The sequence below is a fragment of the Simiduia sp. genome, assembly GCF_058345725.1.
On sequence record NZ_JBTUOC010000024.1, the window covers coordinates 1 to 91,807 of the forward strand.

Consider the following 91,807-nt stretch of genomic DNA (forward strand, 5'->3'; position numbering starts at 1 on the left):
CGATTCGATTTTACCTTGCCCGGCAATGGTGTAAGGCGAGGCCGACAACTGCTGCAAGGCTTCGCGCGGCACGCCCTGCGCCTCGTTGCCAAACAGGTAGCAGGCGTGCTCACTAAAGGACGCATCGGTGAGTGCTTGACCCTGCATATCCAGGTAGGCGACGCTACCGTAGCGACGCGCCAGCGCATCCAAAGTCACCTCCTGCTCCAGCGGTAGATGGAAAATTGCGCCCATGCTGGCGCGCACCACCTTGGGGTTGTAGGGGTCGACACTGCCCGGACTTAGCAGACACCGAAAGCCGCCAAACCAGGCCAGCGTGCGCAATATCGTGCCTAAATTACCCGGGTCTTGCACCTGCCAAAGGTAGATAGCCTGTTCGCCGGGCGCGCTGGTCGCCGGCAACGACTCTGGTAGCGGCACCACGGCGATGATGCCCTGCGGCGATTTGGTATCCGACAACTGCGCCATCTGGCGCTCGGTAATTATGTGCTTGGCAAAGGGCGACGGCCATTCGGCGTAGCGCTCGGTGACGTAGAGGACAATGCCCGACGCCTGTCCGTAGGCCTGTTGTAACTCCAACACCAGGTGCTCGCCCTCTACCAGGTAATGGCCCAGGGCGGCGCGGTACTTTTTGTGGTGCAGCTTTTTCAGGTCGTCAAATTTCATGGGGCCTCGCGGTCGGCCAGCAGCGCCTGTGCCAAGGCTTCAGCCACTTTAATGCCATCCACACCGGCAGACAAAATGCCGCCCGCGTAGCCGGCGCCTTCACCGGCCGGGTAGAGCCCGCGGGTATTGATGCTTTGCAGGCTGTCTTTGTCGCGGGTAATACGCACGGGCGACGAGGTGCGCGTTTCGATGCCGGTTAACACGGCGTCGTCGCGATCAAAGCCGCGAATTTGTTTGCCAAAGGCCGGCAGTGCTTCGCGAATGGCCTCGATGGCATAGGCCGGCAGGGAGGGCGACAGATCGCCCAGCTTGACGCCCGGCTTGTAGGAGGGCTCCACCTCGCCCCAAACCTGCGACGGCTGGGCGCGAATAAAGTCGCCAACCAACTGCCCCGGCGCGCAATAGTCTTCGCCGCCCAAGACAAAGGCCTGGCTTTCTAACTGCTCTTGCAACTCGACACCTGCCAATGGGCCGCCGGGGAAATCCTGCTCTGGGCTAATACCCACCACGATGCCCGCGTTGGCGTTGCGCTCGTTGCGCGAGTACTGACTCATGCCGTTGGTAACCACCCGGTTGGGCTCTGAGGTGGCGGCCACCACTGTGCCGCCCGGGCACATGCAAAAGCTGTACACGGCGCGGCCATTTTTTGCGTGGTACACCAATTTGTAGTCCGCCGCGCCCAGCTCCGGGTGGCCTGCGTATTTACCCAGCCGCGCCCGGTCGATCAGCGACTGCGGGTGCTCGACGCGAAATCCGATGGCAAAGGGCTTGGCCTCCACGTGCACGCCGCGCCCGTGCAACATGCGAAAGGTATCGCGCGCACTGTGGCCGAGTGCCAACACCACATAACGACTGTGCAGTTGGCTGCCATCGGCCAATTGCACGCCGGTCACCCGCCCGGCTTCCAGCAGCAGATCCGACACCCGCGACTCAAAGCGCACCTCGCCGCCCAAGGCTCGAATTTCCTCGCGCATGGCTGCCACTACCCCGGTCAACCGGAAGGTGCCGATGTGGGGTTTACTGACGTACAAAATTTCCTCGGGCGCGCCGGCGCGCACAAATTCGTGCATCACCTTGCGGCCATAGAACTTGGGATCTTTGATTTGGCTGTACAGTTTGCCATCGGAAAACAGGCCTGCACCGCCCTCGCCAAACTGGACATTGGATTCGGGCGTTAGCGTTTTTTTGCGCCACAGCGCCCAGGTATCTTTAGTGCGCGCGCGCACCTCTTTGCCGCGCTCGAGCACGATGGGCTTAAAACCCATTTGCGCCAGGGTCAGGGCAGCAAACAAACCACAGGGGCCAAAGCCAATAATAATGGGCCGCTCCTGTAGATTGGCGGGCGCCTGGGCGACGGGGTAATAGGCGGTGTCGGGCGCAGGGTTAACGTGCTTATCGCCACTGCAGCGCGCCAGCACGGCATCGGCATCGCGCACCGCCACATCCACAATGTACACAAACTTGATTTCACTGTTTTTCTTGCGCGCATCGTAACTGCGTTTAAACACCACCAGATCCAGCAGATCGCTGTCTGCCAGGCCCAGACGGGCAAGTACAGCAGCGCGCAGTGCCGCGGGCGGGTGGTCGAGGGGCAAGGCAAGTTCGGTAATACGAATCATAGGGCTTCCTGGCCGGTGACTCCGGCAAAGGTGACTGGGGTAGCGCTGGCTCAAGCTCATTGTAGCCAAGGCCGCCGATTGTACCCGGCGCGAATAGAATTGCCAGCGGCCGTGCCAGCGCCAGAGTTTTGAAGCCTTAACGCCAGGCGCGTACAATGGCCGGCAGCCCGCACTGGGCCGACACCACCTTCAACAACCCCGGAACACCCCATGGCCCGATCAAAAAGCAGCAACCGTTGGCTGGAAGAGCATGTTAACGACCCCTATGTGAAAAAGGCCCAGGTGGACGGCTACCGCTCGCGCGCCAGTTATAAACTGCTGGAGCTAAACGCCAAAGACAAGCTGATTCGTCCGGGCATGTTGGTGTTGGATTTGGGCTCGGCGCCGGGCGGCTGGTCGCAGGTGGCCGGTCACTTGGTGGGGCTTAAAGGCCGGGTCATCGCCTCGGACATACTGCCCATGGACGCGCTGGAACAAGTGGATTTTATTCAGGGCGATTTTACCGAACAGAGCGTCTTTGACCAGATCATGTCCGCACTGGGTGGGGCCCAGGCTGACCTGGTGATCTCCGATATGGCGCCCAATATCAGCGGCGTCGACGCCGCCGACCAGGCCGCTTCTATGTACCTGGTGGAGCTGGCGCTGGACATGGCGCAACAGGTGCTCAAACCCAAGGGGAATTTTTTGGCCAAGGTCTTCCACGGCGAAGGCTACGATCAATACATAAAGGATGTGCGCGCCGTATTCGATAAAGTGGTCATTCGCAAACCCGATGCCTCGCGCGCGCGCTCGCGCGAGGTGTATGTGGTGGGCAAAGGCCTGAAGCGCTGAATCCGTCGATGGCCGACTTCCCGCCCGCCTCGAGCTCGCCCTCACGCTGCCCAAGCTGCGGTGCCGATAACCGCTGCGGCCGCCTGCAAGATCCACAGGCGCGCGACTGCTGGTGCCGACAAGAAACCTTCACCCGCGATCTCTGCACCGCCACCCCAGCGAGCGCCTGTATCTGCCAAGCCTGCGCGCAAGCCGCACGCAAGGCACAAAATTCGCCAAACACTTAACGGCGCTATTGTCCCGCGCCGCCACCCTGTCCGTTCCGACACAGCAACGATCGCCCAACCTTGCGCCAAAAAAGGGCGCGAAAAATAAAAGCACCATCCTTGTGCACGATCGCGGGACGCTACCTACCATCGCCTTGGGGTAACACCCTACACTCAGAAATAATTGAAACAAATTTTCATTATTTTTGATTTTTTGTTGCACATAAAAATATTTTTTACGCACTTTGAAAAGTTGGCACACAGGCTGCAAAGACATTTTCGTAGTCAGGCGACATGCCGCTGAAAGAAATTTTTTATTGGAAAACCGAAGAGGTAATTGCCATGAAAGTTATGACCCGTGTTTCAACTCTCGCTTTACTACTTGCGGCAAGCAGTGCCTTTGCCAGCACCTGTGACACAGCTGCACTACCAAGTGCGCCCAGCATACCCGCCGCCACCGAGCGCGATACCGCCAGCATGCTCGCCGCTCAGGAAAGCGTGAAGAGCTACATCGGCGCCACCAAAAATTATCTGAAGTGTGTGCGTTCATCGCGCACGCACAATGCGCTGGTCGACAAGGTGTACGCCGTCGCCGACGAGTACAACAGCGCGCTGCAGGAATTTAAAGCCAGCACCCGCTAAACCGAATTAACCCGCGCTGCAGGCGTGTAGCGCACCCAGGGGTTTACGTTGTTTCATTGCTCTCCTGCTGTCGACCATTGACAGAACGGCGTATCAATTGCAAAACGCTTACTGGGTTTTGCAATTGACCGCCGGCTTTTCACATTCTATTTTCCGTAATTTCTTATCCACATTGTCAGTGTTTTGTTTCGCCACAACCCGTGTGTGACACTGCGTGCGCGTTGCTCGAAAAATCCATCGAAAACCTTCGCGAGCGAGCATTTATAAAGGGCGTTAGTTTATCCAGCTCGCGCGCCAGCTCTGCGCGCTTTTCGCAGGTTAGAGGTGCACGTTGTTTTTGGTGCAAATAATTGTGCGTAAAGCGCAATGCTTCCTGCACCGCTGCACCACCCTCTGGAACCGCCAACCATAAGTGCAAAGTGCGCACCAGTTGCGCGTCGCTAAACACACTTAATATACCGCGCTCGGCGTCGTTCAACCGCAGACGCGCAATATCAAAGGCACTGGCGTAAGCCTGGTGAACAGCACGCCAATCGCCCGAGCGCGACCACTGAGACGCGTTATTGAGCGCACTCAGCCAATAGGCGTGCGCCAGTGCCGCCGAGCGCGCCACCTGCGCCTTGTGATATCCACATAAACCTCGCATCTTTCACCTCCTGTTGTGGCCGTCTTGCAGCCCGTCATTAACCGCGCCACGGCAAAGCCATTAATTGATAATGATTATCATTTGCATGATAATCTATCGGATAGTGACACTTGGCGCAAGACAAAACATTCAGGAGGCGCACAATGACGCAAGCCCACGGAGAAAAGCTCATCGTAGAAATTGCCGCACCGGCACTGCAGCGCTTAATGGCAGAGGGAAAATTGGCGGCGGCAGACTTTCGCTGCTGCCGCCGACAGGACCGCGCGCAAATTAAACGCTGGTGCCTGGAACACGCGTGCCGTCAATCGCGGCATCCAACAGTGCCCGGGTAAACCCGTCGCTGTCCACGGGGGTGCGGGTCAAGAGTTCCACTCTGGAATCCAGTGATTCGAGCACAAACTGCTGTGACAAAACGCTGTCGGCTTGATTAAACGCCACCCAGCCGTCGGCGGTGCGCATGACTCCTTTTAAGCGCTCGCACAGCAAGCCGCCAAACAACAGTTCAAGCTGGCTTAAGTCGAAACACAGCGACGGGCGAAAGGCCAAGCCTTGGGCGGTAAAGCCCTCGGCTTGGCGGGAGTGGTAGACGTAACCCGCTCGATTGTACACCGGCGCCAGGGTGAGCAGCGGAGCCGCTGAGGGTAACTCGCGGGCCTCGGGCAGGGACGGCGAGGCGTGCGTTACTTGATCGATAAAGTCGGCCTGGCCCTGGCGCACCGGCTGAATTGGTACGCCCGTTACGCCCAATGTGTCGGCGTAGGCCTGTAACCGATTGAGCAGTGCCGGCTCGTAGAGATCTGCCTTGGCGGCCATGAGTCGGTCTGCCACGGCCAGCTGTTCGTTAAACAGCGGGTGATCGGTATAGCGCTCATCGTCGAGCTTGCGGGGGTCCACTAGGGTAAAGGTGGTTCCCAAGCTCAGGTGGCCCGCGTACTGGGGTTCTTGCAACTGTTGCAAAATGGCTTTGGGGTGGCCCAGGCCCGAGGGTTCGATTAGTAATCGCTGCGGTTTTACCCGCCCGATCAATTGCTGCAGCGCCAGTTTAAAGGGCAATCCATTAGCACAGCACAGGCAGCCGCCCGGCACCTCTTTGATGGCGACGCCACCCTGCTGCCCAGTCGCCAACAGCGCGCCGTCCAGCCCCAGTTCGCCAAATTCATTCACCAGTACCGCCCAGTTTTCGGCGCTGGGCCTGTGCTGCAACCAGTGTTGGATCAGGGTGGTCTTGCCCGCACCCAAAAAGCCGGTCACCAGGTTTACCCGCGTCATGCCATCTCCTTTACGTTTATCCTGGGGTAGCTTAAGGGTGCGACAACTGCGGCTACCCTGAGCAGGCCATTTATTCTGGCCAAAAAAGAGCGCTACACTGTGCCTTTAGCCGAGCTTTACGTCTACCCTGCTGCCGGTGCGCCCAGCGCACCGAAAGCTATTCGCCACTCGCAAGTGGCGCTCACGCATTAGGAGAAACTGCATGTCCCGCAAGGTTACTGTCGCCGCCACACAAATGGCGTGTTCTTGGGATCGCGATGCCAATATCGCCAAGGGCGAAAAGCTGGTGCGCCAGGCGCACGCTCAGGGCGCGCAAATCATATTGTTGCAAGAGTTATTTGAGACCCCCTACTTTTGCCAAAAGCCCAATGCCGATTACGCCCAGCTGGCCACCGAGCTGGGCGCCAATCCCGCCATTGCCCACTTCCAGAAAGTGGCCAAGGAGCTGGCGGTGGTACTGCCCATCAGCTATTTCGAGCGCGCCGGTCGGGCCCGCTACAACTCCATTGTGGTGATCGATGCCGACGGCGAAATTTTGGGCAACTACCGCAAGAGCCATATCCCCGACGGCCCCGGCTACCACGAAAAGTACTATTTTAATCCCGGCGACACCGGCTTTAAGGTGTGGCAGACCCGCTACGCGAAAATTGGCATTGGCATCTGCTGGGATCAGTGGTTCCCAGAGTGCGCCCGCGCCATGGCTCTGAAGGGTGCGGAGCTGTTGTTCTACCCCACCGCCATAGGCACCGAGCCGCACGACCCCACCATCAGCTCGCGCGACCACTGGCAGCGGGTGCAACAGGGTCACGCCGGCGCCAACCTGATGCCGCTGATCGCCTCTAACCGCATTGGCCGGGAAGATCAGGAGGATTACCACATCACCTTCTACGGCTCTTCGTTTATAGCCAATCAGTTTGGCGAGAAGGTGTGCGAGGCCGACGAGACCAGTGAAACGGTACTCACCCACAGCTTTGATTTGGACGAGCTAGAGAAAATCCGCACCGCCTGGGGCGTATTCCGCGACCGGCGCCCTGCCCTCTACAGCCCCATTGCCACACTGGACGGTGACTTGCCCGCATGAATACACCCAAAGCCGACGGTTTCGCCATGCCCGCCGAGTGGGCACCCCAGCAACAGGCCTGGATGATTTGGCCCGAGCGCACCGACAATTGGCGCCTGGGCGCCAAACCAGCCCAGGCGGCCTTTATGGCGGTGATGCGCGCCATCGCACGCTATCAACCGCTGAGTGTAGGTGTATCGCACGCCCAATTTGAAAACGCCAGCGAACAACTGGCCGATGAGCCCAATATTCGGCTGGTGGAGCTATCCAATAACGACGCCTGGGTGCGCGACACAGGCCCCACCTTCGTGCGCAATCCCGCGGGCGAAATACGCGGCGTCGACTGGTGCTTTAACGCCTGGGGCGGTTTGCAGGGCGGACTCTATTTTCCCTGGGATAAAGACGATCAGGTGGCGCGCAAAATTTGCCAACTGGAAAAGGTAGCGCGCTATCGCACCGAAGGCTTTGTGCTGGAGGGCGGCTCGATTCATGTGGATGGCGAAGGCACGCTGATTACCACCGAGGAGTGCCTGCTCAACGGCAATCGCAATCCACACTTAACCCGCACGGCCATAGAGGCACAGCTGGCAGACTACCTGGGCATTGAAAAAGTGCTTTGGCTACCGGACGGCCTTTACAACGACGAAACCGATGGCCACGTGGACAACTTCTGTTGCTTTACCCGCCCGGGCGAGGTCTTACTGTGTTGGACCGATGATCCCGAGGACCCGAATTACAACCGCGTACGCGCGGCGCTGGCTGTGCTGGAGACCCACACAGATGCCAAGGGACGCAAGTTAAAGGTGGTGAAAATGCCCATTCCCGGGCCGCTGTTTGCCACAGCTGAAGAGTGCCAGGGCATCGACCAAGTGGCCGGCACGCAGCCGCGCGATCCAAGTATTCGCCTGGCGGGCTCCTATGTGAATTTTCTGATTATCAACGGCGCGATTATCGCCCCAAGCTTTGACGACCCAAAGGATGCCGAGGCCGAAAAAATTCTGGCCAAGTGCTTCCCCGGGCGCGATATCGTGATGGTCCCCGGGCGCGAAATACTGCTGGGCGGTGGCAATATTCACTGCATTACCCAGCAGCAACCCGCACCTTGATCAGGTGGTAAAGACATCCACTTTGGCGCGCAGATCCTGCACGGTTTTGGAGAGATTGTTGGCGATAGTACCTAGCTCGCCAACGTCTTTTTCCGATAGATCGGCGGCGGACGCCAACTGTTCAACCTCGGCCAGCACCTCGTCCACCTTTTTATTCACCGAGTGAATATTGGAGTGGCCCTTCTCCGACCGCTGCCCGGTAAGCTGCGCCACCTCCTGCATCACATCGCAGGCACTGACAATGACATCGCTGGCCTCGCGGGATGAAATACTCAGGGCCTCCAGCGAACTTTTTTGCTGATCGACCTTTTTACCAGCGGCGTCAATGGCGTTGGTAATGGCCGAGATAATTTCGTTGATCTCGGTCAAGCTGTTTTGCGTGGATTGCGATAGGCCGCGCACCTCATCGGCCACCACCGAAAATCCCCTGCCGTGCTCGCCGGCGCGCGCCGCTTCGATAGCCGCGTTAAGTGCCAACAGGTTTGTTTGATCGGCAATGCCATTGATCACCGCCAGAACGTCTTTAATTTTTAATGCATTGGCAGACAGCTTGGCAAAGTTTTCGGTAATTTCATTACTGGCGCGCACATGATCGTCCACCATTTCGGCCATGGCGCCAATATTGGTGCGCGATGCCTGCAGCTGCTGGTTGGCGTCGGTCACTTGGTTATTGGTTTGCTCGGCGCGCTGACTGATGGATTGAGTGAGGGCGTGCATCTCGTGCATATGATTGCGCGCCCGAGCCACCACGGCCACCTCTTCGCGTACCCGACGGCCCATGGAACGGCTGGTTTCAGTCAGGTGTTTGGCGGCTTCTTCGTTGGTGGCAGCCGCGCGTTTTATCTCGCTTAACGCCCCGTGAATCTGGCCCCGAAAGGTATCGATGGTTTGCACGATATCGGCCATTTCCGAGTTGAGCGAGGTATTGACCTCACACTCCACCGTCAGATCCTTGCGGGCAAAATGCTGAAAGTACTCCCCCACCTGTTGCAGGGCGTCTACGCCCCAGCGCTTCTCGTCGATGTCGTGTATCACCAACACCGCCACTAGCAGCCCCTGAATAATTAAACTGGGGGTATTATCTGTAAAGAAAACCGCATTAATCAGTAACAGGCCGATCCCCACCCAGTGGACCAGGCGCATTCGCATAAACAGTGACGTCATAACTCCCTCGAGCCTAAAGGCATAGCAACGTCTTTCAGGCTAGCACACAGCGGAAAAGCGACAAGGTTATTGCAACAAATGTGCAATAACCTTGTGGGAGGTAAGGATAATTTACGCGCCACATGGGCAGTTTAACGGCTGGCCACTTCCTCGGTGGTAATGGTTTGTTGCCCGTAGAATTTCGGCGTCAGGTAGCCCACCACTTTATTGGCCTGCACCTCGTGCGCAAAGCTTAGCAAGTTCTTATCGTTGCACTGGTAGAAGGTGTGCGCGCGTGGACGATCGATAGGGACAACACCACGGTAGAGCGAATGGCGCAGTTGCGAAGGCTGGTCGCGCACAATGGCTTTACACACGCCAGCGGCTTCGTTATCGGCCACAATATACAACTTGCCATTGCGCTCGATGCGCGTATCTGCGCTGGCCATGGCCGCACCCGCACAGAGGGCGGCGCCGGTAAGCAAGCTAATCATTAAGGGGCTAAATGTAGCGGTAAGTGATTTCATGATGACGCTCCTGTGACTCGTTTTACATTCTGATTTGAAGAAAGCGTTGGCCTCGCCGTCGTTTGACGAGTTAGATTCAGTATCGCGATTTTCACCGCGAAAAGTAGATGATTTCGGCCAATGGGCGCGATGCATCGGCCAACACAATAGCCGCGATAAAGCGACGGTTAACAGCGCCGAGCGCTGCGATGAACGGCCATTTTTTGCGCTCAATCTATTCGCCTAAGGGCGCCGCTGCTCCCGCGCGACAATCAGTGAATTGCAGCGAAGTTTTATATAGCCCAACCCGGCCGGCGCGCGCTGCATTTTTAAGTGAATGGCACGCAGCGCCTCCAGGGCACACCTATTTTTGCCATGCAGTTGGCAGCGGGCTGCGACCAAAGACAATGCCACTGTGCAACTGCCCCTTGTACGACAGGCATCGCCATTGCCATACTCCCACTTTGCATAGCGCAGCCTTTGGAGCCATTCGTGTCACGCCAACAACTGAGACTGGACTACGCCTTTCACTGCTCGGCCCAAGCCCTGTTTGACCGACTCACCGACCACGAGGGCTTTGGCCGCGCCATAGGCCAAACCATCACGCGAGTCATCGATGGACCGGCCCATTCGCCCAATGGTCTGGGCGCAGTGCGCCGCATCCATCTGCCGCTGGGCCTGAGTTTCGAAGAGACGGTGACCGCCTTTGAGGCGCCACACCGCATGGAGTACCGGGTTAGCCGCGGCAGTCCGGTGAAAAACCACTGGGGCCAATTGTTGATCACCGCCACAGACACAGGTTGCCGTTTGGTCTATCGAATCGATTTTGCACCGCGGCTGCCGGGCACCGGCTGCCTACTTGGCTGGCTGATCGAACGCCCCATTGCCAAAGCCCTAGCGCGGCTACAGGCGGAATATGCCCGCAGCTGAGGTTGTGCGTTTTGTCCGCCGGCTCGTCACATAGGCAGCGGCCGGCGCGGACAAGAGGCAAAAACCCACCGGCACACAATAACAACCCGATATAGAAGAAGGACTTCCGATGACAGCCTTTCGTGTAAAGCCCCTGGCGGCCCCCCTACTGGCGGCGCTTGGTAGCCTGTTGCTGGCGTGCAGCCCAGAGCAGGGGAAAGAATCAGAAACCGCCGCACCCAAACCCGCGCTGAGCGCTGGTATCGAGCGCACCAATGCCGACCCCAGCGTCGCCGCGCAGGACGATTTTTACCGCCACGTGAATGGCCAGTGGTTAGCCAAGACTGAAATCCCCGCCGATAAATCGAATTACGGTTCCTTTGGCATATTGGCGGACGCCGCTGAAATGCAGCTGCGCGCCATCATTGAAGAAGCCGCTGCACAGCCCGCCAAGGCCGGCACCGAGGCGCAAAAAGTCGGCGATTTTTTCAAAAGCTACATGAACACCCAAAAGCTGGAAGAGCTGGGCATGGCACCCATCCAGCCCTGGCTGGCAGAGATAGACGCGCTCGACAGCAAAGACGCACTGGTAATCTGGTTCGGCAAGGCCGCCCGCGCCGGCATTAAGACGCCGGTGGTGACCTTCATTAATCAGGACAAGCGCGACGCCACCCGCTACGCCGTCTACACCTATCAATCGGGCCTGGGGCTGCCAGACCGCGACTACTATTTCAAAGAAGACGAGAAGAGCGCCGGCCTGCGCGACGCCTACAAATCTCACATCGGCGCCCTTTCGGCCCTGGCAAACCTAGAGGTTGACGCCGAGGCGATTTACGCCATTGAAGCGGCACTGGCCAAGGGCCACTGGGCGCGCGTGGACAACCGCGATCCGGTTAAAACCTACAACAAAATGCCGCTGGCCGAGCTCAGCACCCTGTCTGACAAGGTCAACTGGGCCAGTTGGACGCAAGCCTTGGGTATTGATAAAGAGGCGGACATCATTGTCTATCAACCGTCTTATCTCACAGCTTTTGGCGATGCTCTCGACCAATACGCGCTAGCGGACTGGAAAGCCTACGCCAAGTGGCGTCTGCTGTCGGGCGCAGCGCCCCTGTTGAGTCAACGCTTCGACGACGCCCACTTTGATTTTTACAGCAAAACCTTGCGCGGTGTGGAAGCCCAGCAAGCGCGCTGGAAACGTGCGGTGCAGTTTACCGACGACGTCATCGGCGAGGCCGTGGGCAAAATCTACGTGGAGAAACACTTCCCAAAAGAAGCCAAGGCGCGCATGGAACAGCTGGTGAAAAACCTGCTGGTGGCCTTCGGCCAAGGGATTGACGACTTGGAGTGGATGTCGCCCGACACCAAAGTGGCAGCGCGAGAAAAGCTGTCCAAGTTCACCTACAAAATCGGCTACCCGGACAAATGGCGCGACTACAGCTCGCTGACCATTCGCCCAGACGACCTGTTTGGCAACGCCGAGCGCGCCTCAGTGTACGAGTACGAGCGCAATCTGGCCAAACTGGGCCAGCCCATCGATAAAACCGAATGGCACATGACGCCGCAAACGGTTAACGCCTACTACAACCCCGTGGCCAATGAAATTGTGTTTCCGGCGGCTATTTTGCAACCGCCATTTTTTAACATGGCCGCAGACGACGCGGTAAACTACGGCGGTATTGGCGCTGTGATCGGCCACGAAATTGGCCACGGCTTCGACGACTCGGGCTCGCAATACGACGGCGACGGCAATCTGCGCAACTGGTGGACCGATACAGACCGCGAAGAGTTCGACAAGCGCACCCGCGCGCTGGTGGAGCAGTACAACGCCTTCGAACCACTGCCAGGCCAGTTCGTGAACGGCAAATTTACCCTGGGTGAAAACATCGGCGACCTGGGCGGGCTGACTATCGCGCACAAGGCCTACCAATTATCCCTTAAGGGCCAGCCAGCGCCGGTGATCGACGGGCTCACGGGCGATCAGCGCTTTTTCATGGGCTGGGCACAGGTATGGGCTCGGAAATACCGCGACGAAGAACTGTCGCAGCGTCTGATCACCGATCCGCACGCGCCCAGCGAGTTTCGCGTCAACGGCATTGTGCGCAATATGACTGAGTTCTACGGCGCCTTTGAGGTGGAGCCCGAGCACAAGCTTTACCTCGCACCCGACCAGCGTGTAAAGATCTGGTAGCAAATATTGAGTATTTGTCTTGATCTACCGTGAAAAGCAAAGGGGAAGCCAGCTTCCCCTTTTTTTATGGGGGCAATTTGTGTTTATACTGACTGGGCGCAAGCCGGCCTGTTGCTATACTGATACCGAAAACAGCGCCAGCCGGTTGCTCCGCACCCCCACTGGTCGTCAGCGACACACAGGCACTACGCGAACACAGGCAATATGATCCAAGATAATCCATCGCCCACCGGCGCAGAATCCGGTTCAGCCACGCCCACCGAGCCCCAAATGAAAGAGCCTACCCACACGCACTACCCCCTTGCCGAAGAGCTGGCCAACAGTATCAGCCACGGCCTGGGCGCCGCATTGAGCGTCGCCGCACTGACCCTGATGGTGGTGGTTTCCGCCACCGCGGGCGACGGCTGGAAGCTGGCCAGCGCCATTGTCTACGGCTCGACGCTGGTGCTGTTGTTTTTAGCCTCCACCCTTTATCACGCCATCGTCAATCGACGCGCCAAGCAGGTGTTGCGCATTATCGATCACTGCGCCATATACCTGTTAATAGCCGGCACCTACACGCCATTTCTGCTGATCAACCTGCGGGGCGCCTGGGGCTGGACACTGTTTGCCGTGATCTGGAGTCTGGCGCTATTCGGCATCTTTTTTAAGGCCTTTTACCGCCACCGGTTCCCGCGCCTATCGCTGTTGACCTACATCATGATGGGCTGGCTGATCATTGTGGCTATTTCCGAGATGATTGCCAAAGTGCCCTCCGGCGCGCTGTGGCTGTTATTGGCGGGTGGGCTGACCTACACGGTGGGCGCCATCTTCTACAGCTGGGAGCGCATTCCCTTTAACCACGCCATCTGGCATGTTTTTGTGCTGGGCGGCAGCACCTGCCACTTTCTGGCCATCTATCTGTACGTGATGTAGCACCCAGTGACACCATGAACTACACGCCTCCCAGTGCCGGCGGACAAGCGCTCAGCACGCCTGAGCTGCAGGAAATTCTGCATTTACTGGCCAAACAGAGCCGGCGCGTCCCCATTGCCAAGGTGCCTTCTGTTTTACTGATTGTGGCCCTGGCCTGGAGCCATGCGGCCCACAGCCTGCTGCTCCTGTGGGCCGGCTACATGGTGCTGCTAATGGGATTGCGCGGCTGGCTGCTGCACGACATTCACCTGCGCTACCAAAGCCAGCCGGCGCGCGGCATTCGCCTGGGGGTGTGGTTGAGTTTGCTCAACGGCTTGGGCATGGGCGCCTCGGTGGCGCTCTTCCCGGACTTGCCCGAGGTCGAGCGGGCCATGCACACCCTATTGTTACTGGGCCTGACCACGGGCGCCATTGCCACCACCGCCGGCCACATGGGCCTGTTTTTATCCTACGCCATTCCCGTGATGGCACCCCTGGTCATCCTGTGGGGCGCCGTGGGCGGTACCCCCGCCAGCCCCTGGATTGGCCCGGCTATTGGCCTGTTAATCGCCATGTTCCTGGCGATGATGGTGTCGCTGGCACGCGATACCGCCCGCCTGTATCGCGAGTCCTACCGCATCCGCTCCGAACAGGCCGCCACCAATCAGCAATTGCAACAAGCCCTGTCGGAGGCCGAGGCCGCCAGCCACGCCAAGACCCGCTTTCTCGCCAGTGCCAGTCACGATTTACGCCAACCCATCCACACGCTCAGCCTGTTTTCGGCGGCCCTGTCGCGGCGCTCGCTGGATAGCAAAAGTCGGGAAATCGCACTGCACATGGAGGGTGCCATCGACACCTTGGCGGCCCAGCTGGATGCACTTCTCGATATTTCCAAACTGGACGCCGGCATCGTGTCCGCTAATCCCAAGCCCACCGAACTGCGCAAAATGCTGGCGCGCCTGTACGAGGAGCACATTCACAACGCTCGGCAAAAACAACTGCACTTGGGGGTATCCGAACTGCAGGAAGTGACTGTCAACACAGACCCCGTCCTGCTCGACCGGATACTGCGCAACCTCATTGGCAATGCCATCAAGTACACAGACCAGGGCGGTGTGGATATTGAAATGGCCGTGACGCCCGCGCAGGTGGCCATTAGTGTGGTCGACAGCGGCCGAGGTATTCCCGCCACCGAACAGCAGCGGATCTTTGAGGAGTTTTACCAGCTCGACAATCCCGAGCGCGATCGCGCCAAAGGCCTGGGTCTGGGCTTGGCCATCGTCAGTCGTCTGGCAAAATTGCTGGATATTCAACTTGCACTCGACTCAACGCCCGGCAAGGGCACACGTTTTACCCTGACGCTTGCGCGCCAGCCCCAGGACGCGCCCTCGCCGATGGCTGACCCGCAGCCCGAAGTGGCCTGGTCGCAGCTGACGGTGCTGGTGGTGGATGACGATCCAGCGGTGCGCGCGGCCATGACCGCGCTCTTGCAAGAGCTGGGCTGCACCGTGCTAAGCGCCGACGGCGTGGCCACGGCCAACGAGCAGTTACTGGCCCAAACACCCGATCTGCTGTTATCCGACATGCGTTTGCGCGGCGCTGAAAATGGCCTCGATGTGGTACACGCGGTGCGCGCGCAACTTCCCAAGCTACCGGTGCTGCTGGTAAGCGGTGAAACCGCGCCCGACGCGCTGCTAAAAATGGAACAGTCGTACCTAAAAACCGTACACAAACCGGTGAGCCTCGCCGGCCTACGCCAGGCCATAGGCGACCTTTTAACCCAATAAAATCAACTGCTTAAGGAAAAATTTACGGCAGCGCGCCGGGCCTATTGCAGCCGGCGTGTAAATTTCAATGGCGGCATTGCACGCCAGCTTTGTTGTTACTGGCGCCGCTTTGCCGGCGCACCCCTGCCGTGGCATTTAGCACCTTCGTCAGAGACGACGACTGCTCGCTTTTCGCGGCCCCCCCAAGGGGTCTAATATAACGAGATCTAACCGACGTGAGCCCGCTCTGCGCGCGCCACCGGACCAAAGGAGTAGTCGATGCCCAACCCATTGATCACTGGCCTGCTGGCGGGCCTGTTTGCCGCGCACCTGAGCGCTAACCCCGTGGATAATCTGCAGGCGCGCTACCCTGCCGCTCAGCTGCAGGTGCACACCAATGCCGAGGCGCAACCGCAGGGCATTTTCTACCTGCGCGGCACGCTGGATGTCCAGGTACCGGCCGCCGCCGCATTGCAAGGGGCGGGCCAAAGCCGAGACCCGGCCCTGGCCAAGGCCCAACAGTTTTTTAGGGATAACCCGGACTTTTTTGCCGCCGGCGCCGAGGAGATGCAGCTGCACAAGCGCAACACCGATAAATTTGGCAACCAACACCTGCGCTTTTACCGGACGCTGGCCGGCATTGCGGTGGCCGATATGGAAGTGCTGGTGCACCTGAACCCGGCCGGCGAAATCACTGGCGTGAATGGGCACATAGTAAGACCGTCCGAGGCGTTGCTGGCCCATATGGCGCGCGGCGCCAGTCCACAGTTGTCCAAGCTGGACGCCCTGCAGCGAGTGGCGCAACTGCGCAATACCACCTTGAACGAGCTGAGGTTATTACGAGCGGATTTGCGGCTGACCAACGAGGCACCTCACCTGCGCTGGCATTTGGATATCAACCCTCTGCGCAATGTCGGACGCTTCAGCTACTGGCTGGACGCTGAAACCGGCGCGCTTATCGATGTGCAAAACACCCTGCGCCATCCCATTCCCTTAAACCGCTAACCGGAGCCTCCCCATGAAGTCGATTTTATCCGGCCTGGCCGGTTTACTGCTGGCCAGCCACGGCTATGCCGCGAGCCTTGCCAAAGGTCAAATAGCGCAATTCAGCTTTCCTATGACCGCGGGCACCAGCTACGAAGTGGGTTTTAACGCCACCAACAGCTGCCCCAACAGCCTGAGTAAAACCTGCTGTGTGCTGCTGGTAAACAGCAATGGCAGCCTGCCCACCAACAATAGTTTTGAACTGTTTGTGGCCGCACCCACAACCGACGTAGCCAGCCTGGTGGTGGATGCCGTCGGCGATGGCACACTTCGCGCAGCGGTTTATGCCATCGAGGCCTGCGAGTACAACGAGCCCGCCATCCTCGCCGAACGCAATACTGCCGATACCCTGCAATTTGGCACCGGCACCGGTCAGCTAGGCAACAGCTACGACGCCATTCCCACCACTCAGGTGGCCATAGACGATGGTTATATGTTGCGCGACATCAGCCGGCGCGCCAATTTGGCCAGTGTACCGGGCAATCCCAATACCGGCACCATGCCTGGCTACGGGGAAATCAGTGCGCGCCGCACCTTTGGCTACTGGCAAAGCATCGACCTGTTTCTCACCGATAATGCCAAAGACAGCGATAACGCCTGGGATACACCTGCGCAAACTGAACTGGTGGACGCGCTGATGAACTCCGGCAAGGTCTACGACTACTGGCGCTCGGTGTTAAATTTCAACAGTTTTGACAATGCCGGTGCGCCCATGCACGCCCAGACCAATGCGCCCTATCCGCCCCAACCGCAACAGTTCTGCGGCAGCACCTACCCGGCCAATTCGCTCTACAACGCCTTTTGGGACGGCTACGAAATTGTGTTTACCCCGCGCGATTTCACCGACATAGGCGGTAGCTACTACGCCCACAGCCTAGCGGCGGCCCTGGACGTTACCGCCCACGAGTGGGGCCACGCCATTTCCGATCGCGCCGTCAACCTGGCCTACCAGCGCGAGTCAGGTGCACTCAACGAAGCCTACTCTGACTGGATGGGCGTAGCGGTGGAATTTGCCAACGGCGAAGACAACTGGACCCTGGGCGAGGGCGTGGAAACCATCCGCGATCTGGCCAACCCCAAAGCCTTTGAACAACCCGATGTCTATCAGGGTCAATACTGGGTAAATACCGACACCATTAGCTGCCCGACGCCAGATGTCTGTTTTAACGACTATTGCGGCGTGCACACCAACAGTGGTGTACCCAATAAAATGTTCCACCTGCTGGCCGCCGGCGGCACCCACAATGGCGTCACGGTGACCGGTATCGGTGTCGATATGGCCATTCAAATCGCCACCGATGCCCTGCACAACTACTGGACCGCCAATGAAACCTTTGCCGGTGCCCGCGCCGGCATGGAAGCTGCCGCGGCCAATTACGGCACCAATGCCGTAACCCAGGTGCAACTGGCCTGGAAATCCGTAGGCGTTGGCGAGACCGCCGAAACCCCGCTACAGCGTTTCAGCAAAGGCGGTAGCGGCGGCGGCTGCGCCACCGGCAGCGGCTCTCCCGCCGATCCCACGCTGTGGTTACTGCTGGCATTGGCTGGCCTGGGGCTGGCGCGACGCCATGTCAAAGCCGGCGCCTAAGCGCTGGTGGACCGACCGGCAGTGGCTATTGGCCCTGTCGGTGGGCGTGGCCCTTGCACTGCTGGCCGGTCTCTTGGTCAGTACCGCGCTGGCGCCGGTACAGTGGGTACTACTGCTATTGGTGTACCCGCCGCTGGAAGAATATGTGTTCCGCCAACTCATACAACCTCTGATACAGCGCCACTGGCCCCTTTGCTGGCGCCAGTTGAGCTTGGCCAATATCACCACCAGCATTCTGTTTACCCTGGCACATGTGGCCGGTCGCGGTTTAAATCCCTTTAGTCTGTCCGTTTTTTTCCCCTCCCTGGTGTTTGGTTATTTTCGCGAGCGACACCAGCAGCTGGCCAGCCCTATCGCCCTGCACATGACCTTCAACGCCGCATTTTTAACTACTGCAACACTTTAATCGGCGCGGCCGGTTTTTTGCCTAAAACAAAAAAAACCCGGCAAAGCCGGGCTCAAGACGAGAGTACGTATGAAACTTTCTGAAGGAGATCAGTCAGTTCGCGGTACAAGAGACAAAACGAGGATCAACGCAAATAGGTGCCTCCAAAGGCGGGCAGTTGCAGACTTTGGCCCTGCAGCTGTGCGCCCTCCAGGCCGTGCCCGTCTAGCAGGCTAAGCCCGTCGGGCAAATTAATGTGTACGGTTTTTTCGGTCAGATTAAACGCTGCCCACAGGCGCTGATCCGGCGCGTTGCGATCGAAGCGCTCAATCAGTAAACACCCCTCGGGCGCGTCGGCAAAACGGATATCGCCGCCGACCAGCAACGGCTGAGATTTACGCCAGGCCATAAACCGCCGATAGAAATGCAACATCGAATCGGCATCCTGTTCTTGCACATCCACCGCCAATTCGCGGTGAGCATTGGGCACCGGCAGCCAGGGCTTGGCCGTGGTAAAGCCCGCATGCTCGGCATCCGATTGCCAGGGCATGGGCGTCCGACAACCGTCGCGCCCCTTGAAGTTGGGCCAAAAGGTAATGCCGTAGGGATCTTGCAGGTCTTCGTAGGCGATGTCGGCTTCGGTCAGCCCCAATTCCTCGCCCTGGTAGTAACACACACTGCCGCGCAGCGAGGCCACCAGCGCGTGCAGCATTTTGCCCAGATCGGGTCGGTAGCCACCACCCCAGCGGCTCATCACCCTCACCACATCGTGGTTTGACAAAGACCAACAGGGCCAGCCCTGATCCAGACTCGCCTCAAGATTTTCCACGGTGCTGCGAATGTGCTTGGCGCTAAACTCGGGCACCAGCAGCTCAAAGCTGTAAGCCATATGCAGCCGCTCGTTGTTGGCGGTGTACTCGGCCATGGTGGCCAGGCTGTCCTCCGAGGAGATTTCGCCCAGGGTAACCGCGCCAGGGTAGCGGTCTATCAGTTTGCGCAAACGCTCCAAGAACGCCAGGTTTTCGGGCTGGGTGTTGTTGTAGTAGTGGTATTGAAACGCATAGGGGTTGTCTTCACTAAAACCCCGGCCCTGGCGCTCTGCCACCGGTTTGGCCGGGTTGTCGCGCAGCTGCTTATCGTGAAAACAAAAGTTAATAGCGTCTAGACGCAAACCGTCTACGCCGCGCTCTAACCAAAACTCCACTTCCGACAGAATCTGGTCCTGCACGGCGGGATTGTGAAAATTTAAATCTGGCTGACTCTTCAGAAAGTTGTGCAAGTAGTACTGGCCCCGGCGCGGCTCCCACTCCCAGCCGCAGCCGCCAAAAATAGAAATCCAGTTGTTGGGCGCCGTGCCGTCGGGCTTAGCGTCGGCCCACACATACCAGTCGGCTTTGGGGTTATCGCGGCTGGCGCGGCTCTCTTCAAACCAGGCGTGCTGATCGCTGGTATGGCTCAGCACCTGGTCAATCATGACTTTGACATTGCGCTGGTGCGCGGCGCTGATCAATTCGTCCAGATCTGACAGCGAACCAAACAGCGGGTCCACGTCGCGGTAGTCGCTGATGTCGTAGCCAAAATCTTTCATGGGCGACTTGAAAAAGGGCGAAATCCAGATGGCATCCACGCCGAGACTGGCGATGTAATCCAACTTATTGATAATGCCGCGAATATCGCCAACGCCATCGCCGTTGGCATCCATAAGGCTGCGCGGGTAAACCTGATAAATTACCGCACCGCGCCACCAGGGGCTCTGAATGGCGTTCGCCTCGCTAGCAGTAGACATAGTAACCTCTAAATTCTGACGGTCTTGCCCGGTCGATGACGGCTGCTCTCAGCAATCCGTGACAGCGACATACCGCACCCCGATTGGCCCGGACAATTCGTTATTGTTTTCGATAGGTCAAACATACTGGAGCGGTGCAAAGCTCAGCAAGGGACTACATACGTATGCATGGATGACAAGTTTGTTCAAACGCACGCAAGTGCCATGAATACGTATGTATTTGCCGTCAGAACATAGGCCCACGCGGGGCTTTTGGATAACCTATGGCGGTATTGTGATTGTTAGTCCTCTCGTCCTTGCGCCCGCACTCAGGGGAAGTTACCTGGGCTGCGGGTCATTTTTTGGACCGCCAGTTAATCGGGACGCCCACGAAGGAAGTGCAATGAAAATAATGAAAACCGCCTTGTTTGCCGCTATAAATCTGTCACTGTTGGCGGCCTGTCAGCCCGACCAGCCCGCGCCCTCGGCAGGCACAACTGCGATTGTGCCCATTGTTGGCACTCAGGAACCCTGGGCCAGCGAAGCGATTTACTTTGTATTGACCGACCGTTTTGTGGACGGCGATCCCTCAAACAATTACGAAGATCAGGGCCGCGCCATTGGCGACGGTCGCTGGCACACCTTTAACCGCCACTTCGACGGTCCCAGTGGCCGCAGTGCCAATGTGGGTTACATGGGAGGCGATTTCAAAGGCCTGCTAAACCACGCAGATTATATTGCCGACATGGGCTTCACGGCCCTGTGGATGACCCCCATTATCGACAACCCAGACGCCGCCTTTAACGGCGGCGACCCGGTGGGCTACGACCAGTGGGGCGACGGCGGCAAAACCGGCTTCCACGGATACTGGGGCGTAAACTTCTATCAACTGGATGAACACTTGCCGTCTAAAGACTTGGACTACCGGCAGCTGAACCAGGCGCTCAAGACCCAGCACGGGTTGAAGACCGTATTGGATATTGTGGGCAACCACGGCTCGCCCTCCTACACTGCGCCCGAGCAAATCAGCAATTTTGGCAAGCTGTTCGACAATGACGGCGAACTGGTGGCCGATCACCAAAATCTGCACCCCTCGGAACTGGATGCCGACAACCCCTTACACCAGTTTTTTAATCAAAAGCCCGATGTAGCGCAGCTGTCTGACTTCAATGAAAACAACCCGGCCGTGGTGGATTACTTGGTTGGTTCCTACCTGCACTGGATCGACCAGGGCGCCGATGCCATTCGCATCGACACTATAAAACACGTGCCGCACCACTTTTGGAAAACCGTCACCGATCGTATTCGCGCCCAACACCCGGGCTATTTTCTGTTTGGTGAGTCCTGGAACTACGATGCCCATTTTATTGCCGAGCATACGCGGCCCGAAAATGGCGGTGTCAGCGTTTTGGACTTCCCGCTGCAACAGGCCATGTTCGCCATGTTTGGCCAGGAACAAGCGCCCTATACCAAAGCTCTGGACGCACTGCATTTAACCGATGGTCTGTATCACAACGTTTACGAGCTGGTTACTTTTTACGACAACCACGATGTGCAGCGCTTGGACGCCAGCGACCAGGGCTTTATCGACGCCAACAACTTCTTGTTTACCGTGCGCGGTATTCCGCAGGTGTACTACGGCTCGGAGATGGGCTTTGAGCGCGGCATGAAAGAGCACCAGGGCTCGCGCAACTATTACGGCACGGACAACATTGCGCGCGCACAGCAGCACGCCATTTACAAAGCGCTAAAAAACGTTGCGCAGTTGCGTAAAAACTTGCCAGCACTGCAACGCGGTGTGCAAGTCAATCTCGAGTTTACCGAATCCACCGCTGCCTTTTTGCGCATTATAGAAACACAAGATCTTCAACAAACGGCCTTGGTGTTGCTAAATAAAGGTGACACACCTGCGCGCTTTGCCATCGACACCCTGTTAAGTCAGGGCACCTGGGCTGCACAATTTCGCGACCAAAGTGTCGAGGTTAGCCAAGGCTTAACCACCACTGTAGCCGGCCACGGAATTGAAGTGTTTGTCTTTAATGGCGCCACCAACAACGCCGAACTTTTAGAATTATTGAATCACTGATTTGTGATGCACCGCTTGGGGCCCCAGGGCCCCTCTTTTTTCCACCAGCGCCGCATTGCAAACCGCTACACTCAGTACAACCGCTGAATGCAGACGCAACTCAAATTAGACCATAAAGACAATAAGGTAGTCCCATGAGCCAAACTCCCGTTAAGCAACCCACGCTGCCGTTTTGGCAGGTTTGGAACGTCAGCTTCGGCTTTTTAGGTGTGCAATTTGGCTTTGCCATGCAAAATGCCAACGTCAGCCGCGTGCTGTCGGACTTAGGGGCGGATCTTCACTCGCTGTCGCTGTTTTGGCTGGCGGCACCGGTGATGGGCCTGATCATCCAGCCCATTGTGGGCGCCGCTTCCGACCGCACCTGGAACCGCTTTGGTCGCCGCCGCCCGTATATTTTGGGGGGCGCCATTGCAGCGGCCATCGGCATGGTATTAATGCCCAACGCGCCCTTGTTTGTGGCGCTGATGGCGCCCATGATTTTCGGCGGCATTATGCTGGCGCTGATGGACGGCGCCTTTAATGTCACCATGCAGCCGTTCCGCGCGCTGGTGGCCGACATGGTACCCAGCGAGCAACGCACCCTTGGCTACGCCATTCAGTCGCTGTTAATTAATATCGGCGCCGTTATCGGCTCGATCCTGCCGTTTTTGCTCACCAATGTCATTGGCCTAGAAAATTCCGCTGCCGTGGGCGAAGTGGCACCTTCAGTGACCTGGGCCTTTTACCTGGGTGCCACTGTGCTGTTTGGCAGCGTGCTGTGGACGGTGATTCGCACCAAAGAATACCCGCCCGAAGAGTACAACGCCTACAAGGGACTCGATGCCGATGCGCTGGCACACGCCAATCGCCCGCGCCCGTTGAGCCAAAAACTCGGCGAGTTTTGGCATTTGTTTATCAATATGCCCAAGACCATGCGCCAGCTCGCATTGGTGCAATTTTTCAGCTGGTTTGCGCTGTTTATAATGTGGGTGTACACCACGCCCGCCATTACCCAGTACGTTTGGGGAGTAGACGCCAAATGGTTTGACCCGACGTTTTTAAGTAGCCTGGATGCCATTCCAGCCGACATTGCCGCCGCCAAAGGAGCCGCGGGTGACTGGGTGGGTATTTTATTTGCTGGCTACTCTCTGTTTGCCGCCATCTTTTCCGTGTTAATGAGCAAATTTGCCAAAGCGCTAGGCCGAAAACCGGTGTATGCCCTGTCGCTGCTGGCCGGTGGCCTGGGTTATTTGAGCTTTATTTTGTTCCAGGCCGGCGCGCCCACCCTGGTGAATTTGGGCTTCACCCAGGTGACGGTGCCCGCCGGTGCTCTTGGATTAATCGTGCCCATGATCGGAGTCGGCATTGCTTGGGCGGCCATTCTTGCCATGCCCTACGCAATTTTGTCCGACTCATTGCCGGCCGACAAAATGGGCGTGTACATGGGAATATTCAACTTCACCGTTGCTGCGCCCCAGATAGTATCGGGCCTGTTGGCCGGCTGGATTCTTAACAACCTGTTCGACAACCAAGCCATTTACATTATTTTAATGGCCGGTGTGGCCATGGTACTGGGTGCGATATCGGTCTTTTTTGTGAAAGAAGGCGACCGCTAAGAGCGACGCCTACTTACCGCCATTTAAGATGCCGCCGCAGATCATCTGCGGCGGTATCTTATTGCGCGATACGTTTAACGAGCGCCGCGCTCAGTTTTGGTGAGCTCGGCCGCCAGAGGAAAATTCAGCGCGCAAGCCGAAAGAAACGCAGCGACCTCCGCCTGCGGATAGCGATAGGCTTTGGGCGTACCCTCACGCAGTTGCGCCATCTCGGGAAAGAGCCCCATACCCGCCAGTAAACTGTACCAAGACATGGCCGTGTAATGGCGATCCAGATCCCACTGTGCGATAACCGGCGCCAGCGGTTCACCGCTGTGCCAAGCCGCTAGCAGCGCCGCCAGCGCATCGGGTGGTTCGACGCTGGAGGCATCGCACCAGTAGTCGGTATCGCGCCGTTGGCTGCACACATAGTGCGCTACTATGTAATCGCGCACACCGTCAAATTGCGCATTGATGCGCGTATTAAACGCCGAGCGGTTTTGCACACTAAAACCGCCCAACTCGAAGGCGTCGATAAATTGTTCGAGCGTGGACTGCACCAAATTGAGCGCGGTGGCCTCCAGCGGCTCGATGAATCCTTGCGACAAACCCACAGCCAGACAATTGTGGTGCCATTGGTGTTCGCGTCTACCCACGCGCATCTGCAGCAGGCGCGCGTCGCCCTGTTCGGCGTCCAGCGCGCGGCGCATTTCTGCCTCGGCCGCGGTATCGGACAAATGTTGACTGCTGTACACATAACCCTGCCCCATGCGTTGGCGCAAGGGAATCTGCCAGAGCCAGCCGGCACTCATAGCGGTGGCGCGCGTTTGCGGTTTAAACGCGGCGGGCGCACTGGTGGCCAGCGCCAACGCCCGATCGTTCAATAGTTGGTGGCTGTAGCTGTGCCACTTGTCTTGCAAGATTTTTTCAATGAGCAGGGCAGCAAAGCCGCTACAGTCTATGAAAAAATCGCCCGTGATAGTTTCGTCAGTGTCGGTCTTTAGGCAGACCAGATCGCCAGCGCTATTGCGCTCGGCGCTCGTTATGGCCGCCTGCTTGTGGAGCACGCCCAAACAACTGGCGCGCGCTTTCAGAAAAGCCGCCAGCCGTGTGGCGTCGAAGTGATAGCCGTAACCAATCGCAAAGGGAAAATTTAGGCCCGCCTTTGGCAGGCGGCCCGCCCGCGCCAAATAGGCATTAATGTAGTAGTCATCCGGGTGCGCGTTTTGTCGCACACCTTTACGCTTTACATCGGCGTTATAGAAAAACGCCGGCTCGGTGTGTAGATCCAGCGCGCTGTCAAAGGCGTGAAAATAGCGTTCATAGCCAGGCCTGCCAGACCAGCCGGAAAATTCGATACCTGTTTTATAGGTGGCCTCGCAAGCGGGCATCCAGTCGTCTTCGGCAATGCCCAGGTAATCAAAATACTTTTTCAGTGCCGGCGTAGAACCCTCGCCCACGCCGACGCTCGGAATAGTGTCCGACGCCACCAAGGTAAAGGTGAAAGGGTAGTCGCGCCAAGTGTGGGCCATTAACAGCGCCGCCATCCAACCTGCAGTACCGGCACCCACAATAACAATATTCAATGGTTTCACGCAGTGATTCCTCCTCGCTCGCCACCGAGGGCATAAAAAAACCCCGACGCTACCGACCGGGGTTTAAACGAGCAATGCTATTGAGCAATTACCGGGTTTAAAAACTGTAGTTTAAACCCAGGTAGTATTGGCGACCAAAATAGGAAATGGTGCCGGTGGCATTTTTATCGCCGAAGTAGCCAACGTTCGGTTCATCGGTGAGGTTATTGACGGAAAACACCAGATCCATGCCAAAATCAAAACCGTAGCTGGCCTGGAAGTCCCACACCGTTGACGCCGCGCGCATTGTGGGATTGGTCACTTCGCCCACCACCTCGTCCATGCGGTCGCTTTGGTAAACACCCGACAAGCGCGTTTCAAAGTTATCGTAGGTGTAAAACAACATCACGCTACCCGAATGAGGCGACAAGCCGGGAAATTTCGTCTCCACACCTGGGGCGTCGGTAAAGACGCTGGGTGTGGTCATCTCGCTTTCCACGTAGGCGTAATTGGCATTGAAACCCAAGCCATCCCAAGGTGCGGGCAACATATCGAGATTGTAGCTCAACGCCACTTCGGCACCGCGAATGTAGCCACCCTCACCATTGTTGATGGCCAGGGTGTAATCACCGCGCACTACCGGCACTTCGCGCGGCAATTCGCCGGGTCGCTCCACCAAGTAAGTATCCGGACGAGGTACGCCGGCATCCAGATAGGCCTCGGCAAAGAAATCTTTATAGGTGATGGTTTGCACCTGATTGACCACATCTTTGTTGTACAGCGCCAGTACAAAGGCGCCGGCGCCATCCTGGAAATAGTGTTCGTAGGAAATGTCTATCTGGTTAGCTTCAAAGGGCCGCAAGTAGGGGTTTTTGCTTTGGCTGAGGTCGTAGCGCGCAATGCCCGATTGAGGTGCGGTTTCCGATACAGAGCCGCTTTTAACAAAGGCCAGATCGCCAATGGGCACCCGCGAAATGACCTTCGCCGCGCTAAAGCGCAAGTTGTCATTATCGGTCAAGGCATAATTCAGATTGAGCGACGGCAGCACTTTGCGGAAGGTTTCGCCCTCTTCTTGCACTGATAATTGCACGCCGTAATCCAGGTTACTTTCACCCAGCTCGTCGAGTACCACATCGCTCGGCTGCAACGGATCTTCCGTTAACTCCAATGGAATATAACCCACCGAACTTTGCGTGGTTTCCACTAAGCGGAAGCCCAAATTACCGGTCAACCCACGCGCGGCTACTTCGGTGTCGAAGTTAAACATCACATAGGCAGCTTTTACATCCTCTTCCACCTCGGCGCGCTCATTCATCGACCAAGCGCGGTTTTCCCCCCAGCGCGCGCGCGGCGTCACGTCGCGGGGATTGCCGTTCTTGTCGAGCACCAGGCCTTCGGCCACAGCGCGATCAAAGATGGCGTCGGAATCTATAGCCAAGTAGCGCGGGAAGTGGCTGAACTCACCGCTCCAACCAACATAGGCGGCATCGGTGGGCAATATTTCCAGACTGTAATCGGTGGCGTATTCACCGCCGCCGTTGCCATCGTACACAAACACCTGGCGCGCTTGGTTATAGCGCCGCTGCGACACCCGCACGCCGGCTTCCACACTGGCGAGCATGCCCCAATCCAGATCCAGCTTGCCATCAAAGCGCAAGGCGTCCGACTGATCGTCACTTAAGTGTGGGTAGATTTCATAGCTTGTCAGGCGCAGGCTGTTCACATCGGTGTAGCTCTGATTAAAAGCGACATTGGGAATTGTCAGGCCGTCATTGCGCCAGATCAGCTGCTGATCGGTATTGCGTTCGTAGCTGATATTGCCGCTACCATCATCGACGGCGTCGTAAAGGTGGGCGCGCGAAATGCCGTCTTTTTCGAAGGCTTCGGATTCCGAGTGGGCGTAGTCCATCGACACTGTCCAGGTATCGCCCCGCCACTCCAGATTCAAACCGGCCGATAAGACCTCTGAGGATTCCGAAGAGTCGTCGTTTATGACCTGAAAATTTAAACCGTTCGGCGAGTTGGGATTTTGATAGGCTGTGCCCCCGGTGACGATGTCACCGCTAGTGGTTGTATCAACCACCAACCCATCGCGCAGGCTATTGACGCGGAAGCCACTGGCATAGGTTTCGGTGTCGAATTTCGAGTAAAACACATCGCCCTTGGCAGTAAAGCTTTCGGAGGGCTCAAATACCAGGGTACCCATGTAGCCGTCGCGCTTATCGGTGCCACCGTTTTGCTGAAATTCAAAGCCTTCGCTTAGGCGCTTTCCATTTACGTTGTAGTAGTTGGGGCTGCCGGCATCTTCGGTGGTGTACTTGCTGTAAGACAACCCGATGGACTCGGTCGCCGCATTGGTTTGTTTTAAGCGCGCGTAACCCAGGCCAACACCCACTGTGTCGTCTAAAAATTTACCCATGTATGAAAAAGTAAAGCGATTACCCAGCGCATCGGCGTTGGCCACATCGCTCGCGCGATCGTTGTAGGAGCCGCGCACGCTAACGAAAGTTTTATGCTGCTGGTCATTTTCCAGAGGATTCGCAGTACGCATATCCACCGTACCCGCCACGCCTCCTTCAATGAGCGATGCCTTGGGCGATTTATACACTGCCACCGTCGACAATAGCTCGGAAGGGTACTGACTAAAATCGATCTCGCGGGTACCGCGGGTATCGGTGGTGACCTGCTCTCGCCCATTCATGGTCGAGAAGACAAAACCCGCACCCATACCGCGCAGCTGAATTCGGCCGGCTTGGCCGCCGCTGCGGTCAAAAGTGACACCGGTAACGCGAGCCAGCGAATCGGCAATGGACATGTCGGGCAGACCGCCCATATCGGCGGCGGAAATGGCTTCTACGATGGTGTCGGCATCGCGCTTGATGTCCAATGCATTTTGAATAGAGCGGCGAATGCCAAGCACTTCAATTTCGTCCAGTGCTTCTGCTTCTTCCGGTACCGCTTCTTGGGCCAGACTCAACGGAGACAGTGCGCCCATTGCCAGGGCCGCAATCAGCAGACTCATTGGCTTTTTGGAGAAACGTGTCATGGGAGTTTCCTCACAGTAATTATTGTATGGGCGGGCGGTGATTACACCGCCCGCGACTGACTTAAGGGAGCACCAGCACGGTCACGCGCGGCTCGGCAAAGCGGGTATCAACGGTGAAGCGCAAGGTCTTATCGGCATCAATCACCAATTGGCTATTGCTACCACCACGCTGCAACTTGGCCTGTTCAAATTCTTTTAAGGCACAGCCGCAAGTGAACTCGATACTCCAATCGCTATTGGCAAATTTGAATTCATAGCCCGCAGCAGTGAGCGGCAGATCGATTTGATGTACCCCGTCACCCAAGTGGGTCATCACATCGTCATTGCTCCAACCGTTCATGCCACCTTTGATGTACAAGTCGCCCTGATAGCCGCCGTTGGCAATAACGTCCAACGTAGGTGTTTCCAGTGCCGAGGCGTCCAGATTGAATTGGTAGTCACCACCGGCGCCGGTTGCGATATTGAGCGTTAAGTTGTCGCCACTGCCGTTGAGCAGCGTGAGCGATCCGTTGGCATTGAGTGTTTGACCCGCCGACTCGCCGCCCAGGTTGGGCGCGCTCCAGCTGCTGTCTGCCACTTTGAAGCCGTAGCTGCCCTCGGACAGGGTTAATACCAGGCGATACAGGTCGCCGCCTAGGTAAGTCATCGCATCCACATCGCCCCAACCGTTCATATCGCCTTTGAGGTACAAGGTATTGGCGTAGCTGGCCACATCCTGTTCGATGGTCAGTTCTGGCGCACCTGGGTTTGTGGCTTTAATGGTAAAGCGGTAGCGGCCTGTTTGCGCCGGCGTCACATTTAAATTGCCACCACCTGCTGTCAGTACTTTGGTGTCACCCACGGTGACTGTGCCATCGCTGTGACCAAAGTCGACGGTAGACCAATCGTTGCTGGCGTATTTGAAGTTGTAGTTCACACCAGCGGTGAGGTCTGCAAAGGCGGTGAAGGTACCGTCGCCGTTGTACAAGAAGGGCGTACTGGTATTCCAGCCGTTCATGTCGCCACGTAAATAGGTACCCACGTTAAAGGGGTTATCGATTGCGCCATTGGCGGGCACGGTCGCGTCTACACTCAGTCCCGCGCCTTGGCTCGCACCCTGGGCTTTAACGAACACCGCCGTGGTGTATGCCGGCACAGTGAAGGTACCGTAGGTAACGTCGACATCGACACCCTCGACCTCCTCGGTTACCACCGCTTCACTAAAGCTTGCCGTGCGCACGCGCGGATCGGCGGAGGCAGTCTGTACAGCGTGTAACGCAAAGCCACTGGCGGTGCGCACGGTGACGGATTTTTCTGCGTCATTGCCGTTGAACACCACCATGATGGCATCGTTCTCCGGGTCCAGATCGGTTAAGCCCTGACCGTCATCCAACCCCATGGCAATCACACCTTTCACCTGCTGGCTGCCAGTATTGTGAAAGCCAACCCGGGCTTGTACATCGGCCAATGTTTCCAGGCTAAACAGCGGCGAGCTGCTGGCGATGCGCAAAAACTCGTTGAACACCTCGCTACTCAGCTGAATATCCGCCGGGGTCGCGCGCGCATTGTCGTTGAGAAACTGCGCGCGAATCCAGTCTTCGCTACTGTCGCCGCGATCCAACGGCATGCCCACGGCCCAGTTATTGGTATTTTTGGTGAAGTCTACGAAGTTGTACCAGTCGCTGGCGTCGTAGGTGTTGCGATCCATGGATTTAGAGCGCAGTAATTCCGAGCCCATGTGCAGGAAGGGCACGCCCTGACTCAGAATAGGCATGGACAGTGTCAGGTTTTGAATGCGCGCGCGGTCGGCGGCGGGCATATCTGTGCTGACGGCGCCCTCTTTTTGAATCATATCCCACAGGGTTTCGTTGTCGTGCTTAGACACATAGTTAATGCTTTCCTGCGGATCGAGTGTATAACCGCCCACGGCCGCGCCGTTGATGCGTTCACTGGCGGAGCTGTAGAACTCGTAGTCGGCCAGGTTACCGGCCAAACCGGCGCGCAATTTATCGAGGTTATTGCCCTTTACGATATCCAAAAAGCGCATGGGGTCGCGCATAACATCGTTAAAGGTACCCACGCCCGTGCCCGCCATATTGCGCTGCGAGGCACGCGTAAAAATGGCGTCGTTATCGGAGCTGCCGGGCATATTCCAGCCTTCGCCGTAAAAGTAGCTGTCTTCGTCAAACGCCTGCACCGCTGCTCTTGCGGCCAAGATGACATTCTTTGGCACAAAGGTCATGAGGTCAAAGCGGAAGTCGTCGTAGCCGTAGTGCTTTGCCCAGTGCACCACACTGTCGACCACAAATTTGCCAAACATGCGATTTTCTCCGGCGGTATCACTCCCGGCACCGGAGGAATTTTCGATGGCGCCGGTAATGGGGTCGCGGCGGAAATAGTAGCCGGGCACCAGCTTGTCAAAGGTAGACGACGCTGCCGTCAAACCCGAGCTGGAGGTGTGGTTGTACACCACATCCATCACCACCCGTAGGCCCGCAGCGTGCAGCGCCTGATTCATGGCGCGCAGCTCTTTAATCCGAGCAACTCCATCTGCATCAGAGGCATAGGAGCCCTCGGGCACATTGTACAACTGTGGATCGTAACCCCAGTTAAAACCGTCGTACTTGCGCAGAGATTCAATCAGGTTTTTCGCAGCGTCTGTGGTGGGATCATAGCTCGCGAGAATTTCCATCAGCGTGGCGCTATCGCTTTCGACGCCACACACGGGGGCGTTGGTTTCAACAGCGCAGAGCTCGGCAACGGTATCGGTCAGTTCAACACGCGCGGCCGCCACTTCGTCAATGGTGGCCAAATCAGCGGTAGGCAATACATGGAAATGCGTCATGCCCGCCGCTTTTAGCGCTTGCAGATGCTGCATGGGTACCGAGTTAGTTTCAGTAAACGCTAGGTACTTTCCGCGATTTTCTGCGCTGGTACTTTCATCGCGAATACTAAAGTCGCGCACGTGGCCTTCGTAGATAACGGCCTGCTCGGGTGCCGCCAAAGGTGGCGCCACGACGGTACCCCAGCCATCGGGCTGGGTGGCGGGATCATTTAAATCGGCGACCAAAGAATAGTAGCCCCGCGCAGCGGCAGCCACTGAGTAGGGATCGGTGGACTCCACTGTCACCAGTGCATCGTCGTCGCGATTGTAGACAACGGCCGAGTAGCGATAATAGCGGCCATCCAGGCGCGCCTTGTCGTCGGTGTAAGACCAGATACCGGTGGCGGCATCAAAATCCATGTCCACGGTATCCAGCAATCGCTTAGGCGAGGCGTCGTTAAATACTTTGAGTTTGACGCTGTGCGCAGTGGGCGCCCATACCGACAGTGAAACTTGGCCGTCCAGATACTGAACACCCAAGGTGGCTTCGTCGGCATCGTTTTCACCGCTGGTGTAAAGCGCGTCCAGCAGGCGCGCGGTTTGCACCGCGGTGCCCACCAGATTGCCATCGCCGTCGACACCGGTGACTAAAATTTGGCCCTTGGTGGCTGTTTGTATTTGCTCAATGCTCAGACCATCCACCTGGAATGCGGGCCAGTCGGCCAGGTGCGGAACACGCTCTGCCTGTGCCTGCGTGAGTGTGGTGGGTACCAGCGCGGCAGACATTTCGCTGCCGGTAATGTTGCCTGCATCGTCCTGATCTAAGCCCCCTTGCGACGCGGCAAACAACTGGTCCGCCGAACCGCCGCCGATATTCCACACCAGGGTTTGCGCATCTATCCAGTGCGCGCTGGCATTGCGAATGGTGCGCGCGGGCGGCTCTGCCGCTTCACATACGTCGTTTATGCAGATGGGTAGACCCTGACTGACGCGTGCACTGCGCAAATCAAAATCGGCAATGACAAACGCCATGCGAGCGAACTTGCCCGTAGAGTTTAGCGATAACGTAAAATCATTCGTTTGATTGTCGGCGGCGGAGTTGTGCACAATCCAGTTGCCGCAGGAGGAACCATCCTGAATGTTTAACACCCAATAGGCGCCGTAAATGGGATCGACGCCCGCGCCATTAATACTTGGCCCCGCCGGCCAGTTGGTGGGCGCGGTGGCGCTGTCTGTCACCTGTGCAGCCCAGCCGCCGGTGCAACCGCTATTCCACAGGTGCAGCACCCAATCGCCGTAGGCCTGATCGATGTGCTGACGATTAAAATAAATAACCGCTTCATCTTCTGCCGGAAAATACAGGGGATCGGGACCGGCAAACGGTACGGCGGCGCAGGTATTGGTGGACGGGTCTAGTACTTCGCCGCCGTCGCACACGGGCGGGGCATCCACACACATGGTGCCGCTGGCATTGGGAACTTGATTGCCGGTGCAGGTGAGCAGATCACTTTGATCGCCGCCCACTTCTGTTTTACAGCCGGCCAGTGCAAATAAGGTGACGGCAATAGCCGACAACCCCAGCATTCTGGGTGTTCTGGTCATGGTTTTCTCCAGTGTTACATTATTTTTATTTGAGGTGCTGAACCACGTGTCTTGCATGAAAGTCAGCAACAGGAAGCCGGCGATGACACACCGCACCTCACATGGTACCGATAGTAGAATTGCGCACGAGCGTGCCGCAATGGCTTGCATACGTATGTATTGCAATGCATACGTATGCAGGCAAAGAAAGCCATCAGAAGCAAACTGAAGACTTCAAGACGCACAGTTCACAATAGGGAAAACCGCTAAAATTCCGACCTAATCGTCAATATTTTAGAGCGAGCTTTTGGCGCACCGCCGCAGCTATGTTTCTGCAGTCTGGTTAGCGGCTAGTAAAAATGAAATTAAAAAAATTGGCGATACGCGACAGCCGCTACAGCGCCCTGTGACGCCAGCCATTGACCTCCAGTTATACGCTCATAATCAACGTTAGGCTTACCCAGCCCAGTGCGTGACTCACTAGGGCAGATACGCCATTCGCCCACAACCGCACGGTTGGCGAGGCGCTCAATGCATAACTCAACCCCAGCAGTGGATAAATCACTACTAAGTTGACTGGCAATACGATCAATGACCAAGCGCCCAACACCAACATGACGTAGGCTTGCAGTCCTTCATCACCCAGTACGGAAAGCGTCGTCAACGCAGAGCCCCCAAGCCCATAAAACAGCGGCATCCAGGGATTAAAAAAATGTGACAGTTGCATGGCATTGACCCAGATAGTGGTGACGGACAGCGTAGCAAGCCAAGCCCATTGCTACGCAGCGGTAGTTCATATTTCGCGCCCTTCAATGGCGCCTACTCACGCTCTAAGGAGGTGTGTCTGGGCATCGGGCTCCAGCGCTATGTAGGGCACAGTGGCCAGGGCATCGAGCAGTTGCCGGCGCAGCCACAAATGGGCCGGGTCCTGATCGGCCCGCGCGTGCCAAAAGGCGTGCAACTCTAGAGTGGGGACTTGAAAAGGTACTTCGCGCAGCGCTAAGGGCATCTGTTCATTCAATATGCGGGCAATGCCCTGCGGCATAATACTGAGCAAATCCGTTTGCGCCAGCATGTGCGCGGCGCACAAGTAGGACTGGCAGCGCGCACCAACGGTGCGACGCACGCCGTGACGGGCCAGCTCGTGATCTACCCACTCGGGCCCCTGCTGTAACGGCGTCACTAAAATTTGCTGGTGCGCCAAATAGCCTTCAAGGGTCAGCGGCTGTTGCAGGGCAGGGTGCGCCGGCCGTCCCACCACACACAATCGTTCAAACAACAGCCGCGCATGGGCAATGGTATCGGGTACTGGCTGCAACAGGTCTACCACTATATCCAGCTCGCCAGCGGTCAGTGCGGCCACTAGGTGGTGCGGGTGGCACTGTAAACTGGCTACGGCCACCGCGGGTGCCAGTCGACTGACCTGCGACAATAAAGCCGGCATCACCGCCGTGTTCATGCCATCGCGCAGCCCCAGGCGAAACTCCCGCTGAAGCCGGCCGGCATCGAAAACCTGACCCGCATTGACCGTCTCGCGCAGGCTGGCCAACGCCGCTTTCACCGGGCGAATAATGCGCTCGGTGAGCGGGCTTGGGCGCATCGTCTGCCCCTGGCGGATAAACAGCGGGTCGTCGTAGATAGCGCGCAATCGCCCCAGTGCATGGCTTACCGCCGGCTGACTAAGGCAAAGGTGATCTGCGGCCCGCGTGATAGATCCCTCGTCGTAGATCGCCTCCAGTACCGCCATCAGGTTTAAGTCCAACTTACTCACAGGCCGCCCCAACAATGCACAAAATTAATAGTTATACCAAACAACCATGCATTGGACTAATTATTTAACGCTTCGTAGCATCCCGTGTTGTTAGCAACTCACCTTCCACCACAAGAGACTGCCACCGTGAATAATTTCCGCGATGAACTTGCCCGCACCACCATTGGCGCCGCCAAAGTCGAACTGCCGCCCAGCCAATTCGAGTCGATTGAGGCCGAGCGCACCTACCTTAAACAGCGACTCGCCGGGGCCTTTCGGGTGTTTGGCTACCTGGGTTATGACGAGGGCGTTGCTGGCCACATCAGTGTGCGCGACCCGGCCCGCGCCGACCACTTTTGGGTGAACCCGGTGGCCGTGCACTTTTCGCTGATCAAAGCTTCAGACTTGGTACTGGTTAATCACGCGGGCGAGATCGTAGAAGGCGACCAGCTGGTCAATAGCGCCGCTTTTGCCATCCACTCTCGTCTGCACGCGGCGCGCTCCGACATCAATGCCGTGGCGCACGCCCACTCGCCCTACGGCCGAGCCTTCAGTGCCATGGGTAAATTACTGGAGCCCATTTCACAAGACGCCTGCATGTTCTATGAAAACCACGCGCTCTTTGAAGAATTTAATGGCGTAGTGGATGCAACCGACGAAGGCGATGCCATTGCGCGCGCACTCGGTACAATGCCCGCTGCCATTTTGAAAAATCACGGTTTGCTCACTACTGGCAGTTCAGTGGACATCGCCTGTGGCTTATTTATGGCCATGGAAAGCGCCTGTCGCTCACAGTTGCTGGCCGATGCCGCCGGCACGCCCGCGCACATTAGCCACGACATCGCCATTAAAACCCGCGATTACAACGCCACAGATTTGGTCAAATGGGCAAACTTCCAGCCCACCTATCAGCTCGTGTTGCGCCAGGACGACAGTTTTCTCTGCTAACACTCGCCGACAAACACCACATTACGCAGCTGCAATCGTTAACCCAAAGTGTTAGCGATTGTAGCCGATACGATTCTTCGTTTGTGCTGGCAGCGCCAAGAGTGTTTTTGCCAATGGCAATACAACACCGCATTACCAACTAATCGCCCAGACCATAGCGGTGAAAGCGGTATTCGGTCTATTCCAATTCGGGTTCGACAGGCAAGTAATTGTGGTTAGACAATACCACTTGCCGAACTTCGGCGAAGGGTTTCTCCAATATGATGTAACCTATTGATTGCACTCATTGACTTTTTTTTCGAAATGCTCGATAAATTCCTGTACCGAGCCTGATTTAACGGCATACTTCGGCAAATAAATTAGCCCCATCCTAAAACTCAGCCAGGTTTCCGATCCCGTCGACTTGCAGCCTATGTACTCAGAGTAGAGATAAGTTTTCTCGAATGACTCTGTTTTTTCAAGCACCCCGTCATCGGTAAGGACATAGGAAAACGCGGTGGTGCCTCCCGATAGCACATGGTGCGCTTGCTGAAAGCTCCCCAGCGTCGTTACGAATCGGTAGGAAAAGAAAAACCAAATAACGAACACTGTACACGGTGAGGCGATTAAACTACGTGTAACTTTTTCAGCAATCGGCGCATCAACAGTAAAAATTGAATAATTTATTGCTAACACCAAGATGCCCGCAAGCAATAGCAACGCCCTTCTGACATTAGACGAGTAATAGGTTGTCAGCATGCCTCGTCTATTTTCGCCTTCTGAGTCCAGCACTATGGTAATCATGCGTCTACCTATAAATACTATCTAATAGCTGAATTTTGGCGGAGTAACCGCGGCCAACGCGTACCTTTTCTAGCAGTTATAATACAGACTAAGGGTTCTAGAAAAACGCCACCTGTATTTCTACGCCATTGTAATAGACGCGTTTTATCACATTTATCAGATTATTCGCTAGAGAGGTATCAAAGGTTCACTGCTGAGTCATGGTAAATGTACATTGCTTCACACGAGGTCAATGTCACTAAATTTTAACCGGCTGCACTAGGCAGAGCGCATCTGCATTGTTAATGCTTTACGTCTTGCGCCGTGATTGACGCTGCTTTCACGCAGCCTAGTCGGTGTACCTTGGCTATTTTGATCGACCAAAAAGGCGCCTGCGGCGCCTTGTGACTGTTGAGATTAGCGCTTATACAAACTCTGGCGGTGAGACCAAATGCCAGTACAGCAAGATGCCCGCAGCCATACTAACCGCCACAATCAAAGACATGCCCACCACTGAAGCTGCAAACCATTCGCCGCGCTGCTTCGGTAAATCAAACATGATAGGCAGGCCGGTGTGAAGTAAATAAACTGCGTGGCCGATAGCTGCCGCCAAGAGCAACAGATTAAGCCATAAATTTGGGTAGAGGCCGGCAATACCCACAACGAAAATTGGAGTTGCAATGAAACTTGCAACCACAAATCCTTTCAAGGGGTCGACTTTAACGCCGTAGGTTTTCGACAGCCCGTGAATAAAGTAGCCAATGGCGGCAATGGCCACGAGCAAAGAAAAATACACAGCGCCCATGAGCGACAGTGCGCTGTGCTCGGCCATGTAGGTGACCTCACCCACCCGGCCCTGCCAACCTTGTTCTGTGGCGCCCAGGTACCAGGCGATGGCTGGTAGCAAGGCCAGCACGATGCCGTAAGGGGCGTTTCGTTTAAAGGCTGTGTCAGACAGGTCGTGCAAGCTTTGCCACTGCTTGCGCGGTCGGATCATTAAGCCAATGGCGTGGTGAAACATGACAGTATCCTTGCGGTATCCATTGTTATTGTTATGCGGCAACTGGGCGGCCTTGAAAACTGCGCAGGCGCGCCAGCGCCTGCGGAAACCAGCAGAGATTCTTATAGCCGACCCTGGAGGTCAAGCAGGCAGCATAAATTCGGCCGTATGCTTCGTGTTTTGTTTCTTTTCAGGGTATCACAGGCGTGCAAAATGTTTCCGTGCGACACACACGGCCGTACAAGCGACGCCGCATAATCCACTAACGGTTAATGATGGTGGTGATGATGAGGCGACTCATCCGCTGGCTGCACTGTATCGCCGGCGTGCTCGTGGTGGCCGCCATGATCTGCACTGTGAGCACCACCGTGACCTGCGTGCTGCAGACTAAACCACAAGGTCCAAACGCCAAACAGCACCAACAGCATACCCATAAACTGCCGCAATGCGCGGCGCGCCAGCCACTGTTTCATCTGCGTGGCCAGCGCCCCGGATACCAGCAAGGCGGGCAAAGTGCCCAAGCCAAAGGCGGCCATTACCGCAGCACCTACGGGAACGCTGCCCTGGCTGGCGGCAAAAGCCAGAGCCGTATACACCAAGCCACAGGGTAAAAAACCCCACAGCATGCCCAATGGCAACGCCTGCCAATGGCTATTAAGCGGCAACAATTTTTTGCCCAATGGCGCAATGTAGCGCCACAGCGAGGCACCCCCGCGCTCCAACCACACCAGGGCGCGCCACCAGTCGGCCAAATACAGGCCCATTAACATGAGTAACACGCCGGCAAGTACACGCAGCCAGGGCCCGGCGATTTTTTCAAAGGCAAAACCCAAGCCGCCAGCCACAGCACCCAAGACGCTGTAACTGGTGATGCGCCCAAGGTTGTACAGTGCCAAGCGCAACCAGCGCCGATCGCCAGCGGCCAGGGACAAAGCGCCCACTATGCCACCGCACATACCCAGACAGTGGCCCGCGCCCAATAGGCCGGCCGCAAAGACTGAAAACAGGGCAATCGAAAATTCCAACACTAATCCTTAGGCGATTCGCTGGGTGGCGTCTGTTTTTGGGCGGGCTCGTCATCGAAAAGTATGCGGCGCCCCTCGGTATTTAAATCGTCGTACTGGCCATTTTTCACCGCCCAGAAAAGCAGCTTAATGGCCAAACCAATTAAAATCAGCGCCACCGGCACCAATAAAAACAGAATTTCCATGATCAGCTAACCTCTGAAAAGCGCGCCGTTGGCGCGGGTGTTGCCGTTGTCAATTCAGGCATTTGCAGGCGGGACGCATTAAGCACCACCAGCAGCGAACTGAGGCTCATGCCCGCAGCGGCCAGGTAAGGCGGCACCCAGCCAAGCGCGGCAAAGGGCAGCGCGATCAGATTGTACGCCAGCGCCCAGGTTAAGTTCTGGCGAATCACGCGCTGGCAACCTTGCGCCACATCTAGGGCCGTCGACAGTGTGCGCAAGCGGCCGTTGGTCAACAAACTGTCTGCCCGCGCCTGCGCCAACTCGGTGGCGCCAGCCATGGCCACCGACACATCGGCAGCGGCCAACACGGGCACGTCGTTAATGCCGTCGCCCACCATCAGCAGAATGCGACCCTGTGCCTGTAGCGCTTGCACCCGAGCCAACTTGTCTTGGGGCAACAAAGCACCCACCGCGTGCTCGCTATCGATGCCCAATGCCTGCGCTACGCGCTGTACTTCGCCAGGTTGATCACCGGACAAGACCCATACCTGCTTGCCCTCTGCCTGCAACTGCGAGATGCAATGCTGTGCATCCTGGCGCAGTGAGTCGGCGATGGCAAACCAGGCCAGGGGCTGTTGCTCGTCGCCCAACAACAGCCAACGCTGTTGTGCATCGGGCGGTGTTGGCGCGTACCAATCGGCAAAAAAAGCGCTCCGCCCCAGGCGCAGCTGTCGCCCCTGCCAACGCCCGGAGACACCCAGACTCGGGTGCTGGGTTTGCTGACTCACTGCGGGCAGTTCGGCCGCTGGTTGCGACCACTGCGGCGGTAACTTTTCAAAAGCGCGCGCCAGCGGATGCTGGCTGCCCTGCTCCAGCGCCGCAGCCAGCGCGACGCATTCTGCCGCCTCCATGTTGGCAACCAGTGGCTGCACATCGGTTAAACGGCTGTGGCCCTGTGTGAGGGTGCCGGTTTTATCAAACACTACGGTATCGACCTTGGCCAGCGTTTCCACACAGTGGCCACGGGTCACCAACATGCCCGCTTCGCGCAACAATACGTGGGCACGGGTGAGCGCCACCGGCGTTGCCAACGACAGCGCACAGGGGCAGGTCACCACCAACACAGAAAGCACCACCCAAAATGCCTGGCTGGGCTCGTACCACCACCAAAAACCGCCCACGGCTGCAGCCACCAACAATAAACGGGCCACAAAATAGCGAGCCAATCGATCGGCGGCGCTCACCTGCTGGGGCTTTTCGCTGTCGGCGCGCGCCACCAAGTGCTCTATGGCCGACAATTGGGTATCGGTGCCCACCGCCTCGGCCAACAGCCACAACTGGCTGTCGAAATTCACACTGCCGGCAATCACCCGGTCGCCCTTCTGCTTCGGCAGGGGCTGAGATTCACCGGTTAACAAGGCTTCATCAACCCGCGACTGCCCCTCAATGATGCATCCATCGCAGGGAAAAGTTTCGCCCGCTAGCACCTTTACCCGATCGCCGGCTTGCAGCTGTTTGATTGCAACAATCTCTTCTTGCCCATTGGCCGCGCACCGGCGTGCCGTTAAGGGCAAACGCATTGCAACCTGCGATAGGCTGTTGGCATTTTTGTGGCGCAAGCGCAGTTCGATGTAGCGCCCCAGCAACAGGAAAAATGTAAACATGGAGACGGATTCAAAATACACTTCGCCGCTATTGCTAATAGTTGCCCAGGCGCTCGCCAGATAGGCGCCGCCAATGGCGATGGCCACGGGCACATCCATCACCAGCTGTTTCATTTTTAAGCTGCGATAAGCGGCCACAAAAAATGGTTGCGCCGAAAACAGCACAACCGGTGTTGCCACCACCAAACTGACCCAGCGAAAAAAACTTTGCCAAACGCCGTCAAAATCCTGCAGCGCACCGGCGTAGAGTGCAATGGCAACCATCATCACCTGCATCATGCCGAAACCGGCCACCCCTAAGCGCATCAACAATTGATTGCGCGCCTGCTGCCAAAGATTGCGCTGATTATCGTCGCTGGCGGGCAGCGGCGCATAGCCAATGTGCGCCAGCGCCGACATCAGCGCCGACACCGCGAGTATGCGGCTGTCGAACACAATGGTTGCCCGGTGCTGAGTGGCATTCACCGACACTTTTTGCACGCCGGCAACTGTGCTCAGGTGTTGTTCGATCAGCCACACACAGGCGGCACAGCTAATACCATCCAGTACCAAGTGGGCGGTGCGCGCCTGCGGCTCTCCGGTAATGAAATCCGCCTGCAGTTCGGGTAAATCGAATGCAGCGTAGTTGCCAGTATCGGCATCGGGTTTTGGATTGGGCGACTCGCGAAAACGGTAAAAGTTTTCCAGACCGCCGTCCACAATGGCCTGCGCCACAGCGGCGCAACCAGGGCAGCACATGGGCTGCGGCTGGCCCTGTATTTCTACCGTGAGCCCGCTGCCGGCAAGCGGTAATTGGCAGTGATAGCAGTGGCGCACAATCAACGCGAGGGTTGCGGTGCCAGCAAGACCTGCTGCGCATCGGTAAAATTCAGCTGTCCCTTTAAGCGCCAGTCTGCTTCCGCCCGCGCCGACGCGTTGGCGCCAGGAAACAATTGTAAATAGCGCGCGTGCTGAATACTGCGCTCCAGATCGGCGCGGTAATGACTGTGGCCAGTGGCTGAAAATATCAGCACCTGATCGTGATCGGCTTCCGTGGGATGTTGCACCAGCAGTACCAAGGTGGGCGGTTGGTCGGCGCCGCTCAATGTCAGAAACGCTTCGCCGGTTTCCAGATCGAACCGCACATCCGCCTGCATGGCCAGCGCGCGGGCACGGCTATCCTGCTCCAGCCGCTCGTTATACATGCGGCCTTCGCGGTAGTAGTTATCCACCACCACATCGTCTGCCATCTTGACGGCGATACTGATAAATACCGTCATCACCAAGACAATGACAATCAGCGGCGTTAACAAAAACCAGGCCCAACCCTGGCGGTACCAGGGCTGCGGTTGCACTTGATCGTTCATCACTGTTCCTGCGTACTTGGGCCCTTGGGTGGACCAATAAATGTTGCGTTAACGGTAGCTTGCAGCTCTGGGTTGCTATCGCTTTGAATATGAAATTGAAAGTTTGCCCGACTCGTTGTCATCGCCGACTGCGGTACAGAAACCCGTACCGGCAAGCTAACCCGCTCGCCTTTTTCGATCAGCGTTGGCCGGTAGCCCCCCAACGTAAAGGGCAGATCGCCGCGCACGTCGATGGTATACACCTGCTCCGCGGCATCCAGGTTTTGAATTTTAATGGTGTAGACATTTTGAATTTCTTCGCCGTGCACGCGGTACATGTTGGCACCGCGATCGCGCAGCACATCCACCTTCACCGGTACGCGATTACTGACGGTATAGGCAAAGACGCCAATCATTACCAACACCGCTGCGGCATAGCCCAACAAGCGCGGACGAAACACATGGGTTGTACCGGTTTTAATGGCGTCTTCGGTGGTAAAGCGAATCAAACCACGGTCGTAGCCCATTTTGTCCATGACGCTGTTGCAAGCATCCACACACAAGCCGCAATCAATACACTCTAATTGGACGCCGTCGCGAATGTCGATATCCACCGGGCACACCTGCACACACCAGGAACAATCGGTGCAATCGCCCAAACCCTTTGCCTTGTAGTCTTCACCGGGCTTGCGGGGCCCGCGATTTTCACCGCGCTTGTAATCGTAAAAAACCGTGAGCGTGTCTTCGTCGTACATCACGGACTGAAAGCGCGCGTAGGGGCACATATACTTACACACTTGCTCGCGCATATAGCCCGCATTCAGGTAGGTGGCAGCGGCAAAAAATAACACCCAAAAGGCGGCGATGGGTTCCGCGCTAAAGGTGGCCAACCCCGTAATCAGCTCGCGCACCGGTGTAAAATAGCCGATGAACGTAATGCCCGTAATTAAGGCAATAGTCACCCACATGGTGTGCTTGCCAAACTTGCGGGCAAACTTTTCTGGACTCATGGGCGCCTGATCTAATTTCATGCGCTTATTGCGGTCGCCTTCAAAAAAGTGCTCTGCCCAGATATACATCATGGTCCACACCGTTTGCGGGCAGGTAAAACCGCACCACACACGGCCCACCAACACGGTCACGGTAAACAATGTAAAGGCGGCAATTATTAGCAACCACGACAGCAGCATGGCGTCTTGCGGGCCAAAGGTGAGCCACAAAATGTGAAATTGCCGGGTGGATAAATCAAATAGCATGGCCGGCCGATCGTCGATCACAAACCAGGGCATCAGCAGAAATCCCGCCATGAGTGGCAGGCCTGTGTAGCGGCGCAGCTTCTGGAAAAAGCCGGTGATCTTTCGGGTGTAGACGCGACCCGAGGATTCGTAAACGTCGACGTAGCGGATCTTTTCTTCTTGTTGTTCTGCGGCTTCCGGTCGATCTTTTAACTCTTGATCAGACATGCGAACAAACTCGTAAACACCAACGGTGTGGCGGGAACAGAAAAGGGGCAGCCACTGGCTGCCCTGAACGGATTACTGCGCTTCTGGCTCCAGTGACAGGCTGTAAACATAGGCTGCCAACAAGTGGATTTTATCTTCGCGCAGCTTGTCTTTTTGCGCCGGCATCTGATTGGCCCGGCCCTCGCGGATGGAGTGACGCACGCCTTTGCGACTGCCGTCGTACAACCAAATGTCGTCGGTCAGATTAGGCGCACCAAAGGTGTGACTGCCCGTGCCATCGGCCTGGTGGCAGCTGGCGCAATTGGCAGCAAAAACCGACTCACCGGCCTTGGCCATGTTGGTATCGTGCTCCTGGCCCGACAGGCCCAACACGTATTCAGCCACATTTTGCACCGCTGTTTCGCCTAAGATGGGGCCCCAGGCCGGCATATTGCCGTTGCGGCCGTGCAGCAGGGTTTCTTTGATTTTTTCTGGCGTGCCGCCGTACAGCCAATCCTTGTCGATCAGGCTCGGGAAGCCGTAGCTGCCGCCGCCGTCGGCGCCGTGACAAATCGCGCAGTTGTTAGAAAACAAGCGACCGCCCATTTTCATGGCGCGCGGTTCATTGACCAAGGCTTCGATAGACATTTCCTGGTATTTACCAAAGGTGTCTACATACTTGGCCTGCGCCTTTTGCTGCTCGCCGGCTAGCTGCTTGTGCGAAGTCCAGCCCAGTACACCTTCCCAAGCGCCCAGGCCTGGGTAGGCAATCAAATAACCCGCGGCAAAAAACAAAGTGGCCACAAACAATTGAAACCACCACTTCGGCAGCGGGTTGTCGTATTCCTCAATGCCGTCGTAAACGTGACCGGTGGTGCGGTTTTCCGGATCATCCTCATCGCTCACAGCCACCTTGCGGTTGGCAAACAGCACCCAGGTGACTAACACCAGGCACGCCAGCGTCAGCACAGTAATCCAAAGGCTCCAAAAAGTACTCATAATCAGTCCTGCCTCTCTTCATCGTTTTTAGGATGAAGTTGTTGTGTTGGCTTGCTCTGCGGCTCATCGGCAAAGGGCAGATTGGCCGCTTCATCAAAACGCTTTTTACGCTTGGGCGAAAACGCCCACCAGCAGACGCCTATAAACGCCAGCGTGACAAAAACCGTTCCGAGTGAACGCAAATCGTTAATATCCATAATCAGCGCTTCTGCTGCACCAGGGTGCCCAGTTGTTGCAGGTAGGCAACCAGCGCGTCGATTTCGGGCTTGCCCTTCACGGCATCTTGGGCACCGGCAATATCTTCGTCGGTATAAGGCACGCCAACAGAGCGCAGTGCGCGCATTTTGGCCGCTGTGTCTTCACCGGTAAGGGTATTATCGAACAGCCAGGGGAAAGCGGGCATATTGGATTCGGGCACTACGTTGCGCGGGTTGTACAAGTGCGCTTTTTGCCAGGCATCTGAATAGCGCTGACCCACGCGCGCCAAGTCTGGCCCGGTGCGCTTAGAGCCCCACAGGAAGGGGTGCTCGTACACAGACTCGCCGGCCAGCGAGTAGTGGCCGTAGCGCTCCACTTCGGCGCGCAGCGGCCGCACCATTTGGGTGTGGCACACGTGGCAACCTTCGCGAATATAGATATCGCGACCTTCCAGCTCAAGCGCGGGCAGCGGTTTCAAACCGGCGACCGGCTCGGTGGTTTCCTTCAGGAAAAACTGCGGCACGATTTCAACCAGGGTACCAAAGCTAATGGCCACAATGGTCAACACTGCCATCAGGCCGATATTTTTTTCGACTATGTCATGATTCTTCATTGTCTATTCCTCAAGCTGCCTGAATCGGGGTTGCTGCAGCCTGTTCTTCTTCGGCATTATCGGTTGCGGTGCGGTAGGCGTTGTAGGCCATTAAGACCATTCCCAGCAGGAAGAAGGCACCGCCCATTACGCGCACAAAGTAGCCTGGATAGCTGGCCGTCACCGACTCCACAAAGCTATACGTCAGGGTGCCGTCGGCGTTAAAGGCGCGCCACATCAAGCCCTGCATAATGCCGTTTACCCACATGGCGGCGATGTACAACACGGTGCCAATGGTGGCCAACCAGAAATGGGTGTTAATCAGCTTGACGCTGTACATTTCCTTTTTGTTAAACAGCACCGGCAACAGGTGGTAGATAGCACCGATCGAAATCATGGCCACCCAACCCAGCGCACCAGAGTGCACGTGGCCGATGGTCCAGTCGGTGTTGTGCGACAGCGCGTTCACCGTTTTGATGGACATCATTGGGCCTTCGAAGGTGGACATGCCGTAGAACGACAAAGACACCACCAAAAAGCGCAGCGTTGGATCGGTGCGCAATTTATGCCAGGCACCAGAGAGCGTCATGATGCCGTTGATCATGCCGCCCCAGCTGGGCGCCAACAGAATGAGCGACATCACCATACCCAGGCTCTGGGCCCAGTCGGGCAGCGCTGAGTAGTGCAAGTGGTGGGCACCGGCCCAGATGTACAGGGAGATCAGCGCCCAGAAATGTACGATCGACAGCTGGTAGGAGTAGACGGGACGACCCGCCTGCTTGGGCACGAAGTAATACATCATGCCCAAAAAGCCCGCCGTCAGGAAAAAGCCCACGGCGTTGTGGCCGTACCACCACTGCACCATGGCGTCCATGGCACCGGCGTAGGCCGAGTAAGACTTAAACATGGAGACCGGCACCGCCGCGGAGTTCACCAGGTGCAGCACCGCCACGGTCAGAATGAAGCCGCCGTAAAACCAGTTGGCCACGTAGATGTGCTCAACCTTGCGCTTGACGATGGTGCCGAAAAAGACGATGGCATAGGAGATCCACACCAGCGCAATCAGAATGTCGATGGGCCATTCCAGCTCCGCGTATTCTTTGGTGGTGGTTAACCCCATGGGCAGCGTGATCGCCGCCGCTACAATTACGGCCTGCCAACCCCAAAAGGTAAAGGGAATAAGCCAGCCGCCCCAAAGCTTGGCCTGACAGGTGCGCTGCACTACATAATAAGAGGTGGCGAACAGGGCGCAACCGCCAAAGGCAAAAATCACGGTGTTGGTGTGCAGGGGGCGCAAGCGCCCAAAATGGGTGTAAGGCTGGATCAGGTCGTTCAGCTCAGGCCAAACCAGCTGTGCTGCAATCAGCACGCCTACACCCATACCGACAATACCCCAGACGATGGTCATGATGGCAAATTGCCGCACAACCTTATAGTTATAGGCTGGATGTTCTCCAGCAGCTGAGTGACTACTCATAGTGAAGTTCCCAATGTTTCAAGCTAATAAAATCTGTTAGCCAGCCGAACGACCGCCCCGGGGGCTTTGCCTCAGTGGGGTTTTAGGGGTCGCATGCACCGCTCGCATTGTAGGGGTTCAAACGTTACGGTTATTGATCCGTATCAATGAAGTTCGAGCCCCCCGTTTAATTTGGAAGACCGCAAAATCCCCAAAGTCTAGGACAGACTGGGGATTTTGGTTACTTTTAACGCGCGAATTACAGCAGTTTACGGCCTTTGCCTGCAGCGATGCGCATGCGCAACGCATTCAGCTTAATAAAGCCTTCGGCATCCTTCTGGTTGTAGGCGCCGGCATCGTCTTCGAAGGTGGCAATCTTGTCGTCAAACAGGCTGTCGTCGGAACGGCGCCCGGCGATAGACACGTTGCCCTTGTAAAGTTTGACCCGAACCTCGCCGTTTACCACCTGCTGAGATTCGTCGATGGCGGTTTGCAGCATCTTGCGCTCCGGGCTCCACCAGTAGCCGTTGTAAATCATTTCCGCATATTTGGGCATCAGCGCATCTTTCAGGTGCGCCACTTCGCGGTCGAGCGTTAAAGACTCGATTGCGCGGTGCGCCTTCAACAGAATGGTGCCACCGGGGGTTTCATAACAGCCGCGGGACTTCATGCCCACGTAGCGGTTTTCCACGATGTCCAGGCGGCCAATGCCGTTGGCGCCGCCCACTTTGTTCAGGTATTCCAGCACGGTGGCGGGCGACATGTCTTTGCCGTCGATGGCGACCACGTCGCCCTGCTTGTAGGTCAGGGTCACGTAGGTGGGTGTATCGGGTGCCGCTTCGGGAGACACCGACCAGCGCCACATGCCCTCTTCTGCCTCTTCCCAGGGGTTTTCCAAAATACCGCCCTCGTAGGAGATGTGCAGGAGATTGGCGTCCATCGAGTAGGGCGACTTGGTTTTTTGCTTGGCAAAGTCCACAGGGATATCGTGTTCTTTGCAGTAGGCCATCAGTTTTTCGCGCGAATTCAAATCCCACTCGCGCCAGGGTGCGATCACTTTAATACCAGGCTTCAGCGCGTAGGCGCCCAACTCGAAGCGCACTTGGTCGTTGCCCTTACCGGTGGCGCCATGGGAAATCGCATCGGCGCCGGTTTCGTTGGCGATTTCCACCAGGCGCTTGGCAATCAGCGGCCGCGCGATGGAGGTGCCCAGCAGGTATTCACCCTCGTAAATGGTGTTTGCGCGAAACATCGGGAAGACATAATCCCGCACAAATTCTTCGCGCAAATCTTCAATATAGATTTCCTTAATGCCCATGGCTTTCGCCTTGGCGCGCGCAGGCTCCACCTCTTCGCCCTGACCGATATCGGCAGTAAATGTCACCACTTCACAGTAGTAGGTTTCTTGCAGCCACTTAGCAATGACCGATGTATCAAGGCCACCCGAGTATGCGAGCACTACCTTTTTTAAGGACGCCATAATGTTCTCCGTTTACCTGCTGCGCGGGCGCCGCACGCAATAATTGAGCGCGCGGCGTGAAAAGTTGGGCGCGAATTGTATAGGGAATCGACCGGGAATCACAGAGCCTGCGCCCCGAAGGCGCGGGATTTTAACGATTGGCGGCCAGATCCGGCGCTTCGATGCGGTCGACTCGCACGGTGACGCGGCGGTTCTGCGCGCGCCCCGAGCGCGACTGGTTGCTGGTGATGGGATAGCGCTCGCCGTGCCAGCGCACGGTGAGTTTGTCTTCGGGAATGCCCTGGCCAATCAGAAACTGCTGAACAGACTCGGCGCGGCGCTTAGACAGCTCGAGGTTATCCTCGCGCAATCCCTTGCTGTCGGTGTGGCCGTCGATAAACAGGTGACTCACCTTGGGGTCGGCCAGCACGTAGAGTGCAATGTGCTTCAGTTTACGCTGCTCGGCCTTGGGAAAATCGTCGCCAGAGGAGGGAAAGTACACCGACGAGCGGGCTATCTGGTCGTAGTTTACGGGCAGCAAACCCTCCAGACATTTTAAGTATTGCTGGTAGGCCGCCTGAAAGTTGATGGGCGAAAGCGCCACGCGGGTAGACTCTTGCGCGCCGTACCAGGGGTAGCGAGTAACCACTAACTCACGACCCGCGTGCAGCTCTGTCAGCACGCGGTTTGAAAGTTGGCTATTCAAGCTAATAGGCCGGTGCCCCTGGGTAACCGGCACCAGGCCCAAGTCCACATCCCGCATCTTGGGGCGCCAAACGGGCGCGCGCGCGGTTAGCCTAGCCTTGCCGGTTTTCAAGCGCGGGGTATCGGCGCGCAGCTGCATAGCCAGCGTTTCGCCAGCCCGATGATAGAAACCGGCCTCGCCGTAAAAGGGCACCGACTGGCGCATTTCACAGGCGAACACACTGCTCGTAACCAGCCACTCACTCTGGTCCATGGGTGGAGTGTATTCGGTGGCGTGCGGCTGTCCATTCGCCAATAACACCCCACAGGCGCACAGCAAGCGCGCCAGGCAAAGTCTGGTTCGCACCGCTAAAATTGCCTGCAAGAGGGGGGACGCCATCGCCATTTACCTCGGAATAGCCAGTGGATATCGGAGTTATCGGCCCCGGCGGCCTGCACTTGAGTCGAAATTACCGTCCATTTTAGGTAGGATGCGCGCCATCTGCCGCCTCGCTCACAGGATGCCCCATGACCCAATCACTCACCATCACCCGCCCAGACGACTGGCACATTCACCTGCGCGATGGCGACCAGCTGGCCACCACCGTGCCCGATGCCGCGCGCTATTTTGGCCGCGCCATCATTATGCCCAACCTGGTGCCTCCGGTGATGAACGCAGAGCAAGCCAGCGCCTATCGGAGTCGCATTCTGGCTCAGCGCCCGGCGAACAGTGCGTTTGAGCCACTGATGGTGCTCTATCTCACCGACAACACCACCGCTGCCGATATCGCTGAAGCGCGCGCTGCGGGCGTGGTGGCCGCCAAACTCTACCCCGCCGGTGCCACCACCAATTCCGACTCGGGCGTGACCCGCATCGACAAGATTTACCCAGTGTTAGAGGCCATGGCGAAAGCCGGCATGTTGCTGCTGGTGCACGGCGAGGTGACCGATAACCATATCGATATCTTCGACCGCGAAAAGGCCTTTATCGATCGCACTCTTAGCCCCCTGCGCGCCGCCCTGCCGGGCTTGAAGATCGTGATGGAGCACATCACCACCGCCGAGGCCGCCCAGTTTGTGGCCGAAGCCTCAGAAGCGACCGCCGCCACCATTACCGCGCACCACCTACTGTACAATCGCAACCACATGCTGGCCGGCGGCATTCGCCCGCACTATTACTGCCTGCCCATTCTGAAGCGCAATGTACACCAGGAGGCACTGATCAAGGCCGCCACCAGTGGCAGCCCGCGCTTCTTCCTGGGCACCGATTCGGCGCCGCACGCGCGCGAGAAAAAAGAGGCCGCCTGCGGTTGCGCCGGGGCCTACACCGCTTACGCCGCTCTGGAAATGTACGCCGAAGCCTTTGAGGCAGCCGGCGCATTGGACCGCCTGGAAGGCTTTGCCAGTCACTTTGGTGCAGACTTTTATGGCTTGGCGCGCAATACTGATACCATCACTTTGGTCAAAGAAAGCTGGCTGGCACCCGAAAGTTTGCCCATGGCCGGCGGCCAATTGATCCCCCTGCGCGCAGGTGAAACCCTGCAGTGGCGCGTTGCACCCTCTGAATAAGGCGACTATTTGTGAATCCGGCTGAACCCCCCAGCGCCCCCAAGTCACTGCTGGCCCAACGCTTTCGCGGCTTTTTGCCCGTGGTAGTGGATGTGGAAACCGGCGGTTTTAACGCCGCCACAGACGCCTTGCTGGAAATTGCGGCAGTGACCCTGCGCATGGATGACGAGGGCATACTGCACCGCGATCAGACCTTCGACTTCCACGTGGACCCCTTTGAAGGCGCCAATGTGGAGCAGTCCGCACTGGATTTTACCGGTATCGACATCGACAACCGCGACGCCCTGCCCGAAGAAATCGCCATTCCCGACCTGTTTAAATCCATTCGCCGGGCGGTCAAGGACAACGGCTGTACCCGCGCCGTGGTGGTGGGGCACAACGCCCACTTTGACCTGGGCTTTGTCAATGCCGCCGCCAACCGCTGCGACGCCAAGCGCAACCCCTTTCACCCCTTTTCCTGTTTTGACACCGCCACCCTGTCGGGTCTGGCCTACGGCCACACGGTGCTGGCGAAAACCTGCCAGATCGCCGGCATCGAATTTTCCAATAGCGCCGCCCACTCGGCCGCCTACGACGCCGAGAAAACGGCCGATTTGTTTTGCATGATCGTCAACCGCTGGAAGGCATTGGGCGGCTGGCAGGGGCTGCCCCTCGGGCCCGAGGTCTGATAAATAGCAGCAGCCATAAAAAAAGAGCGGTTAACCGCTCTTTTTTTATGGCTGCTGGGAGGTATTCAGTGCACTTATTCGTCCGCCTCCAAACGCACACATAACCAGTAGAAGCAGCGGGTGTCGTAGGCTTTTTCGCGCGGGGTGATCTCGGCTGCGTCGAGCATACCGTCGCCGTTGGCATCGATACTGGAAAACTGCCCTAAAAAGGTACTGTACTCGGCCTCGGTCACTTCGCCATCCTTGTCCTGATCCAGCTTGTTAAAGCGGGCTTTCAGCAACATATTGCGGCGTGCGGCATCTATTTGCTCGTATTCATCAAAACTGACGCCACCGGAGACGTTTAAGTCCATCAGGCGAAAGATGTCCAGCTTTTTAGCGCTAATCTCTTCCTGAGAAATGCGCGTATCACCGTTGAGGTCGTACTTGGCCAGCAACCAGCTGTGGCTGTCGGCGTCGCTTTGGGCGTGTACCCCAGCCGCGAGGCCCAGGGCAAACAGAGTCGTAATAAGCTTTTTCATAACAACCGCCATTGTAGTGTTTATTGTCGGGCGATCCGTCGCTGTTGGCGCTGAGCCTGTCCGAAGCTCAATTAAACCAAGGAGCCCGTTACCTTAACGGATAACGGGTCACAAAACAGCTCCATCTATATAAAGATTTAGAATATGAACTAAAGTACCAATAACAAGGAGGCCCTAAAAGCCCCTTTCCGTTGCGTTTTGCTACTAACGGCTAGAATACCAGCGCACTTCCTGGGCGTGCTTATCCACCAGCTCCACCACGTCCAATACCAACGCAAACAGCGCCATGCGCACCAGAATACCGTTGTCGGTTTGGCGGAAAATGGCCAAATTGGGGTTGCTGTTGAGGTCGTTGTCCAGCTCGTTGGCCTCGGCGCGGGAGTCCCGCGGCAGCGGGTGCATGATCACGGTGTTGGGCTCGCAAAATTGAGTATAGATTTGCTGGTTCAAGCGGAAGCGGCCGCGGTACAGATCGGCCTCCTGCTTGGTGGCAAAGCGCTCCTCCTGAATCCGGGTGGAATAGGCGATGTCCACCTTGCTAATACTGGCGGTCAACTCATCGGTGATCACCACCTGGTGGCCCGCACGCCGCAACAACTCAACTAAATATTCGGGCATGGCCAGCTCCGCCGGCGACACCAGAGTAACCTGCAACTGATCGTAAAGCGCCAGCAGTCGACACAGTGAATGCACCGTGCGGCCGTGCTTCAAATCCCCGATCATAGCAATGCGCAGGCCGTTAAGGCCCTTGCCCTTGGCCGCCATTTCCTTGCGGATGGTGTAAAGGTCCAGCAGCGCCTGGCTGGGATGCTCGTTAGAGCCGTCGCCGCCGTTGATCACCGGGACCCGGCTGGCCTCGGCAAATTCGGCCACCGAGCCATTGGCCGGGTGGCGCATGCAAATGACATCACTGTAGCCCGACAGCACCCGCGCGGTATCATACAGCGACTCGCCCTTGGCGATAGCCGAGCTTTCAAAACCGGTGGTTTCGCGAACTTCCCCACCCAGCAGATTAAAGGCACAGCCAAAGCTCACCCGCGTACGGGTACTGGGTTCAAAGAACATATTGCCCAGGATGGCGCCCTCAAGAACTCGGGTCACCCGCCGACGACTGGCGTAGGGTTCCATGGCATCGGCCACGCGAAAGATGCGCTCGATGTCGGGCAGCTCAAATTGATCTATAGATAAAATATGGGAACCGGTGAAATCCACGCTAACCTCGGGGCAGGAAACAGACCACGATATTTTAGCGATCGGGTCCGCCTAGCGCTACGCTTAATAGAGTATCCGCGGCCAAGGCCTCACCAAGCCCCAGAATAAGACACAGACAAGACCCAATAGGAGCCCAAGTGGCAATACGCAACCCCGAAACCCTGGTGAAATACTGCACCGTTGAAACCGCCCTGAAAATTCTGCAGAGCCAGAGTCTTCGCTGGAGCGCGCCCAACCTATTCAACGACCCCTTCGAGCTGAATCACCTAACCAGCCTGAGTTTTGACCCCCAAGTCATACTCAACGCGGCTATTCAGGCCGCCACGGCGATGATTTTTGCCAAGGACGAGCCCCGTGGCAGCGCGCCGCTGACGGTGGTTATCCGTCGCTGGCGAGACGAAGAGCGTTTTCAGTCTCCCGACGAGGCGTTGGACGTCTTGCGCGAGCTATTGTCGCAGATGGTGGACAATCGCCTGCAGGCGCTTGATGAGTTAATGGCCGACTGGCGTAAATTTTGCCGGACCCTGCGCATCTGCTGCTTCGCCGATAAACCCGACAATCTCGCCGCCTGGACCCACTTTGCCGATCACCACCGAGGCGTGGCCATTCGCGTGCAATGCGGCGAATTCACCTCGTTGCCTAAACCGCAGCAAGTAGCTTACCGACCCAGCCGCCCCGAAATAACCACCATGAAAGAACAGCTAGACGTAGTGCTGACTAACCAAGAATTCCGCGCGCAGGAGCATTTTTTCGACAAATTTACCAACAAGGCCCTGCATTTTTCCCACGAGGCCGAGTGGCGCTGTTTTCGGCAAAGCAAAGATGAACTGGGCCCTGAGGCCAAGCCGGAAAGTACCTGGTACGACGACATCAAGTTTGAACGCAGCGACATTACTGCCGTCTATTTCGGCGCCCTCACCGACCCAAAGGTCATGCGCGAAATTTATGGGCTAGTGCGGGAAAAATACAGCCAGGCGAAAATCTTCCAGGCCAAAACCAGCCACGGTAAATACGATATCGAATTTAACCGCATTACCAGCTAGCGCTGGCGGCGCCGGCTACTACATCAGCTCGGCGCCGTAGCTTTCCAAGGCATCCAGAATGGCGTGCTCGCGCTCACCGAGCGCGGGGTCGGCGCGCAGCGCTTCCAATTGCTCGATGAAATCATCCAGTACCAGCGAGGCGCCGGCGGCGGGGTCTGTCAATCGCCGATAACTAAACGACTGCCACCAGGCCGCTTCTTCTGGCGTTAAGGTGTTAGGAAAATGGCGCGCTCGATAGCGCTTGAGCAAATGATTAAGGCGGGGATCTTTAAAGGCAATCGACGCCAATTGCTCAGGGGCCGACTCGCGCACACGCGTCATTAGCGGGCGATCTTCGTTGGGGATAAATCCCTCGTAGAGTTGCTGTTCAGGATCAGCGCTGGGCTCAAACGCCCGCTGACTAAAGACCTCGCGCAATTTTTCGCCAATATCCGCCCGCGTTAACTGCCGCCAGTGTTGCTCGCACAGATCTCTGTCGATGCCTAAACGCGCCGCCACCGGCGGCGTCAACATACTGAGGGGCGCCAGCATTGGACTTTTGTTGGCATGCACCAATTTCAGCGGAATGCGCACCTCGCCGGCGGGCAAATCCGCCTCGCTGACAAACACTCGAGCGGCAATTTCCTCAGCCGACAGGTGCAATAACGGTTCCGGGTCGACGGCCAAATTGTAGACAATCACCGCATTTTTATTGACCGGGTGCGCCGCCAGCGGCATTACCAAGGCCGAACAACCCTGCGCGGCGGGAAAACGCGAAGAAATATGCAACAGCGGTTTTTTGTTAATCCAGTCAAATTGTGCCTGCACGGTAGCTTTTAGCCGCAGGCTATAGGCGTAGTCGTACAATTTTGGCTGTGCTTCGCGAATTAATTTCGCCAGTGCAATGGTGGCGTAGACATCGGATAACGCATCGTGCGCACTGTCGTGCACCAGATTGTTGGCGCGCGCCAGGTCTTCCAATTTAAAACTGGGCGAGCCATCGGCGTGCTGCGGCCACGCCAGACCCTCGGGCCGCAGTGCGTAGGTCATGCGTACAACATCGATTAAATCCCAGCGCGAGTTGCCGTTTTTCCACTCGCGCTCATAGGGGTCAAAAAAATTGCGAAACAACGTATAGCGGGTTACCTCGTCGTCAAATCGCAAGCTGTTGTAACCCACACCGCAGGTACCGGGCTGCGCAAATTCCCGATGCACACGCGCAATGAATTCCGGTTCACTCAGCCCCTCGGCCATGGCCCGCTGCGGTGTAATGCCGGTGATCAAACAAGCCTGTGGCTGCGGCAACAAATCGTCGGTGGGCCTGGCATAAATCATGAGCGGCTCGCCAATGATATTGAGCGCCTCATCTGTGCGGACGCCGGCAAATTGCGCGGGCCTGTCTGCAGCGGGATTGGCGCCCCACGTTTCGTAGTCGTGCCAATACAGAGTGTTCATGCATCGTTCCTTGTTGTGCGAAAAGCTATGATAGCGCAATTAGGTTGATATATACTTCGCGAAATTTAGCCTAACCGAATGAAAAATGACCAAATTAAATAATCTGTTCGAAAAAAATCTTAGCTGGGCCGAATCTATTAAAGCGGAAGACCCAGACTTCTTTACCAAGCTCTCGCAACAGCAAGACCCAGACTACCTGTGGATTGGCTGTTCAGACAGCCGCGTGCCGGCCAATGAAATCGTGGGCTTGATGCCGGGCGAACTTTTCGTACACCGCAACGTGGCTAACGTAGTACTGCACACCGATCTCAATTGCCTGAGTGTGATTCAGTACGCCGTGGATGTGTTGAAAGTGGACCACATTATGGTGGTGGGCCACTACGGCTGTGGCGGCGTCGCCGCCGCGCTGCAAAACCAGCAGCTGGGTGTCATTGACCTCTGGATTCGCAACATTCGCGACATCTACTACGCCAATCGCGATCACATCGATTCCCTGGCCACCGACAAGGCCCGCATCGATCGCCTGTGCGAATTAAATGTGATGCAGCAGGTGCAACAAGTTAGCCGCACCAATGTGGTCCAGAATGCCTGGGCGCGCGGCCAGAAGCTGTCGGTACACGGATGGATTTACGGCGTCTCCGACGGGCTGTTAAAAGATCTGATCGAACCCATTACCTGCGTCGAACAGATTCCGGAACAATACCGCGTGCTGAAAATCACCCAGCCTGTTACCTCCAGCTAGCGTTCGCTGGCTAAAGGCTCCCGCAAAGCGCCTGGGTTGCCGGCGTCATCGTCGGTAATCCAGACGCGATCGGTGCCGTCAAATTCCGGCGCCTGTATCGACAACACCTTGAGCGGCTCCGCCGAAGTGACGGTGACGCCGTGCACCGCGCCCATTGGAATTTGTACAAAATCACCGGCGCCGATGGCAAACCGGCGCTCGCCCAATTGCATTTCGCCCGCGCCAGCAAGCACGTAGAGACTCTCGCTGTGGGTTAGATGTTTGTGTGGGGCTACCTTCGTGCGAATAAAAATTAAAAACTGACTGGCATTGATATCGGAGGCCAACTTAATCACTTCAACAGGCTTGTCTGAGGCCGGCTGGCGCGCCAACAGATTGTCGGTGGCCGCCGTCGCACTAACGGTCGCCACCAATAGCCCCGCGCCCCACAAATACCGCCATAGCCAGGCACAGGCAGGCACTTGGATTGCACTGTATTTTTTCATCGTCACCTCGCGTTATTTTCTTGTGGCAGCAAACACCGCCCGCCAATGGTTGCGCACTCTGTCACACATTCGCGCGCGACATAATTCTGGCATAAAACGGCAATACAGGCTCGCTAGGGTAAGCGTTATTCACCCACTCCAAGGAAGCGGCTATGAAATTGACTTTATCCACCCTGCTGGCCTGCACTGCCTTCATCAGCGCGGCAGTTTGCGCGGGCAATAGCACAAAACCCAATCACCTGCAGGCCGACACAGCCAAACTAAAGGCATCTGCACACCAGAAACAGCCCCGCCAGTGGCCATTGAGTGTCAGCCTTGGTCCCCGGCCCTATTACCTGCTAGAGGATATGGACGCCGGGCCACTAAAAGACACCTTGCAACACTGCGCCCAACGCAAGCGCCAGTTTCGCACCAGTGATTTTTCCATTGGCCACCGCGGCGCTCCCCTGCAGTTTCCCGAGCACACGCGCGAATCGTACATTGCCGCCGCCCGCATGGGTGCGGGCGTCATTGAATGCGATGTCACCTTCACCGCCGACCGCGAGCTGGTGTGTCGCCACTCCCAGTGCGACCTGCACACCACCACCAACATTTTGGAAACACCTTTAGCGCAAAAATGCAGCCAGAATTTCCAACCCGCGGTGTTCGACCCAGATACGGGCGCACTGCTGCAGGCTGCCAGTGCCCGCTGCTGCACTTCCGACATTACCCTGGCCGAATTTAAAACCCTGCAGGGCAAAATGGACGGCGCCAACCCCGCCGCCACGCGGGTATCCGATTACCTCCAAGGCACCGCCAGCTGGCGCACCGACGGCTATGCCGCGCGCGGCACCTTGCTGACGCACCGCGAAAGCATCGACCTGATTCAACAGCTGGGTGCTAAATTTACACCCGAGCTCAAAGCACCCCAGGTGCCCATGCCCTACCAGGGCGAATACACGCAAGCGGACTATGCCCAGCAGATGATTGACGAGTATCGCGCGGCCGGCATTCCCGCCCACCGGGTGTTTGCCCAGTCGTTCAACCTACAGGATGTTTTGTATTGGATCAGCCATGCGCCAGACTTTGGCCGGCACGCGGTTTACCTGGACGGGCGCTATGATGATCCCAGCTTTGATCACAATGACGCCACCACCCATGTGCCCAGCATGGCGGCGTTGGCTGCACAGGGTGTGCGAACGATCGCACCGCCTATGTGGATGCTGCTGGATGTCAACGATCAGGAGGACATTGTTGCCAGCCGCTACGCACAGATGGCGCGCGCGGCCGGACTGGATATTATTGCCTGGACCTTTGAACGCTCGGCGCCATTAACCCAGGACGGCGCCTGGTATCACCAAACCACCGACCGAGTGATCAATAACGACGGCGATAAATACCAAAGCCTGGACGTGCTGGCGCGCCAGGTGGGCGTTAAGGGTGTGTTTTCCGACTGGCCTGCCAGTGTGACCTTTTACGCCAACTGCATGAACTTGCATTGAGCCGCTCGGCCCGCTGCGTTTGGCCGCTAGCGGGCCAAACGCACGGCGGTAATTTCCGCCAGCCCGTGCAGGTCGCAACGACCACTGGTGTGAATCTGAACGGGCAGATTGTGCGCCATAGCGGTTAGCAGCGTCTCGTAGATAAAACGCGCACCGCTGGCGCTGTAGTCCTGGAAGTAGCCGTGTTTACTTTTGCAGCTGTGCGCTTCCGTCTGCGCCACGGTCATTTGATAGCGCGCCTGTGACGTGGGCTCGAGAGCCACAACCGACGTCTTTGCCGACCAGCCCGCTTCGCCCGCCTGCACCCCTACGGCACTCAGCATGAGTCCAAGCAAACACCAGCAGCGATAATTATTTGACATCTGTGCCCCCTTGATTAGTTAGCGCTTCGTCTGCGCGCACTGTGTTAGCACTAGTACCCGCCTGCTTTTGCCGACGCCACAGGGCGCGCGCCGCCAAAAAACTGCCAAACACCAGCGCCAAGGGCAGCCATACAGTCTGCGCTTCCGAGGCCAAAACCTGCAGGCCGCGCTGGCTAATAAACCCGCTGATCCCAATGGGCGACACCGCAATGGGTTGCCAGGGTAAAAAGTAGCGAGCACTGTCAAAAGGCCACCAAAAGGCGACACCCAAGCCCCCGTTGGTGAGCGCATCGAGCAGGGCGTGGGAGGCGCAGCTCAATGTCACTAATGTAAACACTGCCATGCGACTCGCGCGCAGATAGCGGTGAAACACACTACCCAACACACCCAACGCCAAGGCAAACACCAGGGAGTGGGTAAACCCACGGTGTCCCAGAGGGTCGCTGTAGGCAATGCCCAACTTAAACGCCACCACATCCAAATCCGGCAGGATAGAGGCCGCGCAACACCAAAACATCAGCCGACCGGACACACGGCCGCCACTGGCACAGACCACCAGTGCACAGGGAATCAGTGCGTGGGTCATTATCGTTGCCATCTTTTGGCCTCCTCACATCCAGAAACGTTCGCGCGACACCCTCGCCTGCTGCAGTTGATAGGCCAGGCTGGCTACCCGCGCCTTGTGCAACCGCTGACGCCCCTCGAGAGTGCGCGTGTACACCAACTCGCAACGCCCCACGCGATCGCGCCAGGCATCCGCAAACTGTTGCGCCAACGCTTTGCGCACGCCCAGTTGTTCTGGTACAGCGTGGTAGTCGTATTGATTGATTCGATCAAATAATCGCGATTGCCTGATCAGCATATAGCGCGGGTTATCCACCACATCGACAATCTCCAACATCATCTGCACAAACAGCGATTGCTCAAACCGGTTGGCGCCGCGCAGGGTCAGGCAAGTTTGCCCAAATTCATTGACCGCGCAATCGAGAGCAATACCGCCCGGGTTATTGTTTATCCTGCCCGTGTCGCAGAGCGTGGCCAGCAGCGCTTTGCCTATGTTGTGCAAATCGTCGCCTATGTCTCGGTAGGCCAACCACAGCCGCACGTAATAAATGGCTTGCCAGCCAAAGTAGCACACACCGATCAGTAACAGCACACCGCCAAAGGTTAACAACTGCTCAAGGGTTTTTGCGTGCGGCATTGCCCGCGCTAGTAAATAGGGCAAGATATCTAGCCAGATAACCAGTAATGTCAGCATGCTGACCAAAAACGTACGCAGCGACTGAGTCAGGGCAAAGCGTTTGTCGGCGGCGTAGGATCTATCGCTGGCGTAAGGCACTTTTATGCCTTGCACCAATTCGGAGCCACTGGCCAGCGCCTGGCGCCAGCGTTCGCGCATGCGCGGGCGATCAGTAGCCACCGCCAACATCGCTTGGTTCATGGCCTGAATATTTTTTCGGTCGGCAATCAACTCGGCCAACTGCACGCGGCTAAAGCCACTTTCGATGCGCGCATCGCCGGCAAGCGTCAGCCCCACAAAAGCGTCAAACCGACGCGCCAACAGTGCCACATCGGGGCCAAAAGCCGCACTGTCTGCCGGCTCCAATAACGCCTGCGGATCGACACAGGCCAGGTGCCAAATGTTGGCGGTTTTCTGCGCGTCAGCCGGCTTAGCGCGAATGGCGCGCCCGCGCATTTGATTGGACTGCACAAAGGAGCCCACGCCCGAGGCAATAATCAGCGAGCTAATCGACGGGGCATCCCAGCCCTCGCCCAGCAGCGCCGCCGTGCCAATCATCACTCGCAAATCGCCCGACTCAAACAATGCCGTCAGCCATTGCACAGTGTATTTCGCCTGACCACCAGTAACTGCCAGCTGCACAAAGCGCGCATCAAAAGGCAGTGGCGATACATTCGGTGGAGACACGCCGGCGGCGAGGGCAAGTTGGTCCAGGCGGGGCGCCAAACGCGCGGGCAAAATGACCAGCTGCCCGGTTAACACCGCCAAGGGTGGCTCGGCAAATTCGGGCGTAAACACCTGGGTGCGCAGCACTTCAAACAACGGCACCACACCCAGCTTAAAGGCGTGCTGTGCTTCTTCGTCAGCGGCCGCGCCTAGGTACTCCGCGCGAATGAAATCGGCCAATATCACCTGCCGCAATGCGCGCCCCTGGCTTTTCCACTCGGCCGCTACCAAAGCGGCCACACTGGCCATTTTTCCGGCGCTGCTACCCAACAGTTTTTGTCGACGCGCCAAATCTGCAAGATCGACGCGACCTCGGTGAAACAAACCCGCGCGTTTGAGCTGGCCCTCTAGCTCCGTTTGTGCCGCCTTCAGGTCTGACCTTGAATCTGACAAAAAAGTTTGTAGCAGACAGGTGAGATGCACTGGTGCAAAGGTTGGCAACCCAATATTTTCGTTATCTAATAGTGTGCGGTGTGCCTCGTCGAGCGTTTGACCGGCCGCCTCACTGAAACACAGCGCCGCCAAATACAAGGGGAAATGTTCGTAAATCCAATCCAGTTGTTGTAGCGGTTGCGCCATCCACGGTTGCGACGCCAGCCAGGGCAAAAGCGGGCCGCCGGCGAGCATGCGCTCGGCCAGTGCGCGCCGCTGGGTCACCGAGCGCTGCAAAAGCGCTGCCTCTTTTTCCGTGGGATTGGAAAAGTACACGTAATCCTGATGCGCGCACAGATCGCCGCGGGCCACCAGGTCTGGCACGGCAATTTCTGCGTCCACTTCGCCGTTTAAACTTAGATAGCGCTCCCATTCGGCGCCGGTCACATCGTAGGGTGGCGTAGCAGTCAGGGCGACCACCTTGGGTGAGAGTGCCGTTTTAATCAGCGTCAGCGCGCGCCACCAGGCATTTTTTAAATGATGGGCCTCATCCAAAACCAAGGTGGCCACGCCCCGCTCGCACAGCGCGGACAAGACGGGTGCCTCGACAGCACTCTGCTCGTCATCACCGAGCGCCGCGTGCACCGCCTGATAGGTTGTCACCGTTAAAAAGCCCGGCGCTTTAATATCCACAGACAGCCAAGAAGGTCTATGCGGCGTGTCTAAAAATAACTCGCAAAACCGCAGCACCCATTGATCACGCAAAGCTAACGACGGCGCACAGATGAGCGTGGGCGCGTTCAGCTGCCGCATCACCTCTAGACCTAGGACAGTTTTACCCGACCCAGGCGGCGCCACCACATGCAAGTGATCGTCCTGCAGATGGTTAGCCAGCGACGAAAGTACTTTTTGCTGGTAGTCCCGCCAGGGAAACTTAAAGGCTGCATCGTCGGGAAAACGTTCCATGTCGTTTGTGATCCTTTAGTGCACTAGGCCAAACCTGCGTAGACTTCGTGCACATCATCGTCGTCATCTATCGCTGCCAAAAATGCTTCCACTTCTGCCAGTGCGTCTCCGGTAACGGCAACCGGGTTTTTGGGGCGATAGCCAATTTTTGCGGTTTCCACCTGGAAGCCAAACTCGGGCAGCGCCTTTGACACGGCGTCGAGGTCTGTCATGTCGGTGATAAACAGTGCCTCGCCTTCGTCTCCGGTTTCGAAATCCTGGGCGCCGGCTTCAATGGCGGCCAGTTCGATATCGCTATCGCCACCGGTGGCCACAGCTTCGATTAATCCCACATGATCAAAATCCCAACTGACCGAGCCAGATGCGCCCAGTTGACCCTTGCGAAATAGCACGCGAATATTGGAAATGGTGCGATTGACGTTGTCGGTCATACACTCGACGATCACCGGTACCTGGTGCGGTGCAAAACCTTCGTACACTACCTTTTCGTAGCTGACCCCGCCATCCAATTGGCCCGAGCCCTTTTTCACTGCTCGCTCTAAGGTTTCCCGCGGCATGGATTGCTTTTTAGCGGCTTCGATGGCCAGCCGCAGCCGGGGGTTCATATCGGGATCGGCGCCGTTGCGCGCTGCGATCATGATTTCTTTGGTGAGTCGGGTAAATAATTTACCCTTGGCATCCGCCGCAGCCGCGCGGTGCTTGGCTTTCCACTGGGCGCCCATAGCAAGTCTCGTGTTGGTTAATTAGTGCGCCACTGCCGGTGTGCCATGGCTTCAAGCTTGGGATTCTTCAGCAATCTGCAGGGCGATGCAAGTCCGTGGCGCGTTAGCGCTCTCCCAGCGATATTGCTAGACTCCAGCGCAATGGAAGTCCGCCTTCTGCCTTAATCACACGCCCAAGGATCTGCCCGATATGCCAAATGTCTCACTCGCCAAGCGGGCAACCTGCCTGGCCCTGACACTGTTGGTGGCCGCCTGCTCCAGCGACACACACGAAGCCCAAGCCCTTAATACCAACCATAAGAACTCGACGACCATGCCCGCAATCCAATACCCCCACACAGCCAAAAGTGATGTTATCGATAGCTATTTTGATCAGCAGGTTGCCGACCCATACCGCTGGCTGGAGGACGATCGCAGCCCGGAAACCGAAGCCTGGGTTAGACAACAAAATCAGGTCACTTTCGACTACTTGAGTGCCATCCCCTACCGGGAACAATTAAAACAGCGGCTGACCGAACTATGGAATTACGAGAAAGTGGGTGCCCCCTTTACAGAGGGCCAGTACACCTATTTTTATAAAAACGATGGCCTGCAAAATCAGTACGTGGTGTACCGGCAGCGCAGTGCGGACGAAGCCGAAGTCTTTCTCGACCCCAATACCTTTAGCCCAGACGGCACCACCTCCCTGGCAGATCTCAGCTTTTCCAAAGACGGCAGTCTCGCCGCCTACGCCATTTCCGAGGGCGGCAGCGATTGGCGAAAAATTATTGTCATCGATGTAGAAACACGCGAGCCCTTGGAACCCGCGTTGGTGGACGTGAAATTTTCCGGCATTTCCTGGTTTGGCAACGAGGGATTTTATTACTCGAGCTACGATAAACCCGAGGGCAGCGAACTTTCAGCCAAAACTGACCAGCACAAACTCTACTACCACAAACTGGGGCAAGCTCAATCGCAAGATACGCTGATTTTTGGCGGCACGGAGCAAGAAAAACACCGTTATGTGGGCGGTCATGTCACAGAGGACGACCGCTACTTGGTGATATCTGCCGCCGAATCTACCTCTGGCAACGACCTGTACGTGAAAGATTTGCGCCAAGCAGACGGGCCGTTGATCACGCTTATTGAGAGCACCACCGTCGATACCCATGTATTGGACAATGTGGGCAGTCAGTTGCTATTGGTCACCAACCTGGATGCGCCCAATAAAAGGATTGTTGCAACCGACGCAGCCAAACCCGGCGTCGAATACTGGCAGACAATCATTGCCGAAACCGACCAAGTGCTCACCGCCGCCACCGCGGGTGGCACGCTATTTACCGAGTATATGGCCGATGCTGTTTCAAAGGTGTATCAGTACACCTATAGCGGGGAGCGGATGCGAGAAATCACACTGCCGGGACTCGGCAGTGTAAGCGGCCTCAGTGCTAAAAAGCACGAGCAGGTGGTTTACTACAGCTTTACCAATTACACCACGCCGGCCACCATCTTCCAGCTAAACATTCAAGACGGCGCATCGACGGTTTATCGCGCGTCGGGCGCCAAGGTCGACAGCGAACAGTTTGTATCCAAGCAAGTGTTTTACACTTCCAAGGACGGCACGCGGGTGCCCATGATTATCACCCACAAAAAAGGCCTCGCACTAGACGGAAAAAATCCCACCATTCTCTACGGCTACGGGGGCTTTAACATCAGCCTCACCCCCAGTTTCAGCATTACCAATACCGTCTGGATGGAGCAAGGTGGCATTCTTGCGGTGCCTAATTTGCGCGGTGGCGGCGAATACGGCAAAGCCTGGCATCAAGCGGGCACCCAACTGCAAAAACAAAACGTGTTTGACGATTTTATTGCCGCAGCGGAATTTTTAATCGACAAGCGCTACACCCGCAAAGAGTTTCTGGCGCTGCGGGGCGGTTCAAACGGGGGCTTGCTAGTTGGAGCGGTGATGACACAAAGACCGGACTTGGCGCAGGTTGCGCTACCTGCGGTGGGCGTCTTGGATATGCTGCGCTATCACACCTTTACCTCGGGCGCTGGCTGGGCCTACGACTATGGTACTGCCGAGCAAAGCCCAGAAATGTTTCAGTACCTGAAGGGCTATTCACCACTGCACAATGTGCACACTGGCGTCAGCTACCCCGCCACGCTCATCACCACCGGCGATCACGACGACCGCGTAGTGCCCGCGCACTCCTTTAAGTTTGCCGCCGAATTGCAAGCGAAACACAGCGGTCCGGCCCCCACGCTCATCCGGATAGAAACTAATGCCGGCCACGGCGCCGGCACGCCCGTGTCGAAAACCATTGAGCTGTACGCAGATATTTTTGGTTTTGCGCTCTACAATATGGGCATTCAGTCACTGTAGCCAAAAAAATGGCAGCGTTAACACGCTGCCGTTTTACACTACATTGGACTAGTTAAAGTCGTGATTGTGGTAGGCCTTGTCACCCCAGCCAACCAATTTACCGTTCTGAAATACCAGAGCCGTACACTCGTCTTTAGTGGTAATGCCATCTTCCTTTTGTCGTTGCGTGCGATAGAAGAGCACGCGGTATTGCTCACCCGCCTGCTGATAGCCCTCGCTAAAATCCGGCTTACCCAGTTGATCGCGCACCAATTGCTCCTGTGTGTCAATTGCTAAGCTAGAAATGTAGGCGCGGTTTTTACTTTCGCGCTTATCCCAATCGCCGTAGCTATCGCCGTCTTTTCCCACATTGATCACACAGGCACTCAATAAGCTTACCAATACGCCCAATGAAATGAGTCGTGTCATGCTTCCCATAATATTTTCCTTTTACTGTTATTGCGGCGTAGGTTTACGCTAAGCACTATAGTAGCGCGCAGCCGCAGGTCGGCCTATTGCCTCTACCGCAAGCAGGCGTCAGCCCGTCGCGCAGGCTGAAGCGCTACAGAAGTCGATAAATTCAAAATGGCGATGTCTGGACCGAGGGGCGGGAGAAGAGACCGAGTTCAACACAAAGGCCGGCAGTGCCGGCCTTTGTCGCTCACAATTTAAGGCACCGTGTTTAGGGGTGCGAGTATGCCTGCTGCAGAATATCGTTCAAAAACACAGGAGGCGTTTCGTGCATCATACCCATGCGATCTTGGTAGCGAATGCGCGCAAAGTAATCGGTGCCGTGTGGTGCTTCAAAGGTTTCCAGCAGCAACCCCACCGCGCGGTATTCGCGAAATTGATCAGCGGGAAATGGCGCAGGCAAGTAAAAGGTTTTGGTGCCCTTACCCTGCCAGATTGATACCACATGAAAGCCCTTCTCATAGCCTGGTGTCGGCGGCGTCATGCTGGTGTGGTCGTGGCTACCCAGGCGATCCATTAATTGCAGGGTGAGCGGCTTTTTTTCTAACTCTAGCGATTGACTGTCGGCCAATGTCCTCGGCGACACATCGCGCAGGGTGGCGTCCACCCGCACCAAGTCAGGACCAAAGGTATCTTCCAAATCGTTTAGCTGGCTGCTGATATCCACCACCATCACGCGCACGTGCAGTGGATCCTCATCGTTTAACATCCCACCGCTCACTTCCACCAACAGGCGATTAAACACCCACACATCTTCCACCAGAGCCAAATAGCGCTGATCATCTGTGCGCTTAAAATCGCGCGCCACCAAGGGGGCTGCGTGCTTGAATTGAATGGTCAGCGAATCAATTTGAAGATAGGGCGAGTGCAGTCCATCGGAGGCTTCTAGAGTGACTTTGTCAACGCTCTCTAGATTCAAGCCCGGGAATAGACGGTTATCCATGCTCGAGGGAAAAAAGCCATCGAGTGTATATTGCGCTGCATTCGCGGTTAGGGCGGCTAACGACAGCCCCACGGCAGCAATCCATTGTGTCAGTTTCATTGCGAAAACTCCTGTTCACACATTTATTGAGCGGCGCAGTGTACCAGCTTCTCCTGACAGGCCCGTGACGACACGCCAAAATCCGGCAAATAGTCACAACTACATCAAGAAGTTTTCGCGAATACAAAACGCACGTACCAAAAAGGCCGCAATGCGGCCTTTTTGGGGACTCGGTTGCAGCGCCAGACTATTGAATGTCCAGCACGCCCTCTTCAATTTTCGCCTGCCAGATTTTGGGGCCAGTTTGATGCACAGACTCGCCTTTGCTGTCTACGGCAACGGTCACTGGCATATCTTTCACATCGAATTCGTAGATGGCCTCCATACCCAATTCGGGAAAGCCCAGCACTTTCGAGGATTTAATGGCCTTAGACACCAAGTAAGCAGAGCCGCCCACCGCCATCAGGTACACCGCTTTATTATCGCGAATGGCCTCGATAGCCGTCGGCCCGCGCTCCGCTTTGCCGATCATTCCCAGCAGGCCCGTTTGCTCCAGCATGGTGCGGGTAAATTTATCCATGCGCGTGGCCGTGGTTGGCCCGGCGGGCCCCACCACTTCGTCGCCCACTGGGTCCACCGGCCCCACGTAGTAGATAAAGCGACCCTGCATATCCACAGGCAGCGGTTCGCCCTTGGCGATCAGATCCACCATCTTTTTATGGGCCGCATCGCGACCGGTTAGCATCTTGCCAGATAACAAAATTGTTTCGCCCGGCTGCCAGTCTTGCACCTCGTCTTTGGTGACCGTGTCCAAATTCACGCGCCTTACGCTATCGCCTACTTCCCAGGAAATCTCGGGGTAATCGTCCAGCGAGGGCGGTGTTTGATGTACCGGACCGGAACCGTCCAGTACAAATTTCGTCAGGCGTGTCGCCGCGCAATTGGGAATAATCGCAACGGGCTTGTTGGCTGCGTGCGTGGGCATGTCTTTCACTTTGATATCCAGCACCGTGGTCAAGCCACCCAGCCCCTGGGCGCCAATGCCGAGCTTGTTAACTTTTTCAAACAGCTCAAGACGCAGCTCTTCAGAGCGATTGCTAGCGCCGCGGGCCTGCAGATCGTGAATATCGATGGGGTCTAACAGCGACTCTTTGGCCAGCGCCATGGCCTTGTCTGCCGTGCCGCCAATACCAATACCGAGAATGCCTGGCGGGCACCAGCCTGCGCCCATTTGCGGTACCACAGACAACACCCAGTCGACGATGGAATCGGAGGGGTTGAGCATGGCGAACTTGGTTTTCGCCTCGCTGCCACCACCCTTGGCCACCACGTGCACTTCGACCTTGTCGCCGGGCACCACCTTGTAGGTGATCATGGCGGGCGTGTTATCGCCGGTATTTTTGCGGGCGCCGTCCGGGTCTGCCAACACGGAGGCCCGCAGCACATTATCGGGGTGTTTGTAGGCGCGTCGTACGCCTTCGTTCACCATCTCCTCCAGCGACAGATCGCCCTCCCACTGCACATTCATGCCGATCTTCAAAAATACCGACACGATGCCGGTATCCTGGCATATGGGCCTGTGCCCCATGGCGCACATGCGCGAGTTGATCAGGATCTGGGCCATGGCGTCTTTGGCCGCCTTGCTTTGCTCGCGCTCATAGGCCTGGTGTACGGCCTGGATGAAATCCTTGGGGTGGTAATAAGAAATGAATTGCAATGCGTCGGCAACGCTTTCGATCAGGTCATCCTGGCGAATCACGGTCATGAGTCTGCTCTCGTCGTGGGCTGGGGTAAGGGGCCGAATTCTACACCAAGCGGCAGTCCCGAAAAAACGCCGCCGCACAAAGAACCACCCCCATATAGGCGACTCCCACCAGCTTCAAGCCCTAGAATTGGCACATTTTGGGTTGGCAAGCCATTGCAATCACAAAATATAGCGCTAGACTGCTAAAAGCGATCTATGAGATGGAGCCCCCATGGCAAGCTCAGTGGTCAAACGCGGCAATCCGCCGCCCAGACCCTCGATCCACCTTGATGGCACAGCCCCTCACCAGGCCAGCACAGACCGGCCAAGCATCGCTCCCCCCGCAAGAAACCACTGTCCAAAATACCCAGACCAGGGAGTGCACCATGGCAATGTCTTTGTCACCTTGCCCCTATTGCCAAAGCCAACAGTTACACTTTGTTCATCACCTGCTCACTCACGCCGTGTGTTGCGAACACTGCGGCGCCTGCGGGCCCAGCCAGCGGGAAATGGATGAAGCGATACATTTGTGGAACCTGGTGGCGCAATGTCAGATGCAGACAGCTAGTCGCCCGCTTGAGCACACAAGCTAAACGCGGTTCACTGCCGAAGGGCCAGGAGCCGCCTGCGCGACCCCTGAAGAGACAGGTTATTTTGGCTGTAGGGTGTTGAGCTGCTCTTTCAGCGTGAGCAGATCGCGGTTAACGGTTAACCGGTACATATCGATCGCCTTAATGGCCTCTTCATTGGACTTCAGACGGCTGGTCATGTCCGAACGCAATTGCGTTAGCTGCTTTTCCAGGCCCGCCAGCTTATCCACCTGACGGTGCACTCGGTCTAGCTGTTCGTCCACAGTGGCCTGGGCGGCCAGTAGCTTGCTATCGACGCTGCCCAACTGCTTCTTCACATCTGCCAGCAACTTGCTATTACTGCTGTCGAGCTTTTTGGAGAGCGCTTCTATGGCCTCGGTATTGGCGGCAATGGCTTTGCGATTGGTGTCGTAAGACACACCCCACAACTTGCGAATTTCCGAGTCCGCCCAAACCAATTTTGCTTTAAAGGCCTCTGCCGACTCCATCACTTCGCCTTCGGTCATGCTGAGCTTGCCCTCCAACTCGGCGATACGGCCCTCCAACTGACCGCGCAGGGCGGCACTCTGGGCCTGCGTTTGCTGCAGCTGCCAGGCCAGATAGCCGCTGCCCGCCACCGCAGCCAGCGCAATCAGCATCGCCAGCGTGGCCAGTGTTTGACTGGGCTTTGCCGCAGGCCGGGGCGTCGGCGCCGGCTGCTGAGGGCGGCTCGGCCGCGGGCTGCTGGCAGTGGGCGATGCACCAGCCGTCGCAGGGCGCTGGGCCGGGCGGCGCGCCGGTTCATCGGATTGGGTCGCACCCAAGGTGGGCTCTTTGCGTTCGTTCATGCGTGGGTTCTCACCCTAAGGTTTTCAGTATTGGCGGTCGTTTATAACAGGAATAGCGGCCAGACAAAAGAATGCCGGGCTATACCCGGCATCTGTGCGTCAAAATCCGGCCTAAATTCAGGCGAAATTTTTGTTCACAAAGTCCCAGTTCACGAGCGACCAGAAGGCGTTCATGTAGTTGGGACGCGCATTGCGATAGTCGATGTAGTAGGCGTGCTCCCACAGATCCACAGTCAGGATTGGAGTTACGCCGGCATCGGTCAATGGTGTGGCGGCGTTGCTGGTGTTGACGATGGCCACAGAGCCGTCGGCTTTCTTCACCAGCCAGGTCCAGGAGGAGCCGAAGTTAGCCACGGCTGAGGCGGTGAACTCTTCTTTGAACTTGTCGAAGGAGCCAAAGGCCTTGTTGATGGCCTCGGCAACAGCACCGGTCGCCGCGCCGCCACCGTTGGGGCTCAGGCAATTCCAGTAGAAGGTGTGGTTCCAGATCTGGGCTGCATTGTTGAATACGCCGCCGCTGCTGGTTTTAACGATGTCTTCCAGGCTCTTGCCTTCAAACTCGGTGCCGGGAATCATGCCGTTAAGCTTGTCCACGTAGGTTTTGTGGTGCTTACCGTAGTGGTATTCCAGAGTTTCCTGAGAGATGTGCGGCGCAAGCGCATCCATTGCATAGGGAAGCGCGGGCAGTTCAATAGCCATGTTTATCCACCTTAATATCTTGCTTAGCTTGCGGGTTTACAACACCAGGGCCTAGGGCAGGTGTTGCACGTGAGCTTGCTGAGCTGCATGACCCTGTTGGCCCTGCAGCCTCCGGCCAGTATAGCGCCAGAATCGGTCGCTATTTTACGGATTGTGGTGGCAAATAAGAAGGGCATTCGCACTATCAATCCCATAGTTCGCATTAAATTTCTGCAACGGGCGTTCGTCCCGCACACGCCTCGGTTTGACCGGTTTCTTGGGCTAGCCAACGCACTGACCTTATACTCAGGCGGTTTGGCGAACGCCAATGCCCATTTACCGATGAACAAGAGGATGCGATGAATCCCATCATAAAATTTGTAGCCGGCGCCACCGGCGCCCTACTCCTGAGCCTTTCCGCTCAGGCAGCTCCCGCCACCGACACAGAAGACGCCAAGGCCGAGGCCCTGTTTGAGGCGATTTTCGACGAAAGTGTCGCGCGCAGCCCGGTGTACCAAACCTACCTTGGCATGAAAACCAACTACGACAAGTGGGACGACCTGTCGCCGGCCTTCGAAAAAGAAGGTATTGCCCTGACCCGCGAGCAGCTCGAACGCCTGCGCGCACTGGATAAAAACAAACTCAGCCCCAATACCGCGCTCAGTTACCGACTGATGGAAGAACAGCTTGAACAAGAGTTGGCCTTCGAGCGCTGGCGCTTGCACAACTACCCGGTGAACCAAATGTACGGCACCCACTCAATGGTGCCCTCGTTTTTAATCAACCAGCACCGCATCGACAGTGTGAGCGATGCCGAGGCCTATATTGGTCGTATTAACGGCCTGCCAAAACTGCTGAAACAAGTGGTAGACAATCTCGCGGAACGCGCTAAAGCCGGCATTATCGCGCCCAAATTTGTGTTCCCCTACGTCATTAGCGACAGCCAAAACATTCTCAAGGGTGCCCCCTTTAGCAAGGGCGAAGACAGTCCCATCATGGCCGACTTCCGCGCCAAGGTAACGGCGCTAGAGGTAGACGAAGCCACCAAAACCAAGCTGATCAAACAGGGCGAACGAGCGCTCAAGAAAAGCCTGAAGCCGGCCTACACACAGCTGATTGGCTATTTGAAAAAGCTGGAGAAGAAAGCCGATACCCGCGACGGCGCCTGGAAATTCCCCGACGGTGCGGCCTTTTACAACGCAGCCCTAAAGAAGACCACCACCACCGACCTCACAGCCGACGAAATACACACCCTGGGCCTGCAGGAAGTGGCGCGTATTCACGACGAGATGCGCACCATCATGAAAAAAGTGGGCTTCGAGGGCACGCTGCAGGAATTTTTCGTGTTTATGCGCGACGACCCGCAGTTCTACTACGAAAACACCGAGGCCGGCAAACAGCGCTATCTGGATGAAGCCACCGCACTCATCGACAATATGAAAACGCGCCTGGACGAGCTGTTCATTACCAAGCCCAAAGCAGACCTGGTCGTAAAAGCCGTGGAACCCTTCCGCGAGAAATCTGCCGGCAAGGCGTTCTACCAGCGCCCGGCGCCAAACGGCTCTCGCCCCGGCATGTACTACGCTAATCTCTACGACATGAAGGCCATGCCCACCTACCAGATGGAAGCACTGGCCTACCACGAGGGCATTCCCGGCCACCACATGCAACTGGCCATTTCGCAGGAACTGCAGGGGGTCCCAAAATTCCGCAAATACGGTAGCTACACCGCCTACACCGAGGGGTGGGGACTTTACTCCGAGCTAGTACCCAAAGAAATGGGCCTCTACCAAGACCCCTACTCTGACTTTGGCCGCCTGGCCATGGAGCTGTGGCGCGCCTGTCGTCTGGTGGTCGATACGGGCCTGCACGCCAAGAAGTGGACCCGCGAAGAAGCCATCGACTATTTAGTGACCAACACGCCCAACGCTAAGTCCGACAGCGTCAAAGCCATTGAGCGCTACATAGTGATGCCCTCACAGGCCACGGCCTACAAAATTGGCATGATTAAAATTGTCGAATTGCGTGAAAAAGCCAAGCAGGCACTGGGCGACAAGTTCGACATTCGCCAATACCACGACCTGGTTCTCACTGCTGGCCCGGTACCGCTGAATGTACTGGAAGAGCGGGTTAACGACTGGATCGCGCGCACGCGCGGCTAAATCTGCGCGCAAGCCAACCCCTTAGCAACCTCACTGCCGAGCTCAGCTCGGCATTTTTTTGTCTGCCTGCTATGCTTACAAGCAGAGCGCATGTGGACGACCCCATGAATAACCCTTCTCTGGATCAGCTATCCACGGAACTCGACAACTCCCGATCGCATCGACTTAAGCAAGTGCTTTATGCCTGCATTGTAGGCATCTCAACCACGCTGCTTGCCTACGTATTTAACAGCCAAAACCTCGCCGTCATTTCCGTTTTAACGCTGATACTGGCGGGGCTAATTTACGCCCTGAAACTATTGGCCAAGTCTCGCACCGAGCTGTCCGCCTCGGTCATGCTCTGGGTGCTCACGCTGGGTATCACATTATTAGTAGCTACCAATCACGGGCTCCTCGATGAAGGCATGTTTGGCTACCCCGTCATCTTGATCTTTGCCGCACTGTTCAGCAAACAACGACTGTTTTGGGCGCTCTTTGGCTTTATCTGCTGCGCCACCCTTTTAATTGGTCTTGCGCAACTTAATGGCTGGCACCAAACCGTTGTCATCACGGTAGATGCAGCCGTGATCATTAACGTGATGGTGATATTGTTGATCACCGGCTTCAGCGTGCGCTTTCAGGCTTTTGACATTCGCAATGCACTGGACAACCTGGCCGCCGAAAATAAAAAATATCGCGTCTCAGAGGCCAAGGCCACATACCTTGCGCAGTACGATAGCCTCACGGGACTCCCCAATCGCACCCTGTGTGAAGACCGCTTTAATCAACAGCTGGAGCACATCAAACGCTATGGCGGGCAATGTGCCCTGCTGTTTGTGGACCTGGATAACTTTAAAACCATTAATGACTCCCTCGGGCATTCCGTGGGCGATCAAGTGTTGCAGTCGGTGTCCGCCGTATTGCAGCGCTGCCTGCGAGCCACCGACACGGCCGGCCGCTTTGGCGGCGACGAATTTATTGTATTGCTCACCGACATTCACGCCCCCAAAGAAGTCGAGCGAGTCACCACCAAAGTATTGAAGCTTTTAGCCCGGCCCCTGAAGCTAGACAACCACTACATACAAACTTCTGCATCCATTGGCATTGCCATGGCACCACAAGACGGCACCGATTTTGAAAGCTACTGCAAAAACGCCGACATCGCCATGTACCGCGCCAAAGCCGACGGCAAAAACCTGTTTCGCTTTTTTGACGCCAGCATGAACACTCTGAGCGACGAGCGCTTTGTACTCATCAAAGATTTGCGCAAAGCCGTCCGAAAAAATGAGCTGCGCTTGTATTATCAACCCAAAATAGACCTCAAATCCGGCCAAACGGTGGGTGCAGAAGCACTGCTGCGCTGGCAACACCCTGAGCGTGGTCTAATGACTCCGGTGGATTTTGTGGAGCTGGCTGAAGAGACGGGGCTCATCATTGAAATTGGCAATTGGGTATTGCGGGAAGCCTGCCGGCAATGCAAAGACTGGCACCAGGCGGGGCTCGCACACTTAGAAATAGCGGTAAACTTATCGCCCGTACAGTTTTCCCGCGGCACCCTGGGCAAAGAGGTACTCAAAGCCCTGGCCCTGGCCGAGTTAAACGGCCAATTTCTTGAGCTCGAATTAACCGAATCCCTGCTGCTGGGCGATGCAGAAAATGTACGCACGCAATTGCAGGAGTTGCGCCAACACGGTGTCAGTTTTTCGATAGACGATTTCGGTACCGGCTATTCCAACCTTGGCTATCTCAGCAAATTTGATCTGGAGGCCCTAAAGATCGATCAATCCTTTGTGCGCAATATGCTGGATTCCAAGCAGGATCTGAACATTATCATTGCCATCATTAATATCGCTAAAAGCCTGGGGTTGAAAACGGTGGCCGAAGGTATCGAGGACCCGCTCGCGCTCGCACGCCTGACCAGCTTGGGCTGCGAACAGGGCCAGGGCTATTACTGGTCCCGCCCACTACCGGCCGATGAATTTAAACAACTGCTTTTAACGCCATCGCAAACTTGCAAATAATCGTCCGCCCAAGGCACTGAGATATTCGGCAGTGCCCTGCCAGCCTCCGCCAGACACTGGCCGCTAGTCCTGCACAAAACGCCCCAGCCCCGTGTAATAAGTGATGCGCGCCACCCGGTTGCCACCACTGCGGTATTCCCAACACCGGCGCAAGCCGCCGCCCGGCAAAGCCGGCGCACAGGCATTGTTATTACCTAGCATCGCCCAGCCCGTTGCCTGGCTATTGCGCGCCACAATGGTTCCCGGCGGGTTAGGTAAAAACAAAAAAAACAACCGTGTGTATGCTGCATTGCGATTTTGCGGCACTGTTGGGACATGGGCAGAATTGTTGGTATTGCGCAATTGGCCATTGCGAAAACGCACGGGAATATCCGCTACCATCACCGTCACATTGGTATTGCTACCCAAGCCGGGAGCGCCCTGAGCGTAATACTGCGCCTTGATCATTTGCTCGGCACCGCGCATGGCGGCCAAGACGCTACTAACGGCAACCGACTGCGCCTCGTCTGTTAGCCTGATAAAGCGCGGCGCCGCCACCGCAGCCAGCAGACCGACAATCAACACCACCGCGATCAGCTCTACCAACGTAAAGCCTGCCTTGCGCTGCGTATTACACGGATTAATCAAATCTGCCCCTCGGCACCCCAGGCCACAGGATTGATTTGCTGCCTACCATTGACGCGTCCACCCACCACTTTGCATAGTAGTATAGTGCACCCCTTATGGAATTTTGAGCTATGGCTGAGCCACAAAGATTAATTATTGGCATATCTGGCGCTTCTGGCGTGACCTACGGCGTTCGCCTGCTGACACTGCTGCAACCCACGCCCATCGAAACCCACCTGGTTATGAGTAAGGCGGCCGAGCTCACACTGCACTACGAAACCGACCTCAAAGTAGAACAGGTGAAAGCGCTGGCAGATCACGTCCATGCACCCAAAAATATTGGCGCCAGTATTGCCAGTGGCAGCTTCAAAACCGCGGGGATGATCATTGCACCCTGCTCGGTCAAAACCATGAGTGAGATAGCCACCGGCATGACCGGCAGCCTGCTTTCCCGCGCCGCCGACGTGGTACTCAAGGAGCGCCGCCGACTGGTATTAATGGTGCGCGAAACACCCCTACACACAGGCCATTTGCGCACGCTCACAGCACTGTCTGAAATGGGCGCCATTATCGCGCCACCGGTGCCGGCTTTTTACGCCAAGCCAGACAACCTGCAGGCTATGGTGGACCACAGCTTGGCGCGCGTGTTGGATCTGTACGACATTGCAGTGCCCGGTCTGGTGCGCTGGACCGGCGGCCCAGTAGAGCTGGACTAACTTTCTTTCGAACCCTACGCAAGGAATCACTATGGCCGATTATCAGGTCTGGGAATGCATGATTTGTGGCTTTATCTACGACGAGGCACAAGGCTGGCCCGACGACGGCATAGCACCGGGCACCCGCTGGGCCGATGTACCCGACGACTGGCTATGCCCAGACTGTGGTGTCGGTAAAGAAGATTTCGACATGGTGCCCATCGCGCAATCGCCAGCCGACACCGCTGTAACTCCCACATCGGTACCCGACGCGCCACCTGCGCCCCAAGCGTTGGCATCGCAGGCCAGCAAGCCTAGCGGTCACTGGCACTGCGACCTTTGCGGCTGGACCTACCTGGACGATGCACAAACGCCCTTTGCGCAACTGCCCGCAGACTGGCGCTGCTCAGGCTGCGGCGCACCAAAGACCGCCATGACACCCAAACCCGCCGCAGACGCGCCGCTGGTCATTTTAGGCACCGGTTTGGCAGGCTATAACCTGGCTCGGGAGTGGCGCAAGTTAGATCCACACACACCGCTGCTGTTAATCACCCAAGACGATGGCACCTTCTACTCAAAGCCTTTGCTTTCGACGGGTTTTGCCAAGGGTATTGGACCAGACCAAATGGCCACCGCCAGCGCCGCCGACATGGCCGAGCAGCTCAACGCCCAAATCATCACCCACACCAGGGTGACCGGCCTCAACTGGCGCTCAAAAACCCTGCAGCTGGCCGAGCAAACCGTTAGCTATGGGCGGCTGGTTTTGGCTCAGGGCAGCGCCGCATTTACACCACCGCTAACCGGCACTGGTACAGGGCAGGTGTTAACGGTCAACGACCTCACCGACTACCGCAAATTCCACGCTGCCCTGGCCGGCAAGCGCAAGGTGCTCATTGTGGGGGCAGGGCTGATTGGCTCCGAGTACGCCAACGATTTGATTCAGACGAATTACGAGGTGGCCGTGGTGGATCTGTTGCCCACCCCCCTCGGGGGCCTGCTACCAGAGGCCGCGGGGCGCGCGGTACAGCACGCGCTTACAGCGCGCGGCGTGCGCTACCATCTGGGCACGTCCGTTCAGCGCCTGGACGCCGACGGCGCGGGAGTTCGTGCGCATTTGGCAGACGGCACCCAAGTCCATGCGGACTTAGTGCTCTCGGCCATCGGTGTTAAACCCCGTACCCAGCTGGCACAAAGTGCCGGATTGGCAGTAGGCCGAGGTATTAAAACTAACAGACTGCTGCAGACCTACTTCGACGCCGGCACATCCGGCGACGCCGCGTTGGCGGCCACCCCTGCCGACGGTATCTACGCGCTGGGCGACTGCGCCGAAGTGGTCGGGCAATCACTGCTGTACGTAATGCCGCTGATGCACGCGGCGCGCGCGCTGGCTAAAACACTGGCCGGACAACCCACCGCCGTTCACTATCCGGCCATGCCGGTGGTGGTGAAAACCACCTTGTGCCCCACCGTGGTCAGCCCGGCACCTCCAGGGCTCGAGGGCCGCTGGGATGTAACGTCGGACAGCCCCTCCGATGTGCAGGCCCTATTTCACGACGCCCAAGGCAAACTGCGCGGCTTCGCACTCTGTGGCCGGTACCTCCGGGAAAAAGACCCACTAACCCGCCAATTGCCAGCCATACTGGAGTAGGTATTTTGATACCAAAGCGTTAGACTGCGCAGCGCCGAGCGACGGCCGGCACTGAACCCTTTGAGTAAATCACAGCGAGACCCATGCCCATGACCACCGAGCCCCTCCCCTTCGACAGCCTGGCTTTCCGAACGGCGCTCGGCAGTTTTCCCACGGGCGTGACCATCGTGACCACCCGCGATGCCGCAGGCCAGCCCGTGGGCATGACAGTGAGCAGCTTCAACTCGGTGTCGCTAGAGCCGCCACTGGTGCTGTGGAGCATCGCCAAAACCGCCAATTGTTTTGACGTGTTTGACCAGACCGATCACTTTGCGATCCACGTGCTCAAAGAGGACCAGCGCGAGCTATCGGACTTGTTTGGCCGCCCCAGCCCCGACGATAAGTTCGATCAGCTGCCACTCACCAACGGTATTGCCAACAGCCCCCTACTGCCAGATTTTGGCGCGGTCTTTGAGTGCACTCTGGAACACCGCTATGCCGGTGGCGATCACATCATTTTAGTGGGCCGCGTGCAGCAATTCGCTGTGCACGCAGGCAACCCCCTGGTGTTCCACGCCGGCCTCTACCGAGGCTTAAAATAGCCGCCACAAGATGGCTCTGTCCGCGACTGAGATTGTAAGTTGGCACTTAACGGCAGCGGACAAGTGCCAACGGGGCCGCTAGGCCGCCACACTGCAATTAGAAAAACCAAAATCTTTACCTTTGCAACGCCGAATGCCGAATTGGAAATTTTGGCAGGGTGCGAGTCTTTTCTAAAAGCGCATTGAAGATTCCTCCCTAGTCATCAAGGCGATGTACGCGGACCACTTGTATGCAAGCGTTTTCCAATAGCCCATCACCCACCGGCACAGCCACCGAAAACTGCGTAATTTTGCCAGTGGAATACAGCCCTCGGATCCGGCTCAACTTGCACTGAGATACGCGCGCCCAAACGAGAAGGTCGCGCTTAACCAGTGCAGTAGCGCTCGAGCAGTATTGGACTTGCCCCTGCAAGCCAACTCAAAGTTATCGACGCGCCCAGTGCGCAACTGTTCAATGCCCTAACCAATGCCCAAGTCGGTGCTATGCATTGATTACAAGTCGAAAGGAAATTAAAAGCCACCGTTTTAAAAGGAAGAATTATGGCGTATTAGCCGCAAGGTGGGCCGGAATGTTCTTAACTGAGTAGCAGTTGTTTGTATTTTTATAAAAACAGACTCCGTTAATCCCTTACGAGGTCAATACCATGAGATACGGTTTACTTTGCTCCGCCGTGTTGCTTTCTGCACCGGTCGCGGCGGCAGATTTCAATTTCAACGGCTTCGGCTCTATTACCGCCGCCACGCTGATCGACGGCAGCGGCTATATCGCCGACTACCCCAACCTGGGGGTCTACGAAAAGGATTTCGATTTTGGCCAGGAAACGCGTCTTGGCCTGCAAGGTAAGGCCATCATCGACGACAAGTTGTCTGCCACCATGCAGATCATGAGCCGCGCCGCCAACGATTACGAGGCACAGGTGGAGTGGCTCTACGCCACTTACAACCTCACCTCAGACACCAACCTGCAGGCCGGCCGCATGCGTATGCCGGTGTATTATTTTTCCGATTACATGGACGTGGGCTACGCCTACCCCTGGCTGCGCATTCCCGCCGACACCTATTCGCTAGACGTAACCAACTTTAACGGTGTAAAACTCAATAGCACCTTCAAAACAGGCGATGTCTACTACCGCCTGTCACTTTATGGCGGTAACGAAAGCAATCCCAGCGACGAACTGATGAGCTACCTGTTTGAAAGTTTTACCACCAACATCGATCGCGAGTTCGAAAATATCTTGGGCGCGGCCTTAGACATGACTTGGGGCGGATTGAGCGTGCGCGGCACCTATACGCAAGCGGCAATGGAGGAAACGCAGACCTACGGCGACGGTTCGATGGGAGTCATCGACTTCGACATCAAATTCTACGACCTGTTTGCCAAGTACGAATTTGACTCTGGTTTTGCAGTGATGGCGGAGTACAACAAGTACGAGCCCTTTTACAAATCCTACTTCGGCTCGGCCACCTACCAAACTGGTGCCATGACCTACTACCTGTCCTGGTCGCAATTTGACTTGGACACGCCTTTTGAAAAACACGACACCACCTCAATTGGGGCCCGCTGGGATCTTGGCGACACCTATGCACTCAAGTTTGACGTGAGCTCAATGACCGACGAGGGCTTTAACCCCTTTACCAATCAACCCAACCCTGTGTACCACGACGCAACAAATGGCGATGGCGACGTCACCATTTTTTCTGTGGCACTGGACTTTGTATTTTAAGGAGGGCAGACCATGAAATCACACACACTGTGTTCCGGCCTGCTTGCCGGCCTACTCTTTGCCAGCACTGTCTGCGCAGAAATTGCCGTCATTGTGAACCCGGCAAACAGCACAAGCCTGTCTGAGGAAGATATCAATGGTATTTTCTTGGCCAAGATGAAGTCCTTTCCCAATGGCTCACCCGCCATTCCCATCAATCAAGAACAAAGTGCGGCACCCGCAAAGGTTTTCAATGACAAGGTGGTGAAGAAAACCGATCAGCAGTTGAAAGCCTATTGGTCAAAGCTGGTGTTCACCGGCCAGGGCACGCCCCCGAAGGAGGTCGGCAGCGACGCCGAAGTCATTAAACTGGTTACTGATAATCCCAACATCATTGGCTATGTGGATAGCAGCGCCGTTACCGGCGGCGTGAAGGTGATTGCAACTTACTGATTCCAATACGGACAGAAAAGCCGGCATCAAGTGCCGGCTTTCTTTTATCTCTTATTGCTTACTAGAGTGTAAAGCGCCGCATAAGCGCCGCCAACGCAGTACTTTGTGCATCCAACTCCTGACATAGACGCTTGCACTGGATAATGTCATCGCCCGTTTTGCGCGAATGCTCGGCAATGGCCTGTACATTCCTGTTAATTTCTTCCGTGGCCTGGCTTTGCTCTTCGGTGGCTGTGGCAATTTGGTAGTTCATATCGGAAATACGGTTCACTCTATCGGTAATGCTATGCAACATACCGCCGGTTTCGCGCACCCGCTCCACGCTTAAGGTAGTTTGCTGGCTGCCCGACTGAATGGCCTCCACCGTGGCCCTGGCACTGCGATCCAGACGCGCAATCATGTCGTTAATTTCTTCCGTAGATTGGGCGGTGCGCTGCGCAAGAGTCCGCACTTCGTCGGCCACCACAGCAAAGCCTCTTCCCTGTTCACCGGCGCGGGCCGCTTCAATAGCCGCGTTCAGTGCCAGCAAATTGGTTTGCTCCGAAATGCCTTTAATCACATCTAACACATTGGTGATGGATTTGATTTCCTGTGCCAGTTGCTCGACGCGGCTCACCGACTGCTGCATAGTATCGGTTAGCTGCCCCATATCTTTTACGGTGCCATTTACTTTTTGCTGACCATCGGCCGCAGTTTGATGGGCTTCTTTAGACGCATTGGCAGCATCGGCGGCGTTACGCGCAATTTCATTGACCGTAGCGCCCATTTCGTTGACGGCCGTAGCCACCATATCGGTATTGAGCTGCTGTTGTTCCGTGCGACCAGAGGCTTGATTGATGTACTGACTGACCGAGCTGGACACCTGCGCCACCGCGTGGCTGGAGTCCACAATGTGCCCGCACAACGTCTGCAGCTGGCCTATAAACACATTCACCTGACGGGCCAGCTCACCCAATTCATCGCCACGGGTTTCCGGCAGACGCGCTGTTAGGTCGCCATCGCGCTGGGTAATATCCTCAATGGCGGCAGTAATTTCCTGCACCGGTTTTACAATCCGATTCGACAACCATAACACCACCAAAAAGAACAACCCGGCAACAATCAGTGAAATCACAATATTGCTGAAGATGGTGGAATCTAACCCGGCGTAAAGTTCGCTACGGGGAATTTCTGCCACCAGATACCAATCGGCAGAATTTAAGGGAATAGATGCGGCTAGGTAGGCTTCGCCATTGCGCTCAAAAGGCAGCGTGGCCACCTGCGTACTGGTCAGCAATGCCCCCGCAGGAGTTTGCATGCGCTGGGATAGATCTCGGCCCGACTCATTCGCATCGCGGTGCAGCTTAATGCGGCCCTTGCGATCCACAAGGTAGACCTGGCCATTTTTACCCAATTTATAATTGCGAATAAGGTCGGACATAGCCGCCAATGAGCGACCAATACCCCCTACGCCGCGCACATTCTGGTGGCGAATAGCGTAATTGATAAAAACCGTCGGCTGGCCGCTGGCCTCATCCACATCCAGGCTCAGTTCGTAGGGTTTGCCGCTGCTTAAAAAGCTATAAAACCACTGATCCCGCTCGGCGCTGGGTGAAAGGGTTTTAAACAACCCATCGGTATTAAAGTAGTGTCCCGTTTGGCCAGACACCACATAGGCTGCGATGGCGTCATTACTGGCCTTAACAGCCTTCAAATAGCGAATGAGCTGATCTCTGCCGGTGGGCGCCACAATGGTGGGAGCGGCCACGGGAAAGGCCGTGGGCGCCCCCGTTGGATCGGTCTCGGTCGGCTGCTCGCTCGCCACTGGCGTCGCCGCCTCCGCCAGCTCGCCGGCGGCCAGCCACTCGCGCACGTAGGTGTTTTCGGCTACCGCGCGGCTGGCGACGATGGCGGCCTGCAAGTCCAACTCTACGCCGTTGCGCACTTCCCTGAGCGCTGTGGGCAATTCAATAGCCGACAAACGCTCGTCGATCAATGCCCGGATACTGTGATTAAAAAATAGCGTGCTGACAATGAGCGGTAAAAACAGCGCTGCAGCCATACTCATCAGCAGCTGCTGCCGCAATCCTAAAGACATAGTGGCAACCTGTGAAAACCCAAAGAGCGAGCGGCATCAACAATAGCCGCGATGAACTATAGTTATAGCCGAGGATTACCTGTTTAGCCTGGTTCGGCTTTCTGGCACGCAGCGGCGGAGCCCTGCAACAAACCTGATAGTAGGTGACGCCCATCATTACCCTAATGCGCAACCTGGGAATTGTCTCGCTTTTAAGCATTCTGCCCGCAGTGGCACAGCCCGAACCGGCCATCACTTACACGCTGGGCTCAGAGGCTATCGGCTACTACCCGCACTACGGCTGGCAATCCCACAATGGCGGGGAGTTTCAGGGCTTCGCGCGCGATCTCTTCGAGGAATTTGCACACCGGCAGGGGCTTCAGCTGACCTATGAGATGCTGCCGGTTAAACGCCTTTACCAACAGTTTCTGTCGGATCAGGACTTGGACTTCAAGTACCCGGATGCACCCGAGTGGCAGCGTCAGCGACGCGGCAAGCAAACCATCCACTACAGCGACACAGTGGCATTTTATGTCGACGGCGTAATTACCCGAACCGATCGCGCGGCCCAGGCACCGCTCAAGCGCCTGGGTACCATTCGCGGCTTCACTCCCGTGCCCTTTACAGCGGCAATCGCCCAACAGCGCATTCAGTTGCTCGAGTACAGCCGCGTGGTTGACCTGCTGCAGGCAGTACTGCACAGGCGCATAGACGGTGCCTACGTCAACGTCGATGTGGCCATGTATCAGGCCAAGTATTCACTGGCGGTGGAGTCGCTGTTGTGCTTTAACCCCGAGCTACCCTATGTGCACGATGGGTACCGACTGTCGAGTATTAAGCACCCGGAAATCATCGCCGCCTTTAATCATTTCTTGCGCGAGCGACACCTTTGGGTCGCGCAACTAAAATCAACCTACGGCCTGCACAACACCTTGGCGCACCGGGCACCCCTGGCAGAGCATGTACTCGCCGGTCGCTACCAGTGTGCCAGCTTGCCCGGAACCAAAGCGCAGAATTAAAAAAGGGGCCGAGGCCCCTTGTTGTAAAGCGAACTACGGTTAAATGGGGGTCATGCTATAGGTCATGGCTTGGTCGTTCACCTGCAACTTGTAGCTGCCGACGACGCCGGTGTAAATGTCGCCACCGGTTTGCTCCAAAACACCGTCGGCGTTGTTATCGCCATAGTTCTGACTCCAATCGCCGTGTACATCAAACTTAAAGCGCTGATTGGCCTGCCCGTCGAAGGTCACTACCGTTTCCCAAACGTTGTTGGCCACCAGGTTCATGGCCGAAGTGCCCCAACCATTGGCCGTTCCACGAAAATTCAGCTGTGGAAAGTTACCGCTAAAACACTGGCTGCACTGCCCCTGCAACTCGATGGTATAAGTGAGATTTTGGTCGTTGACAGTAATCAAGTATTCGCCAACACCTGCGTGATAAATATCCCCGCCGGTTTGCTCCAATACGCCGTCGGTATTCGTATCGCCGTAATTAGTGCTCCAATCTCCATACACATCAAATTTCAAACGCTGATTGGCCACGCCGCTCAAAGTGACAGTGGCCTGCCAGGTATTGTTTGCCACCAAGGTCATGGCGGTCGAGCCCCAGCCATTAAACGTGCCCCTTACATTTAAGCTGGCAAAGTTTTTGGTCGGCGGACAATTAGTGGCGCACTCGCCGCCGCTCATGGCACCGCCGTGTATCGCTACCGCCGCTTTGGCAGGCACATTAATAGTGGCCAAACCATTGCCCGCAACCTGAATGACCGCCCCGCTGCAAGGCTCGGCACCGGCCAGTACATTGCAGTAGCTACCGGCGGGCAAACCCGTCTGCAGCGTTTGCTGCATAGCGTAATTTTCGTTATTGATTGCCACAAAGCCTTTATCGCCGCGGCTAAAGGCAATCTGATTGCCGCCATTGTCCCACCAGTTATTGACACTCCAGACGCCTAAGGTGAAATTGCGAAAACCCACCATGTTGGCGATGTTGGCCCAGCGATGCTGGCACACCCAGGCACCGCTGTCGCAATTGGCATTGCCACCGGGTGGGCCGGCATCGGTATCGGTAAAGGTGTACCCCGACATCACCTTAGGGTAGCCATAGGGGAAGGCCAGCATGTACACGTTGGCCAAGTTGTACAGCGCGCCGTCTTTATAGGTCAGATTGCCGCCGCCACCGTGGCCGCGCTCGCGATCGTGGTTGTCCACAAACACAACGGCTTGATCAGAGGGCAACAAGCCCCAGCTGGTGCCAAGGGTTTTCAGATTTTTTATCTGGCCGCGGAAATTGTTGGCCACGTCCACCCCGTATTTAAATTCGGTGATGGGCGCAATATAGGTGTACTGACTGGGCTGAACAGCTTCGCCTGAGGCACCGATGACTTCGAGGAAGCTCCAGGGACGGTTCGCTTTCCCTAAGATGGTATCCAGTTCGCTTGGACGAATGTGCTTAGCCGCGTCGATGCGAAATCCATCTACGCCCATGGCAACCAGTTTTTTCAGGTAGTTGGCCACATAGTCCTGGGGATAGCTTTTGCCGGTATCCAAGTCGGGCATTCCGTAAAGCCCGCAGTCCCACACGTTATTGGCGTCGCCGTAATTGGAAATAGTGCAGTCACTGTGAAAGTCCCAACTGCTTAAATCCGGGTAATTGCGCGGGCTCCAACTATCGCCGCCGGAGGCGATATTGCCGTAATCTTGAAACGACGCCCAGTTATTCATGACCACATCGGCGTAAATTTTTACGCCAGCCGCGTGGCAGCGGTTGATCATGCTCTGCAATTCCGCTTCGGTTCCGCTGCGGCTGGTCAGATTGGTGAAGGATACAGGTTGATAGCGGGTCCACCAGTAGGGCCCGGCCGTGTGTTCGTGCGGTGGTGAAATTTGTACAGCATCAAACCCTTTCGGGCCGAGAAAATTTTCACATTCGCTGGCAATATCGTTCCATTTCCACTCAAATAAATGCACGAACGCGCTACCCGCCTGTGCCGAGAGTGAACCGGAGGCCATTGCCATTCCAAAGAGTGCCGCTGTTACGCGACCGCGTGTCAGTTTCATTGCTGTTTACCCTTGTTATCGTTATTTGGTCAGGGTACTTGGCTCGCAACCGGCAGCCGAAGCACGGTTGGGCACAAAAAGGCTAACAATTACCGCGTGTTATTATTCTGTGCCGGTACATCCCTTTTATTTAAGGGCGCAGCATCTTGTACACTCAACCTATTACATACGTATGCATACGCAATAGCGGTTTGAATACGTATGCAGTGTGGCGCCCGGCAAAAAATAGCGCCGCGCCACGACACATCGCAACTGGTGTATAATCGCGCCTCAACCAACGGGCCAAGTCAGTGACGCTGCAAACCATTACCGACAATATCGACACCCAGTTGCAACATCTGGACCAGACCCTACTGGCCTGTGAACAGCAACTGGCCGACTGCGAGCAGGCGCGTCAACCCTTCCTGGAACGCGAAATCGCCGCACTGAAAACCACCCGCGCCAAATTGATCAAATCCCGCGCACTGGCAATTCAGGCGTACGAGTTGAGGCAGCAGGCCGAGCGACCGCCCCAGCCACAGACGCGCGGTTGGCTTTGGCGCAGTCTGCTAATCCTGCTGGCTGCCAGCCTCGCTGCACTGGCCACCTTAATCTTCATTTAAGGTCAGCTGCCAACGAGTCACCCTACCGCCGCAACCACTCACCGAAATGTCGCTTTGGGAATAGCCGCTTGTCGCCCACCGAATAGTTGCCGTCGCCGGCAACCGCTATAGTCAGCGCCGGCATGCTGGGCACCGCCTGCCTGTCGGACAATAACAACGCATCACGCGAAACAGGAGAGACAAATGACACACACATCGATGAAGAAGCCACTGGCAGTGGCCCTAACTGCCCTGGCCCTGTCGGCCAGTCATGGCTACGCGCAGGTATTGGAAGAAGTTGTGGTTACCGCGCAAAAGCGCCCACAAAGCCTGCAGGATGTACCGGTATCCATTAACGCCATTGGCGGCGACAAGCTGGCCGACGGCAACCTCACCAAAATGGAAGACGTGACAGCCTATGTGCCCAACCTGTCCATGAGCGAAACCGGCATAGGCACCCAAATTTTTATCCGCGGCATCGGCTCCGGCATCAACCAGGGCTTCGAACAGTCTGTGGGAACTTATGTAGACGGTATTTACTACGGCCGCGCCCAGCTCAGCCGCGCACCGTTTATGGATCTGGAGCGCATTGAAGTGCTGCGCGGGCCCCAGGGCATTTTATTCGGTAAGAACTCCATTGCCGGCGCCATCAACATGAGTACCGCCAAACCCACCGACGAGCTAGAGCTGAAAGCGGGCATCGTATACGAGCCGCGCTTCAACCAGCGCGAAGTAAACCTGGTGGCCTCTGGCCCCCTCAGCGATACCGTTCGCGCTCGCCTGGCCGTGCGCAGCTATAACGACGACGGCTATATGGAAAACGAGTTGCAAAGCCGCGACGAACCCAGCCGCGAAGAGCGCGCCATCCGCGGCACCCTCGCCTGGGACGCCACCGAAAATCTGGAAATTATCCTGAAGGCCGAGCGCGACACCTTTGACGTGCAAGGGCGCCAAATTGAGATCGTTAAAGAATTGCCCCGCGCAGACGGCGTGCAATACGGTCAGATTCTGGCCCAGTTGACCGGCGATCCACGCCTGACTGACAACGCCTTGGATTACGTGCGCCAGTCTGACAGCGCTGAGTTTTCAGACAATACCGTCGACAACGTCACCCTGACTGCCAACTACGACACCGAAATTGGCACATTGACCTCGGTGACAGGCTGGGCTGGCTACGAGTTTTCAGAAAACTGCGACTGCGATTTCACCGGCGCCGATGTATTCAGCATTGCCATGAATGAAGAGTATCGCCAATTCAGCCAGGAACTGCGTTTAGTGTCGCCCGGCGGCGAAACCGTCGACTGGATTGCCGGCGTTTTCTACCAGACCAACGAGCTGGACTTTAACGAAGCCACACAGTTTTCTAAAACTAGCATCCTGGGTGCACTGGACCCACAGCTGGCTCTCATTCAAGGCATTAGCGTACCGCGCACCTACGAACAGGATGCCAGCGCCGCTGCGGTATTTGCCCAAGCCACCTGGAACATCAACGAAGCCTGGGCTCTGACGGCCGGCGGCCGCTACACCCGCGAGACTAAAGAAGGCTCGCGCAGCATGCACACGCTGAACACCGCCACTGGTACCGCAGATCCCGTTGCGGCCTTCGTGGTCAAGCAGGCCTTTAACGTGGATACCGAAGAACTGAAAATAATGGTGCCCACCGCCGCCGGCCACAACCTCAGCGGCGACCGCGATGAGTCGTCCTTTACGCCCTCGGTGGCGGTGCAGTACATCATGAACGACGACGTGATGTTCTACGCCAGCGGTTCCACCGGTTTCAAATCAGGTGGCTACGACGCGCGCGCCAACCAAGTGGAGTCCTTCGAGTTTGACAAAGAAGAGGCAACTACCTATGAGCTGGGGACCAAAACCCGTCTGTGGGATGATCGCGCCGAGTTAAACGCCGCTATTTTCCACACCACCTACAAAGACCTGCAGACCTCTCAGTTTGACGGCATCTTAGGCTTTACCGTTGGCAATGCCAAAAAAGCCGAAGTGAAAGGTGTTGAACTGGATGGCCGCGTCGCGCTGCCCTTCAACCTGATGTTAACCGCAGCAGTAGGCTACTTGGATTTCGAGTACAAGGACTTTGACAGCGGTAACTGCTACCACGATCAGCCCAACCAAACTCCTGGTGGCATTTGTGACTACACAGGCAAGCCCAGCCAGTACACGCCCAACTGGAGCGGCTCGACTTCACTGGAGCACAACTACGATCTAGGCGAGATGACACTGCGCACCACCCTGGACGTCACCTACCAGGGCAAGCAGTACATTCACCCGAACCTGGACCCACGTTGGAACTACACCCCAGGCACCAAGCTGAATGGCCGCATTGCCCTGGAAGCAGAGCAGTGGACCCTGGCGCTGGTGGGTAAAAACCTTACCGACCGCGACACGCTGACCTACACCAACACAGCGCCACTGTCGGCCTCCACCTTTATGACACCGGCTTACTACGGGTTCGTAGAACGTCCTCGCACCATTGCGCTGCAGGCCGACTACCGCTACTAATCCCACGCCTGTGGGCTAGCAATCATCGGGTGAATGGCTCTTCGATTCACCCGCATGCGGTACAGGGATGTACAACCGCTGCACCGGCCGGATGCCACACGCAGCCTCTACGCATTGCTGCAGTAGAAACCTTTGAGCCCCCGCACCAGCGGGGGCTTTTTTTTGGTCTGGGCGCGCAACCTCAAACACAATGAGGGCTTGGTCGACTCAACCGTTAAACGCGATGAACACACTGTCATATCCACCGCCGATGTGCGCATACTGGTCACTCTTTCTGTGCACCTTGGCACAGCGAATCACACTCGAGTCTACGGAGTTTCCAATGGCTGGCGCCTACCCGGAACGAATAAAAGCCCTCCCCCTGTACGACGGTCGCTTCGACGCCTACAAACTGGCCGCACACAACAGCGACATCTTGTTTGCGTCTTACCCTGCGGGCACAAAAATTCCATCCCACACCCATACCACCGACAATCACGGTGTAATTACCCGCGGCGAATTGATCTTGACCATGGCGGGGATCACCACCCGAGTGGGCGTTGGCGAGTGGTACCATGTGCCCGCCAATATCGAGCATTCGGCTGAATTCGACGTTGAAACCGATGAAATAGAGTTCTGGTTTCACAGTGACGGCCCATAAAATCAAACGACCGCTGGTGAAAGTACGAATGCCTGTTGGCACTTGCGGAGATGGTACCCACGCTCAAAAAAACGGACATGGGTATTGCATTCGCTTTTGGCCCAACCCTCGCAACAGTGTCTTGGCGCGCCGGTGCCGAAACAAGCCTGGCGCTGCTGTCTGCCGCATTACGGCGACAACGGGGGGAGTGCCACCGAAAGCCGCTGAGTTGCAACCCGGTCTCCCGTGCGGGTAAGTACATACAAGTCGCCAAAATCTTGCTCTTGCATAGCGTCTGCCGTACCGCCCAGTAGCCGAACAAGTTGCGGCGTAGTATTGCTGTGACCGACAATCAGAACAGCGTCTAGCGTCTGCAGTTGCGCGGCAAGTGCGGCTAGATCGCGAGGGTCGTACAGGCGCACAGATAGCCCCCGGGCCTTGGCCAAAGGCGTCACTGTGGCCCGCGTGCGCGCATAATCAGTGGTAAATAGGTAGCGAATGGATTTATCGCGCAGCAATTCAACCAGCGCCTCTGCGCGGCGCTCGCCCACGGATGTTAAGCCGGGATCAAGCTGTGTGGGGAGCTTCTCAAAGTGGCGCAGCACGTAATAGGTTTGCGCGTCGACGCAGACGCTGCAAAGCGATAGAAACACCACTAAAACACAGCCTTTTAGCATTTAAGCTTCTTCTCAATCCCGACTCACCCCGGGGCTGGGTGCCACCCCAGGCGTTGCGGCAGTTGCCAAGGCTACGCTATAGATTCGCTGCCGCCCAGGGCAATACTGCCCGCTTTCGCTTGAGGCTTGCGCAGCAGAAGCGGTCCCTGCTACGCGGCACAGCGCCAACCCAGAGAGCACTGGCGCCGCTTCGCTCCGATTCATTGCTGTTTTTTAACCTGCAGATGGTTATCATGGCAAATCTGCAGGGCGGATGTGCATGTAACTGTCGACCTGCCGCACTCACCCAGCGCCCACGGTTTAGCGTAACAGCACAACGCCGCTGAATCTGACAGCTGCCTTAAACACCTAAAAGGAATTTCACTATGTTTACGCTAGTCCATGAAGAAGAGCCCATTGGCATTACCAAATTGGAGCGCGGCGATCCCTCGGCCTTGACCGTAGCGGGCGCCTTTGAAAATATCGGCGGCGCCAAAGCGCTGGCGAGCTGGATTCAAAGTGTGGGCGGTTTAGAGGACGAGGGCGTTGTGTACATCGCATTGGACGACAACTTTGCGCTACTCGACCCAAATGGCGATAGAGTAGCGTTCGCCGAGGGACACTTGATAGCCGTACCTGAGGACGACGAAGCGTTTTTGGATCTCGCGGGCCTATCCATTCAAGACTATCAAGCCTACTTTGCCAAACATATCTCTGCGATGCGCACCAGCGTTTAGCCCATGTGCCCTGTGGCGGCCTAGCGGCCACAGGCTTACCGCAACCAGCACAAAGCGCATTGTCGCCCGACCGCAGCGGCTCCCACGCCAATTTCAGGGGCGGCGCTTTTCGCTGTCATCCGCAATTCACCCTCTAGTACATGGCGACGCCCAGCTAGTACATGGCGGCACCCAGCGCACGTTAAGTACGTTCGTACTTGCCAAATCGACCGATCGGCGCCTATAACACAGTAAGGTTTATGCCAGCTCATCGCCATCACCCAGCCGGTGCCGGCTTTGCCCCACGGGAGCAACCACCAGTGATGCCCACTGTCAGCGCTCAGTTCGCTTGCGCCACACCTGTCCCAAACCCAGCGCCCGACCGGCGCTGGGCCAGGCCGGGCCGGTTGAACGCTGCCGCACTCCTGTTGTTATGCTCTGTGTGGGCCGCCGCACAGCCCGATGCAGACCTTGGCGCGCAAACCGCTGTGGCTAAATCGGTTATCAACATTTCCGGCCACGCGGAGAGCCAACCCTATTTGTGGCTCAAGCAGGACGAGCCAGTGGGTGTTGCCCTGACGCTTGCACAACAAATATTTACGCAGCTGGATTTAACTACACAATTTAATCCGGCGCCCTGGAAGCGCACGTTGCGCAACCTGGAAACCGGTGACATTGATGTGATTGTGGCGTTGTACTGGAACCAGAAGCGCGCGCAAGTCTTTCACTATTCCATCGCCTTTGCCGAAAATCCCTTGGCCGTATTTGTGCACGTCAATAGTAAACTGGCGCTAACCAACCCGCGTGAACTGGCGTTTTATCGCGGGATCAGTTTGCTGGGAGAAAGCTTTGGCGAAGAGTTTGATAAGTTCAGCGAGGCAAATCTCAATATTGTGCGGGTCGATAGTTTACAGCAAATGTTCAGAATGCTCGCCGCTGGCAGAGTGGACTACGCGCTTTACGCCAAATACCCCGCGCTAGTGCAGCTGCAGAAAATGGCACTCCTCAACGATATTAAACAACTGCCGCTGGCGCTGCCCTCGCAAGGCGTGCATATGGCGTTTTCAAAAAAGTCACCCTACGTGCACTTGTTGCCAGCGGTAAACGATGCGATCCGCCGCATGACCGACAGCGGCGAAATCACCGCCCTACTCAATGCGCAAATGCAGGCCGCCGCCGAAGCCGACTGACAGTCATTCACACATACCGCAGCGCCTGTGGCCCGCTCGATAACGCCAGCCGCGAGCTGACCCGCCGGTTCTGCCCCTTTTGCCGCCCCGCCGCTGCCGCTAATATTGTGACCCGACCTACAGCTTAAGTCACAAATAGGTACAAACGTGCAATTTTCAAGCTATGGCAACTGGGTCAAACCCATTCCTCAGCTCCTGAGTCGCTACGGTCAGGACGGCCACGCGCTACTCGCCGAGCTGGGCATCGACAGCCAGCCTAATCAACGTATTCCCGTAGAAAAAACGGCCCTGGCCTGGCGCCGCGCCGCCGAGCGCACCGGCGAGCCCGCCATTGGCTTGCTGGCCGCACAGGCCACCCAACCTGCCAGCTGGGGCGAGCTGGGTCTGGCCATCCTGTGTGCCGAAAGCCTGCACCACGCCATTGCGCTGCTGTTAAAGTACCCGGCCTTTATCAGCGACTCGGTCACGATTCAAACCCGCGAGCAGGGCGACCGATTTATCCTGGAAGTCATACCGGCCACTGCGTCGCTACCGGGGGTGGAGTCGCTCGAATTTGGCATGGCCACCGGATTTCAAATGCTGCGATCTATTTTCCCCGGCCAGTTGCAACTGCGGCAGTTGGTGTTGACCCGTGCGGCGGACACCAACCTGGCGCCCTACCGCGACTTTTACGGTTGCAACGACGTGCTCACCGAGGCGGCAGTCAGCCAGCAAATATACGATTGCGCCGATATACATCAACCCCTGCCCTTTGCCAACCCGGCCTTGGTGGAACACCACGAGGCACTGCTCCAGAAACAATTGCAGCGCGCGGCCGCCACTCGCACGCCACTCGATATCGACGCCACGGATTTAGTGGCGCAGTTAACTGCGGCCATCCGCCGACAAATTCAGGCCGGCGATGTGGACCAAGCGGCCATCGCCCAGCAAATGAACCTGTCGCCGCGACACCTGCAACGCAAGCTCAAAGCGCGCCAGCTGCGCTTTACGGATCTGGTAGATAAGGTGCGCCGCGAGGATGCTC

Annotated in this window: 77 protein-coding genes; 35 read left to right on the plus strand and 42 right to left on the minus strand. The window is 56.7% G+C overall.

The features are described from left to right. Together ACW8F6_RS05450 and ACW8F6_RS05455 are read right to left on the minus strand one after the other, a co-directional pair. Positions 1–666 (minus strand): TrmH family RNA methyltransferase (locus ACW8F6_RS05450; RefSeq protein ID WP_491574839.1); only part of this gene is annotated, 666 nt, incomplete at its 3' end. Continuing rightward, a complete protein-coding gene (locus ACW8F6_RS05455) occupies positions 663–2,285 on the minus strand; it encodes an NAD(P)/FAD-dependent oxidoreductase (RefSeq protein WP_491574840.1) in 1,623 nt (540 codons plus the stop codon). The genes ACW8F6_RS05455 and ACW8F6_RS05450, both read right to left, overlap by 4 nt. A gap of 210 nt (positions 2,286–2,495) precedes the next feature. Here ACW8F6_RS05455 and rlmE point away from each other — a divergent pair, with 210 nt between their 5' ends. From rlmE to ACW8F6_RS05470, 3 genes are all read left to right on the plus strand, one after another. Next, positions 2,496–3,116, plus strand: coding sequence for a 23S rRNA (uridine(2552)-2'-O)-methyltransferase RlmE (gene rlmE, locus ACW8F6_RS05460; RefSeq protein WP_491574841.1), 621 nt, complete (start codon positions 2,496–2,498; stop codon positions 3,114–3,116). A gap of 8 nt (positions 3,117–3,124) precedes the next feature. Then, entirely contained in the window at positions 3,125–3,343 is a 219-nt protein-coding gene (locus ACW8F6_RS05465) for a cysteine-rich CWC family protein (RefSeq protein WP_491574842.1), read from the plus strand. Positions 3,344–3,616: 273 nt separating this feature from the next. After that, positions 3,617–3,964: a hypothetical protein gene (locus ACW8F6_RS05470; protein ID WP_491574843.1), complete on the plus strand. Its 348-nt coding sequence runs from the start codon at positions 3,617–3,619 to the stop codon at positions 3,962–3,964. Positions 3,965–4,139: 175 nt separating this feature from the next. On the opposite strand, the gene ACW8F6_RS05475 is transcribed toward ACW8F6_RS05470, so the two are convergent. Next, on the minus strand, positions 4,140–4,610 hold the full coding sequence (locus ACW8F6_RS05475) for a hypothetical protein (RefSeq protein WP_491574844.1): 471 nt from the start codon (positions 4,608–4,610) through the stop codon (positions 4,140–4,142). Positions 4,611–4,880: 270 nt separating this feature from the next. Continuing rightward, positions 4,881–5,879 (minus strand): CobW family GTP-binding protein, encoded by a 999-nt coding sequence (locus ACW8F6_RS05480; RefSeq protein ID WP_491574845.1) that lies wholly within the window; start codon positions 5,877–5,879, stop codon positions 4,881–4,883. 202 nt (positions 5,880–6,081) lie between these two features. Here ACW8F6_RS05480 and aguB point away from each other — a divergent pair, with 202 nt between their 5' ends. Both aguB and aguA read left to right on the plus strand, forming a co-directional pair. Next, on the plus strand, positions 6,082–6,960 hold the full coding sequence (aguB, locus tag ACW8F6_RS05485; RefSeq protein WP_491574846.1) for an N-carbamoylputrescine amidase: 879 nt from the start codon (positions 6,082–6,084) through the stop codon (positions 6,958–6,960). Further along, positions 6,957–8,045 (plus strand): agmatine deiminase, encoded by a 1,089-nt coding sequence (aguA, locus tag ACW8F6_RS05490; protein ID WP_491574847.1) that lies wholly within the window; start codon positions 6,957–6,959, stop codon positions 8,043–8,045. Before aguB ends, aguA begins: the two co-directional genes overlap by 4 nt. On the opposite strand, the gene ACW8F6_RS05495 is transcribed toward aguA, so the two are convergent. After that, complete coding sequence (locus tag ACW8F6_RS05495; protein WP_491574848.1) at positions 8,046–9,209, minus strand: methyl-accepting chemotaxis protein; 1,164 nt, start codon at positions 9,207–9,209, stop codon at positions 8,046–8,048. 131 nt (positions 9,210–9,340) lie between these two features. Next, positions 9,341–9,715 carry a DUF3718 domain-containing protein gene (locus tag ACW8F6_RS05500; RefSeq protein WP_491574849.1) on the minus strand — a complete coding sequence of 125 codons (375 nt, stop codon included), beginning with the start codon at positions 9,713–9,715 and terminating at the stop codon, positions 9,341–9,343. A 471-nt stretch (positions 9,716–10,186) separates the two neighbouring features. Between ACW8F6_RS05500 and ACW8F6_RS05505 the strand changes: the two genes are divergently transcribed. The 7 genes from ACW8F6_RS05505 (at position 10,187) to mrtJ (ending at position 18,492) form a co-directional block, all read left to right on the plus strand. Next, positions 10,187–10,624 carry an SRPBCC family protein gene (locus ACW8F6_RS05505; RefSeq protein WP_491574850.1) on the plus strand — a complete coding sequence of 146 codons (438 nt, stop codon included), beginning with the start codon at positions 10,187–10,189 and terminating at the stop codon, positions 10,622–10,624. Positions 10,625–10,733: 109 nt separating this feature from the next. Continuing rightward, complete coding sequence (locus ACW8F6_RS05510) at positions 10,734–12,794, plus strand: M13 family metallopeptidase (RefSeq protein WP_491574851.1); 2,061 nt, start codon at positions 10,734–10,736, stop codon at positions 12,792–12,794. A gap of 204 nt (positions 12,795–12,998) precedes the next feature. Further along, positions 12,999–13,709, plus strand: coding sequence for a PAQR family membrane homeostasis protein TrhA (gene trhA / locus ACW8F6_RS05515; protein ID WP_491574852.1), 711 nt, complete (start codon positions 12,999–13,001; stop codon positions 13,707–13,709). A 14-nt stretch (positions 13,710–13,723) separates the two neighbouring features. Further along, the gene (locus tag ACW8F6_RS05520) at positions 13,724–15,475 is read left to right on the plus strand and encodes a hybrid sensor histidine kinase/response regulator (protein ID WP_491574853.1); all 1,752 of its coding nucleotides are present in this window, start codon (positions 13,724–13,726) and stop codon (positions 15,473–15,475) included. Between the two features lie 258 nt (positions 15,476–15,733). After that, positions 15,734–16,459, plus strand: a complete 726-nt coding sequence (locus ACW8F6_RS05525) for a hypothetical protein (protein WP_491574854.1) — start codon at positions 15,734–15,736, stop codon at positions 16,457–16,459. Positions 16,460–16,472: 13 nt separating this feature from the next. Further along, positions 16,473–18,086, plus strand: a complete 1,614-nt coding sequence (locus ACW8F6_RS05530; protein ID WP_491574855.1) for a M4 family metallopeptidase — start codon at positions 16,473–16,475, stop codon at positions 18,084–18,086. After that, a complete protein-coding gene (gene mrtJ, locus ACW8F6_RS05535) occupies positions 18,067–18,492 on the plus strand; it encodes a JDVT-CTERM system glutamic-type intramembrane protease MrtJ (RefSeq protein WP_491574856.1) in 426 nt (141 codons plus the stop codon). Before ACW8F6_RS05530 ends, mrtJ begins: the two co-directional genes overlap by 20 nt. A gap of 124 nt (positions 18,493–18,616) precedes the next feature. Here mrtJ and ACW8F6_RS05540 read toward each other — a convergent pair whose 3' ends face one another. Next, positions 18,617–20,257: an alpha-amylase family glycosyl hydrolase gene (locus tag ACW8F6_RS05540; protein WP_491574857.1), complete on the minus strand. Its 1,641-nt coding sequence runs from the start codon at positions 20,255–20,257 to the stop codon at positions 18,617–18,619. A gap of 382 nt (positions 20,258–20,639) precedes the next feature. On the opposite strand from ACW8F6_RS05540, the gene ACW8F6_RS05545 reads away from it, so the two are divergent. Then, the gene (locus ACW8F6_RS05545; protein WP_491574858.1) at positions 20,640–22,322 is read left to right on the plus strand and encodes an alpha-amylase family glycosyl hydrolase; all 1,683 of its coding nucleotides are present in this window, start codon (positions 20,640–20,642) and stop codon (positions 22,320–22,322) included. A gap of 134 nt (positions 22,323–22,456) precedes the next feature. Then, on the plus strand, positions 22,457–23,917 hold the full coding sequence (locus ACW8F6_RS05550; protein ID WP_491574859.1) for an MFS transporter: 1,461 nt from the start codon (positions 22,457–22,459) through the stop codon (positions 23,915–23,917). A 74-nt stretch (positions 23,918–23,991) separates the two neighbouring features. Here ACW8F6_RS05550 and ACW8F6_RS05555 read toward each other — a convergent pair whose 3' ends face one another. The 5 genes from ACW8F6_RS05555 to ACW8F6_RS05575 form a co-directional block, all read right to left on the minus strand. Beyond that, entirely contained in the window at positions 23,992–25,491 is a 1,500-nt protein-coding gene (locus tag ACW8F6_RS05555) for a tryptophan halogenase family protein (protein WP_491574860.1), read from the minus strand. A gap of 97 nt (positions 25,492–25,588) precedes the next feature. Next, the gene (locus tag ACW8F6_RS05560) at positions 25,589–28,516 is read right to left on the minus strand and encodes a TonB-dependent receptor (protein WP_491574861.1); all 2,928 of its coding nucleotides are present in this window, start codon (positions 28,514–28,516) and stop codon (positions 25,589–25,591) included. 61 nt (positions 28,517–28,577) lie between these two features. After that, positions 28,578–32,921 (minus strand): alpha-1,6-glucosidase domain-containing protein, encoded by a 4,344-nt coding sequence (locus ACW8F6_RS05565; protein ID WP_491574862.1) that lies wholly within the window; start codon positions 32,919–32,921, stop codon positions 28,578–28,580. A gap of 409 nt (positions 32,922–33,330) precedes the next feature. Next, a complete protein-coding gene (locus ACW8F6_RS05570; protein ID WP_491574863.1) occupies positions 33,331–33,627 on the minus strand; it encodes a hypothetical protein in 297 nt (98 codons plus the stop codon). A gap of 96 nt (positions 33,628–33,723) precedes the next feature. Further along, positions 33,724–34,671, minus strand: coding sequence for a LysR family transcriptional regulator (locus ACW8F6_RS05575; protein WP_491574864.1), 948 nt, complete (start codon positions 34,669–34,671; stop codon positions 33,724–33,726). A 126-nt stretch (positions 34,672–34,797) separates the two neighbouring features. Here ACW8F6_RS05575 and ACW8F6_RS05580 point away from each other — a divergent pair, with 126 nt between their 5' ends. After that, positions 34,798–35,598 (plus strand): class II aldolase/adducin family protein, encoded by an 801-nt coding sequence (locus tag ACW8F6_RS05580; RefSeq protein ID WP_491574865.1) that lies wholly within the window; start codon positions 34,798–34,800, stop codon positions 35,596–35,598. Between the two features lie 270 nt (positions 35,599–35,868). On the opposite strand, the gene ACW8F6_RS05585 is transcribed toward ACW8F6_RS05580, so the two are convergent. The 13 genes from ACW8F6_RS05585 to ACW8F6_RS05645 form a co-directional block, all read right to left on the minus strand. Then, entirely contained in the window at positions 35,869–36,381 is a 513-nt protein-coding gene (locus ACW8F6_RS05585) for a hypothetical protein (protein ID WP_491574866.1), read from the minus strand. Positions 36,382–36,784: 403 nt separating this feature from the next. Then, the gene (locus ACW8F6_RS05590; protein WP_491574867.1) at positions 36,785–37,381 is read right to left on the minus strand and encodes a Yip1 family protein; all 597 of its coding nucleotides are present in this window, start codon (positions 37,379–37,381) and stop codon (positions 36,785–36,787) included. A gap of 248 nt (positions 37,382–37,629) precedes the next feature. Next, positions 37,630–38,385 carry a sulfite exporter TauE/SafE family protein gene (locus tag ACW8F6_RS05595; protein WP_491574868.1) on the minus strand — a complete coding sequence of 252 codons (756 nt, stop codon included), beginning with the start codon at positions 38,383–38,385 and terminating at the stop codon, positions 37,630–37,632. Between the two features lie 2 nt (positions 38,386–38,387). After that, positions 38,388–38,570, minus strand: a complete 183-nt coding sequence (ccoS, locus tag ACW8F6_RS05600; protein ID WP_491574869.1) for a cbb3-type cytochrome oxidase assembly protein CcoS — start codon at positions 38,568–38,570, stop codon at positions 38,388–38,390. 2 nt (positions 38,571–38,572) lie between these two features. Beyond that, positions 38,573–41,029, minus strand: a complete 2,457-nt coding sequence (locus ACW8F6_RS05605; RefSeq protein WP_491574870.1) for a heavy metal translocating P-type ATPase — start codon at positions 41,027–41,029, stop codon at positions 38,573–38,575. A gap of 2 nt (positions 41,030–41,031) precedes the next feature. After that, a complete protein-coding gene (locus tag ACW8F6_RS05610; RefSeq protein WP_491574871.1) occupies positions 41,032–41,559 on the minus strand; it encodes a FixH family protein in 528 nt (175 codons plus the stop codon). Beyond that, the gene (ccoG, locus tag ACW8F6_RS05615) at positions 41,559–43,001 is read right to left on the minus strand and encodes a cytochrome c oxidase accessory protein CcoG (protein WP_491574872.1); all 1,443 of its coding nucleotides are present in this window, start codon (positions 42,999–43,001) and stop codon (positions 41,559–41,561) included. The genes ACW8F6_RS05610 and ccoG overlap by 1 nt, the downstream gene beginning before the upstream one ends. Before the next feature lie 72 nt (positions 43,002–43,073). Further along, a complete protein-coding gene (gene ccoP / locus ACW8F6_RS05620) occupies positions 43,074–43,979 on the minus strand; it encodes a cytochrome-c oxidase, cbb3-type subunit III (protein ID WP_491574873.1) in 906 nt (301 codons plus the stop codon). Between the two features lie 2 nt (positions 43,980–43,981). Then, complete coding sequence (locus ACW8F6_RS05625; RefSeq protein ID WP_491574874.1) at positions 43,982–44,176, minus strand: cbb3-type cytochrome oxidase subunit 3; 195 nt, start codon at positions 44,174–44,176, stop codon at positions 43,982–43,984. 2 nt (positions 44,177–44,178) lie between these two features. Then, positions 44,179–44,790, minus strand: coding sequence for a cytochrome-c oxidase, cbb3-type subunit II (ccoO, locus tag ACW8F6_RS05630; protein WP_491574875.1), 612 nt, complete (start codon positions 44,788–44,790; stop codon positions 44,179–44,181). Between the two features lie 10 nt (positions 44,791–44,800). Next, the gene (gene ccoN / locus ACW8F6_RS05635) at positions 44,801–46,246 is read right to left on the minus strand and encodes a cytochrome-c oxidase, cbb3-type subunit I (protein WP_491574876.1); all 1,446 of its coding nucleotides are present in this window, start codon (positions 46,244–46,246) and stop codon (positions 44,801–44,803) included. Positions 46,247–46,484: 238 nt separating this feature from the next. Beyond that, positions 46,485–47,705, minus strand: a complete 1,221-nt coding sequence (locus tag ACW8F6_RS05640; protein WP_491574877.1) for an argininosuccinate synthase — start codon at positions 47,703–47,705, stop codon at positions 46,485–46,487. A 130-nt stretch (positions 47,706–47,835) separates the two neighbouring features. Continuing rightward, positions 47,836–48,768 carry a flagellar protein MotY gene (locus tag ACW8F6_RS05645; RefSeq protein ID WP_491574878.1) on the minus strand — a complete coding sequence of 311 codons (933 nt, stop codon included), beginning with the start codon at positions 48,766–48,768 and terminating at the stop codon, positions 47,836–47,838. A gap of 128 nt (positions 48,769–48,896) precedes the next feature. Between ACW8F6_RS05645 and pyrC the strand changes: the two genes are divergently transcribed. Together pyrC and rnt are read left to right on the plus strand one after the other, a co-directional pair. Beyond that, on the plus strand, positions 48,897–49,937 hold the full coding sequence (pyrC, locus tag ACW8F6_RS05650; protein ID WP_491574879.1) for a dihydroorotase: 1,041 nt from the start codon (positions 48,897–48,899) through the stop codon (positions 49,935–49,937). An 11-nt stretch (positions 49,938–49,948) separates the two neighbouring features. Next, positions 49,949–50,605: a ribonuclease T gene (gene rnt / locus ACW8F6_RS05655; RefSeq protein ID WP_491574880.1), complete on the plus strand. Its 657-nt coding sequence runs from the start codon at positions 49,949–49,951 to the stop codon at positions 50,603–50,605. A 74-nt stretch (positions 50,606–50,679) separates the two neighbouring features. Here rnt and ACW8F6_RS05660 read toward each other — a convergent pair whose 3' ends face one another. Together ACW8F6_RS05660 and ACW8F6_RS05665 are read right to left on the minus strand one after the other, a co-directional pair. Then, positions 50,680–51,126: an EF-hand domain-containing protein gene (locus ACW8F6_RS05660; RefSeq protein ID WP_491574881.1), complete on the minus strand. Its 447-nt coding sequence runs from the start codon at positions 51,124–51,126 to the stop codon at positions 50,680–50,682. A 204-nt stretch (positions 51,127–51,330) separates the two neighbouring features. Next, a complete protein-coding gene (locus ACW8F6_RS05665; protein WP_491574882.1) occupies positions 51,331–52,338 on the minus strand; it encodes an aspartate carbamoyltransferase in 1,008 nt (335 codons plus the stop codon). Between the two features lie 137 nt (positions 52,339–52,475). On the opposite strand from ACW8F6_RS05665, the gene ACW8F6_RS05670 reads away from it, so the two are divergent. Then, entirely contained in the window at positions 52,476–53,381 is a 906-nt protein-coding gene (locus tag ACW8F6_RS05670) for a DUF2971 domain-containing protein (RefSeq protein ID WP_491574883.1), read from the plus strand. An 18-nt stretch (positions 53,382–53,399) separates the two neighbouring features. On the opposite strand, the gene sbcB is transcribed toward ACW8F6_RS05670, so the two are convergent. After that, positions 53,400–54,815, minus strand: coding sequence for an exodeoxyribonuclease I (gene sbcB, locus ACW8F6_RS05675; RefSeq protein WP_491574884.1), 1,416 nt, complete (start codon positions 54,813–54,815; stop codon positions 53,400–53,402). 85 nt (positions 54,816–54,900) lie between these two features. Here sbcB and can point away from each other — a divergent pair, with 85 nt between their 5' ends. Beyond that, entirely contained in the window at positions 54,901–55,557 is a 657-nt protein-coding gene (gene can / locus ACW8F6_RS05680; protein ID WP_491574885.1) for a carbonate dehydratase, read from the plus strand. Here the strand turns inward: can and ACW8F6_RS05685 are convergent. After that, the gene (locus tag ACW8F6_RS05685) at positions 55,554–56,042 is read right to left on the minus strand and encodes a cupin domain-containing protein (protein ID WP_491574886.1); all 489 of its coding nucleotides are present in this window, start codon (positions 56,040–56,042) and stop codon (positions 55,554–55,556) included. The two genes, can and ACW8F6_RS05685, sit on opposite strands and share 4 nt — an antisense overlap. Before the next feature lie 152 nt (positions 56,043–56,194). Here ACW8F6_RS05685 and ACW8F6_RS05690 point away from each other — a divergent pair, with 152 nt between their 5' ends. Beyond that, the gene (locus tag ACW8F6_RS05690) at positions 56,195–57,523 is read left to right on the plus strand and encodes a glycerophosphodiester phosphodiesterase family protein (RefSeq protein WP_491574887.1); all 1,329 of its coding nucleotides are present in this window, start codon (positions 56,195–56,197) and stop codon (positions 57,521–57,523) included. Positions 57,524–57,549: 26 nt separating this feature from the next. Here ACW8F6_RS05690 and ACW8F6_RS05695 read toward each other — a convergent pair whose 3' ends face one another. From ACW8F6_RS05695 to ACW8F6_RS05710, 4 genes are read right to left on the minus strand one after another with little or no spacing between them, the layout of a single operon-like run. Further along, positions 57,550–57,885 carry a hypothetical protein gene (locus tag ACW8F6_RS05695; RefSeq protein ID WP_491574888.1) on the minus strand — a complete coding sequence of 112 codons (336 nt, stop codon included), beginning with the start codon at positions 57,883–57,885 and terminating at the stop codon, positions 57,550–57,552. Then, positions 57,875–58,483, minus strand: a complete 609-nt coding sequence (locus tag ACW8F6_RS05700) for a metal-dependent hydrolase (protein WP_491574889.1) — start codon at positions 58,481–58,483, stop codon at positions 57,875–57,877. The genes ACW8F6_RS05695 and ACW8F6_RS05700 overlap by 11 nt, the downstream gene beginning before the upstream one ends. A 12-nt stretch (positions 58,484–58,495) precedes the next feature. Then, the gene (locus tag ACW8F6_RS05705; RefSeq protein WP_491574890.1) at positions 58,496–61,189 is read right to left on the minus strand and encodes a DEAD/DEAH box helicase family protein; all 2,694 of its coding nucleotides are present in this window, start codon (positions 61,187–61,189) and stop codon (positions 58,496–58,498) included. Positions 61,190–61,212: 23 nt separating this feature from the next. Then, positions 61,213–61,911 (minus strand): YebC/PmpR family DNA-binding transcriptional regulator, encoded by a 699-nt coding sequence (locus ACW8F6_RS05710; RefSeq protein ID WP_491574891.1) that lies wholly within the window; start codon positions 61,909–61,911, stop codon positions 61,213–61,215. 190 nt (positions 61,912–62,101) lie between these two features. Between ACW8F6_RS05710 and ACW8F6_RS05715 the strand changes: the two genes are divergently transcribed. Further along, complete coding sequence (locus ACW8F6_RS05715; protein ID WP_491574892.1) at positions 62,102–64,276, plus strand: prolyl oligopeptidase family serine peptidase; 2,175 nt, start codon at positions 62,102–62,104, stop codon at positions 64,274–64,276. A 48-nt stretch (positions 64,277–64,324) separates the two neighbouring features. On the opposite strand, the gene ACW8F6_RS05720 is transcribed toward ACW8F6_RS05715, so the two are convergent. The 5 genes from ACW8F6_RS05720 to sodB form a co-directional block, all read right to left on the minus strand. Then, a complete protein-coding gene (locus ACW8F6_RS05720) occupies positions 64,325–64,693 on the minus strand; it encodes a DUF3192 domain-containing protein (protein WP_491574893.1) in 369 nt (122 codons plus the stop codon). 244 nt (positions 64,694–64,937) lie between these two features. Beyond that, a complete protein-coding gene (locus ACW8F6_RS05725) occupies positions 64,938–65,768 on the minus strand; it encodes a hypothetical protein (protein ID WP_491574894.1) in 831 nt (276 codons plus the stop codon). Positions 65,769–65,955: 187 nt separating this feature from the next. After that, positions 65,956–67,473, minus strand: a complete 1,518-nt coding sequence (locus ACW8F6_RS05730; protein WP_491574895.1) for a fumarate hydratase — start codon at positions 67,471–67,473, stop codon at positions 65,956–65,958. A gap of 628 nt (positions 67,474–68,101) precedes the next feature. Then, entirely contained in the window at positions 68,102–68,869 is a 768-nt protein-coding gene (locus ACW8F6_RS05735) for a hypothetical protein (RefSeq protein WP_491574896.1), read from the minus strand. A 117-nt stretch (positions 68,870–68,986) separates the two neighbouring features. After that, positions 68,987–69,568: a superoxide dismutase [Fe] gene (sodB, locus tag ACW8F6_RS05740; protein ID WP_491574897.1), complete on the minus strand. Its 582-nt coding sequence runs from the start codon at positions 69,566–69,568 to the stop codon at positions 68,987–68,989. 338 nt (positions 69,569–69,906) lie between these two features. Here sodB and ACW8F6_RS05745 point away from each other — a divergent pair, with 338 nt between their 5' ends. Next, complete coding sequence (locus ACW8F6_RS05745) at positions 69,907–71,709, plus strand: DUF885 domain-containing protein (protein WP_491574898.1); 1,803 nt, start codon at positions 69,907–69,909, stop codon at positions 71,707–71,709. A gap of 104 nt (positions 71,710–71,813) precedes the next feature. Further along, the gene (locus ACW8F6_RS05750) at positions 71,814–73,709 is read left to right on the plus strand and encodes a putative bifunctional diguanylate cyclase/phosphodiesterase (protein WP_491574899.1); all 1,896 of its coding nucleotides are present in this window, start codon (positions 71,814–71,816) and stop codon (positions 73,707–73,709) included. A gap of 63 nt (positions 73,710–73,772) precedes the next feature. On the opposite strand, the gene ACW8F6_RS05755 is transcribed toward ACW8F6_RS05750, so the two are convergent. After that, positions 73,773–74,336, minus strand: a complete 564-nt coding sequence (locus tag ACW8F6_RS05755; RefSeq protein ID WP_491574900.1) for a type II secretion system protein — start codon at positions 74,334–74,336, stop codon at positions 73,773–73,775. 110 nt (positions 74,337–74,446) lie between these two features. Between ACW8F6_RS05755 and ACW8F6_RS05760 the strand changes: the two genes are divergently transcribed. The 5 genes from ACW8F6_RS05760 (at position 74,447) to ACW8F6_RS05780 (ending at position 79,395) form a co-directional block, all read left to right on the plus strand. Further along, positions 74,447–75,031 carry a UbiX family flavin prenyltransferase gene (locus tag ACW8F6_RS05760; protein WP_491574901.1) on the plus strand — a complete coding sequence of 195 codons (585 nt, stop codon included), beginning with the start codon at positions 74,447–74,449 and terminating at the stop codon, positions 75,029–75,031. 31 nt (positions 75,032–75,062) lie between these two features. Next, entirely contained in the window at positions 75,063–76,658 is a 1,596-nt protein-coding gene (locus tag ACW8F6_RS05765) for an FAD-dependent oxidoreductase (RefSeq protein WP_491574902.1), read from the plus strand. A gap of 89 nt (positions 76,659–76,747) precedes the next feature. Next, positions 76,748–77,239 (plus strand): flavin reductase family protein, encoded by a 492-nt coding sequence (locus ACW8F6_RS05770; RefSeq protein ID WP_491574903.1) that lies wholly within the window; start codon positions 76,748–76,750, stop codon positions 77,237–77,239. Positions 77,240–77,883: 644 nt separating this feature from the next. Next, positions 77,884–78,963 (plus strand): hypothetical protein, encoded by a 1,080-nt coding sequence (locus ACW8F6_RS05775; RefSeq protein WP_491574904.1) that lies wholly within the window; start codon positions 77,884–77,886, stop codon positions 78,961–78,963. A gap of 12 nt (positions 78,964–78,975) precedes the next feature. Continuing rightward, positions 78,976–79,395, plus strand: coding sequence for a type 2 periplasmic-binding domain-containing protein (locus ACW8F6_RS05780; protein WP_491574905.1), 420 nt, complete (start codon positions 78,976–78,978; stop codon positions 79,393–79,395). A 61-nt stretch (positions 79,396–79,456) separates the two neighbouring features. Here ACW8F6_RS05780 and ACW8F6_RS05785 read toward each other — a convergent pair whose 3' ends face one another. After that, positions 79,457–81,472 (minus strand): methyl-accepting chemotaxis protein, encoded by a 2,016-nt coding sequence (locus tag ACW8F6_RS05785; protein WP_491574906.1) that lies wholly within the window; start codon positions 81,470–81,472, stop codon positions 79,457–79,459. Between the two features lie 143 nt (positions 81,473–81,615). Between ACW8F6_RS05785 and ACW8F6_RS05790 the strand changes: the two genes are divergently transcribed. Beyond that, positions 81,616–82,470: a substrate-binding periplasmic protein gene (locus ACW8F6_RS05790; protein ID WP_491574907.1), complete on the plus strand. Its 855-nt coding sequence runs from the start codon at positions 81,616–81,618 to the stop codon at positions 82,468–82,470. Between the two features lie 39 nt (positions 82,471–82,509). Here ACW8F6_RS05790 and ACW8F6_RS05795 read toward each other — a convergent pair whose 3' ends face one another. After that, positions 82,510–84,507, minus strand: coding sequence for an alpha amylase C-terminal domain-containing protein (locus ACW8F6_RS05795; RefSeq protein ID WP_491574908.1), 1,998 nt, complete (start codon positions 84,505–84,507; stop codon positions 82,510–82,512). Between the two features lie 290 nt (positions 84,508–84,797). Here ACW8F6_RS05795 and ACW8F6_RS05800 point away from each other — a divergent pair, with 290 nt between their 5' ends. The 3 genes from ACW8F6_RS05800 to ACW8F6_RS05810 all read left to right on the plus strand — a co-directional run bounded on the left by ACW8F6_RS05800 (position 84,798) and on the right by ACW8F6_RS05810 (position 88,242). Further along, positions 84,798–85,109 carry a hypothetical protein gene (locus ACW8F6_RS05800; protein WP_491574909.1) on the plus strand — a complete coding sequence of 104 codons (312 nt, stop codon included), beginning with the start codon at positions 84,798–84,800 and terminating at the stop codon, positions 85,107–85,109. Between the two features lie 183 nt (positions 85,110–85,292). Next, positions 85,293–87,602 carry a TonB-dependent receptor gene (locus tag ACW8F6_RS05805; protein WP_491574910.1) on the plus strand — a complete coding sequence of 770 codons (2,310 nt, stop codon included), beginning with the start codon at positions 85,293–85,295 and terminating at the stop codon, positions 87,600–87,602. Between the two features lie 322 nt (positions 87,603–87,924). Further along, complete coding sequence (locus ACW8F6_RS05810) at positions 87,925–88,242, plus strand: cupin domain-containing protein (RefSeq protein ID WP_491574911.1); 318 nt, start codon at positions 87,925–87,927, stop codon at positions 88,240–88,242. A 167-nt stretch (positions 88,243–88,409) separates the two neighbouring features. Here the strand turns inward: ACW8F6_RS05810 and ACW8F6_RS05815 are convergent, their stop codons facing one another. Further along, positions 88,410–88,898: a SixA phosphatase family protein gene (locus ACW8F6_RS05815; protein ID WP_491574912.1), complete on the minus strand. Its 489-nt coding sequence runs from the start codon at positions 88,896–88,898 to the stop codon at positions 88,410–88,412. Between the two features lie 365 nt (positions 88,899–89,263). Here ACW8F6_RS05815 and ACW8F6_RS05820 point away from each other — a divergent pair, with 365 nt between their 5' ends. From ACW8F6_RS05820 to ACW8F6_RS05830, 3 genes are all read left to right on the plus strand, one after another. Further along, positions 89,264–89,614, plus strand: coding sequence for a hypothetical protein (locus ACW8F6_RS05820; protein WP_491574913.1), 351 nt, complete (start codon positions 89,264–89,266; stop codon positions 89,612–89,614). Positions 89,615–89,853: 239 nt separating this feature from the next. Next, complete coding sequence (locus tag ACW8F6_RS05825) at positions 89,854–90,783, plus strand: substrate-binding periplasmic protein (protein ID WP_491574914.1); 930 nt, start codon at positions 89,854–89,856, stop codon at positions 90,781–90,783. A gap of 147 nt (positions 90,784–90,930) precedes the next feature. Further along, the coding region (locus tag ACW8F6_RS05830; RefSeq protein ID WP_491574915.1) for an AraC family transcriptional regulator ligand-binding domain-containing protein at positions 90,931–91,807 on the plus strand (877 nt) is incomplete at its 3' end.

What these genes read in the sequence shown, in the direction of transcription:
- ACW8F6_RS05455 (WP_491574840.1), bottom strand. Translation starts at nt 2,285, where the DNA reads ATGATTCGTATTACCGAACTTGCCTTGCCCCTCGACCACCCGCCCGCG.
- rlmE (WP_491574841.1), top strand. Translation starts at nt 2,496, where the DNA reads ATGGCCCGATCAAAAAGCAGCAACCGTTGGCTGGAAGAGCATGTTAAC.
- ACW8F6_RS05465 (WP_491574842.1), top strand. Translation starts at nt 3,125, where the DNA reads ATGGCCGACTTCCCGCCCGCCTCGAGCTCGCCCTCACGCTGCCCAAGC.
- ACW8F6_RS05470 (WP_491574843.1), top strand. Translation starts at nt 3,617, where the DNA reads ATGCCGCTGAAAGAAATTTTTTATTGGAAAACCGAAGAGGTAATTGCC.
- ACW8F6_RS05475 (WP_491574844.1), bottom strand. Translation starts at nt 4,610, where the DNA reads ATGCGAGGTTTATGTGGATATCACAAGGCGCAGGTGGCGCGCTCGGCG.
- ACW8F6_RS05480 (WP_491574845.1), bottom strand. Translation starts at nt 5,879, where the DNA reads ATGACGCGGGTAAACCTGGTGACCGGCTTTTTGGGTGCGGGCAAGACC.
- aguB (WP_491574846.1), top strand. Translation starts at nt 6,082, where the DNA reads ATGTCCCGCAAGGTTACTGTCGCCGCCACACAAATGGCGTGTTCTTGG.
- aguA (WP_491574847.1), top strand. Translation starts at nt 6,957, where the DNA reads ATGAATACACCCAAAGCCGACGGTTTCGCCATGCCCGCCGAGTGGGCA.
- ACW8F6_RS05495 (WP_491574848.1), bottom strand. Translation starts at nt 9,209, where the DNA reads ATGACGTCACTGTTTATGCGAATGCGCCTGGTCCACTGGGTGGGGATC.
- ACW8F6_RS05500 (WP_491574849.1), bottom strand. Translation starts at nt 9,715, where the DNA reads ATGAAATCACTTACCGCTACATTTAGCCCCTTAATGATTAGCTTGCTT.
- ACW8F6_RS05510 (WP_491574851.1), top strand. Translation starts at nt 10,734, where the DNA reads ATGACAGCCTTTCGTGTAAAGCCCCTGGCGGCCCCCCTACTGGCGGCG.
- trhA (WP_491574852.1), top strand. Translation starts at nt 12,999, where the DNA reads ATGATCCAAGATAATCCATCGCCCACCGGCGCAGAATCCGGTTCAGCC.
- ACW8F6_RS05520 (WP_491574853.1), top strand. Translation starts at nt 13,724, where the DNA reads ATGAACTACACGCCTCCCAGTGCCGGCGGACAAGCGCTCAGCACGCCT.
- ACW8F6_RS05525 (WP_491574854.1), top strand. Translation starts at nt 15,734, where the DNA reads ATGCCCAACCCATTGATCACTGGCCTGCTGGCGGGCCTGTTTGCCGCG.
- ACW8F6_RS05530 (WP_491574855.1), top strand. Translation starts at nt 16,473, where the DNA reads ATGAAGTCGATTTTATCCGGCCTGGCCGGTTTACTGCTGGCCAGCCAC.
- mrtJ (WP_491574856.1), top strand. Translation starts at nt 18,067, where the DNA reads ATGTCAAAGCCGGCGCCTAAGCGCTGGTGGACCGACCGGCAGTGGCTA.
- ACW8F6_RS05540 (WP_491574857.1), bottom strand. Translation starts at nt 20,257, where the DNA reads ATGTCTACTGCTAGCGAGGCGAACGCCATTCAGAGCCCCTGGTGGCGC.
- ACW8F6_RS05545 (WP_491574858.1), top strand. Translation starts at nt 20,640, where the DNA reads ATGAAAATAATGAAAACCGCCTTGTTTGCCGCTATAAATCTGTCACTG.
- ACW8F6_RS05550 (WP_491574859.1), top strand. Translation starts at nt 22,457, where the DNA reads ATGAGCCAAACTCCCGTTAAGCAACCCACGCTGCCGTTTTGGCAGGTT.
- ACW8F6_RS05560 (WP_491574861.1), bottom strand. Translation starts at nt 28,516, where the DNA reads ATGACACGTTTCTCCAAAAAGCCAATGAGTCTGCTGATTGCGGCCCTG.
- ACW8F6_RS05565 (WP_491574862.1), bottom strand. Translation starts at nt 32,921, where the DNA reads ATGACCAGAACACCCAGAATGCTGGGGTTGTCGGCTATTGCCGTCACC.
- ACW8F6_RS05570 (WP_491574863.1), bottom strand. Translation starts at nt 33,627, where the DNA reads ATGCAACTGTCACATTTTTTTAATCCCTGGATGCCGCTGTTTTATGGG.
- ACW8F6_RS05585 (WP_491574866.1), bottom strand. Translation starts at nt 36,381, where the DNA reads ATGATTACCATAGTGCTGGACTCAGAAGGCGAAAATAGACGAGGCATG.
- ACW8F6_RS05590 (WP_491574867.1), bottom strand. Translation starts at nt 37,381, where the DNA reads ATGTTTCACCACGCCATTGGCTTAATGATCCGACCGCGCAAGCAGTGG.
- ccoS (WP_491574869.1), bottom strand. Translation starts at nt 38,570, where the DNA reads ATGGAAATTCTGTTTTTATTGGTGCCGGTGGCGCTGATTTTAATTGGT.
- ACW8F6_RS05610 (WP_491574871.1), bottom strand. Translation starts at nt 41,559, where the DNA reads ATGAACGATCAAGTGCAACCGCAGCCCTGGTACCGCCAGGGTTGGGCC.
- ccoG (WP_491574872.1), bottom strand. Translation starts at nt 43,001, where the DNA reads ATGTCTGATCAAGAGTTAAAAGATCGACCGGAAGCCGCAGAACAACAA.
- ccoP (WP_491574873.1), bottom strand. Translation starts at nt 43,979, where the DNA reads ATGAGTACTTTTTGGAGCCTTTGGATTACTGTGCTGACGCTGGCGTGC.
- ACW8F6_RS05625 (WP_491574874.1), bottom strand. Translation starts at nt 44,176, where the DNA reads ATGGATATTAACGATTTGCGTTCACTCGGAACGGTTTTTGTCACGCTG.
- ccoO (WP_491574875.1), bottom strand. Translation starts at nt 44,790, where the DNA reads ATGAAGAATCATGACATAGTCGAAAAAAATATCGGCCTGATGGCAGTG.
- ccoN (WP_491574876.1), bottom strand. Translation starts at nt 46,246, where the DNA reads ATGAGTAGTCACTCAGCTGCTGGAGAACATCCAGCCTATAACTATAAG.
- ACW8F6_RS05640 (WP_491574877.1), bottom strand. Translation starts at nt 47,705, where the DNA reads ATGGCGTCCTTAAAAAAGGTAGTGCTCGCATACTCGGGTGGCCTTGAT.
- ACW8F6_RS05645 (WP_491574878.1), bottom strand. Translation starts at nt 48,768, where the DNA reads ATGGCGTCCCCCCTCTTGCAGGCAATTTTAGCGGTGCGAACCAGACTT.
- pyrC (WP_491574879.1), top strand. Translation starts at nt 48,897, where the DNA reads ATGACCCAATCACTCACCATCACCCGCCCAGACGACTGGCACATTCAC.
- ACW8F6_RS05660 (WP_491574881.1), bottom strand. Translation starts at nt 51,126, where the DNA reads ATGAAAAAGCTTATTACGACTCTGTTTGCCCTGGGCCTCGCGGCTGGG.
- sbcB (WP_491574884.1), bottom strand. Translation starts at nt 54,815, where the DNA reads ATGAACACTCTGTATTGGCACGACTACGAAACGTGGGGCGCCAATCCC.
- can (WP_491574885.1), top strand. Translation starts at nt 54,901, where the DNA reads ATGACCAAATTAAATAATCTGTTCGAAAAAAATCTTAGCTGGGCCGAA.
- ACW8F6_RS05685 (WP_491574886.1), bottom strand. Translation starts at nt 56,042, where the DNA reads ATGAAAAAATACAGTGCAATCCAAGTGCCTGCCTGTGCCTGGCTATGG.
- ACW8F6_RS05690 (WP_491574887.1), top strand. Translation starts at nt 56,195, where the DNA reads ATGAAATTGACTTTATCCACCCTGCTGGCCTGCACTGCCTTCATCAGC.
- ACW8F6_RS05695 (WP_491574888.1), bottom strand. Translation starts at nt 57,885, where the DNA reads ATGTCAAATAATTATCGCTGCTGGTGTTTGCTTGGACTCATGCTGAGT.
- ACW8F6_RS05700 (WP_491574889.1), bottom strand. Translation starts at nt 58,483, where the DNA reads ATGGCAACGATAATGACCCACGCACTGATTCCCTGTGCACTGGTGGTC.
- ACW8F6_RS05705 (WP_491574890.1), bottom strand. Translation starts at nt 61,189, where the DNA reads ATGGAACGTTTTCCCGACGATGCAGCCTTTAAGTTTCCCTGGCGGGAC.
- ACW8F6_RS05710 (WP_491574891.1), bottom strand. Translation starts at nt 61,911, where the DNA reads ATGGGCGCCCAGTGGAAAGCCAAGCACCGCGCGGCTGCGGCGGATGCC.
- ACW8F6_RS05715 (WP_491574892.1), top strand. Translation starts at nt 62,102, where the DNA reads ATGCCAAATGTCTCACTCGCCAAGCGGGCAACCTGCCTGGCCCTGACA.
- ACW8F6_RS05720 (WP_491574893.1), bottom strand. Translation starts at nt 64,693, where the DNA reads ATGGGAAGCATGACACGACTCATTTCATTGGGCGTATTGGTAAGCTTA.
- ACW8F6_RS05725 (WP_491574894.1), bottom strand. Translation starts at nt 65,768, where the DNA reads ATGAAACTGACACAATGGATTGCTGCCGTGGGGCTGTCGTTAGCCGCC.
- ACW8F6_RS05730 (WP_491574895.1), bottom strand. Translation starts at nt 67,473, where the DNA reads ATGACCGTGATTCGCCAGGATGACCTGATCGAAAGCGTTGCCGACGCA.
- ACW8F6_RS05735 (WP_491574896.1), bottom strand. Translation starts at nt 68,869, where the DNA reads ATGAACGAACGCAAAGAGCCCACCTTGGGTGCGACCCAATCCGATGAA.
- sodB (WP_491574897.1), bottom strand. Translation starts at nt 69,568, where the DNA reads ATGGCTATTGAACTGCCCGCGCTTCCCTATGCAATGGATGCGCTTGCG.
- ACW8F6_RS05745 (WP_491574898.1), top strand. Translation starts at nt 69,907, where the DNA reads ATGAATCCCATCATAAAATTTGTAGCCGGCGCCACCGGCGCCCTACTC.
- ACW8F6_RS05750 (WP_491574899.1), top strand. Translation starts at nt 71,814, where the DNA reads ATGAATAACCCTTCTCTGGATCAGCTATCCACGGAACTCGACAACTCC.
- ACW8F6_RS05760 (WP_491574901.1), top strand. Translation starts at nt 74,447, where the DNA reads ATGGCTGAGCCACAAAGATTAATTATTGGCATATCTGGCGCTTCTGGC.
- ACW8F6_RS05765 (WP_491574902.1), top strand. Translation starts at nt 75,063, where the DNA reads ATGGCCGATTATCAGGTCTGGGAATGCATGATTTGTGGCTTTATCTAC.
- ACW8F6_RS05770 (WP_491574903.1), top strand. Translation starts at nt 76,748, where the DNA reads ATGACCACCGAGCCCCTCCCCTTCGACAGCCTGGCTTTCCGAACGGCG.
- ACW8F6_RS05775 (WP_491574904.1), top strand. Translation starts at nt 77,884, where the DNA reads ATGAGATACGGTTTACTTTGCTCCGCCGTGTTGCTTTCTGCACCGGTC.
- ACW8F6_RS05780 (WP_491574905.1), top strand. Translation starts at nt 78,976, where the DNA reads ATGAAATCACACACACTGTGTTCCGGCCTGCTTGCCGGCCTACTCTTT.
- ACW8F6_RS05785 (WP_491574906.1), bottom strand. Translation starts at nt 81,472, where the DNA reads ATGTCTTTAGGATTGCGGCAGCAGCTGCTGATGAGTATGGCTGCAGCG.
- ACW8F6_RS05795 (WP_491574908.1), bottom strand. Translation starts at nt 84,507, where the DNA reads ATGAAACTGACACGCGGTCGCGTAACAGCGGCACTCTTTGGAATGGCA.
- ACW8F6_RS05805 (WP_491574910.1), top strand. Translation starts at nt 85,293, where the DNA reads ATGACACACACATCGATGAAGAAGCCACTGGCAGTGGCCCTAACTGCC.
- ACW8F6_RS05810 (WP_491574911.1), top strand. Translation starts at nt 87,925, where the DNA reads ATGGCTGGCGCCTACCCGGAACGAATAAAAGCCCTCCCCCTGTACGAC.
- ACW8F6_RS05815 (WP_491574912.1), bottom strand. Translation starts at nt 88,898, where the DNA reads ATGCTAAAAGGCTGTGTTTTAGTGGTGTTTCTATCGCTTTGCAGCGTC.
- ACW8F6_RS05820 (WP_491574913.1), top strand. Translation starts at nt 89,264, where the DNA reads ATGTTTACGCTAGTCCATGAAGAAGAGCCCATTGGCATTACCAAATTG.
- ACW8F6_RS05825 (WP_491574914.1), top strand. Translation starts at nt 89,854, where the DNA reads ATGCCAGCTCATCGCCATCACCCAGCCGGTGCCGGCTTTGCCCCACGG.